Genomic DNA, 115,343 nt, shown 5'->3' with positions numbered 1-115,343 from the left:
GGGCCGCGGCCGTGTTGGGCAGCACATTGATCCGATTGAAGGCGAACGCGATGCCTGCTGCATCGCCCGCTTGCTGCACCTTCGTGCGCCGTGCAGCGACCGCCCCTGCGCTGCCGAGCCGCGCCAGATAGAAGGCGTGGTAAGGCACGCCTTCCTTCGGTGTGCCGGGCAGGAGCTGATGCCCGCGCCACGACACGTTCACCTCGACGTCCTTGCGCAACTCGGCAAGCCGGCTCATGGCCGTACGCAAGTGGTGCGTGCCGATGAGGCACCACGGACAGACAAAGTCGAAGAAGACCTCGATCGTGAGCGACGGCACCGCGTCATCCGGTTTATACGGTTTAGGGGCCGGTAATAGTCATTCATAAAGATGCCTTTTGATCGGTGACCGGTCAGCGCTAAGCTCGCGCCTGTCGATACGAATGCCGACACAGGAGAACCTGCGACAGGCCTATGCGTGTTCGACGCGCCATCGATTCGAAGGGTAGACGCCCCATGAACCGTCTGTGTCGCGGAAAAAGTAGATACCCAATGTGCGGCGCAGCCCCATGACCTCGACATGGGCATAACGCTGCCCATTTGCACCAGTCCGACCTCTGTGCGTAACGCGAATGGATACATCGCCAATCCATTTGTCGACTAATGCGTGCAGAGACCTCTCGCGGGAATTCATTCCATGCTCCTTCGACACGGCTTAAACGCTTGCACGCACTCCCATCGGAATGCGTCCAACGAGCTCGGCGCGGCCTTCCACGAAAACTCTCGTCGTGTATGACACGCTGTGCTGGCTCGCACCTGGCACCTAGTCTAGGTGCTGGGTTCTGCCGGGTCCCCCCTCTCGAGGAGAGGGAAGGCGCCAGTCGCCCGCTGTTGCGTTCACCCAGATGACGGTGGAAAGACGGTCCGCATTGAGCGTTGTCGAGGCGTTGTGTCATGGACGCAATAGCGCAGGAACTCGCGCACTCTCTCGGAGCGATCGAAGTTTGCATGAGCAATGAAGCAATGCGACGCAACAAGGCGTCTTCGCAATCACATGTTCGAATAGCTCGGCCCGCCGCTGCCTTCGGGCGTGACCCATACGATGTTCTGCGTGGGGTCCTTCACGTTCGTCGCGCCAGCGGTCGGTACGGATGGCATCGAATGCCGCTTCGCCGGCGAACATGCTGGACTTGATCGCGCTATGGCTGCCCTTGATCCGCGACGCATTCAGAAAGCCCGCGTTGTCGCTGATGAGGACACCGCCCGGAGACGCCGACCGCCGCCTGATTGTTGTCCAGGTGATACAGGAGGGCGCGTTGCTGGCAATTGTGCCCTGACGTGGCACGGTCCCGGACGGGGTGTCTGTCGATGGGACACTGCTAGAACGCGTTCGCTCTTACCCGGCCGACGGTTGCTTCCGGCAAGCCTGCGGCAAGTGACCCGATGACGTCGGTCAACGCGGAGCGTGTCGTCTCGATCTGAAGCGTGATTGTGGTGCGCGCACGATCGATCTTCACCACGTATATGCGCAGTGCAGCCCCCAACGCGCGGCGCAACGCGCGCATGGCGTTCAATGAGGACGTGCCGGGCAGTGTCACGAGAAGTTGCAACGTTGAAGTCAAATGTGGATGGGGAATCTTGACGCACGCATCGTTGACGGGCATGGATCGGTTACGGCGCAACGAGCGGGTTTGGAGAGTCTGGGCCAAGGCCATTTGATGAGAGCGCCGCATTGGGAGAAGGCGGCATGCTGTTGAACACACCGACGAGTCTAGGACGTCCAACGTAAAAACGATGAAAAAAGATATCCCCGCCGCGTAATGCTGACGTAAGTACGAACCACGGGGGCGCTCTGGCAGGCCAGTGAAGCGCGCCGATAAGACCGCGGCTATTACGACACGGCTATGCCTCGGCGCCCCCTTGCGACCACTTCCCCGATAGCACCCATCTCGCCATCGAAGTTGACGGGCGTTTACAACTTCTTTATACGGGGAGATCAACTCTTAGCCGGGCTTTTACGGGGATTTGAGTACGCTTCAGTTCGTCCGAATTCGCTACGGGAGCTCATAAGAATGGACTTACTTTACGTTGCCGGCATCGCCGTGTTCTTCGGCCTGTGCGTGGCACTGACTGCTGGCTGCGCCAAGCTGCGCCGTGCTCCGGGAGGCCGTCCATGACCGCCTGGATGCTGGTGCTCGCGGGTGCCTCGACGCTTCTTTTGTTTGTTTACCTCGTGTACGCACTGCTGCGTGCGGAGGACCTGGAATGAACGCCAATAATCTGTTTCAGACCGGCTTATTCATCGTCGTATTGATTGCGCTGGCAATCCCGTTAGGCCGCTATATCACGGGCGTAATGGACGGCTCGTCGGTGGTCGTGCGCCGGATTGGCCGGCCGGTCGAGGCGGTGCTCTACAAGCTCGCCGGTGTCGATCCCGACGTGGAAATGTCGTGGAAGCACTACGCACTCGCGGTGCTCGCCTTCAGCGCAGTCGGCACGCTCGCGCTCTATGCACTGCTGCGCGTGCAGCAATGGTTGCCGCTCAACCCGCAAGCGCTTGGCGCGATGACGCCGGACGCAGCGTTTAACACTGCAGTGAGCTTCGTGACCAACACGAACTGGCAGGACTACGGCGGCGAAAGCACGCTCGGTTACCTTGCACAGATGCTGGGCTTGACTGTTCAGAACTTCCTGTCGGCCGCGACTGGCATTGCGGTCGTTGTTGCATTGATCCGGGGCTTCGCGCGTCATACCGCGACGACCATCGGCAACTTCTGGGTCGATCTCACGCGTATCACGCTGTACATCCTTGCTCCGCTGGCCGTCGTTTTTGCGCTGGTGTTTGTGAGCCAGGGCGTGATCCAGAACTTCGAGCCGTACAAGGACGTCGCGACGCTGCAGGTCACGACCTATCAGACGCCGAAGACCGACGCCCAGGGCAATCCGGTCAAGGACGCGAAGGGCAATCCGGTCATGCAGGACAACAAGGCCGACAAGCAGACGATCGCGATGGGCCCGGTTGCATCGCAGGAAGCGATCAAGATGCTCGGCACCAACGGCGGTGGATTCTTCAACGCCAATTCCGCGCATCCGCTCGAAAACCCGACGCCGTTCTCCAACTTCGCTCAAATGATTGCGATGCTGGTCATCCCGGCGGCGCTGTGTGTGGTGTTCGGCCGCATGGTCGGCGACAGGCGGCAGGGTTATGCCGTGCTTGCCGCGATGACGATCGCGTTTGCCGTCGCATGCTGGGGCGAGATCTCGGCGGAGCAGGCTGGCAATCCGCTCTTCGCATCGCTGCACGTCGATCAGACCGCTTCGCCTCTTCAGGCTGGCGGCAACGCGGAAGGCAAGGAAACGCGCTTCGGCATCGCCCAGTCAGGCATCTTCAGCGTCGCTACGACCTCGGCATCCTGCGGTGCGGTCAACAACATGCACGACTCGCTCACGCCGTTGGGCGGCTTCGTGCCGCTCCTGCTGATCCAGTTGGGCGAGGTGATCTTCGGCGGCGTCGGCTCGGGCCTCTACGGCATGCTGGTGTTCGCGCTGCTCGCGGTGTTCGTCGCCGGCTTGATGATCGGGCGCACGCCGGAATATGTCGGCAAGAAGATTGAATCGTACGAGATGAAGATGGTCGCTATCGTGGTGCTGCTCACGCCATTTCTGGTGCTGGTCGGTGCGTCGCTTGGCGTGCTGACCACGGCCGGCACTGCGGGGATTCTGAATCCTGGCGCGCATGGATTCTCGGAGGTTCTCTATGCCTACAGCTCGGCGGCGAACAACAACGGCAGCGCGTTCGCGGGTCTGACCGTCAGCACGCCGTTCTACAACGTAACGCTCGCCATCGCGATGTGGTTCGGCCGCTTCGGTTCGCTTATTCCCGTGCTCGCCATTGCAGGCGCGCTCGCGGCCAAGAAACGGATCGCGGTCACCGCCGGCACATTGCCGACGCACGGTCCGCTCTTTGTCGTGCTGTTGCTCGGCACCGTCGTGCTGGTCGGTGCACTGACCTACGTGCCGGCGCTCGCGCTCGGGCCGGTGGTCGAGCATCTCCAGATGATTTCCGGCAAATAAGCGGTCACTGATTCAGAGGAAAGCATGTCTACTATTGTCAAACCGCCCGTCAATTCTCCGAACAAGGCGCCCGAGAAGGCGCCGGAGCCGGGCATCCATACGCGCTCGGCAGCGCGCTCGATGTTCGATCCGCAGATCGTCAAGCCGGCGATCGTCGACTCGTTCAGGAAGCTCACGCCGCGCACGCAGCTGCGCAATCCGGTCATGTTCTGCGTGTATGTCGGCAGCATTCTCACCACGGTCCTGTGGTTCGCCGCACTCGCGGGTCAGGCCGAGGCGCCCTCGGGGTTCATTCTCGCGGTCGCGCTGTGGCTGTGGTTCACGGTGCTGTTCGCGAACTTCGCCGAGGCGCTTGCCGAGGGCCGTTCGAAGGCACAGGCTGCGTCGCTCAGAAGCGCGAAGCACAACGTGGTGGCGAAAAAGCTGAATCAGCCCCATCCCAAGTCGCCGGTTCAGATCCTGGCGTCGACGGACTTGCGCAAGGGCGATGTCGTGCTCGTCGAAACAGGCGATGTGATTCCCGCCGACGGCGATGTGATCGAAGGCGTCGCATCGGTCGACGAATCGGCGATCACGGGTGAGTCCGCGCCGGTGATCCGCGAGTCGGGTGGCGACTTCTCCGCGGTCACGGGCGGCACGCGTGTGCTCTCGGACTGGATCGTGATGCGCGTGACGGTCAATCCGGGCGAGGCGTTCCTCGACCGCATGATCGCGATGGTCGAAGGCGCGAAGCGCCAGAAGACGCCGAACGAGATCGCACTCACGATCCTGCTCGTCGCGCTCACGCTGGTGCTGCTGTTCGCCACCGCGACGCTCCTGCCATTCTCGATGTTCTCGGTCGAGGCGATGAAGTCCGGCCACGTCGTGACGATCACCGCGCTCGTCGCGCTGCTCGTCTGCCTGATCCCGACGACCATCGGCGGCTTGCTTTCGGCGATCGGTGTCGCGGGCATGAGCCGGATGATGCAGGCGAACGTGATTGCCACTTCCGGCCGTGCGGTCGAAGCGGCGGGCGACGTCGACGTGTTGCTGCTCGACAAGACCGGCACCATCACGCTGGGCAACCGTCAGGCGTCGGCGTTCGTGCCGGCGCCGGGCCTGTCGGAACACGACCTCGCGGATGCCGCACAACTCGCGTCGCTCGCGGACGAAACGCCTGAAGGCCGCAGCATCGTGGTGCTCGCCAAGCAGCGCTTCAACATTCGCCAGCGCGACATGGCGATGCTGCACGCGACCTTCCTGAGCTTTAGCGCGCAGACGCGCATGAGCGGTGTCGACATGCCGGATCACGAAATCCGCAAGGGCGCGGCGAATTCGGTGAAGCAGTACGTGGAGACGCATGGCGGACGTTATCCGCAGGAAGTCCAGACCGCCGTCGACAGCGTCGCGCGGCGCGGCAGCACGCCGCTCGTGGTCGCCGAGAAGCAGGGCGACGTTGCGCGCGTGCTGGGTGTCATCGAATTGAAGGACATCGTGAAGGGCGGCATCAAGGAGCGCTTTGCCGAACTGCGCAAGATGGGCATCAAGACCGTGATGGTGACGGGCGACAACCGGCTGACGGCTGCGGCGATCGCGGCCGAAGCGGGCGTCGATGATTACCTTGCCGAAGCAACGCCGGAAGCCAAGCTTGCGACGATCCGCGGGCATCAGTCCGAAGGGCGCCTGGTCGCGATGACGGGCGACGGCACCAACGACGCGCCAGCGCTCGCGCAGGCAGACGTCGCGGTCGCGATGAACTCCGGCACACAAGCGGCGAAAGAGGCCGGCAACATGGTCGACCTCGATTCGAATCCGACCAAGCTGATCGAGATCGTCGAGATCGGCAAGCAGATGCTGATGACCCGTGGCTCGCTCACTACCTTCTCGATTGCGAATGACGTAGCGAAATATTTCGCGATCATCCCGGCCGCGTTCGCCACGACGTATCCGCAACTGCGCGTACTCGACGTAATGCATCTGACCTCGCCCGCTTCCGCGATTCTCTCGGCGGTGATCTTCAATGCGCTCATCATCGTGTTCCTGATTCCGCTGGCGCTGAAGGGCGTCAAGTATCGCGCATTGGGTGCAGCGGCTCTCTTGCGGCGCAATCTGCTGGTTTATGGCCTTGGCGGGATATTGCTTCCGTTCCCGTTCATCAAGCTGATCGACATGGTTCTGACGGGCTTCGGCTGGGCCTGAAAACCTATCGAGTGAATCGCTTCAAACGAAGAATCAACCCTAGAGTCAACCATCATGAAAAATATCATTCGTCCCGTGCTGGTGCTGTTCGCCGCAATGACGGTCATCACCGGCGGTCTGTATCCGGTCGTGGTCACCGCGATCGGCCGCGCGGCTTTCCCCGGTCAGGCGAGCGGCAGCCTGATCGTGAAGGACGGCAAGGCGCTTGGCTCCGAGCTGATCGGCCAGCAGTTCGACGCGCCGCGATACTTCTGGGGACGCCTGTCCGCCACGGCGCCCAATCCGTATAACGCACAGGCGTCGAGCGGCTCGAACCTCGGGCCGACCAACCCGGCACTCGCCGACGAAGTGAAGGGCCGTCTTGCCGCACTGCACGACGCCGATCCGTCGAATACCGCACCCGTGCCGGTCGATCTGGCTACGTCCTCGGGCAGCGGGCTCGACCCGGAGATCAGCCCGGCAGCGGCTGCGTATCAGATCGATCGTGTCGCGAAGGCGCGCAAGCTGTCGCGCAACGACGTCGACGCCCTCGTGCAGCGCAATACGAGCGGCCGCCAGTTCGGCGTGCTGGGCGAAGCGCGCGTAAACGTGCTGAAGCTCAACCTCGCGCTCGATGAGCTGAAGCCCGCGCAGTGATGGACCGCCCCGATCCGGATGAACTGCTCGAAAAGATCCAGCGCGACGAAGAGAAGCGTCAGCGCGGCCGGCTGAAGATTTTCTTCGGTGCATCGGCGGGGGTCGGCAAGACGTTCGCGATGTTGCAGGCCGCACGCCGGCGACTGGACGAGGGCATCGACGTCGTGGCGGGGATCGTCGAGACGCATGGACGCAGGGAAACGCTTGCGTTGCTCGACGGTCTCGACGTACTGCCGCCGGCGCACATCGAATATCGCAACCGCAAGCTCGCCGAGTTCGACGTCGACGCGGCCCTCGCGCGCAAGCCGCAACTGATTCTCGTCGACGAACTCGCGCACTCCAACGTGCAGGGCGCCCGGCACGTTAAGCGATGGCAGGACGTGTACGAGTTGCTGGACTCGGGCATCGATGTGTACACGACCGTCAACGTCCAGCATCTGGAGAGCCTGAACGACATCGTCGGGCGGATCACGGGCATCCGCGTGTGGGAAACCGTTCCCGACCGCGTGTTCGATCTTGCTGACGAAGTCACTCTGGTCGATCTGCCCGCCGAGGAACTGCTTGAGCGACTGCGCGAAGGCAAGGTTTATCTGCCGCAGCAGGCCGAACGTGCGGTGCGCAATTTCTTTCGCAAGGGCAACCTGATTGCGCTGCGCGAACTGGCGCTGCGCCGCACGGCCGATCGCGTCGACGCACAAATGCGGGAGTATCGCGCGGACCAGTCGATCGACCGGATTTGGCAGGCGCGCGAGCGGCTTATGGTGTGCGTCGGTCCTGGGCCGGAGAGCGCGGCGCTGGTGCGCGCGGCGGCGCGCCTCGCAGCCAGTCTCAAGGCGGACTGGCTGGCAGTCTATGTCGAGACGCCCAATCTTCAGCGGCTTTCTGACGGGATGCGCAAGCGCACGCTCGATGCGCTCAAGCTCGCGTCCGAACTCGGTGCTGAAACCGTCACGCTCGACGGCACGGATGCTGCCCGGACGCTGGTCGCCTACGCGCGGATGCGCAATGTCGCGAAGCTCGTGGCTGGCGCGTCGGCGACTCATGGTTGGCAGCGAATCTTTGCACGGTCAGTCGGAGAACATCTCGTGCGATGCGCGGCCGAGATCGACGTGACGCTTGTTGGTGCAAGCCTCACGCAAGAGGGGCGCGGCACGCGCCAGGGCATCCTGAACTTCGCCGACGCGGGCGCAGAAGCCCGATCCCGGCCCAACGCTTACCTGTATGCCCTCGCGATCGGAGCGGCGATTACCGTGCTCGCGAGCGCGTTGTCTCATCTTCAGATCGCCGTCACGAACCTGGTCATGCTGTATCTGCTGGGCGTCATCTTCGCAGCCGTTCGTCTGGGGCGGGGTCCGGGCGTTCTGCTGTCGTTTCTGAGCGTCGCTGCATTCGATTTCTTCTTTGTACCACCGCAACTCTCGTTCTCGGTATCGGACACGCAGTATCTGTTGACCTTCGTCGTGATGCTGATGACATCGCTCACGATCAGTCACCTGACATCGAACCTGCGGCGGCAGGCTCACATCGCGTCGCTGCGCGAACGGCGCACCGGCGCGATGTATGCGATGACGCGTGAGCTGGGCGCCGCGTTGACGACGCAGCAGATCATCGAGATCGGCAGCCGCCATGTGGGGGAGGTTTTTCAGGCAAAGGTCGCGATCCTGCTTCCCGACAGCGCCGAAAAAGTCCGGCAGAAGGTCGACGAGCCCAATCCGCAAGTCACGCTCGATGCCGCGAGCCTCGACCTCGATATCGCGCAATGGGTATATGACCAGCAAAAGCCCGCAGGACGGGGCACCGACACGTTGCCCGCGACCGAAGCGTTGTACTTGCCGCTAAAGGCGCCGATGCGCACTCGCGGCGTGCTCGCCATCGTGACCGGCCGGCCCGCGGAGCTTGCCGTTCCCGAGCAGCAGCGCATGATCGACACGTTCGCCGCGCAAATTGCTTTGGCGCTTGAACGTGTTCACTACGTGGAAATCGCCCAGGATGCGCTGGTCAGCATGGAGTCCGAGCGCTTGCGCAACTCGCTGCTGTCGGCGATCTCCCATGACCTGCGCACACCGCTCACGTCGATCGTCGGCTTCGCGTCGGTGCTTTCCGAACGGCAGCAACCGACGGTCGATGCCAGCGATTCGACTCAGGAACTGATTTCGGCGATCCACGAAGAAGCGCTGCGCATGAGCGGTCTGGTGACGAATCTGCTCGATATGGCGCGTCTGGAGGCTGGGGCGATACGCCTGAACCGGCAATGGTCGATGCTCGAAGAGGTGGTGGGCGCCGCGCTTGCGGTTTGCCGCCGCACGCTCGACGGACATCCGGTGAAAGTCCGCGTTCCGCCGGAACTGCCGCTCGTGCAGTTGGACGCGGTCCTCATGGAGCGGCTCTTCGCGAATCTCTTCGAGAACGCAGCGAAATACACGCCACGGGGCACAGCGCTCGTCATCGACGCGGTGGTCGAACGCCACGCTGATCAGAAGTTTGTCCGCGTATGCGTGGAGGACAACGGTCCGGGGGTTCCTTCAGGCATGGAGCCGCGACTCTTTGACAAATTCACGCGCGGCGAAAAGGAGTCGGCGAAACCGGGCATCGGCCTGGGCCTCGCGATTTGCCGGGCGATCGTCGAGGCGCATGGCGGCAAGATCGGCGTGGAGAACCGCGTGGATGGAGAAGGGCACGTGATTGGGGCTCGCTTTTGTTTCACCTTGCCCGCCAATGAGCCGCCGCCCGTAGAGGCGCTTCCCGACGGGGACACCGAGACGCCGTCTGCTTCCATAGCGGATCAATCATGAGCGAACCGACTGTGACCGTCGTCATGATCGAAGACGATAAACAAATCCGGCGCTTCGTGCGTGCCACGCTGGAAGCCCAGGGAATGAATGTGATCGAGGCGGAGACCGGGCAGCAAGGTCTGCGCGAAGCGGCCACACGCAAGCCGGATCTGATCGTCGTGGACCTGGGCCTGCCGGATGCCGACGGGATCGACGTTATCCGCGAGTTGCGGAATTGGAGCAGTCAGCCGGTGATCGTGTTGTCGGCGCGCACGCACGAAGAGACCAAGGTCGCGGCGCTCGACGCCGGTGCGGACGATTTTCTGACCAAGCCCTTCGGCGTGTCGGAACTCCTTGCGCGGATTCGGGCACAGTTGCGGCGCCGTAATCGCGGCGGTGAACAGGAAACACCGCGGGTATGCTTCGGCAAGATCGCGGTTGATATGGCGGCACGCCGTGTCACGCGCGATGGCGTTGCCGTCCACCTGACACCGATCGAGTACCGGTTGCTCACGACGCTCGTACGCCATGCGGGGCGGGTGCTGACTCATCAGCAACTGCTACGCGAGGTCTGGGGACCGATGCAAGCCGAAAACCAGCATTATCTGCGGGTCTATATGGGGCATCTGCGACAGAAGCTCGAGAGCGATCCCGCACAGCCGGTGCATATCGTCACCGAAACTGGCGTTGGGTATCGGCTGGTGGGAGCGCAATAAGCAGCGCAATAACCGGCCAATCTGCTTCGCAACTTCGTCGAATCGCCTGATGCATGCAGTGAAGCGCTGGTGTGATAGTTCAGACAGAGTGAGTGCTCGGCGCTGTGACCAGCAGCGCCAAGGCCCTCCGCACGATGGGTCTCGCCCGCGTAACGCTTCCATTTCAGCAGATCGGACGTCAAGGCTCCGAAGAGATATGGAAGCGCCGCTTAGAAATGTTGTCAACGCGGCTCGACGAGCGCGATTTTGACGAAATCATCGACGGTTGTGTTCAGGCTTCGCGCGAACTCGCGCATCCTCTGCGCGACCCGCTTCGCAGGCCCGCGTGAACGGGCGCATGTGCGCATCAGGCGATAGCGCCAACCACTGCGACGCGTGACGCGAGCGCCGCCCTGAGTTGCTCCATCAACGCGCTCGAAGCCGCGCAAATTGGCATACGTGTCTCACCATCGATGTGCCCGGTGATCGCGAGTGCCGCCTTGATCGCTGCAGGATTGGGCGCTGAGAACAAAAGCTTGATGGTCGGTACCAGGCGCTCGAGTTGCGCGCGTGCTTCTTCAATTCGTCCCGCGGCGAAACTCGCCTGGATGTCCACGAACGCGTCGGCGAATAGATGCGCACTCGCCAGAATTCCACCTGTGCCACCGGCCTCCAGACAGTCGACGAACATCTCGTCGCTGCCGCACAACATGCTGATCGGCAGGGCGCCCAGTGCACGGAAAGTCTCGCGGGCGCAGGCCTTGATCGCCACGATATTGCTGCATTCGACGAGTCGCTTAACCGTGTCGGACGCAATGGAGACGCCGGTACGGTGGGGAACGTCGTAGAGCACGATAGGGCGATCGGTGGCGCGCGCCACTTCTTCGAAATGCCATTGAATTCCGCGCTGATCGGGACAGATATAGGCGGGTGCCGAGACCAGGTAGCCGCCGCTGTCCCAGTGATCGAATTGCTGCACGTCTCGAACCATCTCGCTCGTGTTGATGCCGCCGACGCCGACGACGATCGGCAACCGGGTGCCGACGACTTCAAACAGCGCCTGCAGTACCGTCATACGTTCGTGATGGTCAAGCAGCGCCGCTTCGCCGGTCGTGCCAAGCGCGACGAAGCCACTGATTTCCGTGCGCAGGCAATGATCGGCGAGGCGTTGCAGTGCATCGACATCGACTTGGCCGTTTCGAAACGGAGTGACGATAGGCAGCCAGATTGCTGAATACATCCCTGCTCCTCAGTGCTCGCGACGTTCAAAGACACGTGGCCGAATTTCTTCGATCACGGCTTCGGGGAGCACCTTCTTGAGCGTCCGAAGCGTAAATTCGATATCTTCGGTGGCGACATCGAACTCGAGGCGCAGCTCACTTTGGTTACGCGATGCGTGGCTGACGTAGACACCGAGCGGCGAGTGAAACAGCCGCCTGATGCGCTCGCGTGATGCCTCGTCCTGTTCGCTATAGACTGCGGCCGAAACAAGCACGCGCTGCGATGGAAGCGCGGGCACGTTGTCGTGCCGATTGGGGAGATCGATCGTACTGCGCCGCTTGTTTTGTATGAAAGCCAGGTTCATTTTGCCGTGTGCTCCGTGATATTTGGCTGACTACAAGCTTATGCGAATGTTCGTAAACGCCGAGTAAAAAGATCGGAACCGGTTGTATTGAAGTCGTCCGGAGGAGTTGCGCAGATGCGCCGGTACCGTACCCCGGACCCACGATAATCGCGCGGGGGATGCGATAACTGCTCGTGACCGCTTGCCTCCCGCCTCACTTGCTTGATGATGTGGCGCAGCGCTTCTGCGACCATCATTTCCGCGAGGAACTTCACGCTTGCGGGGACGCGCATGCCGTGTGCCAACTGTTCACTGCTTTCGATGTGCCAGAGCGTCGAGCGCGCAAGGATGAGAGGCCGATCTAATCGACGACGAAAGGTGATGGAGTCGAGGCTTACGAGTTCAGATCGTTCATGACTTTCCGTGGGACGGAACAGAACCCCTTATTCACCCGTGCCAACACGAATCCCTGACGCACACGCATTCGTTTTCCGGACATCCATCATCGGCGTAGTCATTGTTTTGACGTACCCCTTCGTCCGAATTCATGCGAGGACAAACCGCAAAGCCAGACCGACAAAACCGCACGCCAACACCACCGGTATCACACCAACCTTGAATCTGAAAAGCGCGACGCCCGCCCCCAATCCGATCAGCAGCGACGGCCAGTCAAAACCATCGTGCAGCCCACGTGGCCATAGCACGTGAAGCGCAAAGAACACAGCGAGATTGACGATGACGCCTACGACCGCAGCCGTGATCCCCGTCAGCGGCGCGGTGAATTTGAGGTTGTTATGAGTCGTCTCAATGAACGGTCCTCCGAGCAGAATGAATAGGAACGACGGCAGGAAGGTGAAGAAGGTTACGACCACGGAGGCGGCGATCGCAGAAACGAGTAGCGCGTCGGGACCGAACACTGCTTTCGTCCATCCGCCCGCGAATCCTACGAATGATACGACCATGATGAGCGGTCCAGGCGTCGTTTCCCCGAGCGCCAGACCGTCGATCATCTGGGGCCCTGTCAGCCAATGATAGTTGTCGACGGCTCCCTGGTAGACGTACGGGAGCACAGCGTAAGCCCCGCCGAACGTGAGCAGCGCCGCCTTCGTGAAGAACCACGCCATCTGCGTGAGCGTCCCGGCCCAGTCGAACGTCGCGATCAACGCTCCGATCACGGCGAACCAGATCAGAAGGAAGACCGTCAGCACGGATGCGAACCGCTTCCATGTGAAAAGCGCGTGACTTGGAGTCGGCGTGTCATCGTCGAGGATCGCGCGGCCTGGCGTCTTGGCGTCCGCCTTGTGGCCTGCACCGACCATGAACTTGGACGGAACATACTTGCCGCCAAGGTGACCGACCACGCCTGCGATCAGGACAATCAGCGGGAAGGGAACGTTGGCCGCGAAGATCGCCACGAAGGCCGCCGCCGCGATGGTCCACAACCATGCGTTTTTCAAGGCCCGCGAGCCAATGCGGTAGGCAGCGAATATGACGATCGCGGTTACGGCCGGCTTGATCCCGTATAGCACACCAGCGACCGACGGAAGGTTGCCAAAAGCCATGTAGACCCAGGAAAGCGCGATGAGAATGAAAAGCGAAGGCAATATGAAAAGGCCTCCGGCAACGATGCCGCCCCAAGTGCGATGCATCAGCCATCCAATGTAGGTGGCCAGTTGCTGAGCTTCCGGGCCGGGCAGAACCATGCAATAGTTCAACGCGTGCAAGAACCGCTTCTCAGAAATCCAGTGTTTCCGCTCGACGAGATCCTGATGCATGATTGCGATCTGTCCGGCTGGCCCGCCGAAGCTGATGAAGCCGAGGCGAAGCCAATACCAGAGCGCCTGTCGGAAGCTGATCGGCTCGACGGATGCTTCGCGAGCAGGCGTGATTGCATCCTCCCGCGCACGTTCGCTGGGTTCCATCCAAAGCTCCAGATCGACTTGTTGACTTGCGAAAACTGCGTTTTGAAACGACGGCGGCGATTGCACGGACCGCCGTGATGTCATTTCGCTCTGCGCCTCTCGGTTGCGGCGAAATGAGCGAGCAGCAAATCCAGCACACGGCCCATTTCGAAGAGCAGTTCGTCATCGCTCAGGCCTCGTTCTCTTGCGCCAGTCATGACTGCCTCGAAGCCGGCGGCTTCGGGCACGACAAGGCCACCAACGTCGAGCGAATGGACCATGTTTGCAAGCCCCGTCATGCCGGGCTCACCATCGATGCCAAAACTGACAGCGAGGACTTCGAAGGTCACTCGCTCGTTGACATGCGAGAAAGTCGCGCCGTCGAAATCGAATCCAACGGCATCCTTCGGGCACGCATCGGGTGAAACTAGCCACAGGAATCGAGCATCGCCGTCGATAAAGCGCTTGATGAGCCACGCGCTCGCAACCCGGTCGACCCACATATGTCGGCGGGTGGCCCAAAGGCGGCCTTGGAACGAGGCGCGATTCAAAAGCTGAGTGTCGCCTTCGCCCGAATGAGGCTCGCCCGGCGATAGCACCGCGTCGGCGGCTTGAACGAGCTCATCCCATGCCGATCGCGCTCGCACCGAAGCCTCGTTCGGGAAAAAATCAACGGCCGCCAATGCCTCAAACTCCTTGCGCGTCTTGCGCATGAGCTTGGTAATTTCCGCAGGATTCAGCCCGACGAGCGTCCTTTGAACGACTTCGACAGACCGCCGAAAATTCGTATATTCATCGGTACGGTCGAACAGGGCGCGAAACTCCTCTTCTTGTGTCTCGTCCGCACTGGCAAAACGCACCAAATATGCGGTTCCCCCCGCTTGGCCGATGCTCCCGCACATTTCGGCCATGCCGTCGTCTGCCGTGAGAGGAAGCAAGTACGCGCCATCCCGCAGAACGGCACAACCCTTTGCCTTGAGCGCGCGCCAGTAGCGCATGCGCGCCGTCGCGTTATCTGTCGGCAGGGTTAGGATAAGAAGCAGCCAATCGGCGAACTCTTTCATGTAACGGAATCTACTGCGTTGTTACGTCCTGTACAAATAGAATTTGCTTTGAACCTGAACGCAGCCTAGGATTTCCTTTACCCGCTCCGCATGTGCATCGACGATCATGGAATGACTTTGTATGTGCTCCGGCAACGGGAGTCCCGACCCCACTGTTTGTCGATGCGAACGATGAGCCGACCGATAGCTTGACGATCACGAACACAGCGAAGGGTGAACGACAGTGGCCTACCAAAGTCGACGCTTACAACGGCCGGAAAAGCCTGGGGACGAGCAAGGCGATGGGCCGAACGGCGCGTGGTAGCTGATTCGGCAATAGAGCGGCCGGGCCGTGTGTACGATCGCACTCGCGAGCAATCAGCGAACCATCGACTGGAGCGCTTCAACAGGCATCGTCGACCACTTTGTTGAAGCACCGGACGAAATAATGAACACCCCGACGGGAAGGATCGCGATAGTGTTGTCGTGGAAGCAGTCGCTGACGCCGGTCCGCGTGAGCGGCGCGTCTGGGACCCTCAACGGCCATCCAGCCTTTAGACTCATAGCTCCAGTGTCGAATGCGGAGCCGCCTTCTGCACGTCCCATTGACACAGGGGACGGCGGTTAATTATTGGCCCATCGTGCTCGCTCAGGTGAGACGCAACCGAGCTGTCGGTAGCGCACCATGAAGTTGCGAACGCGACGACATCCGACGAAGCGAATTGAACAATTGAACGCGCCAAGCTGCGATGTCCCTGCTTAAGGATTTCTTCACTCTCCGTCTATGGTGCTTATGCAGCGCCGGGCGCATCTTCAATTCCACAGCGCGAGGATAAAGCCGCCACCGGCGCTATTCGCTCTGGGAGTCCACGGCCGGCGTCAAGGCCGTGCTCAAACCGTTTACTGGAGCGAACGGACATGACCACGATCCGGATGTTATCCATTCTTGCGGCGCTCATGATATCGAGCTTTGCATGGGCGCAAGACAGACCATCAACCGGGCAGGCGCAGACGATGCAATCTGCGAAAGACGTAGGTGGCGTTTCAGACATATCGGAAACGAGAGCAGGCTCGATTTCTGGCTTGGAGCCCAGGATGTCGAATCCTGACTCTGCGAGCAGCTACGTGGAGCGCTCGAAAAACGACACGTTCCGTCATCACTGAACGCTGGTTTCAAACGATCAGTGCCCCACATGCCTTTCAATGTTGCGGAACCGGCCCAACGATCGGAAGCGATGAAACCACGCATTCGTGCGAAGCTCGCACATGCGCGGCGAGCGCTCCGCGAGCGCAACGTCGAGCCAATGGAACATTTCGTCGGGTCTGTTGAGTCGTGCGTAGATCTCGGCAAACAGGAATGGCGAGGCGTAGCAGTTCCGCCGTCTCGCCAATAAATCCTGCAAGTACCATTCGAGAACCTTGTCATAACCTCCCGAGTTCCACACCGTCCTGATCGTCTCGGCTCGCGCGAATTCATTGCATCGCGTGAGCGCATCGATGGTTGCGTCGATGGCTTCTTCGTAATGGCCCCGGACCTCGAGTGCAGTCGCAAGCAACTGATAGATCAACGGCGAGCGCGGCCCATGTCCGGACGTCAGATACTCGCGAATGACTTCGTCGTATCGGCCCGACTGCACGAGCCCGAAGACGCGTGAACCTTCGAATCCCAGCGGATCGACTCTCTCCGCCAATTCGAACTGAGCGCGACCTTCGACCTCTCTTCCTTGCACGAGCAATAGCCTCGCATACAGACGGCTGGTTTCCGCGTGGCTGGGGTTCAGCCGCAAGGCCGCGAGAAATTCCTCCTCGGCGCGGCGCCAGTCCCAATCATAGAAGTAATGCACGCCCGCAAGCGCCTGATGCGCCTCGGGAAGACCTGGATCGAGCTCCAGTGCCCGCAGCGCGGCGACGCGCGCTTTGGGAAAGCCCTGCGAAGGCGGATAAAAACCGTGTGTCGCCGTAGCCCCGAAGACGTTCGACATGCCCACATAGCCCAGCGCGTAGGTCGGGTCCAACTCCAGCGCCGTTTCGAAGTAGCTGTGCGCGCGAACGAAGTCTTCGTCACTCAGCGAGTGGTGAGCCGCGAAGCCGGCATCGAAATGCACACGGCGCGTCCAGTAATAGCGGCCTCGCAGATAGGCGTCGTGTGCGGCTGGATCGACGGGCAGCCTGCGGGACAATCGGTGTTGCTGCTGCTCGGCGAGGGCCGGCGACACTTCCAGTGCGAGCGCGGCGCCAACTTCCTTCTGGATATCCAGCGCCCCATTGGACACCGGCTCGTGTGCGCAACTCAACAGTTGTACCTGGTCGAAGGATCGAATCAACTGCGCAAGAACGCGGACTCTTTCACCCTCGCGCATCAGTGAACCCTCCATTACGTAGTCGACGTCGAGTTCATGCGCAATCCGGGCAATGCTCTTGTCGGCCCGCTGATAACGGGCGGCAGTGGTTCGCGCAATGACGAGGATTCGCTGTGGATCGAGCATGCCGATGTTGGCGGAGGTTTCATCGGCAAGCGCCGCACAAAAGCTGTCGAGCGTGCGATCGTCGCTGTTGTTTTCGAAGGGCAGCACCAACACGCGAAGCGGCGCGGCGGGACGTGCTTCGACGGGCGCCTGATCGCTCACGGTGCGGATGCCTTCGACCCGATAGCCCTTACCTTTGACCGTGATGAGGTAGCGCGGGTGATCAGGGTCTTCGCCGAGCGCGATACGGATTTTGCGAATGGCCGTATTGATGCTGTTGTCGGTCTCGCGGTACGCACTTGCTCCCCAGAGCGCTCGCACGATGTCCGCGCGCGTTACGAGCTGCCCGTTGCCCGATGCCATGAGAATCAGCAATTCCATCGGCAGACGCTCGAGCTTGATCCGTTCGCCGCCTCGACGAAGTTCGTAGCGTCGTGTGTCGAGTTCGATATCATCGGCGCCCGCAGGAGTCGGGGTGTTCATGGGCGTTTGCTCAGTTCTGAAGGCATGTTTTGGTCAATCTCGCTGCTGTATCGCCGTTCACGCGTCAATCCGAACGACGCGATGAAGGCGATTACCGCGCATGCTTCGGTGACGAGTGCCGGCGAGGCATGGAAGCTGTGTTCAAGGACGTGCGCGGCGAGAGGCGTGAGTCCGAGCGCCGTGACGAGCCCGAGATTCATCGCAGTGGCGACGCAACTGAAGCGGACATTCAGCGGAAACGACTTGGCGATTTCGCAGGCGAACGTGCCATTGGCAAATGAAGCAACCACGCCCGCCATGACGTATAGCGCAGAAAGACTGAAGGAATGTCGCGCGGCTGCGAAGAAGAACCAGGGCGTAAACAACGCTGTAAGAATCGCCCCCGATCTGAAAACATAGCGACGTGGCACGCGATCGCCGATATGCGACGTGACGAGAATACACAGCGCGACAACAAGAAAATACTGCAATTGCGCATGGGTGATTTCCGCCTGGTCGTAATGAATCGCTTGCAGATAACTCGGCAGGTACGCAATGAAAATCCCGCTCGATGCGCCCACCAGAAAGCACACGCCGGCTCCCGACAAAAGCCGGACGCTATGACACCGGAAAAGCGCGCTCAAAGACTCACGATGCCGCGCGTTGATCGTGCGCGCGTACTCGTCGGACTCGGCAAGCCGTCTGCGTATCGCGAAGCTCAGAAGTCCTACCGCGCCGCCGATCACGAAGCCGATCCGCCAACCGTACGCGTCCATTTGTATTGCGGTGAGTGATCGCTGCAACGCCAGACTGACGCACGTCGCGGCAAATAGCGCGAGATTGACCGCGACGAATACGATGCCGCAGAGAAGGCCCGGCCTTGCACGCGCCGTTTCGACTGCGTAGACAACGGCGCCGGGAAGTTCGCCACCCAGGCATAGTCCCTGGACCAGTCGCAGCAGCACGAGAAGAGCGGAGGCCCCGATACCCCAGTCGCGGTAAGACGGAAGCATGCCAATGAGGAAAGTTGTTACCGCCGCGATCATCGCGGACGAGAGGAAAGCAATCCGTCGGCCATAAATGTCCCCGAGACGACCGAACACGATCCCGCCGATGGGCCTCGACAGATAACCGATTGCAAGCACCGTGAATGACAGCATCTCGCCGGACGCGCCGATACCCGTCGGAAAGAAGGCGGCGCCTATGCTTCGGGCAAAGAAGCCATAGATAACGAAATCGAAGACTTCCAGCGCGCCGCCCGTGCTCGCGACCACAATCGTCCATCGCTGGCGAGCTGTCATCGCCTCCTCTCCTGAACGATGCAGCCGATAAGGCCGTGGAGAATCGGCGCTTCGATGTATGTGACTGTTCCGATAAAGAGCAGGAGAGCGTGTCGCGGCAGGAGGGAAGGGTTTTCGTTGTTCATCACGTGGCCTCCGCACGTTGTCATTCATCGCGCCGCGCTGACCACGACGCGGCGCGAGACAACGGTCGTACGGTTAAAGACTAGGGCACATTTCGGCGCGCCGCTAACGGAAACCTTGATGATTTCTTCATGGAGTCTCCATTGTTTGTCGCTAGCCGCCGTTGCACCATACCAACGCTTCAACACCGAGCGTGGGCTGTTGCTCCAATCATCCAGACACCGGGGCACCGCCGCTCACCCTCTTATCACTTCCTCCACAAACATCGGGACTCAGGGATTCGCTGCTGCCGTTCAAACTTCATTTCAAATTGGTAACCCAATTCATCCAGACAATAGAACCTGCACGCCGTGACATGACGCGCCGGATTCGCTGGCAAGGAGACGACCATGAAGATCAGGAAATTAGGCATTGCATCGGCAACAGCCGTTGCACTTCTCTCGCTCAGTGGTGCCGCGCAAGCCGGCGGCGGCCATTGCTCGAACGAAACGCTAAGAGGATCGTTTGGGTTTATCGGTCACGGAGAGATCCTTGGCTTGATAGGTCCCGATGGCAAGGTGCATCCGTATGCGGCGCCGTCGATCCTCGATGACGTCGCGCTGGTGACGTTCGACGGCGTCGGCCATTTCACACGCACCGACTTCGGGGTGATCGCCGGACTTCCGAAAGGCGGGCAGGTTACGTTCAATCCAAGCCAGATCGGTGCCTACACGGTGAACGCCGATTGCACCGGCACCATGAAAATCATCTACACCGCTGGCGGAGCCGTCCCGGCCGGCGTCGAGACCGATCTGAACATCGTCGTCGCTGCCGACGGGACGCTCATCGAATCCGTTGTCTACAAAGCGGTCACCGTGGCGGGCGCGAGCGCGGACGGCAAAGTAATATGCCCCCCGCATTGCGAGCAAGGTGTGCAAGAAAGCTTCGAAGGAAAAAAAGTCGTGATTTACGGCTACCGTTAATCGCGGCTCAATCGAGTCTCGCTGGCATCGCGGCTCGGGAGCGTCGATGGACATGAGCGCGGACGCCGGTTGGTTGCTTGGGGTAGAACGGACGTTCGAACGTCTGTATCAAGATCTGGACGAACGTCTTCAGCTAGCCGACTGTACGCGTCTGCCGACCGTAGCTGCCACTGGAAGGAATTGGCCCAATCCAGCGGCAGCTTTGTAACGCAGCTTCTCACCTGGGTGCAACCGTTAAGGATTATTCGATGCCTGCCCTCATTCACATTGCTGTGAGCGTGCGGCGGCGCCGGCGGGCAGGCGTCGAATACCCTTATCGGGCGGTCGCGTTGCTGTCGCGTTGCCCAAGGGAAACCCGAATCCTCTGGCGCTGTGACCGTGTCTGGTCTCGTTTACGAGGGGACGATGGGGCGCGTTGCGACGTTCGTCCCTCCAGCCGTGCTGCGGCCCGAGAGGCGATGAACCGACCGGTGAGGCACGGCGGTTCGCGGGTGCAAGTTCGAGCGCAACCAGCGGGGGCGTCAAAACGTGCATGCAGTGCAAATACCACGGTGAATCAAGCCATCGACTGCGACGCGCGATCCACACCGTCTCCGAGCGCCTCCTTCATGCCTGCTCGCCGATGATCTTCCGTATCGCTTCTTCGAACGCCTCTGAGGGTTGTCCGCCGCTCACGAGGAACTTCCTGTCCAAGATGATCGCGGGCACGGACTGAATCCCGAGCTGCTGAAATTCGCGTTCTTCCGCGCGAACCTCGTCGGCATACGCGCCGCTCTCCAGTACTTCACGCGCCGTCTTGCCGTCGAGTCCGACACTTCGGGCCGCTTCGATCAGGACGTCCGGATCGCTCGGGTCCTTACCGTCGCCGTGATACGCGCCCAACAGCGCGACCTTGAGCGGCAACTGCTTGCCTTCGATGCGCGCCCAGTGCAGCAGCCGATGCGCATCGAACGTGTTGTAGACCCAATTGCGCTCGCCAAAGGCGAAGCCTTCACGGGCGCCGCGCTCGCGGATCACGGCCTGCGCCTCCCTGATCTGCTCGGGGGTGCGCCCATACTTGCGGCCGAGATAGTCGACGATGGGCTCGCCCTGTGGACTCATGTCCGGCTTCAGCTCGAACGGATGCAGCGTAATGTGCGCATCGATCTCATCGCCGAGGCGCGCCAGTGCGCGTTGCAGGGATGCCAGGCCCACGGCGCACCACGGGCAGGCGATATCGGAAACGAAGTCGATTTGAAGAGGTCGGGACATGGCGTTGTCAGAAAGTCGGACAGAACTCGACACGCTAGCTCAATTCGCGGTGGTGTGCAGTCTTCAGCCATCGAGCACGAGCGTGCCATTCAGCGGCGCCATCAATTTTGCCTGTTTCCCGCGCCGAAGTGCACGAGCGACGCTTTCGCGCGCGACATCGTCCCCAGATGGGAGCCCAGAAGTAGCTTTGCGGCTTCGACTTATGCTAGATCGACACTCCGCGCATCTCGGACAGGTAATTCTTCTGGATGACCTATGACAGGCTCGATCGCTCCAGCATGCGTGACGGGTTAAGGACCGCCTTGAGCGCTACGTCAGCCCGTCGGATGTCAGGTAATAGTGATATGGCCGTGTGCCATCGGAGGCTATCGGCAATAGCCGACCCAAACACTTGCCGCTCGTGGAAGCAGTGTGCCTTCCAGGTCGCGCCGTGAGCAAGGGAAGTCCCAGTCGCGCAGTTTTGCGGCTCGGTCAAGATCGGCAGCTGCGCTGCCGGACTTCTAAAGGGAAGGCTGTTGGCTAAGAAAAGAAATGATTTTTATTGGCGCTCGCATTAGCGCTGCACTTATCGTAACCGTCTATCCTTCAGTAACTGCGCGCGAGAAGATGGGAGGATGATATGCAAGCTGATCCAAAAGTTCTCGAATATCTGAATGCCGAGCTGAAAAACGAACTGACGGCCGTCAACCAGTATTTTTTGCATGCGCGGCTCTATAAACACTGGGGTCTAGACGGGCTTGGTAAGCACGAATATGACGAATCGATCGAGGAGATGAAGCATGCGGACAAACTGATTGAGCGCATTTTCATGCTCGACGGTTTGCCTAATTTGCAGGACCTGGGCAAACTGCTTATTGGCGAGCACACGCTCGAGGTGCTTCAGTGCGACCTCAAGCTCGAACAGTCCGCCCAAGCGCAGTGCAGGGAGGCGGTCGTCTACTGTGAATCAGTAAGCGACTTCGTTTCCAGGGAGATATTCGTCGAGATCCTTGACGACACCGAGGATCATATCGACTGGCTGGAAATCCAGATCGGTCTCATCGACAAGGTCGGTATAGAGAACTACCAGCAGTCGGCCGTGGGATCACCCGGTTGACGCTCAATCGCAGCCCCAAAGTGCTGGCGACTTCGAACGTTCGGCTGAGAACTCTACGCAACGTACCAGATGACTGCTTGAACCCGTTCACCTACGCCGCCAAACATCGGGCGGTGGCGCAGGGAGAGTAATTTGGACTGGCGTCTTACGGCGGAAGGGCGTCGCGCCGACGGACTTAGTCGTTCGGCGGCGTTGCATTCTCAAGGCCCGTGAAGGAACTGGATGTCTCCGTACCATGCGCGTGCCGTGGTACCGGTGTTGTCGGTATCTGTCAGAAGCCCGTAGGCGGTGATTCGTCCTGGCGGTTCGTGAAAGACCCGCTCATAGTCCTGTACGACATTGCGACGCACACTTTGCCACTGACCGGCATCGCCAGGCAGACCGGAAGCCACGATCATCTGTACGCGGCCTGTGCGAGGGTTGGCAATGACGGTGCCTGGCGCGGCAGTCGTCGACCAGATGTACATCAGCATGGCATAGGGCAGCTCTTCGCCACCCAGGTGCTTCGCCAAGTCCATCTTGGCCCGGTCGAAAAGCGACAGTTTGCTCTTGTCGCCGTCAAAAAAGAACACTAGTCGCGCTGGCGAGTCCTCCTTCGATCCGACGCGGTTGTCGGCGCCTTCGATCGGCTTCTCTGCTTTCCAGCGCCACGCCACGACGGGTGTACGTAATAGATCGATATTACCCTCGTGCATCAGCGCAGAGGCCGAGCCGTTCGCGTCCGCCTGCAGCACGGTAGTGTGCCCGTCGCGAACAAGCGTGTAGGCAGTGATGGACTTGCCGTGCACGACCGGCAGGTTCTTCCAGCCCGCAGGCAGCGAAGCGCCGGGCTCGATCGTGGAAAAAGCAACACTCGGCTTTTCGTCTTGCGCAAGGAGAACTGGTTGCGGCAAAAGAAGCGCAACGCACACGGCGATACAGCCTATCCGGGCCGTTTTTTTCGCTGCTCGAGGGTTCGAAAGAACACGCATGACTGGTCGCATTCGACTTTTGGCTTGCACCCTTTGTAGCGGGCTCAGTTGGCGACAATCCGACAAAGCATTCGTACCCAAAGATTGATTTCTCTTGATCTGAATGCCGCCCGCGAATCGGAAGCTCAACACTCAACGTAACCTAAAAGCGGCAAAACGCGCAACCGCCGACGAGCAGATCGCCAGTCAGCCGACACTCTAGCGAGAGCACCGACTAAGCATAACGACTATCGCTGCCATCTCGACGACGGTCAAGCTTCTCTAGTTATCTCGAGGATGTCATTGCTTCCGGCCGTCCATCGAATCCGATACCTTTCTACTTCGCTCGCTTCCATTCGTTGGTCGGAACAATTTCTCCGTCGGAAGTCTTCACGGGAGACCCGGTCGTCGTCAGCTTGTCGCCGCTCAAGACAACCTTCTGTTTGCGGACCGCTCCGTCGAACACCGGCGACGTGCTGGATTCGACGTTATAAGTCAACGTGCTGCAGTCGGCTAACCGGCGAAAACGTGCATACGCTCTTCATCGCTACGCGGTTACAACATCTTGACGTCCGCTCGAAGCCTCTGAAGATTCCTGTTTGGCAACAAGATCAAAGGCCGGCGGGTGATCGATGTCAGCGTGCTGGCTGGCTTTCATGTCCCGTTGCGGTGAAGGGCTGTTTGCCGCCCTAATTTGCGCGGACTGCCGTCGGCCATTCCAGTCATTTGTTTCACGCCGAACAGGACGTTCGGGTGACGGAATTCAAAGGTGGATCGGCCATCGCACAAGACACCGTACGCCTGTAAGGGCCGGCGTGCACGTGGTCACCTCGCTTCATTCAACCCAAGTTGCGCATGCTCTCACTGTCGTCGGGCAGAAAGCCCTCCATTCCGGTTCTCGCGATGCTTGCATCGAAGCGCGCGCCCGAGCCGCCAAGTGCTACGGTCGCGCGCTTCGCGCAATCGAGCAAGGACGTGAGCGCCACGGTAATCGTCGAAGCCATGTCGAACCTGGCCTTCGGCCCCGATAGCGTGAGGGCGCCGACCAGCTCTCCGGTCGCCCCGAACACCGGCACCGACACCGATGCCGTCTCCGGGTCACGCTCGCCATGCGAAACCGCCCAAAGCTGTTCGCGAACATCGTCCCAGCGCGGGTCCTGACTATCAGTAAAGGCGAGCAGCACCTTGCCCGAAGCACCTTTATCGACCGCAAATTCCTCGCCGATTCGAATCGACACCCGCACGGCCCGCGCCGGTTCCACACGGTAGAGCACGAGGCGTTTGTCGCCTTGACGCACGTAGAGCGATGCCGTTTCCCCCAAGTCGCGACTCAGTTCCTGAAGCAGCGGTTCGATGACGGGACCGACCTGAAACGACCGCTGATAGAGCGCTGCAAGACGCAGCGGTTGAGGCCCGATCGCGTACTGGCCGTCGATCAGCTTGCGCACGAATCCGCCGTGCTCCAGTGCGCTCAACAGCCGTAGTACGGTGCTTTTGTACAGATTGGTTCGACGCGAGAGTTCTGCGAGCGACAGCCTGTCGTCGGTTGGTCCGAAGGCATTGAGGATCGCGAACGCGCGATCGAGTACCGCGACGCCGCTGGAGGTTTCGGACGCCACATCGGGTTCCTCAGGTGGTATTTCGTTCGTCTCGGTGACCAATTTGCGCTTCCTGAGTGTGAATCGGTTCTCACTCTATCGTTCTGCCGTGTAGAACGCAAGTTCTGAAAATTTGCAATTTTGCGGGTATACCCACCTTAAAACGTTTTGAGTTCGCTCTTATAGTTCTATCTAACGGAACGTAGTTCTTTCAGATAGAACGATTGATAAGGAGTTTGTCTTGAATAATCCCTGTCCTCCCAAGGTGTTGATCAGCGAGGTCGGTCCGCGCGACGGCCTGCAAAGCGTCAAAGCCGTCATGCCGACAGCCGCAAAGCTGCGCTGGATTTCAGCGCTGGCCGCTGCCGGGTTGAAAGAAATCGAAGTCGGCTCCTTCGTGCCGCCGAAGTTGCTTCCCCAAATGGGCGACATTCACGACGTTGTGTCTCACGCGCTGACTATCCCCGGTCTTCACGTGGCCGTGCTCGCGCCGAATCTGCGCGGTTCCGAGCGTGCGTTCGAAGCAGGCGTGCATAAGGTGACCCTGCCGGTATCGGTGACCAACGAGCATTCGATGGCGAACATTCGCAAGACGACCGCGCAGATGATCGACGAGGTGCGCGAGATCGTCGCGTTGCGCAATGCGCGGTTCCCGGGCGTTCAGATCGAAGCGGGGGTGTCGGTGGCATTCGGCTGCACGATCGCGGGCGCCGTCGGCGACGATGAGACGATGCGCATGTGCGTCGCGATGGCCGAATGCGGCGTCGACGAAGTGGGCCTGTCAGATACGAGCGGCTACGCGAATCCGGCTCAGGTCCGGCGCCTGTTCCGCCGCTTGCAGAGTGAACTCGGTGGCAAGGCTGGTGGCGCGCACTTCCATAACACGCGCGGGCAGGGACTGGCGAATGTCGTCGCCGCCCTGGAAGCGGGCGTCACGACGATCGACGCCAGCCAGGCAGGCCTTGGCGGCTGTCCTTATGCGCCCGGCGCGACTGGCAATATCGTCACCGAAGACCTCGCATTCCTGCTCGAAGCGATGGGCTTCGACACGGGCATCGACATCGATGCGCTCATCGCCGCACGCGCGATCCTCGCCGAAGCGCTGCCGGGCGAAGCGCTTTACGGGCACGTGCAGGACGCTGGCTTGCCCAAGGGATTCCGCTATGCGGACGGCCGCACGCCGAGTGCGCCGAAGCCAGAAGGGTGCTTGCTGGGAGCCGCACAATGAGCGACGTTCAAGCGGATCAATCCCTGCCGTATGGCGGCATGCGCGTGGTCGAGATGACGCACATGGTGATGGGGCCAACGTGCGGCATGGTGCTGGCCGATCTCGGTGCGGAAGTCATCAAGGTCGAACCGATCGCGGGCGACAGCACACGCGCGTTGCGAGGTTCGGGTGCGGGGTTTTTCGGCACGTTCAACCGCAACAAGAAGAGCATCGCCGTCGACGTGAAAGACCCGCGCGGCATCGAGATCGTGCACAAGCTTCTCGCCAGCGCCGACGTCTTTAGCGAGAATTTCAAGAGCGGCACGATGGACAAGCTCGGTCTCGGATACGCGGCGCTGTCGAAGCTCAACCCGCGTCTCGTCTACGTCTCGCACAAAGGCTTTCTGCCTGGCCCGTATGACCATCGCACCGCACTGGACGAAGTGGTGCAGATGATGGGTGGCCTCGCCTATATGACCGGACCCGAAGGGCGTCCGCTCCGTGCAGGAACGAGTGTCAACGACATCATGGGCGGCATGTTCGGTGCCATCGGCGCGATGGCCGCGCTTGCTCAGCGCGAGCGCACGGGCCTTGGGCAGGAAGTGCAGAGCGCGCTTTTCGAGAACAACGTGTTCCTCGTGGCCCAGCACATGATGCAGTTCGCCGTGACGGGCCAGGCCGCCGCGCCGATGCCGAGCCGCATCTCCGCGTGGGCGGTGTACGACGTCTTTTCGGTCAAGAACGGCGAGCAGATCTTTCTGGCGGTCGTGTCGGATACGCAGTGGGCCTTGTTCTGTGACGCATTCGGCCTGTCCGATCTGAAGTCGGATGAGCGGATTGCGACTAACAATCAGCGCGTTCAGGCCCGCGAGTGGCTGCTGCCGCGACTGCGGAAACACATGGAAGCGTTCAGCGCGGCAGAGATCAGCGCGATCTTCGAGGGCATCGGCTTGCCGTACGCACCAATCACCAAGCCTCAGGATCTGTTCGACGATCCCCATCTGCTCGCGACCGGCGGGCTGGCCGACGTGACCCTGCCGCCCGATGCCAGCGGCGCGGGTCAATCGGTCGCGACGCGTACCGCGCTATTGCCGCTGACACTGGCTGGCGAGCGACTGAAGCTGCGCGCCGGCCCGCCCGCACTCGGCCAGGATACGGAGGCGCTGCTGTCCCAGCTTGGCTACTCGCCTGAAGCGCTCAGGCAGTTGACCGAAGCCGGTGTCGTCAGATGCACGGACTGGCCGTCCGGCGATCGGACGAATCCTTCGCCCAATGAGCTTGCCAGCGCCTGACGCCGGAAAGCATCGCAATCGAACGCTTCGCCGCGCCGACCGGCATACGGTTGCCTCGGGCAGCGAGACGTATGGAGACGACAATGACATCCCTTTCCCCTGGCATGACGGCTGAAACGCCCGCCGATTCCACCCTCGAACAGCAGGCGGTCAGGAAAGCGGCGTGGCGCTTCATTCCGCTGCTTGCGCTCGCGTATTTCTTCAATTATCTCGACCGGACGAGCGTCGGCTTTGCCGCATTGACAATGAACCGCGACCTCGGCCTGACCGCTACCCAGTTCGGTTGGGGCGCGGGCATCATGTTCGCGGGCTATTGCCTGTGCGAGGTGCCGAGCAATCTTTTGCTCTACCGCTTCGGCGCGCGGCGTTGGCTCGCTCGCATCATGATCACCTGGGGGCTGATGGCAGCCGCAACGGCGTTTGCCGTCGGACCGAACAGCTTTTATGCGATCCGGCTGCTGCTCGGCATCGGCGAGGCCGGGTTCTTTCCGGGCGTGATTTTCTTCCTCGCGATCTGGTTCCCGGTCACTTACCGCACTCGCGTTCTGGCGTGGTTCACCGTTTCCACACCCTTATCCTCGCTGGTAGGCGGGCCGCTGTCGACCTGGCTGCTTCAGATGGACGGCGTATTGGGTCTCGCAGGGTGGAAGTGGATGTTCATCGCCGAGGGACTGCCGGCATGTTTCATCGGCTATCTCGTATTGAAGATGCTCGCCGACAAACCCGCCGATGCCAAATGGCTCTCACCGGAAGAACGTCAGGCCCTGCAAGGCGCCTTCGACCGCGAAGGGTCGGCTAGCCAGAAGAAGAAGGATTTTCGTGCGGCGCTCGAGGACGTACGTGTCTATATCCTCGCGATGATCTCGTTCGGCTTCACGATGGGCTCGTACGGGATTGGCATCTGGTTGCCGCAGATGCTCAAAGCGCACGGGATGAGCGTAACGCAGACTGGCTGGCTTTCCGCGGTGCCGTACTTCTTTGCGACGATCGCGTTGCTGTGGTGGGCGAAACGCGTCGATCGTCGCGGCGGACACATTGCCAACCTCGCTGCGGGCTTCCTGATCGGCGCGGTCGCGCTCGGTGTCTCGACGTACTTCCATCAATTGTTGCCGGCGATGGTCGGCATTACAGTGGCGCTCGTCGGCACGATTGCGGGTCGCACGATTTTCTATACGCTGCCCGCTCGTTTCCTGTCCGGTCAGGCAGCCGCCGGAGGGCTCGCCTTGATCAACTCGATCGGCGCGCTGGGCGGCTTCGCCGGACCGTACCTCGTGGGGTATCTGAAAGACAGCTTCGGCACCTACACGGCGGGGATGCTCGGACTGGCGGTCGTGCTGGGCGTGACGACTCTCTTGACGCTCAGTCTCTACGCTTTCAGCCGGGGTGAACGAGCATGAAGACGTTTCATTCGCCCAAACGCCGCAGGCTTCTTGGCGCGGCTGCCGCATCGATCGCCATTCCCGCGGTCCCGGCCATTTGTGCCGCGCAAGGAATCGTCAAGGAGGAGACGCGCAAGATGACATCGACCAGCAACTATCTGCCCGTTCGATCGGAGTGGCTCGCCTCCGGAGCCGAAGCCGCGCTTGAACCCGCGATGCCGATCATCGATGCGCATCATCATTTCTACGAGCGCCCGGGCTGGACGTATCTGCTCGACGAGTACCTTCAGGATGCGCAGTCCGGCCACAACATCAAGGCGTCTGTGTACATGCAGGCGCTGACGCGCTACCGGCAGGACGGTCCTGTGGAACTCCGGCCCGTCGGCGAGACGGCGTATGTTGCGGGTGCCACGGCGGCGTTGCCGCCCGCGTCGCCACAGGTTGCGAAGGGCATCGTCGGATATGCGGATCTTCGTCGTGGCGCGGCGGTTCGCGACGTGCTCGAAGCGCACGTTCAAGCGGGGCAGGGCCGGTTTCGCGGCGTGCGTCACCTCGCGACCTGGGACGCCGATCCGACACTCGCCAATCCGCTCACCGCCGCGCCGCGTGGACTGCTGCTCGATCCTGCGTATCGCGCAGGCGTCGCGCAACTCGGTGCGCTCGGTCTTTCCTACGACGCGTGGCTGTTCTTCCCGCAGCTTCCCGAACTGTACGATCTCGCGAAGGCCAATCCGGACGTGCCGATTATCGTCAATCATTGTGGCGGCGTCGTGCGCATCGCGAGCTACGAGGACAAGCGCAAGGAAGTATTCGACGATTGGTCCCGTTCCATGCGCGCGTTGGCGCAGTTGCCGAACGTGCATGTCAAGGTCGGTGGCCTGGGGATGCGGATCAATGGCTTCGACTTTGACAAGGGCGGGCGGCCACCGTCATCGATGGAACTCGCGGAGGCCTGGAAGCCGTGGATGCACACGTGCATCGAGGCGTTCGGCGCCGACCGCTGCATGTTCGAGAGCAATTTTCCTGTGGACAAGGGTTCCTATCCGTATAGCAACGGCTGGAATGCATTCAAACGGTTGACTGCGCAGGCGAGTTCTGACGAGCGTAAGGCGTTGTTCCGAGGGACGGTGAGTCGAGTGTATCGGCTTGGCTGACTACGCAGGAGACGGGGAGACGGCCCCCGCTTAATGCAGACCTCGCCTTCGCTGGCCATGATGATCACGATGGCGATAGAGGCGATGGCGGAAGCCGTGGTGCTCACCGAGGCGAATGGCCTGCCGCGCGAACGATTCTTCGATGTGATCCGAACACGCTGTTCGGAAGCCGCTCGTACCGGGTCTATTCAGCGAACATATCGGGCGTCCGCTAGTCGACCCGGTACCAGCGACCGGACTCTGGGCACACAGCGGCTGGTGCGCCGTTCAACCAAACCTGCTCTTCATCCAGTTGCGGTGAATTCGAACAGGCGGTGTCGAAGACCACATCAAGTGCTTGCTGAACATGGGTGTCTTCGATGGGAAGCTCCCAGGTCAGGAATATCTGAGTGCACTCCTGATCCGGTGCGAAGTCAGTCACACTAAAACCGGAACTGCGGCGCTGAATGACGCCATGAGGCTGGCCAGTATCGAACAGCACAACTGTTCCCCGGGTCAGGGGAATGCGATGGCCCGTAAAGGGAAAATGCAAGTCCAGACCCTTGTCCTCGCTCAGGAAGAGATTGCAAAAAGCCGCACCGCCATAATGCGCACCGTCGTGGTGGTACCTCGCGCCACGACAGGCCATGAGCGCTACGTCGCTGGATGCAAGCACGGCGGGCAATCCAAGCGCGCCCGTCCAGTCGGACACTGCCTGCACGCAGCGCCTGTATTCCGGCCAGCGTGCACGAGCTCGCGCCAAAGGCATCGGCTCGACATCCCCGGGTTCCAGCACGAGCCGCGACGTGGTCTCTCTTTGCCAATCCGCAAGCAGGCGTGCAGAGGGCGCAGGCACGTCAAGCGTGCCTGACAAAACGATCTCACTGACCCGTCGACTGCGGATGGTCTCGCCGCTCCAGAAAAAGGAAGTAAGCGTGTCTCGCATCGATGCCGTCCAAGGGGAACTCATCTGGGTCATTGTAGCGATTCAGGCCAATCACTCGGGCAGATCTGTCAGAAGTGGTGACATCGCTTTCGCCGCGTGGAGTCAGAACATAAGCACGATTGCGATTGCCTGTAATCGTCAGGCGCGCGCGGGAGTGCCATACGTACTGGCGATGCGCGCGTCCTGTTCAATGGCTGAAAACAGCTCCCATTCGAGCCCGTTCACATCGAAGCTGCTCGAATAACCTTCCGCGGCATCGTCTTCAAACCCGAGGTGTCGCAACTGGCCGGCCTTTCCCGGCTTTTCGTTGATGGAGAAGTTAAGCAGATCAGTGCGCCACATCGCGTACTGGCCTGGCACGACGGCGGACGGCGGCTGTCCGAGGCGGCGGCTATAGTCGGAGATCGACTCGTCGAGGTTTGAAACGGCCAGCGCAATGTGAAAACGCTTCATAACGAACTCCGTGACGGCTGTTTGACTTGCGCTATCGTAACCATCGCAAGGCAGCGCAACCAGTTCAGCGACTATGCTGGTATGTGCATTACCCGTCTTCCGAACGCGTCGACAGTGCGGTCCAGCGGCTTCCTATCTCGCTTCGGGCCGACCCGAGCAACAGGTGGACCCGGGCGACGTGAACCTCGGTGCCTTCGGGTGGCACCAAGAGGGAGCGGCACAGGTGTGATGGCGAAGCGCTTTTAGTTGCGCAACGCGGCCTTCAAGGCGACGCCTGCAATTGGCGAGGCGGCGTGCGCGGCTCGCTCAAGCCGCGCACCTGGTTCGAGACAAAAGTTCAGCTGAGCGCCGTCACCGTGATCTCGACAAGCAAATCCGGCGCGGCCAGTTGCGATTGAACCGTCGCGCGCGTCGGCGCACAGCCTTCAGGCACCCACGCATCCCACACCTCGTTCATGCCCGCGAAGTCACGCGCGATATCCGCGAGCCACACCTGAGCGGAAACAAGCCGCGTCTTGTCGATGCCCGCCTTCTCCAGAAAACCGTCGATCTTGTCGAGCACCTGGCGCGTCTGCGCGCGGACGTCGGGCGTGCGGTCGTTCGCCGTCTGTCCGCCGATGAACACGAGTCCCGCCGCCTTGACGACACGGCTCATGCGCTGATTGGTTTCGATCCTGACGATATCGGTCATACGTTGAAGCACTCCTGTGCGGGTTGACGGGCGCGCACCGGATGGCGCGCGCCGGGGTTCAATGCACCATCGGGCCGAAGCGGTCGATGGCGAAGGCATCGAGCGGAAGGGAAGGCCGTCCGTCGAGCACGAGTTCGGAGACGAGCCGGCCGCAGCCCGGACCGAGCTGGAAGCCGCTGCCGCAATAGCCGAACGAGTAGGTCAGGTTCGACGCGCGGCGGCTCGGCGAGATGACGGGCAGCGAGTCGTCGGTGAAGGCTTCGACGCCCGCCCACGCGCGATTGATGCCGAGATTGCGCAAATGGGGAAACAGGTCGACCACCGTGTTCGCGCTTTTCACGAGCCGCGCGAAATCCACTTCGCCGTGCCGCGCGGGCAAATCCGCGATGCCGATCAGCTTGCCGCCGATCACGACCGTCCCGTTGTCGAACTGCTTGAACGACAGCGGCCGGCCGGTCGCGCCGAGCGTCGAGCGGCAAAACGGCGCGACGCGATGCGTGACCATCAGCATCAGGCCTTCCGGATGCACCGGCACGGGCTCGCCAACTTGTCGCGCCAGTTCGCCGGCCCACGCGCCCGCTGTCACGACGAGCTTCTCCGCCGCGAACGTGCCTGACGGCGTGTGTGCGAGCCAGCGCTCGCCGCGCTGTTCGATGCGTCCGACGGGCGTCCCCTCATGGAAAATCGCGCCGTGCTTTTGCGCCGCGAGGCGGAACGCCGTGGTGGCCCGGAACGGCAGTGCATAGCCGTCGCGCTCGACCCAGACGCCGCCCGTGACGTGCGGCGCAATGTTCGGCTCGATGTCGAGCAGCGTCTCGCGATCGATCAGCTTTTCGTGCGAGAAACCGTGCGCTTCGAGCAAATCGACCCGCTCGCGGCATTCGTCGAGTTCGGCTTGCGTTTCGGCGATCTTCATTTGCCCCGACGGCACAAAGCCCGCATCGTCGCCAATGGTTTCAGCGAGCGTGTGCCAGATTTCGCGCGACATCAGCGAAAGGGGAATTTCCGGCAGCGGCCGCCCGAGCGTGCGCACGCCGCCCGCGTTCACGCCCGACGAATGACGGCCGACGTAATCGGCTTCGAGCACCGTGACGCTTGCGCCGCGTTGCGCCATGTGAAAGGCGCTGCTCGATCCGTGCAGGCCGCCGCCGACGACCAGCACATCCGTTTCCCGCAGCGGTTGCGATGGTTTATTCACCGGCGAGCTCTCCGAGTGTGAGCGGCTTGATCGGCGGACGGATGCGGTAGTAACCGACCGTTTCCGGCTCCACCTTGCGTGCCTGTGCGATCACTTCGGTCACCGTCAGGCCGCACAGTCGCCCCTGACAAGGACCCATGCCGCAGCGTCCGAACGACTTCGCCTGATTCGGCCCGAGGCAGCCCAGCTCGACAAAACCGCGCACGTCGCCCGCGGTGACTTCCTCGCAGCGGCAGACGATGACGTCGTCGGCGGGGATGCGGTTGGCGTCGCGCGGTCGGTAGAGGCTGTCGAGAAACGCACGGATGCGCATCACGTCCGCGAGCTTGCGGCGATGCGGCGCGGCCTGGCGGTCGCGGCTCGCCGTATCGATGGCGCCGAGCTGCGCCGCGACCGCGAGCGCGCTCAGTTCGCCTTGCTCGGCCGCCGCCAGCGCGCCGCCGATGCCCGAACCATCGCCCGCGACGAAGATGCCGGGGACATCCAGTTCGCCCCACGCATCGGTGGCGGGCGTAAAGCAGAGTTGCGCCGCATCCCAGCGATGCTTCGCCCGCAGCGCCAGCGTGAACTGCGTATTGGGCACGACGCCCTGATGCAGCAGAATCACGCTCGCCTCGATGCGATGCGCGTTTCCCTGCGTCGTGAAATGGAGCGCTGCGGCGCGCTCGCTGCCGTCCGCGCCGCGCGCCGCTTCGACGCGCAGATCGTCGGCGGCTTCGTGCATCGGCACGCCCGCTTCGCGCAGCGTGCGCATCAGTTGCAGGCCCTTGCTCAGGAACGGCCAGGCGCGTACCGCGGACAGCAAATGCCGCTTCGCGCGCCAGCGGTCTTCATGGCGCGTCGTATCGACGAGCGCGCGGATCGGCACGCCCGCCCGCACGTATTGCCAGCCGAGCAGGTACAGGAGCGGCCCGCAGCCGACCAGCACCGGCGGCTCGGCAGGCACTTCGCCCGCGCTTTTCAGCAGGATCTGCGCGGCGCCCGCGGTGAGCACGCCGGGCAGCGTCCAGCCGGGGATCGGGAAGGGTCGCTCCAGTGCGCCCGTCGCGAGGATCACGCGCTTCGCCTCGAAACTGCCGACCTTGCCGTCCTTCAGGTAATGGACGCTGCGCTCGCGCGTCACCTGCCACACCGACGCGTTCGCGACATGCCGCGCGCCCGAACGCACGAAGGCCTGCGCGAGCACGGCGCCTGCCGCGTAGTCGGGTCCGAGAATCTCGCGGCGGCGCGCATCGGTGCGCTCTATTGCACGATAGATCTGCCCGCCGACCGCGTCCTGTTCGTCGAGCAGCACCACGCTCAAACCCAGCGCCGCTGCGCGCGCGGCCGCGCTCAGGCCGGCCGGACCCGCGCCGACGACCGCCACATCCACCTGTTCAGCGACCATGAGCGTTCTCCAGCGGTTCGGCCGCGACCGGCGGCAAATCGCGCGCGCCTTCCTGCGAGCGGATGCGCATGCCGTCGCGCACCGTCACCATGCAACTTTGGCGGCTCGGCACGCCGTCGATTTCGACGAGGCATTCAAAGCACGCGCCCATCATGCAGTAGGGCGCGCGCGGGGCGCCGGAGACGGGCGTCGCGCGAAAGCGATCGATGCCGGCCGCAAGCAGCGCGGCGGCGACCGAACGGCCGCCGGGCACACGCAGCGGCTGGTCGTTGAACGAGATGTCGATGAGCGCGTCGGCGCCGGGCAGGGCCCTGAAAAGCGGTTTCGAAGTCATGGCGGGTTCAGTGAGCGGGAGTCAGGTGGGCGCGGGCATCGGCGAATCGGCCGCCTGCGAAGACGGAGAGGTCGTCGGGCATCGGGGCGCCCGCGATCCACGGCGCGATGCGCATCGCGTGAGCGGCGGCGAGCGTCACGCCGCTGTGGCAGGTCACGACGAACGCCCCCGGATGCCGCGCCGACTGTTCGTAGATCGGAAAGCCGTCGGGGCTGTAGACGCGCAACGCCGCCCAGGTCCGTACGAGCCGCACGTTTTTCAACAGCGGAAACGCGCGCACGCCGCGTTGCGCGATGTTCGAAAGCACGCCCGTGGTCGTGAAGTCGTTGAGGCCGACTTCTTCCATCGAATCGCCGAATTGCACGGTGCCTTCATCGGTCTGGCGGACGTTCATCGTCGGGTGATGGAGGAACGGCGCGACGCGCTCGCTCACGAGCACCTGTCCGCGATTGGGCGCGACGGGCGCATGCAGCCCGACTTGCGGTGCGAGCGCGCGGTTGCCGAGCCCCGCGCACAGCACGACGCGCGATGCGCGCCACACGCCGCGCTTGCCGTGCACCGTGAACGCGCCGCCCTCAGGCACGATGCGCTCGGCGCCGTCGCCGCTTTCGAGTGTTACGCCGTGGCGCTGCATCCCGGCGTGCAATGCGCGCAGGAGCTTGAGCGGATTGACGTGTCCGTCCATCGGCGTGTAGCTCGCGCCGGCCACTTCCGGGCCGATCGCGGGCAGCAGTTCGCGCAGTTCGCGCGCATCGAGCAACTGATACGGATAGTCGCCGCCCAGTTCACTTTGCAGCGTCGAGAGGCGCTTTTCGCGCTCGGCCAGTTCGTCGCCGGAGAAGCACAGGTGAAAGCCGCCGGGCTGGCGCAACGCGACATCGATACCGGTTTCGTCCAGCAAGCCTGCCGCGAGCGCGGGCCAGCGCGTCGCCGAACTGCGCGACCAGCGTGCGTAGGGCGTCAGGCCGTAGCCCTTGCCCTGAATCCACACGAGGCCGAAATTGCCGCGCGATGCCCGAAAGCCGCCGTCGTCCTGATCGACGACCGTGACCTTCGCGCCCTCGCGCGCGAGCCCGTACGCCACTGCCGAGCCGACCAGTCCGCCGCCGAGCACGAGCACGTCCGGGCTGGCGGAAGTATTGCCTTTCATCGAGCTTCTCCGATAAGAATGCGGTCGAGGCCGACCATGCGGTCGAGCAGCACCATCAGCACGACCGTGCCCACGATCATCACCGCCGACACCGAAGCGACGAGCGGATCGATCGTCTGCGCGATCTGGTTGTACATGGCGACGGGCAGCGTGGTGGTGCCGGGCGTCGCGACGAAGATGGTCATCGTCAGTTCGTCGAAGCTCTGGATGAACGAGAGCACCCAGCCGCCCGCGACGCCCGTGCGGATCATCGGCAGCACCACGCGCCGGAACGCCGTGAAGCGGCTCGCGCCACAGGAAAGCGCGGCGCGCTCGGCATCGCGATCGAGCCCCACCGCCGACGACAGCGCGAGCCGCAGCGCATACGGCAGCACGACGACGACGTGCGTCGCGGTCAGCGCCCAGAACGAGCCGCTCAGATGCAGCAGAGACAAAAAGCGCAGGAACGCGATACCGAGCACGACGGCCGGGATCATCATCGGCGAGAGGAAGAAGCCCATCAGCGCGGCGCGGCCGGGAAAGCGGTAGCGGGCGATCGCGAGCGCGGCCGGCACCGCGAGCAACACGCCGATCGTCGCGGCGGCGAACGCGAGCCGCACCGAAAGCCAGAACGCCGCGACGATGTCGCCATTCTCGACGATCGCTCGGAACCAGCGCAGCGACGCGCCGTCGAACGGCATCGAGATGAAGCCCTTGTCGGTGAACGCGACCAGCATCACGACCACGAGCGGCGCAAGGATGAACGAGAGGAAGAGCGCGTTGTAGAACAAGCCCCAGAATCCGTTTTGTTTCATGTCGGCCTCGGCGCGGTCAGTCGAAAATGTGCTTGAAACGACGTTCGGCGAGACGGCTGCACCCCATCACGATCGCTACGTTGGCGATCAGGAGCAGCACCGCGATGCTCGCGCCCAGCGGCCAGTTGAGCGTGCCGAGGAATTCGTCGTAGGCGGCGGTCGCAACCACTTTGAGGCGTCGTCCGCCGATCAGCGCGGGCGTCGCAAACGCGGAGGCCGAGAGCGCGAAGACAATGATCGAACCCGACAGCACGCCGGGCATGATCTGCGGCAGCACCACGCGGCGGAACACGCGAAACGGCGAGCCGCCGAGCGAGAGCCCTGCCCATTCGACCTGCGGATCGAGCTTTTGCAGCGTGGCCCAGACCGACATCACCATGAACGGCACGAGCACGTGCGTGAGCGCGATCACCATGCCGGTCATCGTGAAGACGAGGCGCACCGGTTCTGACGTAATGTGCAGCGCCTGCAGTGCGTTGTTCAGCACGCCGTTGTTGCCGAGCAGAATCTGCCAGCCGAGCGTGCGCACCACGACCGAGATCAGGAGCGGCCCGAGCACGACGAGCAGGCACAGCGACTGCCACGGCCGTTTCATGCGCGCGAGCACGATCGTCTCCGGCACGCCGAGCACGATGCTCAACAGCGTCACCGAGAATGCGAGGCCGGCGGTGCGCAGGAAGATCGTGCCGTAATAGGGATCGGTCACGACCTCGACGTAGTTCTTCAGCGTGTAGGCCGCCTGCACGCCGGCGATGTCGCTGAAGACGCGGAACGAAAGCAGGAGCGTCAGCACGAGCGGAACCAGCAGCAACGCGCCGAACAGCATGAGCGCGGGCGCGGACAAGAGCCACGGCGCGGCGCCGCCGCGCGTGTCGTCAAGCGTTGCCATGAGCGTTCTCCCGTCCGAGCATGCGCAGGTCGTCGTCGGTCCAGGCGACGCCCACTTCGTCGCCTTCCGAAGGCGGCGGCGCGCCGTAGTTCGGCTGTGCGACCCTGAGCGTGCCGAGGCTCGTCTCGATCTCCAGCAGCCACTGGTTGCCGACAAATACGCGCGTCGAGATGCGTCCGCGTATGCGCGCGTCGCCGTTCGCGAGGCGCACCTTCTCCGGACGGATGTAGACGTGCACCGCGCCTTCCACCGTGCGCCCTTCGTGCGGCACCGCGAGCGTCGTGCCCGCCACATCGACTTCGTTGCAGCGTGGGTTGCGCCGCAGCACTTCACCCGCGAAGGTGTTGGTCTTGCCGAGGAACGTCGACGCGAAAGGCGTCTCCGGCCGCTCGTAGGCCTCGAACGGCGTGCTTAACTGCGCGATCCTGCCGCGATGCATCACCGCGATGCGGTCGCTCATCGTCATCGCCTCGACCTGGTCGTGCGTGACGAGGATCGTCGTGATGCCGAGGCGCTTCTGGATCGCGCGCAATTCGATGTGCATCTCCTCGCGCAGCTTCGCATCGAGATTCGACATGGGTTCGTCGAGCAGCAGCAGTTCGGGCTGCATCGCGAGCGCGCGCGCAATCGCGACGCGCTGGCGTTGGCCGCCCGAGAGCTCCTTCGGATAGCGCGCATCGAGCCCCTTCAGTCGCACGAGATCGAGCGCCTGGGCGACGCGCACCGCGCGCTCGGCGCGCTTCACGTTGCGCATCTCCAGCCCGAAGCCGACGTTGCCCGCCACTGTCATGTGCGGAAAGAGCGCGTAGCTCTGGAACACGACGCCCATGCCGCGCTTTTCCGGGCGCTCGTTCGTGATGTCGCGGCCGTCGAGCGTGATCCGGCCCGCGCTCGGCGTGACGAAGCCCGCGATCATCTGAAGCGTCGTCGTCTTGCCGCAGCCGGACGGCCCGAGCAGCGACAGGAACTCGCCGCGCTCGACCGCGAGATCGATATGCTCGATGGCTGTGAAGTCGCCGTAGCGCTTCGAGATGCCTTGGAGTGTCAGAAAGGTCATGTGCGTCGGATCGTCGGGTCGTCGAGGAAGGGGAGGCTGTGACAACAGCCGCTTATCGTTCGACGGAACGGTTCCAGCGCTCCGTCCATTCGGTGCGATGCTGGTTGACCGTGGTCCAGTCCATCGCGGTCAGCTTGCCGATCTGTTCCGCGCCGTAGGGCACGCGCGCGGCGATTTCCGGCGCGAGCTTGACCGTCTTGTTGACCGGACCGAGGCCGATCGCCTGCGCCTGCATCGCCTGCACCTCGGGGCTCAACAGGAACTGGATGAACTTCTGCGATAACTGCGGCTGGGCGTTCTCGGCAACCGCGCATGCGGCCACCTGCAGCGCCACGCCGCCTTCCTTCGGATAAACGAACTTGAGCGGGAAGCCGGTGTTCTGCAGCGCGACCGCGCGGCCGCTGCCGTAGGGCGCGAGGATCACGTCGCCGCTTTGCATGAGGCCGTCCATTTCGCCGGGCGTCGGCGCCCACGAAAGCACTTCGGGCGCGACCTGCTTGGTCATCACCGCGAAGCCGGGGTCGATGTTCTTCTCGCCGCCGCCGTTCATGCGCGCGAGCATCACGAGCGTGTGCAGGCCGTAGGTGTTCGTGATCGGCGGCACGCCGAGCTTGCCTTTGAGGCGCTTGTCGGTGAGCACCTGCCACGAGTCCGGTGCGGGCAGGCCGAGCTTCTTGAACGCTTCCTCGTTGTAGCCGATGCCCGTCGCCACCATGCCCACACCGACCGACGTCGCGCCGAGCTTCGCGAGCGGATACAGGTCGCTCATGACAGGCGCGTCTTCCACCTTCGCGCAGAGGCCGAACTGCATCGCCTGGTACATCGGGCCGTCGTCCATTACGGCGACGTTGATCTGCTGGTGGCCCTTTTGCGCCTGCAGTTTCGCGAGCGTGTCGCTGGAATTGCCCGCCACATAGACGATCTTGACGTTATTCGCCTTCTCGAAGGCCGGCATGATCTTCTGCCGGTAAAGCTGTTCATTCGATCCGCCGACGTTCGCCACGTAGAGCGTGGTGTCGGCGTGCGCGAGCGCCGGCCCGAGGAGGGCGCCGACGCAGCCAAGCGCGGCGGCAAGCGTGCGGACAGGGGAGCGGCTGCGGCGTTGCTGCACTGTATTCATGAACACTTCTCCATTCGATGTGGGGTTCGCGAACCTGGCGGGAGGGGACCGTCCGTGATGTAAGTCTCGCGCGATCGACCCATATCGTCCAATACGAATAAAATAACTATCCATACATCGTTGATATGGGATGGAGCACATGAACCTGAAGCATATCGAGGCGTTTCGCGCGGTCATGGTCGCGGGTTCGATGACGGCCGCCGCCAAGGAACTCTTCACGTCGCAGCCGAACGTGAGCCGTCTGATCTCTCAGCTGGAGCGCGAAACCGGCCTGCTGCTTTTTCAGCGGAGCGGCGTGCGCCTGATTCCGACGAGCGAAGGCAACGCGTTCTTTCGCGAGGTGGAGCGCGCGTACGTGGGCCTGCAAGGACTTGCGAACGCGGCAGCGCAGATTCGCAACCTGGGCAGCGGGCGGCTGCGTATCGCGGCGATGCCGTCGGCGGGGCTCACGCTCGTGCCGCACGCGATCAAGCGCTTTCAGGCGCTGTATCCGGAGGTGACGGTGTCGCTGCATGTGAATACGTCGGGGACGGTGAATCACTGGACGGCGTCGCAGTTCTGCGATCTGGGTGTCGCGGTGTATATCAGCGAGGCGTCGAATTGCGAGGTGGAATTGCTTTCGAAGGTGTCGGCGGTCGCGGTGATGCCGGCAACGCACCGGCTCGCGAAGAAGGCGACGCTCAAGCCCGCGGATTTTCAGGGGGAGCCGTTCATTTCGCTATGTCACGGCGACGGCACGCGCGCGCAAATGGACGAAGTCTTCGAGCGCGCGGGCGTCGAGCGCGTACTCGCGATCGAGGCGCAGTACGCGGCGATCTGCTGCGAGATGGTGCGCTGCGGGATGGGGCTGACGCTGGCGCATCCGGTCGTTGCGCAGGATTTCGCCGGACCCGATGTCGCCATTCGGCCGTTTTCGCCGGCGGTGACGTTCACCACATACTTGCTGTTTCCGCCGCATCGGCCGCGTGAGCGGCTCGCGATGGCGTTTGTCGACGTGCTTCGCGCGGAGCATGACGAGACGCTCAAAGGGTTGTCGAATGGAAAGACGCGGGGGAATGGCGAACGGCACGGTCGCCGATAAGGCGCCCGTGCCGCTTATATTCCTTTCTGCAACGTCGAGTTATTTGTCTATCTTGCCGTGCATCGCCATAGTGGTTTGTCGCATCGATGCAAAGCGCATCGTTGTTTCCCCTGTCGGCGAATCTTTCTGCCTGTGTGACAAGAACGCTTGCAGGGCGCCGATCGGGGCACGGGACTCACTTTCAGAACGACGCTGTCGTCTGTGTCCGCGAGGAGCAGCCAACGCCTGCCCGCACATGACGTCGCGCACCACGAGCCATGCGCACATGGGCAGGCGTCGATCGCACCTCAAAAGAAATTGCTGTCCGCGTGATCTCGCGCCCGGCCGCTGTGCCTCCGAAGCAGTCATAGCGGTCGCGCGGTTTGTTGAGGGTGGTTCAGAGACAACTTCACACTGCCGTGCGAATGCTGGCGACTCGTTGATCGATTGCAGGTGGACGATAGGGAGTGAGCGGAGAGCCATGGCGGCGTGCGCTTCAACCGCGCTGCGCCTGTTCGCATTCCGCCTGAAACCAACGGTCGACCTGACGCTGGGCCGCCTGGAGATCGTCCGGATAAAAGGGATCAAAGAACCGCGATGGGTCGTATCCCGCTTCTTCCAGCGCTGCCAGTTCGCTCCGGTTGCGCTCGGGTGTGACAGGCGCGTTGTTCCTGAGCGCGGCGAGATCGCGGCATTGCGTTGGGCTCAGATGCGTCTCGCCTTGTGGCATGCCGCCTGTGGCACAGCCTACGAGCGAGAGCGCCAACGCGGATGCCATCGGCAAGATCGTCAACCAGTTCTTCATGTCAAGTTTTCCCTTCGAATCAAGCGACGCGTCATGCGGTCGGCACGAGCTTGAGATTCTCCGTGGCATACCCGGTGTTGCACGACCAGACCATAGTTCTGTCGCGCTTGAATACGGCTTGCCCGTTTGCGATCGCGCATCGGGCTTCCGAAAATACCGCACGATGACCGTTCATTGCTGCGGCGAGCGCATTGCGCTCCTTGCTTATCGCTATGTATCAACCATCTTTCGATTTTTTCATCTTCGGCTTCATCTCGCCCACGTTCGGCCGGTCGTTCACGTCGTCATGAGCCAATACGCTGCGTCAGCGATCCTGTATGCCGCGAAGGCGGCGACCAGTGTCGCAGGAACGGCGTCAGCCTGATCACTCTCGCACGAGGTCGGTCGAAGCTGCCGCGCGTCGGCGACGCGTACCGGGAATTTTCGCTGCGGTCTTCGTCGGGATTTTCTCCGACCACGTTCCGCAGCTCGCACGCGGCTCGAACCAGGTGGGCAGGCACACGGGTTCAACGGCACTCGGTGTCTCGAGCTGCCCGAGCAGCAGTTCGGCCGCGCGCTTGCCGAGCAGATCGGGGTCCCGCATGACGGTCGCGATTGGCGGCTGGTGAAAGCGGCTGAGAGGAACGTCGTCGCAACAAACGAGCGACAAGTCGATGCCAAGCCTCAATCCCCGCCGGTGAATTACCCGCAGCGCGCCCTCCAGCAACTGATTGCCCCCAAGAATCACCGCGCTCGGCGGTGCGTCCCCGGCGAGCATCTCTTCGAGCGCGGCTTCGCCGTGTTCCGCCGAAAGCATTCCCCGATGAACGAGCAGATCGCGCGCGACACCAAGGCCGTCGAATGCGTCCTCGACTGCACGGATGCGCTCGCGAGTCGGACGCACGTCACGACCCACGACCAGACCGATCCGCCTGTGCCCCGACGCGAGCAGGTGACGTGCGGCGTCGCCAACGCCACGATAGTGATCGGAGAGCACGTAATGGGCGACGATATCTTCCGGTAGTGTGCGATCGATCAGCACCACCGGTGCCTTGGTGTTACGCAAAGCGGCAAGCGTCGCGGGATCGTCCTCGAGAGCGGGCAGCACGATCAGTCCGTCGACCTGACGCTGCAAGAGCACTTCGATACGCTCGGCATCGACGCTCGCCACGCCACCCGAATTGGTGAGCAACACCGAGAAGCCCGCGAGGCTCAGCACGCCTTCCGCCCCGCTGACGATCGACGCGATCAGCGGATTCGTGATGTCCGATCCGACGAAACCGATCGATCGCGTCGCCCGGCGGCGCAGGCCCTGCGCCAAGGCGTTGGGCGCATAGCCCAGTTGGCGGGCCGCGTCCAGCACGCGCTGCGTCAATTGAGGACTTGAGCCGGGCTGCCCCGACAGCACGCGCGACACCGAAGCGATGCCCACGCCGGCAAGGGCGGCCACGGCCTTGATGCCGGTGCGCGTCGATGCTCCCTCAGCGGAGTCTTTGCTCATGGTTTACCCCTTCGTTCTTGACTATCAAGTCTACTGCATTTATTGTCTGGAAACGTTTCCCGGAAACGTTTCCAGAACGCTGGAACGGCACCTTTCGCCGGACGGACGGGACTCGGATTACGCAATCGATCGACCGAACGGCGCAGCCTTGCATGCGCCATCGCCCGCGAGGCTCAGGCTTCCGGCCCTGTAGACGGCGCACGCTTGGCCCACGTGACAAGTCGCTGCGCCCTGTAGAAGAGGTGATTCTTGGAAAGCGTATCCCGCCAGTCGCCGGAAGTCCGGCGCGCCATCCGCAATACGATCCTGAGCGCGATCGTCGGAACCGCCGTCGAGTGGTACGACTACTACCTCTACGCCACTGCGGCGGCGACGCTCTTCAACACCCTGTTCTTTCCGTCCTACGACCATCTGACGGGCACACTGCTCGCCTACGCGAGCTTTGCAATCGGCTTCATCGTGCGGCCCGCTGGCAGCGTGATCTTCGGGCGCCTGGGAGACCGCATCGGGCGCAAGGCGGTCCTCATCATTACCCTTCTGTTGATGGGTGGCTCGACCACGCTGATGGGTGTGTTGCCGACCTACGCGCAGATTGGCGTGTGGGCTCCGGTGCTGCTGTGCGTGCTACGCGCGCTGCAGGGGCTCGGCTCCGGCGCGGAGTACGCTGGCGCGGTGCTGATGGTGATCGAGTACGCACCGACGAAACGCCGTGGCCTGTACGGCGCGCTGCCCTATACCGGTGTCGCGCTCGGGCTGCTGATGTCGCTTGCCACTTTCCATCTGTCTTCGAGCCTCTCGAAAGCGGCCTTCGAAGACTGGGGCTGGCGCATACCGTTCCTTCTTTCCGCAGTCGTAGTGATGCTCGGGTTGGTATTGCGCAGCACGCTCAAGGAGACGCCGGTCTTCGAAAAGATCCGCAAGCAGAACGCGGTGGTCAAGGCGCCGATCAGAGAAGTATTCAGTACGTCGCTGCGCCCGATGCTGTGCGCGTGGGGCGCCCGGCTCGGCGACAACTCGCTCGCCTACATCTATGAGTCGTTCGTGATCGTGTATGTCACGCAGCAACTGCATATGTCCCGGGATCTCATCGTCACGGCGCTGATGTTCAGCACCGCGTTGCAGTTCATCACCGTGCCGCTCTTCGGCTGGGTATCGGACCAGGTCGGCCGCAAGCCGGTGTACATCGGCGGTGCACTGATCTCGGGCCTCGCCATCTTTCCCTTCTTCACGATGCTGCAATCGGGCCAGCTGGTCTGGATCTACACGGGTCTCTTCCTCGTTTCGTCGGTCGCCAAGACGATGATGACTTCCGCGCAGAGCCCCTGGCTTGCCGAGATGTTTCCTTCGCGCGTGCGCTACACAGGCTTCTCGCTGGCCCGCGAAGTTACCTCGCCGATCTCCGGCGGCATCGCGCCGATGATCGCCGTTGCACTGCTTGCCGCAGGGGGCGGATCGCCGCATCTGGTTGCGTGGTACGTGGTCGCGCTGGGTCTCATCACGGCGGTGTCGGTGTTCCTTGGGCCGGAGACACGCGGCAGGAATCTCGACGAGCCGGCTGAGTCCACGCCGTCTGCGATGTCCGAGAGCATGGAAGCGCACGCCAAGTAACGCGATATCGAACTACCGAACGCCTGAGAAGGCATATCAACTGTCAGTCAAGGAGCAGGGTCAATGAAGATCGTCAAAGTCGAGCCTATGCACGTCGGCCAGTTCATGTTCGTTCGCATCGAGACCGATGCCGGCATCGTCGGCTACGGCGAAGCTGGCATCTGGGGGCACATCGAGGCCGCAGGCACCGCGGTCAGGCGCTTTGCGGAGTATCTGGTCGGCAAGCGCGCCTTCGACATCGAACATCACTGGAACGTGATGCACCGGTTCAGCTATTTCCAGGGACTCGCGATCAACTCCGCGATCTCGGCCATCGACATCGCGCTCTGGGACATCAAGGGCCGCGCGCTCAATGTTCCCATCTATGAATTGCTGGGTGGACCGGCGCGTAACAAGGCCCGGATCTATGGCCACATTTACGAGAGCACCATCGAAAAGGTGCTGGAAGAATGCCAGCGCAAGATGGAGTCCGGCTTCACCGCATTCGGACACATCAACCCGTTTCTCGACGAAGGCAACGACCAGGTTTACTTCAAGACGCACATCAAGAAAATGCGCGACGCGATTCAGAACGTGCACCGGATGCGTGAGGTCGTGGGCGAGAAAGTCGATCTGCTGGTCGAACTGCACCGGCGCCTGACGCCAGCCGAAGCGATCACGTTCACGAACGGCATCGAAAGCGCGATGCCAATGTTCGTCGAGGATCCGATCCGCCCCGAAGGCCCCGACGCGATGGCTCGGGTCGCCGAAAAGATTCGCGTGCCGATCGCCACGGGCGAGCGGTTCTGCACGATCTATGAGTTCCAGGCGCTCCTTTCCCGCAACGCCGTGGAGTATGCGCGGGTGGACGTGGCCGTTTGCGGCGGGATTACGGGCGCGAAGAAAGTCGCTGCGATGGCGGAGGCACATCATGTGCAGGTCGTGCCGCACAATCCACTTTCTCCGATCGGACTTGCCGCCTGTTTGCAAATCGCGGCCGCGATTCCGAACTTCGCGATTCAGGAATACTCGACGGGTTTCGAAGCAGGCGTCTTCGAATCGACGGGCAAGCATTTGGGTAGTGACATCGTAGACTTCGTTCCTTTGCCGACGAACGGTTTCGTCGATATTCCGACGGGTCCCGGTCTCGGGATCGCGCTCCTGCCGGACGCGCAGAGAATTCGTCCGCCCCTGTCCAAACCGATCTCGATGCGCCCGCACTATGACGGGTTCATTGTCGACCAGTAAGGGGAGACGTTACCCACGAGCGGCGAAATCGCGCTCCACCGGCCAAGTCAACGCTGTGGCCGGCCGGTGGGCGGAAGCGGTTCGCGACTGGACCGCGCGCGTCGCACATCGCTGCACAGCGAAAATCCGACAAAAGCTAATGTGAAGCGTTGCTCAACGCCTTCCAGACGACCTTGGTCGCCGTACGAAACGCGACGAGGTCCGGCGCATTTCGCCCTGATCGTCGCAAGAATACGATCAGCCCCTGCCAGTGCGAATAGATGAGCGCGCCGCGCAGACGGCACTCGTCACGCGCTAGCGCGGGATTGATTTCCGCGACGAGTTTGCTGAAAACCTCCTGAAAGTCGCCGCTGACCCTGACCATCAGGTCTCGTACCGACGCCTGATGTTCGGCCAGACACCAGACTTCGAGCGCGAAGGGACTGACGACATTGTCCGGCCCCGTCAGAACGTCGAACGTTTCGTCGAGAAGCGTTTCCAGACGCGCTTCGGGCGTCCGCAGTGCATCGTCGGCGAGCAGGCGAAATCGTTCGAGATAACGCTTTCCCATTTCTTCGATCGTCGATTGCAGTAGCGACTCCCTGCTGCCGAAGTAGTGCTGCAGCGTGCTCAGGCGTACGCCCGCATCCGCCGCGACGCGCCGTTGAGTGAAGCCGGCGTTGCCCTCACGCGCAAAGACACGGATCGCGACTTCCAGAATTTCGGGAATGCGTGTGGTCCGGTTGCCGCGCGACTTCGACGCACCCTTCGCGTCCTTTCCGCTGATGTCCTCGGACGTGATGTTCATGAGTTCCATATGGCCGATCTCCTGCGAACCGACTGGGGTCAGGCAAGCGCGTCGCCTGCACCTGTATCAAACCAAGATTTGGTCAAACAACCCAATTATATAGGTCAAATCCGGTTTCGATGCTAGACCCAAACACTCGTTTATCGCCAACACACATATAAATAGCGCGTATACCCTAGCTTAGATCGCCTTGATAATTGGTCATTTGACCACTAATATTTGGTCAAAGGACCAATAAAAATAGTCGCCCGGCGTCACGTCCGGCACGCAATCGCCTGCAGCACATCTGCCGGTAGAAAGGAGCATCGAAATGAACCGCCACGCAAGTTCATTGCATCGTCTGGTGGACAAATGGCTTGGTCCGACGCAAGCCACGCCGGCGCGAGTCGTCCGGATGACGCGAAGAGGCGCGCACCCGACGCGTTGCATACGCGTCGAAGTAGAGCGGCCGTCGGGTTTGCTCTCGGTCCTGTTCTTTCGCCACGACGACGGAACGTGGTGCGTGTTTCCGCCGACGAACCGTCGTCCGTCGATGAACGCATTGCGCTTCGCAGCCTGAAGTCATCCCGGCGACCTGCCGCGCTGTTCAAGAAGGCCGTCCCCGGATTTACCCGTCCTTGACATCGCCATGCAAACGTAGCAGTATCGAATCAAAGGTTGATCCAATGAAACAAAGTTAGTTTCACTAGAAACCTGATTCGAACTCGATCAACAGCGTCAAGGCGACACGCAAAACCAGGAGAGGCGACGATGAGCAGCGCACTTGAGGGACTGAAAGTCCTCGACTTTACCCAGATGATGAACGGCCCTTTCGGCACGATGCTGCTTGCCGATTTCGGCGCGGACGTGATCAAGGTGGAACCGCCCGCAGGGGACACGATGCGCCTCACGGGTGAGACCTTCCTCGGCGACGATGCCGTCTATTTCCTCACGTTGAACCGTAACAAGCGCAGCGTCGTGCTCGATCTGACGACCTCGGAAGGCCAGCACACCGCGCAGGAAATGGCGAAGCAAGTGGATATCGTCGTGGAGAACTTCCGGCCGGGCGTCGCGGAGAAGCTTGGCATCAGCTATGAAAAGCTGTCGGCGGGGAATCCGCGCCTGATCTATTGCTCGACTTCCGCATTCGGCCGCACGGGTGCGGACAGCATCCGCCCCGGCATGGACCCCGTCGTGCAAGCGATGTCCGGAATCATGCAACTGACGGGCGACGAGCAGACCGGCCCATTGAAAACCGGCATGCCGTATGCGGATTTGATCACGCCGCTGCTCTCGACCATCGGCGTGCTCGCCGCCATCCAGTCGCGCAACGTCACGGGCCGCGGCCAGCGCGTCGATCTCTCGATGCTCGACGCGACCATCTTCAGCATGATCCCGCGCGACGCGTATTACTTCGCGACCGGCGAGACGCCGGGACGCATCGGCAACGCGCACTGGCAGATCGTTCCGTACAACACGTACCGCACATCCGACGATCGCCATGTGATGGTGATTGCGCATACGGACAAGTTCTGGCGCGTGCTCGCGGCGGCCGTCGGTGCCGAAGCCCTGCTCGCCGACGAGCGCCTGAAGACGAAGGACGGGCGCCTCGCGCACCGCAATATCGTCGATGCGGGGCTGGCCGATGCCTTCGCAAAACAGCCGCTCTCGCACTGGAACGAGACGCTGCTCGAAGCGCAAGCGATGTTCTCGCCGGTGCTGAATTTTCAGGAAGTCTTCGAAGACCCGCGCGTGCAAAGGGATCTGGTCGAGGAACTCGATCACCCGACGGCCGGCAAGTTCAAGGTCGTCACGAACCCGATCCGCCTGTCGGAGACGCCGACTTCGATTCGCCGTCCGCCGCCGACCATCGGCCAGCACACGGACGAAGTCCTGCGCGAGTTCGGGCTGGCCGCGAAAGACGCGGAACAGTCGGCCGCCGCAGCCTTGGGAACCGAGTGATGTCAGCCATGAACCCGTGCCACGGCATCGGCTTGCCCGAACTCGCGCGCGACGAACCGCCGCTGAAAGGCGTGCGCGTGCTCGACTTGTCGCGTGTTCTCGCCGCGCCTTTCTGCGCGATGATGCTCGCGGACCTCGGTGCGGAAGTGACCAAGGTCGAGCATCCGAAGGGCGGAGACCAGACGCGTCACTGGGGCACGGCCATCGAAGGCGGCGAGCGCACCTACTATCTCGCGATCAACCGTACGAAGCAGTCGGTCGCGATCGACTTCTCGAAGCCGGAGGGCGCGGAGCTCGTAAAGGCGCTGGCCCGCGAAAGCGACATCCTTGTCGAGAACTATCTGCTCGGCACGCTGGAGCGCTATGGGCTCGGCTACGAAGCCTTGCGCCAGGAAAACCCGAAGCTCATCTACTGCTCGGTCAGCGGTTATGGACGCACAGGTCCGAGTGCGCAACGTCCCGGATACGACTCGGTGATTCAGGCCGAAAGCGGCCTCATGTCGATCACCGGCGAGCCGGAAGGGGAAGCGTCGAAGGCCGGCGTGCCGATCTGCGACATCACGGCCGGCATGTACGCAACGCAGGCAATCCTCGCCGCCTTCGTGCGACGCCTGCGCAACGGGCGCGGCGAAGCGATCGACATCGCGCTCTTCGACTGCACCCTCGCGAATCATGTCTCGGTGGCGGCCAACGCGCTACTGTTGAACAAGGCGCCCGGGCGCTACGGCAACAGTCACGCCGACATCATCCCGCAGGGTCTGTATCACGCGGCCGATGGCCCGATCATGTTCCACGTCGGCAGCGACGTGCAGTTCGCGCGTTTCTGCTCGGACGTCCTCGACATGCCGGGTCTCGCCACCGATCCGCGTTTCATCGACAACGACGCACGCCGCGCCAACCGCGACGCGCTCGATGAACTGATGTCGGCGCGCCTCAGAACACGCTCGCGCCACGAATGGGTGCCGCTCTTCCGAGGCGCGGGCGTACCGGCGGGCCTCGTGCAGAACGTGCTCGAAGCGCTGAACTCGGATGAATCGAAGGCGCGCGGCATGGTCTGCGAGATCGACCATCCAACCGCCGGCCGCATCAGTCTCGTGAACTCGCCGCTGAAGATGCGGGAAAGCTCGCTGGCGCCGCCGAAGGCCCCCCCGCTTTTCGGCGAGCACACGGACCTCATTCTCGGCGAGAGGCTGCATCTCGACGCCGCCGCCATCGCCCGCTTGCGTGAACAGAACATCGTACGTTGATACAAGGAGACCTTTGATGGACGACTACAAAGCATCCGCGCCGGCCTTTCCGATGCGCCGCTGCCCGTTCGCCCCGCCGCCGGAATACGCGGAGATCCGCAAGAACGAAGGGCTCTCGAAAGTAACGATGCCCGATGGCACCGAAGCATGGATCGCGACCCGCTACGAGGACGTGCGCGCGATCCTCGGCGACCCGCGCTTTTCAACGGCGCCCTCGACGCCGGGCTACCCGTTCATCGCACCGGCCCGCGCGGCGCTGCTGAAAGCGGAGTATCCGCCGACGATCATCCGCATGGACGCGCCGCAGCACACGAAGTATCGGCGGATGCTGTCGAAGGAATTCATGGTGCATCACATCGACGCGATGCGCCCCGAGTTGCAGCAAACGGTCGACACGTTGCTCGACGAGTTCATCGCGAAGGGTTCGCCCGCCGATTTGTTCGAGGACTTCGCGCTCACCGTGCCGACCACCGTCATCTCGCGGATGCTTGGCGTGCCCTACGAAGACCGCGATTTCTTCCAGGAGCGCAGCAAGGCCAAGCTCGACCTCACGGCCGATCCTGAAGTGCCGGTGCGCGCGGGCGCCGAGATGCGCGAATATCTCGACCGCCTGATCACCGAGAAGATGGCGCATCCGGGCAATCGCAGCGACCTGATCAGCCGCCTCGTGACGAGCCAGGTCGTGCCCGGCCACATGACGCGCGAAGAAGCGCTCGCGACCATCGAACTGCTGCTGATGGGCGGCCACGAAACGACGGCGAACATGATCGCGCTCGGCACGCTGTCGCTGCTCACGCATCCCGAGCAGAAGGACGCGCTCGTCGCCGATCCGTCGCTCGTGCGCAATACCGTCGAGGAAATGCTGCGCTTTCACACGATCGTGCATTACAACGGCCCACGCGTCGCGATGGAGGATGTCGAGGTGGCAGGCACGCTCATACGGAAGGGCGAGGGCGTGCTTGCGCTGATCACGGCGGCCAATCGCGACCCGAAAGCATTCGATCACCCCGACCAGTTCGACATCCATCGTCCCGCGCTGCATCACGTCGCATTCAGCTACGGCGTGCATCAGTGCCTCGGACAGCCGCTTGCACGCGCCGAGTTGCAGATCGTCTTCACGACGCTCTTCCAGCGCCTGCCGAAACTGCGGCTCGCGGTGCCGCTGGACGACATCAAGTTCCGCTACGACGCGTTCGTGTACGGCGTCGATGCATTGCCGGTCGAGTGGTAAGCGAGTTCAGCGAACCGGCTAACGTGGCCGCGCATCCCGCGCGGGCATGCAGCAATCATCAGGAGACAGACATGAAAATCAACGTTGACGCGACGAAGTGCATCGGTGCGGGTTTGTGCGTGGTGGCAGCGCCGGAAGTCTTCAGCCAGAACGAGGACGACGGGCTCGTCATCGTATTGCAGGAAAGCCCGCCGCCGCATCTTCACGAAGCCTGCCGTGAAGCGGCGCGCCTGTGTCCCGCGCTCGTGATCACGTTCGACGAGTAAGCAGCGTTCGCCGAGAGCCGCAACACGTTCACAAGGGTCATGACATGAAGGACGCGGGAATCTTGATCATCGGTGCAGGGCAGGCCGGCTATCAGTTGGCCGTGTCGCTGCGCGACGCCGGCTACGAAAAGCGCGTGGTATTGATCGGCGACGAGCCAGATCTGCCGTATCAGCGCCCGCCGCTTTCGAAGGCGTTCCAGAGCGGCGACTGCGAAGCGGAGCAGGTCACATTTCAGAAGGAGCCCTTCTACGAGGGCCGCAGGATCGAACTGATGCTCGGCGTGCGCGTGCTGCATATCGATCGCGAGCGCCGTCACATTACGACCGGTGACGGCCGGCGCTTCGAGTACGAGCATCTCGTGCTCGCGACCGGCGCGCGCAACCGGTTGCTGCCCGGCTGGGACAGTGCGACTTCGGGCCTTCTGACACTGCGCACGCTGCACGATGCGCATGCCTTACGTGAGGCGCTCAACCGCTCGAAGCGCGCGGTGATCGTCGGCGCGGGTTTTCTCGGGCTCGAGTTCGCCGCTGTCGCCGCGAAGCGTGGCGTCGCGGTGAGCGTGATCGAAGCGAGTTCGAACCTGATGAGCCGTGCGGTCAGCGCGCCTGTTGCCGAGGCGTTTCGCGGGCATCACGAGTCGCTTGGCGTGAGCTTCAGCTTCGATAGCGGCGTGAAGCGCATCTGCACGGAAGCGGGCCGCGTGATCGGCGCCGAGACGACGGACGGCGTGCTGCACGAAGCCGATCTCGTGGTGGTGAGCATCGGCGTGGTGCCGAACGTGGAACTCGCGAAGGATGCGGGACTCGAGATCGCGAACGGCATCGTCGTCGATCTGAATCTCGCGACGAGCGACCCGTCGATCTCCGCGCTCGGCGATTGCGCGGCTTTTCCGTCGCGTTTCGCGTTTGGCAACTGCCGGATCGAATCGGTGCAGAACGCCGTCGATCAGGCGCGCTATCTCGCGCAGCGCCTGACCGGACACACGCACGGCTTCGAAGCGGTGCCGTGGTTCTGGAGCGATCAGGGCGGCGTGAAGCTGCAGATCGCGGGCGTTGCGATGAACCGGGCCGACGAAATCGTCCTGCGCGGCGACCGCGCGGGCCTCAAGTTCTCGGCCTACGGATTCTCGAAGGGGCAGCTCGTCGCGGTCGAATCGGTCAACCGACCGGCGGACCACATCGCCGCGCGCAAGCTGCTCGCCGCCGATGCGCCCGTCACGCCCGCGCAGGCCGCCGATTCGCAATTCGACCTGAAGACCGTGCTCCAGTCCGTCACCTAGAAAAAGGAGTGTTTGCAGATGTCGACGATTTACGAAAGCCTGGGCACGCAGAGCGCGAGCTTCATCCGCGGCACACACCGTCTCCTGATCGGCGGACATTGGGTCGATGCGCAATCGGGCAAGACCTTCGATGTCTTCGATCCGGGCACGGGCGAAGTTGTCGCGCGCGTGGCTGAAGGCGACGCCGTTGACGTCGACCTCGCCGTGCGCGCCGCGCGCCGCGCGTTCGAAACGGGCGACTGGGCGAAGATGAAGCCGGCGGACCGCACGCGCGTGATGTTCCGGCTCGCGGATCTCATCGAACAACATGGTGACGAACTCGCCGAGATCGAAGCCGTGGACAACGGCAAGCCGCTCGCGGTGGCGAAGCGCGGCATCGCGGGCACGGCGGAAATGCTGCGCTATATGGCCGGATGGGCGACCAAGCTGAACGGCGAATCGGTCAACGTATCGGTTCCGGGCGAATGGCATGCGTACACGACGCGTGAGCCGGTCGGTGTCGTCGGGCAGATCATTCCGTGGAATTTTCCGCTGTCGATGGCGATCTGGAAGATAGCGCCGGCGCTCGCGACTGGCTGCACCGTCGTGCTGAAACCCGCCGAACAGACGCCGCTCAACGCGTTGCGGCTCGGGCAGATCATCCAGGAAGCGGGCATCCCGGACGGCGTGGTGAACGTCGTGACCGGCTTCGGCGCGATGGCGGGCGCTGCGCTCGCCGCGCACCCTGACGTGGACAAGATCGCATTCACGGGGTCGACCGAAACCGGCAAGCGCATCGTCCAGGCCGCGTTGGGGAATTTGAAGAAGGTATCGCTGGAACTGGGCGGCAAGTCGCCCGTATTCGTCTTTCCCGACGCCGACCTCGACCTCGCGACGACGGGCGCGGCCAACGCCATCTTTTTCAACAGCGGCCAGGTGTGCTCGGCGGGCTCGCGGCTTTTCGTGCACCGCAAAGTGTTCGACCGCGTTATCGAAGGCGTCGTCGAGCATGGCGACACGCTGAAGGTCGGTCACGGACTCGCGCCCGGCAGCCAGATCGGCCCGCTGATTTCGAGCCAGCAGATGCAGCGCGTCAGCGCCTATATCCGCCAGGGCGAGGAAGAGGGCGCTCGCCGCATGAACCGCCAGAGCGCGCCGGACAACGGTGGCTATTTCGTGCGGCCGACGGTTTTCATCGATACATCGACCAGCATGTCGATCTATCGCGAGGAGATTTTCGGGCCGGTCGTCTGCGCGATGCCGTTCGACGACGAGGATCTCGAAGCCATCGCGGCCGAGGCGAACAACAGCGAGTTCGGTCTCTTCGCCGGAATCTGGACGCAGAACCTGGGTGTTGCGCACAAGCTCGCGCGACGCATCAAGGCAGGCTCGGTGTCGGTGAACGCGCATATGGTCAACGAGCCCGCGCTGCCGTTCGGCGGCTACAAGCAATCGGGCTGGGGACGCGAGCGCGGACGCGAAGTCCTGGACCTCTACACGTCCGTAAAGAGCATCGCGATCAACCTCGACTGAGGGACCGCCGAGTCCGCACGCGCCCATTCTAAAAGATCAACACGATGACATCCTTCGACTACATCATCGTCGGCGGCGGTTCGGCCGGTTCGGTGCTTGCCAACCGCCTGTCGGCGAATCCGTCCACGAACGTTCTGCTGTGCGAGGCGGGCGCGGACCTGCCGAACGACAATCTGCCGGCCGCGATTCTCGACAGCTACCCCGGCACCGCCTATCTGAACCCTAACTACCTGTGGCCCGGCCTGCAGGTGACGACGGTCGCGCCCCGGGATGGCACGCAGCCACGCAAGCTGCGCAAGTACGAGCAGGCGCGCATTCTGGGCGGCGGCTCGTCGATCAACGGGCAGTTCTTCAACCGCGGCGCGCCGGGCGATTACGACGACTGGGCGGCGCGCGGCGTCGAAGGATGGGATTGGGAAAGCGTGCTGCCGTACTTCAAAAAGATCGAGCGCGACATCGACTTCGACGGCCCGCTGCACGGCAGGTCCGGGCCCATTCCGGTGCGCCGGATTTTCCCGGACGCGTGGCCGAAACATGCGACAGCCGTGGCCGCCGCGCTCGAGGAATCGGGCTACGACTATCTGCCCGACCAGAACGGCGAATTCCGCGACGGCTATTTCCCGATCGCGATTTCCAATCTCGACGAACAACGCGTGTCGGCGTCGATGGGCTATCTCGACGCCGCAACCCGCAAGCGGCCGAACCTCACGATCTGGACCGGAACCGAAGTCGCCGGCCTCCTGTTCGAAGGCACGAAGTGCTGCGGCATCCGGCTCGAATCGCCGGGTCGTCCCGCTGAAGTGCGCGCGCGCGAAGTGATTCTCTCGGCGGGTGCGCTGCAATCGCCCGCGATCCTGCTGCGCGCGGGCATCGGGCCGGCGGCGCATCTGCGCGAGCGGGGCATCGCGATCGTCGCGGAATCGAAGGGCGTCGGGCAGCATCTGATGGAACATCCGTCCGTCGCGCTGGCTTCGTTCCTTCGCAAGCCCGCACGCGTGAACGACGCGACCCGACGGCACATCCTGCTCGGCTGGCGCTATTCGTCGGGCATCGGCGGCGCGCCGGCGGGCGACATGTTCGTCTCGGTCGTCACGAAGACGTCGTGGCACGCGGTCGGCGAACGTATCGGCACGATGCTGATGTATGTGAACAAGCCGTTTTCGAATGCGGGCGAAGTGAGGCTCGCGTCGCGTGACTGGCGCGCGCCGCCTTCGGTCGATTTCAATTTCCTCTCCGACGAGCGCGATCTCGACCGCCTCGCCGACGGCTTTCGACGCATGGCGTCGGTGCAGGCGCTCGCGGCCGTCCGGGCCGTCACCGCCGACCCGTTCCCGGCAAGCTATAGCGAGAAGGTCCGGCAGGTGGCGCTGCTCAGCCGCCGCAACAAGGTGATCACCGATGTGCTTGCCACCTTGCTCGACGGCCCCGCGCCATTGCGGCGTTTCCTGATGACGCGCGTGATCGCGGGCGGCGCGACGCTCGCCGATCTCCTCGCCGACGATGCCGCGCTGCGCGACTTCGTGCGCAGCGCGTGCGTGGGCGTGTGGCATCCGTCATGCACGTGCCGCATGGGCCCCGACGGCGATCCGCTCGCGGTGACCGACCCTCAGGCGCGCGTGCGCGGCGTGCAAGGATTGCGCGTGGTCGATGCATCGATCTTCCCGCATATCCCGAGCGGCAACCTCAACTTTCCGACGATGATGGCCGCCGAAAAAGTGGCCGACATGATGGTCGGCCAGCGGGTTGTCGCAGCCGTTCAGGTGGCCTAGCGCGTGGGCGGAATCGCGGCGTCGCCGGGGATCAGTACGGCGCGGCCGCGGATCGTGCCGGCTTCGAGGGCATCGAAGGCGCGCATCGCATCGTCGAGCGGGAAGCGCGTGACGAGCGGCTTGATGTCGCCGCGCCGCGCGAGCGCGATCACCGCCGCGAGGTCGCCGTAGGTGCCGCCGTACGGGCACATGACGGAGACACCACGCGGCAGGGGATTGCCCGCCGAGCGCGCGACGAACGGATACGTGCCGCCCGAGAGGCCCACCACGCGAATCGCGCCCGAGCGTCCGACGATCGCCGCCGCGAGCCGCAGCGTCGCGTCGTTGCCGACGAAATCCAGCACGACGTCCGCGCCGAAACCGTCCGTCATCGCGACGATCTGGTCGGCCAGCGCCGGATCGTTCGATGAGAGCGCGACATCCGCCCACGGGCGCGCGGCCTCGATCGCGGCATCGGAAAGGTCGGTGGCGACGATGCGCGTGGCTGTCGTCGCACGCAGGATCTGCGCCGCGAGATTGCCGAGTCCGCCGAGTCCGATGATCACCGCTGTCGAGCCTGGATGCAGGAGTTCGAAGCACGTGCGGATCGCGTGATAAGGCGTGAGCGCGGCGTCGGTGAGCGTGGCGGCGATCGCGGGATCGAGATCGCCGATCGCAACCAGCGCGCTTGCTGGCGCGCACACGTATTCGGCCATGCCGCCGTTTTTTGTCACGCCCGGAGTCGGAGGCGGATTGAGTCGTCCGCCGGTGCGCCGGCATGCGTTCTGCCGCCCTGCAAGACACGCGCTGCACGCGCCGCAGGACCAGCACGGATGCACGACGACCCGGTCGCCCGGGCGCCACTGCGTCACGCCCGCACCGGTCTCCTCGACGACACCCGCTATCTCGTGTCCGAGTGTGGTGCCGTCGGGCGTGCGCGAGTCGGCTGCGCTGCGAATATGCAGATCGGTCTGACAGAGGCCTGCCGCGAGGACGCGCAACACGACTTCGCCGGCTCCGGCGGACGGAATGGGCAAATCGGCGAGCGCGACGTCGCCCGGTGCGCGCAACTGCACGCCGTGCATGTGACCACAAAGATGCGTTGGCACTTTCTCTCCTTGGGAACAAGCCGACTCTATCGATGAACCCGCTGCCCGGGCACCGAGGTTAAACCCCGAGCCCAGGTTTCTTGACAGCCGAATTCGCACACCTCTATGATAAACCCAAAGGTTCATCCAATGACAAAACGTTCCAATCCAGGCGATTGCCTGAACCACTATTCGGAGGAGACATCCATGAAAACGTTACGGCGCGCGACGCGCTCGAACCAGCGGCCTGGCTGGACGAAGTTCGCGGGACTGAGCTTTGCGGCCGCCCTCGCCACGGCTTTCACGCTGACGGCGCACGCGGCCGAGCCCATCCTGATCTGCTCGATCGACGACCGCAGCGGCGCCGCCGCTGATACTGGCACGCAGGGCTACCAGGGTGTGCAACTGGCGATCGACGAAGCGAACGCGGCGGGGGGCATCGCGGGGCACAAGCTGAAGCTGATCGCCTACGACGGCAAGACCGACCCGCAGCTCACGGCGACTTTCGCATCGCGGTGCGCCGAGGACGACAAGGGGCTCGTGATCATCGGCGGCAATCCGTCGGCGCCGGCGGCGGCGATGATCCCCATCGCGACGGAAAACAAGATTCCGTACTACATGCTCTCGGCCGGCACCGACACGCTGACCGATCCGCCCGCGCCTTACCACTTCCGCTTTGGGCCTGCGAACCGTCAGGACGCGGCGGCGATCGCCGACCTGCTCGCGCAACAGGGCTTCAAGCGTCCGGCGATCATCAACAACTCGCTGCCGTTCGGAACCGACGGCGCGCGTGCGACGACCGCCGCGCTCAGGAAGAAGAACATCACGGTGGTGGCGCAGCAGACTTACGACATCAACGCGACGGATCTTTCCCCGCAGCTCTCCAACCTGCGCGATGCCAAGCCCGACGTCCTGCTCGTATTTCCCTATCCCGCCGACGGCGCGCGCGTTCTGCGCACCGCACGCCAGCTCAACGTCACGGCGCCGATCATCGTGTCGCGCAGTGCATTGCTCGACACGCTGCGCAAGCTCGCCGGTCCCGCGAGCGACGGCGTGCTGATCCCGAACACGGTCGATCCGTCGCGCGCCGATGTGCAGAAGTTCTTCGCAGCCTTCAACGCGCGCTTCGGTCCTCATCAGCCGACGCTCTATCCGGTCATCGGGTACGACGCGGCGAAAGCGGCGCTTCAGGTGATCGCCATGCCGGCCGTGCTGAAAGCGATCGATGCCGGCAACATCGAGGAAGCACGCAAGGCATTCCGCGACGGCACCGACAAGCTCACGCAGTTCAAGGGGTTGCAGGGTGAGCAGAGCGCGAGCTATCACTTCGGACCGCAACAGCACCACGGGTCGCCGGACGCGAACTGGTACGTCTTCATTCTCGTCGCCGACAGCGGGGCGCGCCTCGTCAAGCCCGACCTGAACAAGTTCAAACCGCTTTGACCGATCGTGCGACGGCGGCCCTTGCCGTCGCTTTCAGCCTTGCCCTCCACCTAGCACACGCACATGGATAAAATCAGCGTCTTACTGCTTGCGGGCCTGACCAACGGCAGCGTCTACGGGCTGATCGGCCTGTCGCTGTCGCTGATCTACGGCACCAATCGCGTCATCAATTTCGCGCAAGGCGACTTCGTGATGATCGGGGCGATGTCCGCGATCCTCTTCATGGTCACCTATGCGCTGCCCACGCCCGTCGCGCTTCTCGCGGTGCTGGCCGTCGTCCTTGTCTGCTCGCTCGCGCTGGAGTTCGCGGTGTATCGCCCGCTCGTCAAGCGCGGTGCGCCGCCGCTCACGATCATGATCGGCACGCTCGCCGCGGCGATCATCGCGAGCGGCATCGCGTTGCTGATCTGGGGCGCGAACCAGCTCTACGTGCCGAACATCCTGTCGCTCGAACCGATCACCCTCGGACCGCTCACGACCAATCTTCAACAGATGGCGATCGTGATGGCGTTCGTCGTGTTCCTGCTGATTACGTGGTTCCTGCTGTATCGCACGAGCTTCGGGCTGTGCATCCGCGCGACCGGCGCGCAGCCTCGCGTGGCGCAGTTGATGGGTATCCGCTCGTCGCGCATCGTGCGCTTCGGCTTCATGTTCAGTGCGTTTGTGAGCGGCATTTCGGGCGTGCTGATCGGTCCGTTGCTCGGCGGACAGGTGTCGATGGGCGTCGCGCTGACCGTCAAGGGCTTCATGGCGGCGATCCTCGGCGGACTCGGCAGCCCGTTCGCGGCGGCGGCCGGCGGTCTCGTGATCGGCGTGCTGGAGACGTTCGTCGCGGGCTATGGCAGCAGCCTCTACGCCGAACCGATCATCTTTCTTCTAATCCTTCTCGTCCTGTTGATCCGTCCGTTCGGTTTGCTGGGCGACTTCGAGGCAGTCCGGCGATGAGACAGGCATCCACCCAACCTTCCGCATGGCACGCGCGAGCGCCGTTCGTGTTGTTCCTGATCGTCGCGGTCGCCGCGCCGATGTTCTTCACCACCGGCTTTCAGTTGCGGCTGCTGTCGCTCATCTGCATCTATGCGGTGCTCAGCATGGGCTTCAACCTGCTCTACGGTTACGCAGGGCAGATCGCGATGGGCCATCAGGGATTCTTCGCGATCGCAGCGTATGCGTACGCGCTCCTGCAGCTGAAAGCGGGCTTTCCGCCGCTCGCCGCGCTGCCGGTGAGCCTCGTGATCTGCGCGCTCGTGGCGCTCGTGATCGGCGTGCCGCTGCTCAGGCTGCGCACGCACTACCTCGCGATGGCGACGCTCTGCTTCGGCCTCGTGATCTCGGGCGTGGCGAATCGCTGGATCGACGTGACGGGGGGCACCGGCGGCCTTTTGATTCCGTCGATCTCGATCGGCGAGAAGACGATGGACCGCATGACGCTCTACTACGTGATTGTCGCCGCTACGGCGCTCGTGCTCGCGCTGCAGAACTTCATCGTGTCGGGGCATCTGGGCCGCTCGCTGCAGGCGATCCGCGACGACGACAAGGCAGCGGCCGCGCTGGGCGTGAACGTCGCCGTGCAAAAGCTGCGCGTATTCGTGCTGAGCGCGGTTCTCGCAGGGCTCGCGGGGGTCGGCTTCGCGGTGGTCAGCCGGCAAGTCAGTCCGAGCATGGGCGAATTTCCGATTCTCGTATCGATGCTGACGATCGCCGTGGTCGGCGGACTCGGCACGCGCTATGGACCGATCCTCGGCTCGATCGTGGTCGTTATGGCACCGCAGTTCCTTACGCGTTTCGGCGAGCTGGAAACGCTCGTCTACGGCCTCAGTCTGTTGTTGTTCCTGATCTTCATGCCGCACGGACTTTCAGGGATGTTCAGGTCGCTCACGGCGAAGCAGAGTGCCCGCTTTGCGCGGCGTACCCCGCCGCGTTTGCCTGCGCGGCACACCGTCAAGAAAGGAGTCGGGCGATGAGAACGCAAGCCACACCGCGCACGCCGATCGAAGCGCCGCAACTGATGTCGATCCAGTCGGGCGTGAAGCGCTTCGGCGGCCTCGTCGCCGTCGACAACGTCACGTTCGAGGTCCGCCAGGGCGAGGCGGTCGGACTGATCGGGCCGAACGGCGCGGGCAAATCGACGACGTTCAACCTCATCACGGGCGTCGACGGACTTTCCGCCGGCGAAATCTTCTTCCAGCAGGAAAACATCACACACGCGCCGCTGCACCGGCGCAGCGCGATGGGTATGGCGCGCACGTTCCAGATCGTGCGCCTTTTCAGCGGGCTGACCGTGCTCGAAAACGTCATGCTCGGCTTTCATCCGCAACTCGTCGATGGCTTCATCGCGTCGCTGCTGCGCTTTCGCAAGGTGGCCGCCGACGAGCGCCGCTCGGCCGAGCGTGCGATGGAACTGCTGCAGTTCGTCGGTCTCGCGCAGCGCGCGGATGATCCGATCTCGACTCTGCCGCACGGTCAGCAGCGTCTCGTCGAAATTGCGCGGGCGCTGGCGAGCGAGCCCGGCATCCTGCTGCTCGACGAGCCGGCCGCGGGCCTCAACGACGAAGAGACGGCGGGCCTCGGCCGGATGCTGCGGCAACTCAACGACGACGGTCTCACGATCCTCATCGTCGAGCACGATATCGGATTCATCATGAGCCTGTGCCACCGGATCGTCGTGCTCGATCACGGCGCGAAAATCGCCGAAGGGGACGCGGCCTCGGTGCAGAGCAATCAGAAGGTCATCGAAGCCTATCTGGGAACGGGAGGCGCACATGCTAAAAATTGACGGACTGCGTGCCGGGTACAAGGGCACCGAGGCGCTGCACGGCATCTCGCTCGAAATACGCGAGGGCACGATCGTCTCGGCGGTCGGAGCGAACGGCGCGGGCAAATCCACGCTCATCAACGCCATCTCGCGTCTTGTCGATATCAACGCCGGATCGATGACGTTCAACGGACGCGACATCGTCAGGCTTTCAGCGCCGGAGGTGGTCGAGCTCGGCATCGTGCAGGTGCCGGAGGGGCGGCAGGTTTTCGCCGCGCTGACCGTGGCGGAGAACCTGCGCCTCGGTTTTCACCGTCTGCGGCATCGCGGCGACAAGAATCTCTTTCGCGATCGACTCGACTATGTGTACGAGTTATTCCCGAAGCTCAAGGAACGCGCGGGGCAGCGCGCCATCACGCTGAGCGGCGGCGAACAGTCGATGGTCGCGCTCGGGCGCGCACTCATGGCCGACCCGAAACTGCTGCTGCTCGACGAACCTTCGCTAGGACTTGCGCCGCTCGTGGTCGAGCGCATGTTCGAAGTGCTGCAAGTGTTGCGCCGGTCGGGGCTGACCATCCTTCTCGTCGAGCAGCACGCGGACGAAGCGCTCGCGCTCTCCGACTACGGCTATGTGCTCTCGGTTGGCAACATCGCGGCGCAGGGGACGGGTGACTCGCTGCGCGATCACGAAGCGATTCAGCAGGCTTATCTGGGTTGATCGACTTGGAGAGTGCGAATGTCATGTGTGGATCTGGCGATCGTCGGAGGAGGGCTGGCCGGGCTCGTCGCCGCTAACCGGGCGGCGGAACTTGGCTGTTCCGCAGTGCTGCTCGAAGCGGGTAGCGAAGAAAAGTACGCCGCCAATTCGCGCTACGCAGGCGGCGTGTTTCATCTGGCGTTTCAGGACATCAAGACCGACCCGGAGCGCCTCGAACGAGCGATCGCCGAAGCGTGCCCGGGCCTGCGCGATCCCGCACTGGCGGCTGCGCTCGCAACCGATGGCGCACGCGTGGTCGATTGGCTGGCTCGACATGGCGCGGAGTTCGGGCGCGGCGGCGAGTATCCGTTCATGCGCAACATGCTCGTACCGTTCAGCTTGCGGGAGACGGGATTCCACGATCACTGGCGCGGCAAGGGCGGCGATTTGCTGCTGCAACGCCTTGAGGGATCGTTTGTGGCGGCAGGCGGGCGCTTCGTTCGCGGCGCGCGCGCAAAAACGCTTCGCATGATCGATGGACGATGCCAGGGCATTGTCACTTCATTGCCCGACGGCACGGAAGGTGTGATCGAAGCGCGCGCCGTGTTGCTCGCCGATGGCGGATTTCAAGGCAACGCGGACATGGTGCGCGAATTCATCTCGCCGCGACCAGAGCATTTGTGCAAACGCGGGGCGGGCACCGGGATGGGCGACGGGATCCGCATGGCGCGTTCGGCCGGCGCGGCGCTCGCGGGCATGGACAAGTTCTACGGCCATGTGCAGCACAAAGGCGCGCTCGACGACGAATCGCTCTGGCCGTATCCCGTGCTGGATATCGTGGCGTCGGCGGCGATCGTCGTGGATCGCAGCGGGCGGCGATTCGCCGACGAAGGTCTCGGCGGCGTGGCGGTTGCGAACGCGATCGCGGCGCTGGATGAACCGTTGTCGTCGTTCGTGATTCTCGATGAAGCGATCTGGGCGGGACCGGGCGGCGCATTCCTTCTGCCGCCGAATCCCGCATTGGAGCGCCTCGGCGCGACGATCCATCGAGCGGACGATATTGAGGCGCTAGCGTCGAAACTCGGCATGCACGGACAGACGCTTGCGCAGACCGTGCGGGACTACAACGCGGCGTTATCGAGCGGCCATCCCGAGGCGCTGACGCCACGGCGAACCGTCAGGCTGGCGACCCTCGCGACCGCGCCATCGCCGATCGCTGGCCCCGGCTTTCTCGCGATCCCGCTTTGCGCGGGCATGACCTACACGATGGGCGGCGTCGTCATCGATGCGGATGGACGCGCGCTCGACGAACAGCATTGTCCGATACCCGGCCTTTATGCGGCGGGCGCGACGACAGGCGGGATCGAGGGTGGCGCGAACGCGGGATATGTCGGCGGGCTGGCGAAGGCCGCGGTGTTCGGCCTGCGGTCCGCCGAAAGCGCGGCGCGGGAGATAAAGGTATCCGTGTAGGATCGCGCCGCCGCTATGTGTTCACTCGCCGCGCTTCGTCTCCGTTTGCTGCAGGAGATAGTGCCGCTGCAAGGCCTTCAGATGCGTCTCCATCTCGTTGGCCGCTTTTTCCTCATCGCGTGCCGCAAGGTGCTTCAGCAGTCGCCGGCGCGACGGCATGACCGCGCTGTCGGGCAACGGTGAGACGACTTGCAGCAACTGCTCGTGAATCTCGACGAGCGCGTCGGTCAGGATGACGAGCACCGGGTTGCGCGCGGTGCGTGCGAGCAACCGATGAAAGTCGAGATTGATCCGCACGCGCTCCGGAACGTCGCCCTTCGCGACCGCAAGTTCGCTTTGACGAAAATTCTCGCGCAAGGCTTCGAAGTCTGCCTCGGTGCCGCGCTGGCAGGCAAGACGCGTTGCCGCCACGCTCACGATCAGCCGTGCTTCGGTCAAATCGGCCGGCCGGATCGCGCCGAGCCGGAACAGGTCCGAGAATCCGGCGATCACCGCGTCGCCCTGGCCTTCGCGAACGAATGCGCCGCCCGTGGCGCCCTTGCGGAACTCGAGCACACCGGCCATTTCGAGCGAACGCAGTGCCTCTCGCACCGTGTTGCGGCTCAGGCTGAACTGTTCGGCAAGCTCGCGCTCCGGCGGCAAGCGGTCGCCCGGTTGCAGCGCACCGCTTGTCAACTGGCCACGGATCTGGTCGGCGACGGCCTCGAACGCGCGGCGCGTCTGCACGGGCGCGTAGGCGGGCGCCGGTCGCGCGCGCGCGACCGCGGTGTCTTCAGCAGTGACTTCAATCGGGCGCTTCAGTGCGCGGGTGCTGGTGTTGGCGGTTTTCAATGGCTAATCCATTCATGTTGTCCCGCTGATCCTAACTCCCGCCGCGCGATTCTTCAAGTCAGCAATGCCCTGCCCGAATAACGACTTCGCGACTAGGCGGTTTCGCTACTTGACACGAACCGCAACTTTCGTAACTATTATCCCAATGGTTCATCCAATGTACCAAAGGAAGGATGAACTAAACGGATACGAATGGCTGCACCAAAGCGTCCGCACCGCTGCATGCAGCGCGGACTAGTACAACCTTCAAGGGACGGAAGATGAGTGAAGACTTGAGAGACCTGGTGAAGTACGAGGCGCGGGACGGCCGGGCGTACATCACGTTTTGCCGCGACGAGAAGCGCAACGCGCTGACCTACGAAATGTTCGACCGTCTGATGGAGCACATCGAGCGTGCCGAACGCGACGACGACGTGCGCGTCGTCATATTCCGCGGCGAAGGGCGCGACTTCTCGACGGGGCACGATCTCGGCCAGGTCGGCGGCGCGGAGTACGGGTTTTCGAAAGAGCCGGGCGCACGTCGGCCGAGCCAGCGCATTCGCCTCAGCTTCGACAAACACCACGTCGAGCAGTTTCGCCAGATTCTCTATTGCACCAAGCCGACGCTCTCGCTGGTTCAGGGTTATTGCGTGGGCGCGGGTCTCTACATCGTCGAAGCGAGCGACCTCGCGATCGCCGCCGAAGACGCGAAGATCGGCCACCCCGAGCAGAAGATGGGGCTCGCGGGCGCGTCGTACATGACGAGCATCAACATCCTCGCGATGGGTCCGAAGAAGGCGCGCGAAGTGCTGCTGCTCGGCGAGACGATGAACGGAATCGAAGCCGCGCGCATCGGGCTCGTCAACAAGGCGGTGCCTGCGAGCGAGCTGGAAGCGGCCGGCGAAGACTGGGCGGAACGCATCGTCAGACTGCCGCGCGATGCAATCGCGATCGGCAAGGCCGCGACGCATCTCGCGCTCGATTCGCTCGGCATGACGTCGCAGTTCGTCCACGGCTATGTGATGCATGCGCTCGGCACGAACATCCGCTATGAGCCGGACGAAAACAACTTCATGAAGGAGCGCCGCAGCAAGGGCGTGACGGGTGCTGCGCATTCGCGCGAGAACCGCTACGACGGCGAGGCCAAGGAAGGCAAGTGAACCTGCATAACCGATCCAGAAACAAACAGAGGGGACAGCATGCTTACTGAACTTACCGGTTCGTCGGCGGTGGTGCTCGGCGGAACGAAAGGCATTGGCCGGGCTTCGGTCAAGAAGCTCGCGCAGAGCGGCGCGAGCGTCGTGATCCAGGGACGCGACGAAGCGGCAGCATACTCGCTGATCGACGAATGCAGCGCTTTTCCCGGCAAGCGCGTATTCGTCAACAGCGACCTGCTGACTTACGAAGGCATCGAGCGCGCGGTGGAACAAGCGGTCGTGCAGTTCGGTAAGGTGGATATCGTGGTCGCGAGCGGCGGCCCGCGCGATCCCAAACCGAAGCTCTTCGTCGAGATGGCACCGGACGAGGGCATCGCTTGCCTGACGAGCCGTCTGATGCCGCGGCTGAACGCGGTGCACGCAGCGACCAAGTTCATGCGCGAACAGAAGTACGGAAAGATCGTCCTCGTCACGACCGATGCCGCGCGCATCCCTACGCCGAGCGAATCGATGATCGGTGCGGCCGGTGCATCGATCATGTTCCTCACGCGCGCGCTCGGTGCGGAGCTGGCCCATCTCGGCATCCGCATCAATTCGGTGGCGACCACGCTCACGACCGGCACGCCCGCGCACGACCGCTTCCTCGCCGCGAAAGACGCGGGTTCGCAGGAAGTGATCGTCAAGGCGTTCACGAAGGCCGAGCAGCGTGTGAAGTTCAAGCTCAACACGGCCGAGGATCTGGCCGAATACATCCTTTATTTGTCGAGCAGGGAGTCGGATCAGGTGTCGGGATCGACCCTCAGCATCAACGGCGGTCTTTCCTTCCCGAGCTACTGAGCCGGGCAACCAGCACCGAATGACGGAGTGATTATGCGACTGAATGAAGAGCTCGTTTCCATCCAGGACTCGGTTCGCCGGATGGTCCAGAAGGACATCGTGCCGCTCGTGGCCGGCATGGAAGCGAACGACCGCTTTCCGTCCGAGCTGGTGCCGATTTTCGGCGATATGGGCTTGCTGCAATTGTGGCTTCCCGAGGAATACGGCGGCCCGGGCGGCAACCTGAAGACCGTGTGCATCGTGAAGGAGGAGATCGCCAAAGTCTCGCTCGCCGCAGCCACGCTGTGCGGCAACAACTCCATCTCGTTCATTCTGCCGATCCTCAACTTCGGCACGGAAGAGCAGAAGCGGCGCTGGTTGCCGCTCGCCGCCGAAGGGCGTCTCGTCACGGCGATCGCGGTGACGGAGCCGCAGGCAGGGTCCGATGTTTCGTCGATCCGCACGCGCGCGGTGAAAGACGGTAGCTCATACGTCATCAACGGCCAGAAGAACTGGATTACGTGGGGCGGCTACGCGCAGTACATCCTGCTGTTCGCGCGCACGTCGGAGGCGAGCGGGTCGGATGGAATCAGCGCGTTTCTCGTCGATACGAAAACGCCCGGCTTTCGCCTGGGTCGTCAGGAACACAAGATGGGGCGCCACGGTGCTCCGAATCACGAACTTTTCTTCGACAACATGCGCGTCGACGCCGACTGCATGCTCGGCGAGGAAGGGCAGGGCTTCAAGGCCTGCATGAAGGTCCTCGATTTGAACCGGCCCACCATCGCGGCGACGTCGCTCGGGCTCGCGCAGGGTGCGCTCGACGTCTCCGTGTCCTACGCGAAAGAGCGCAAGCAGTTCGGACGCGCGATAGCGGAGTTTCAGGGCATGCAGTTCAAGCTGGCCGATATGGCGATCAAGATCGAGGCCGCGCGCAGCCTGCTCTACAACTGCGCCGACGAAATCGATTCGGGCGATCACTCGCGCCTGAACATGCTCGCGTCGATCACCAAATGCTTCGTCACCGACATCGCGATGGAGGTCACGACCGAAGCGGTGCAGGTGCTCGGCAGCTACGGTTACTCGAAGGAGTTTCCGGTCGAACGCATGATGCGCGATGCGAAGCTGAACCAGATCATCGAAGGGACCAACGAGATTCACCGGTTGATCGTCGCGCGCCGCTTGCTCGCGAACTGACCGGGCGGCTTTGGCAATCGACAAAGAGGCAACGAGATGAAACCCCAGCGCGCGATTCCCTGCGCCTATATGCGTGGGCCGAACTGAGAAAAGCACAGACGAACTGGAGAAGACACGTGAAAGTGATGGTCGCCGTCAAGAGGGTGCTCGACTACAACGTCAAGCCACGCGTCAAAAGTGATGGCAGCGGTCTCGATCTCGCGAACGCGAAGATGTCGATGAATCCCTTCGACGAGATCGCGATGGAGGAAGCCGTGCGCTTGAAGGAGGCGGGCGTGGCAACGGAAGTGATAGCGGTGTCGTGCGGCACGGCGCAATCGCAGGAGACGCTGCGAACCGCGCTCGCGATCGGCGCGGACCGCGCGATTCTCGTCGAGACAAATGCCGACTTGCAGCCGCTGGCGGTCGCGAAACTGTTGCGGGCGCTGGTGGAAAAGGAAGCGCCCGCTCTGATCCTGCTCGGCAAGCAAGCCATCGACGACGACGCGAACCAGACCGGCCAGATGCTCGCCGCGCTTGCGGGTTTGCCGCAGGCGACGTTTGCGTCGAAGGTCTCGGTGCAGGGCGAACGGTTGATCGTCGAGCGCGAAGTGGATGGCGGCGCCGAGACGCTCTCGTTGCCGATGCCCGCTGTCGTCACGAGCGATCTGCGTCTGAACGAGCCGCGCTATGTGACGTTGCCCAACATCATGAAGGCGAAGAAGAAGCCGCTCGAAACCGTGAGTGCCGAGACGCTCGGTGTTGATGTTGCGCCGCGTTTGCAGACCGTGGGCGTCGAGGAGCCCGCAGCGCGCAAGGCGGGCGTCAGGGTGCCAGATGTGAGCGCGCTGCTGAATGCGCTGCGTGACGAAGCCAAAGTGTTGTGAGGAGAAAAGCGTGACCATTCTTGTTATCGCAGAGCATGACAATCATGATCTGTCCGCCGTGACGGCGAACGTCGTCGCGGCTGCGCGTGAGATCGGCGGCACGATCGACGTGCTCGTTGCGGGCAGCGGCGCGCGAGCGGTTGCGGAACACGCGTCGAAGCTGGCGGGTGTGGACCGCGTGCTGCTCGCCGATGCGCCTCAGCTCGAAGCGCAACTCGCCGAGCATGTCGAAGCGACCGTGCTTGCAATCGCCCCGACGTATTCGCACATCTTGCTGGCGGCGAGCAGCCAGGGCAAGAACCTCGCGCCGCGTATCGCGGCGAACCTCGATGTCGCGCAGATCAGCGACATCGTTGTCGTCGCGGATGCGGATACGTTCAAGCGCCCGATTTACGCAGGTAATGCGATCGCAACGGTCAGGTCCATCGATTCCATCAAAGTGATCACGGTGCGAACCACTGCGTTCGTTGCGGTGGCAACGCAGGAGGCCGCCGCCATGCTCGAAACCGTCGCGGCGGAAAAAGGCAAAGACAACAGCCCGCAACTGATGGAACGAACGCTCGTCAAGCCCGATCGACCCGAACTCGGACAGGCGTCGACGGTGGTGTCAGGCGGCCGCGGCCTCGGCAGCGGCGAAAACTACGACCGCGTGCTCGCGCCGCTCGCGGACAAGCTCAACGCGGCGCTCGGCGCCTCGCGTGCAGCGGTGGATGCCGGCTTTGCGCCGAACGATGCGCAAGTCGGGCAGACTGGCAAGATCGTCGCGCCGCAGTTGTACGTGGCGGTCGGCATCTCCGGAGCGATCCAGCATCTCGCGGGCATGAAGGAGTCGAAGGTGATCGTCGCGATCAACAAGGATAGCGAGGCGCCGATCTTTTCCGTCGCCGATTACGGGCTCGTCGGCGACCTGTTCCAGATCGTGCCTGACATGGTGGAGGGCCTGTGATGCATTCGAACCTTGTCAACTTCGACCGGAGCCGCCATGAGTGAAGCTGTGATGTCCGACACCGTGCAGCGCCAGGCGCTGGCCGAAGAACTCGACAGCTTCAACTGCCGTGTCGCGCAACCGACCGACGGGCCGCTCTTCACGCGCGACCCGCAATCGGCGATGAAGGCGGCGCACTGGAAAGCGAGCGATCTCGAACGGCTGCTTACAAAGATCGGCGCGAAACTAAAGCTCGAAGCGGGCGGCCAGCGCAGGACGTTGCGCCTCGCGAATCGTGGCCTGCCGTTCGGAACGACGCCGACCATCTGGGCATCGATCCAGTACATCTTGCCAGGCGAGATCGCGACCGCGCATCGTCACACGGCGAGCGCGCTGCGTTTCATCATGAAAGGGCGTGGCGCCGATACGATCGTCGACGGCGAGCGCTACGAAATGAACGAAGGCGATCTCGTGCTGACGCCCGCGTGGACCTGGCACGACCACGAGCACAAGGGCGATGAACCGATGATCTGGCTCGACGTGCTCGACATATCGCTCGTGCGCTCGATGCATGCAACGTTCTTCGAAGGCTCCGATGTGCCGCGACAAGCGGTGTCCGACATACCGGACCGCTCCTACCGGCACTACGGCAGCGGTTTGATGCGGCCGCTCAACGACACGAGCAGGCCGGCGCTCAATCCGCTGCTCGTCTATAGCGCGGAGCGTGCGCAGGAAGCACTGCGCCTGGCCGCCGCACTGCCGCCCGATCCGTTCGACGACACCGCGCTCGAATACCTGAACCCGCTGACGGGCGACTCGGCGCTCCCGACAATCGGCACGGCGCTTCAATCGCTACGGCCGGGCATGCATACGAAAGCGCATCGTCACACAGGCAGCGTCGTCTACTACGTGATGCGCGGACAAGGCGCGACGATCGTCGATGGGACGACGTTCGAATGGGGCGCGGGCGATTTCATGTCGATCCCGCCGTGGGCCGTGCACGAGCATGTCAACCGCTCGTACGACACGCCCGCGATGCTGTTTCAGGTCAACGACTTCCCGGCGCTGAAAAAGCTCGGACTGTACCGCGAGGAAGCGGCGTAACCGGGGCATCAGGCAACGCCGAGCAAGACGAACTCGAATTTATTGGAGACTGCAAATGCAAACACCCGTATTGATCGTGGGCGCGGGCCCGATCGGACTGGCACTCGCCGGCGACCTGGGCTTTCGCGGCGTGTCGTGCATGCTCATCGAACGCAGCGATGGGCAGGTGATTCAACCGAAGATGGACATGGTCGGTGTGCGGACGATGGAATATTGCCGCCGCTGGGGCATCGTGCCGTGGGTTCACGAAGCGGGCTACAACCGCGACTATCCACAGGATTGCGCGTGGGTCACGGGCCTGAACGGCTACGAGTTCGGACGTGAAGTCTTTCCGAGCCCAAAAGACGAAAAGTGTCCGCCGCAAAGCCCGCAAAAGCGCGAGCGTTGCCCGCAGAACTTCTTCGATCCGGTTCTGCGTCGCTTCGCGCAGCAGACACCCAACGTCACGATCTGCTACAACAGCGAGCTTGTCGAGTTCAGCGAGACGCCGGACGGCGTCACCGCAAAAGTTCGCGACACACTGAGCGGCGAGGAGAGGGTGATCGAAGCGGGCTATCTTGTCGGATCGGATGGCGGCGCGAGTGTCGTTCGTCAGGGGCTCGGCATCGGCATGACGGGCGAGCCGACCCTCACCTATACGACCAACGTCGTATTTCGCTGCAAGGATCTGGAAGCGCTGCACGACAAGCAGCGCGCCTATCGCTACATCTTCATCGGGCCGGAAGGCACCTGGGCGACACTCGTCGCGATCAACGGACGCGACCAGTGGCGCTTCTCGCTCGTCGGCGACAACAGCCGGCAGACGCACAGCGAGGAGACCATGCGCGAGGCGATCGTGCGCGCGGTCGGCCGGGAATTTGACTTCGAGATTCTTTCGATGCTGCCGTGGGTGCGGCGTCAACTCGTCGCCGACCGTTACGGCACGAAGCGGGTATTCGTCGCGGGAGACGCAGCGCATCTCACGTCACCGACTGGCGGCTTCGGCATGAACACGGGCATCCAGGACGCGGTCAATCTCTCATGGAAGCTTGCCGCGAGCCTGCAAGGCTGGGGCGGCGAGCATCTGCTCGAAACCTACGAGACCGAGATGCGGCCCGTGGCGATCCGCAACGTGTCGGAGGCGACCGGCAACCTGAAGCGCATGTTGTCGCCGCGTGTGCTGTCGCCGTCGAAGGAGATTTTCGAGGACGGTTCCGGTTCCGAAGCGGCGCGCATCGAGTTCGGCAACCAGTACACGGAGCTGATGAAGCGCGAGTGGTTCTCGATCGGCATCCATCTCGGCTACATGTACGAGGGCTCGCCCATCATCGTCCCCGACGGCACGCCGCAGCCGCCCGACGAAGTTTCGACCTACGTGCAGACGGCGCGGCCCGGTTCGCGTGCGCCGCACGTCTGGCTCGCGGAAGGCACGTCGACGCTCGATCTGTTCGGCAAGGAGTTCGTCCTGATGCGCTTCGACAAGGATGTGTCCGGCGTGAGCGCTCTCGAAGAAGCCGCGGCGGCGCGCAAGGTGCCGTTCAAGTCGGTCGAGATCGACAACGATGAGGCTCGCAAGCTGTACGAGCGCCGCTTCGTGCTCGCGCGTCCCGACGGTCAGGTGGCGTGGCGCGGCGATGCCTTGCCGGACGATCCGCTCGCCCTCATTGATACCGTACGTGGCGCACAACGCACTCGCCTGGAAACGAAGTCGGTGGAGCAGAGCGAGGCTTGAGTCGGCTTGCGGGACGCGGCGAATGCCGCGCCCCGCGTTTTCTGGAGAAAAGCGATGAACGCGATAGCGAGACACTGCTGGATGCACTTCACCTGCGCGATGCTGCTATGCGCACTGGCTTACGCGGGAAGTGTTCCCGCCACCCTCGAAGGAAAGTAAGAAAGCCGGCCTCAGGCGCTCTTGTGGCGCTCGAGAAACGGCAGGATCGCGCCGTTGAACGCTTCGTTGCGATCGCCCGCGATCATGTGTCCCGCGCCCGGCACCGTGCCAACCTCGAGTTGCGGCAGACGCTCGCGCAGTTCATCGATGCCGCTCGTCGTCACGACATCGCTCTGTGCGCCGCGCACGAGCAGCGCCGGAATCGTGATGTTGCTGCACATGGCGAGCAGGCGCTGTGCATGTTTTTCGCGCTTTTCATCGCTGCGTTCACGAAAGAAGCCCGGGTCCCAGTGCCAGTGCAGGCGGCCATCTTCACGCAGGCGCAGGTTCTTCATCAAGCCATGCGGATTGCGCGGCCGTGGACGATGCGGGTTGTAGGCGGCGACTGCATCGGCGGCTTCTTCTACGTCGGCGAAGCCGTCGCGATAACCATTCAGGAAGTCGCTTACGCGCTTGAGGCCGTTGGGATCGATACGCGGTGCGATATCCACGAGGACCAGCGCGCGCGCAAACGAGGCATCGTTCCTGCCCACCGCATGCAGCGCCGTCATCCCGCCCATCGACGCGCCGATGATCACGGGCGCCGCAGCCATCGTCGATACGATGGTCTGCAGGTCGTCCGCGAGGCGTTCGTATGAGTAATCGGCTTTGGGCGACCAGTCGCTGTCGCCGTGGCCGCGTGCGTCGAATGCGAGCGCGTGGTAGCCGAGATCACCCAGCGTGCGAACGGTGCCGCGCCACGAATGGCGCGTCTGGCCGCCACCGTGCAGGAGAATCACGGCAGGTTGCCCGCGTTCGCCGCTGACGGTGGCAGCCAGCTTCAGGCCGTCGTTCGTGCCGATGCGTGCAGTATGCAAGCCAAGCGAGTTACCGGACACCATGCGCTCTTCGACCTCCCTCAGTTGAGCGGCTTGTCCCACACGGGATGGCCGCCGCCTTCGCTCTGCACGACGTCGATCGACATCGACCCGACCTTCGCGATCTCGATCACCACCTTGTCCCCGCCGTTGATCGGACCGACGCCGGCAGGCGTGCCCGTCGCGATGATGTCGCCCGGATAAAGCGTCATGACGGCCGACGCCATGCGGATCATCTCCGGGATATCGACGATGAGGTCGCGCGTGCTCGCCTGCTGACGGACTTCGCCGTTGACCGAGAGCTTCAGGTCGATCGCGTCGTAGTCGGGCACTTCGTCGGCGGTGACGATGTACGGCCCGACCGGGCAGAACGTATCGTAGGATTTGCGCATCACGCGCTCTTCCTTGCCGCGCACCACGACGTCGATCAGGCACGCGTAACCGAATACGTGCGCGAGCGCGTCGTCACGGCTGATTTCGCGCCCGCCACGGCCGATGATGATGGCGAGCTCGCACTCGTGATGGATCTGGCGGTTCGGGATCTGCGGCAGCACGATCGGATCGGCCGGGCCGCTCAGGCTCGAATTCGCCTTCAGGAAGAAGCCTTGGCCGTCCGCCTTGAACGGCGAAATGAGCCCCGTGCCGCGCTTCATCTCCTCGACGTGCGCGTGATAGTTGGCCGGAAATGCGATCACCTTGTTGGGCCATGCGACAGGCGTTTCGAGCTTCACGTCCGCGAGTTTCGCGCGCGGCGCCGTCTGCGCGAAATCGTCGAGCTTGCCGCGCAGCGCTGCGAAGCGATCGATCACATGCAGCATGCCGACCGGCGGCCACGCGCCAGGCGTCACATTCACGAGTTGCGTTACGTCGACGATGTCGTCCTCGATCACGACGCCGATCCGTCCTCCGTTGAAGCTTGCGAGTTTCATGCTGTTTTCCTCGGTTGAGTGTCTGAATGGCCGCCGATCTCGTCGTCATGCTCGCCGATCGCGGGCGGACCCGCGCGCGCGGGGAACCTGCGATCGTCGAAGGTCGCCGGATAGCGCGCGGTGCGGATCGGTCCGACCGGGGAATCGACGAAATCGAACACGCGGTTGTTCGCCACCTGCGCATCGTCGAGGAACTCGTCGAGCGAGAAGACCGGCGCGGCGGGCACGTCCAGCTCGGCGAAGCGCGTGAGCCAGTGGACGGTCGCCTTCTCCTTGACCACGGCGCCTACGCGCCGGAAAAATTCGTCGGCCATCGCCACCGGATCGCGCATCTGCTTGAATTCTTCCTTCCACTCCGGGCGCTCGATGGCGTTGAGCGTCTTCGACATCTGCGCGCCATTAGCCGGCGAGATGACGACGAACCCATCCGACGTTTCGAGCACCTGCGAGGCCGGCGGTTTCCACGCGGACGTGTCGCCTTCGAAGGTGCGATGCTGAAACATGTCGGGGAAGTTGAAATAGCCCATGACGTCGAGCATCGGCAGCTTGATGTGGCTTGCCCGGCCGGTCTTCTCGCGTTCGTAGAGCGCCGCGAGGATCGCCTGCGTGCCGAATGCGCCCGTCACCTTGTCGACCATGTTGAACGGCGTGACCGCCGGCTTGCCGTTGCGCCCCTCGGACGCCACGATGCCCGTGCGGCCCTGGATCAGTGAGTCGAATGCGGGCGCGTTGGCGAGCGCGCCGGTATCGCCGAAGCCGTTGATCGACAGGCGGATGAGGCGCGGATAGAGCGCGTGCAGCACGTCATGCCCGAGGCCTAGCGAGGCCGCCACGCGTGGTCGCCAGTTCTCGACGAGGATATCGGCGGTAGCGAGCAGGTTCTTCAGGCGCTGGGTGCCTTCCTCCGTCTTCAGGTCGATCACGACGCTGCGCTTGCCACGGTTCGCATTTGTCCATGAGGCGCCGAAACCATCCCGGTTGTGGCCGAACTTGCGAAAGCCGTCACCGCCGGGCGGCTCGACCTTGATCACGTCGGCGCCCAGATCGGCGAGCATCATCGCCGTGAAGGGCCCCGTGAGGAAGCTCGACGTCTCCACGACGACGATGCCATCGAGGGGACGCTTTTGCGACGCGTCTGCAGTTTGCTGCCGCTCGGACGGCAGGCCGGTTTGAACGTTGGACATCCCGTGTGTCTCCCTAATACATTGCTAGAGTTTCAATGGATCAACCTATGATCGATAATGAGCCTGCGCTTTGCCGGTGTCAAGGGACACCGTGCAGGATTCAATCGAGCCGCACATGCAGTGCATGGACCTCCTGTCAAAAGAAAACGGGCAGACAAGCCGTAGCCTGCCTGCCCGTCATCCGTGCCGATGCCGGTCAGAACTTGTGGCGAATCGCAATGCGCGCGACGACCTGATTCGACGTGTTGGAAGGCGTTACCGTGACGATGTAAGGGACTGCTGCCTGCTTGGTCGAATCGACGCCGGAGGCTTTCATGTAGGCGGCGGCGAAATAGACGTCGGTGCGCTTGGAGAGGAAATAGTCGATGACCGCGTTGTACGTCTGATAGGCCGCGCTGTCTTTTCCGTTGATGGCACCGCCCCGCAAGTAGTTGTACGAGCCCCCAACTTGCAGTGCTGGCGTGATGTAGTAACCGGCGTACACGTTGTAGTTGTTAAAAGCCGCGTTGCCGGTGTAGCCGAACGGATTGGTCTGCGCGAGCGTGCCCGATGCGGGATCGTTCAGTTCCTGGAAGCGAATGTTGGAGTAGGAGACCGCTGCGATCAGTGATCCGATCGTGTACTGCGCGACGCCGGAGTAGATCTGCAGGCGATGGGCCGAGGCGAATCCGCCGTAGATCGGGTTCACCTGGACGCCCGTGACCGAGCCGAGGTTGTTGGCCGTGGGCGAACTGATCGAGTTGTTGCCGTAAAAGGACTGATTCGGGTTGTTGATGTGCATGTAGCCGCCCGCGAGCGCGAGCGGTCCTGCCACATAGCGCGCGCCGACGGACCAGATGCTGTTCTTGCCGAACGACCCGGCCACGCCGCCGAATCCATACAGTCCCGTCAATGTCAGGCCACCGAAAGTCGGGCTCGTGTACTTGACCGAGTTGTTGATGCGCTGGGTGTCCGCGACGTTGTCGATATCGCCTGGGTGGTCGGCGAAGGCGCCGCCCGCGAAACTGCCAGCCTGCATCGCGCCGATGGAATCGACGATCGAGTCGTACTGGCGGCCCGCCGTGACGCTGCCCCACGGGCTCGTGACGCCCACGTACGACTGCCGGCCGAAAAACGTTCCGCCCTGCTGGAAGCGACCGGTGCCGACATCGAATCCGTTCTCGATGACGAAGATGGCCTTATATCCGGCGCCCAGGTCTTCCGTGCCGCGGAGTCCCCAGCGCGATGCCTGCATGACACCGCTCGTCATCGCGAACTGGCTGCCGCCCGTTCTGCCATTCGGCGCCCCGGCTTGCGCCGTCTGGACGTTGTTGACGTAGTTGATGCCTTCGTCGAGCAAACCATACAGTGTCACGCTGCTCTGCGCGAAGACCGGCCCGCCCACGGCAAGTGTCAGCGCTCCAACCAAGGTGTTCCGAAGCTTCACGGCTATCTCCTGTTATCGCGCCCGGGAGGGAACGAAGAAAGTGTTTTTATGTGCGTCAGGTCGAGTTTTGTTCCATTGGATGAACCATTGATTAAATGATAAAGAAATGGTTGCATGTGTCAAACAGAGCAAACCCTAATCTGTCGACCACCGGCTACGCCATCGGCTCCTCATCGGCGCGCACGATCGCGTGCGGCGCGGATTTGAACGCCAGTCCCGCGATAGCGCTCGAAACGAGCAAGGCGCCGATCATCGCGATGGTGGGATCGCCGGAGGAGAGGCCCACGGCGGCCGTGCACAACGCACCGTAGCCCATCTGCAGACAGCCATAAAGCCCCGCCGCCGCGCCGGTCACCGTCTGATCGACATCGAGCGCGCTGCTGATCGCGAATGGACTCGATAGCCCTGTCGCGAAGAACATGACGATCATCGGCGCCATCACCGACGTCACGGACAGCGCATCGCACAGGTATGAGACGAGCAGGCTGATCGAGGCTGCGCCCATGATCAGGCTCGCGACGATCAGCGCCCGGCGCGCGGATACCCGGCCAGCTAAACGCTTGGCCGTGGACTGGCCGGTCGCGAGTCCGACCACCAGCGAGAAGTAGGCGAAGCCGAAGGCGCGCGTGGAAAGGCCGAGCCTCGATTCGAGGATGAACGGCGAGGCCGAAAGAAACGCGTAGATGCCAGTGGTCGCACTTGCGCCGCCGAGACTATGGGCGACGAACGCGGGCGATCGAAGCAGCGTGAGGTAGCGCTTCAGGTAGCGGCTCACGCGGAAGTCACTCGACGCCGTGTGCGTCTCGGGCACGAGCAGCCACACCGAGAAAAGAACCAGCACGTTCACGACGCTCAGCGCGGCGAAGATCGAGCGCCAGCCAAGATGCTCGACGATCTGCGCACCGATGATCGGCGCCACGGCGGTGGCTACCGCCATTGCGATGCTGAGCGTGGCGAGCCGCCGGATCAGGCTGGTGGAGCCCGAACTGTCGCGAGCGATCGCGCGACCGAGCACAAGCCCCGAGCAGCCGCCGAGCGCCTGCGCGAGCCGCGCCCATTCGAGCCCCGTCAGCGACGGCGCGAAGGCCGCTGCAACGCTCGCGACGGCGAAAAGCGCCAAGCCCGCCAGCAGGACGGGGCGTCGTCCATAGCGATCCGAGAGCGGTCCGTAGACGAGCTGCCCGATCGAAAGCCCGATCACATAAAGCGTGATCGTCAGCCCCATGCCGGCGGCGGACGCGTGAAGGTCACCGGCGGCTGAAGGCAGCGCGGGAACGAATACGTGCAGCGGAAACGTGCCGGAGAGCGTGATACAGACCAGGATGAAAAGCGAGGGGACTGGAACGTGGCTTCGAAGGGAAGCAGCGGGATCGCTCATGGCGGCATGGCTCATTTATCTCAATGGATGAACCAATAATCTAATCGTGGTCGAGATCACTGTCAATTGATGCGCAACCAGCGACGCGACACCAAGGTATACGCGAATTGCCTTGAATAACCATTGGATGAACCATTTATATTGACAACAACTTTGAGCGCAACGTCGCATGAAAGCCAACGATCAACTTGCGCCGGGCCCGATGCTGCCGGTCGTGACGCCGCATGGAGCGAAGAGTGGGTTTCGCTGGGTCATCCTGCTGGTCGTGTGGTCGGCGTTTACGGTGAGTTGCGTCGACCGCTTCGCGTGGTCTAGCATCGCGGCGCCCGTCGGCCGCGCGCTGGGTTTCGAGCTTGCACTCCTCGGCTCGCTGACCACCGCGTTCTACGTCGGCTATACCGTGTCGTGTCCGATCGGCGGGATCATGGCGGACAAGTTCGGCAGCCGCGCGACGCTTGCAATATCGATGATTCCGCTTGGAGCGCTCACGTTCTGCTTCAGTTTCGTTCATACGTTCTGGGCGGCCATTGCGCTGCACCTGCTGATGGGTTTCGCAGCCGGCGCGGAATATGGCGCCACTATCAAGATATTGACGGTCTGGTTCGGCAAGGACAAGGGCAGGGCATTCGGGATCTGGGCAACGGGGACGTCGGTATCGGTCGTGCTGGCGAACGCCATCGTGCCCCGGTTCGCCGTTGCTTACGGCTGGCAGGCCGCGTACCAGATGCTCGGCGTCGCGACGCTCGTGTTCACCGTGGCTTGCGTCGCCGTCGTCCGGGATGCGCCGTTCGGACTGGCCGTGCCGCGCGTTAGCACCGCGCAGGTCGTCGCGCTTTTGAAAAACCGCAACATCGTTTTCGTCGCACTCGGCGGTGCGGGCGCGCTCTATGGCACGCTCGGTTTCGTCGCATGGGCGAGCGCGTTGCTGACCGTCTCGCATGGCTTGTCGCCGGTGGCGGCGGGGTCGGTGCTGATGGGATTCGGCGTCGGCGCGTTCATTTCGAAGCCGCTTTTCGGCTGGCTCTACGACGCCCTGCATCGCTATGCGCGGCTCGTCGCGGTGGTAGACCTGGCGCTCTTCATCCTGCTGCTCGCGGCATTCGGCAACTGTTCGTCGACACCCGGTTACTTTCTGATCGCGCCGTTTCTCGGGGCCGCTGCATACGGTTACACGCCTTTGCTGATCGGGCTTTACACGCAAGCGTCGGGGCCGGGGCTGGCGGGCGCGGCCGCGGGCTTCGTCAACACGATCTGGTCGGTGGGAAGCTTCGTTTCTCCGATGGTCGCGGGCTATGTGTTCGCGCACGGACGGTCACTCGACCTGACGCTCGGCGTGATCGCCGTCGGGCCGTTGGCCGGCGTCGTGTTCCTGTGTTGCGTCCGGCAGTCGCCGGACGCGAAGGCGTCCTAGCGCGCGGAATGGCTCACTGAGCGGGAAAGCACCGCGAGGCGCCCGGATAGCCGCTCGACCGGAGCCGTATCGAGCGTCATGACTGCGTCGATCACGTCGCTCGCTCCCTTCGCATCGAGCCCCGCCATCACGTTGAACTTGGCGGTCAGTTGCGCATCCGTCAGGCGCGTCGAGTCGGCCCACGGATCACCGAGCGAATAGTCTGCGGTCGCGCTGAAAACCTGCCCTCGTGCGTGAACGTCGACGCCGCCCGGCACGCCGCGCCACTGGCCGCCGGTCATCCATTCCGCGATGTTCGACGATGTCGGCTCCGCCACCACGGTGACGCGCTCACGAAACGCCGCGATGCGCGCATCGTTCATCGTTGCCGGCTCGTACCATAGCGGCCCGGCCGGCACGTCGTGCGCGACCGCGGCGAGCGCGTGAGCATGGCTGAACTCTGCGCTCAGCATGTCGCGCGGCTGCTGCTCGCGAAAAATCGGCGTCAGTGCGAACGGATTGGCCCGCACGACCACGCGATCGATCTCCTCCGTCCTCAGCTCGTGCTGCTCGCGCAAGCGCGTGAAAGCCGTCAACGGATGATGGATCCACCGGCAGCACGGCCAGGGCTTGTAGGTCGTGTTGAGGATTTGCCAGTCGGCGCTGAGACCGGCGATCAGTGCGTCGTCGTCGTGGGTGGGCGAGCCGTAGAACTTCCAGAACGCATTCGGCCCGTCGAGGATGTCGAGAAAGCCCGTGCTGCCGAGCTTCGCCAGCAGCGCCGACGAAACACCGATTTGCGCGCACCAGCCGGCATCGGCGTACTTGTACATCGGCTGCTCGACGGATTCCGCCCACTTGCGCAAGGTCGGTTGCGGCGAGTTGCTGCCGCCGATGCCGAACGCATGATTGGCCTGCCGCGCGTCGAGCTTCGCGATGCTCGCCGACGCGCCGATCGCGGCCCACGTAATCGTCGCGGCCGGGCCGCCCAGTTCGTTCCACCCGATCACTCGACCGTTTTCGATCTGCATCGGCGCGCCCATCCAGCTACCGATCCGCGCGCCGAGATCGAAGCCGACCGCGATCGCGGTCAGCAAGTCGCGGCCGCTGCTGCCGTCGCGTTCGGCGAGCGCGAGCGCGGAGAAGACCGTGGCGTTGCCGAAGTGCGTCGAGGTCGGAAACGTGTCGTCCGCATCGAGGACGTTGGCGAGCCGCGCGTTCGCGTAGGCGGCGGCCGTCGCCGAGCTGCGCTCTGTCATGCCGAGGACGGTCGCGTCGGGCCTGCCGCCCAGGATGCCGACATAATCGAGCGCGATCCGCCCGCTTTCGGTGCCGACCGCGCCGAGCGCGCAGCCGATCGTGTCGAGCAGGAGCCGCTTGCATTCGGCCACCACCGGCGGCGGAAGGTCTTCGAAACGCATGCCGGTCGCGAAATCGGCGAGTGTTTGCGTGAGGCTGGTCATGCGGTCCTCATGGATGGGTGAGGCGGGGTTCCGAAAGCGCGAGCGTCTCTTCATCGACGAACTGCGAATCGACTTCCTCCAGCTCGGCAAGAGCCGTCGCCTCGCCTTTCAAAAGAGACCGGCTGGCCGCGATCAGGAAGAAGACAGAGATGGGCAGCACGCCGAGCGCGCAAAGAATCGCCATGCGCAAATCGCCGGTGGCGTCGCTGATGAGGCCGACGCAGTAAGGCCCGAGACCCAGGCCGAAGATGTTCGGCCCCAGCGAAAATGCCGCGAACGCCGTCCCGCGCAGACGCGGAATCACCAGATCCTGCGTGGTCGCCTGGAGCGGGCCGAACCACATCGGTACGAAGAACGTCGCGACCGCGTAGGCGCCGTAGAACACCGCGACGCTATGCGTCAGATACTGGACCACGCTCGCGGCGGTGAAGATCGTGGCGGTGCAGCAGACGAAATAGAGCCGGCCGAGCGGATGCCTGCGCTTCGCGTAGTCGCACAGATAACCGCTCACGGTGATGCCGAGTCCGCCCGCGATGATCGCGATGATGCCGAGCCGCAGGCCTGCTTCGGCGGTCAGGCCGAGGCTGCGGCTCGCATAGACGAACACGAAACCGTTCACCGCGTTCATTGCGAACGCGAGGAAGGCGCCCGCGACGGTGACCGCCGCGAAGGTACGGGAGCCGGTAATCAGGCGATGGGCGGAAGGATCGCCAAGACGGGTGGCCTGGAACCAGTTCGAACAGACATATACTGCGACGGCTATCGCCAACCACTGAACCAGATTGCTCGTGATCGACAATCCGAACACCGACCCGATCTCGGCCTTATGCTTCGCCGACAAGACGTGGTTCGTGCCCCAGGTCGCGAACACGATGAGCACAATCGCGAACAGCAGGTAGGCGACGTTCTTCACATACTCGCGACGCGGCGCGCCCGCCGCTCGCAGATGCAGCCAGCTCCACGGCGGCACCATCGCGCCGAGATCGCGCATCGCATGGGCGAACGGATGCGGGTCTTTCTTTGGCGCCACCGCGTCGAGGCGCCCTCGCACCGGTTCCTTGATGGTGAGGAGCACAACCAGCGCGAACACGAGCCCGGGCACACCGACCCCGATGAACGATGCCTGCCAGCCCGTCAGGCCGAACGGCGCGGGAACGTTTTTGTACGCATGCTCCCACGCCGAGACGATCGAGCCGCCTACCGCGAGCGATGCGCCCGCGCCGACATACACCCCCACCGAATAGAGCGCGAGCACCGTGCCCCGGCGTGCCCGCTCGAAGTAATCGCCGAGCAGCGAGACGGCGGCCGGCGTCGCGCTCGCTTCACCCACGCCAACGCCGATCCGCGCGACGCCCAGTTGCGTGAAGTTGCGCGACAGGCCCGAGAGCGCGGTCATCAGCGACCAGAACGAGAGGCCGAGCGCGAGCGTTCTTACGCGGCTCCAGCCGTCGGCGAGACGCGCGAGCGGGATACCGAACACGCAGTAGAACAGCGCGAACGAGGTGCCGTACAGCAGGCCTAGTTGCGCATCGGAGATGCCCATGTCCTTCTTCAGATAGGGCGCGAGGATAGTGACGATCTGGCGATCGACGTAACTGAACGCGTAGATCAGCGTCAGGATGAACAGCACGTACCAGCGATACCAGGGGCGTTCAGGCGTCATCTTGATGGTCCTGTGGTCGGAGTGGACGAGGCATGCTTCGGAACCGCGCACGCGGGGCGTTCACTCGCGCAGGACGCACGAGAGGGTACGGATTCGCATCGGATTGTCTCCAGTCAACTTGTAGTTTTAATGCGCCGGTCTTCGTGGTTCCGGCGACTTCACACAGGATATCCGTCAGGCTGCCATGCGCACCAATACGATTTTTCGATGCAGTCAGACGAAGAATATTTGAAGTGCGTCCAGAGGAATATCCTCTGAAAACCTCCGCAAACAGTATTGGTCCTGTTGGGTTCTTGCCCGGTACATTGATTCCAGACTCGCGTTGAACGACACGTCGAGGATGGCGCTTACCAATGAACGAGGACACCGACATGACCACGAGCTTGCATCCCGCGCTGGGTGAAGCATCGCGACACTTTCTTCAGCGAGAGCATCAGCTTCTGATCGACGGCCGCATGGTCGAATCGGACTCCGGGCGCCGGACCGACATCCTCGATCCGGCCACGGGCGAAGTCATCGCGACGGCCGCCGAAGGCTCCGCGACCGACGTCGACCGCGCCGTCGATGCAGCCCGTCGCGCATTCGAAGGTCCGTGGCGCAAGACGACACCGGCCGAGCGCACGCGAACGATGCTGCGCTTCGCCGAGTTGATCGAAGCCAATGCCGAGGAGCTCGCCGACCTCGAATGCATCAACAGCGGCAAGCCGCGTGTGTTCTGCAGAAACGGCGACGTGGCGGGCATTGCCGAGATGCTGCGCTACATGGCAGGCTGGACGTCGAAGATGGGCGGCCAGACGCCGAACGTCTCGCTGCCGGGCGAATGGCATGCCTATACGTTACGCGAGCCGGTGGGCGTGGTCGGCCAGATCATCCCCTGGAATTTTCCGCTCAACATGGCGATGTGGAAGATCGCTCCGGCGCTCGCGACCGGTTGCACCGTCGTGCTCAAGCCGTCCGAGCAGACGCCGCTCACCGCGCTGCGCCTCGGTGAACTCGCGCTCGAGGCGGGGGTTCCGGCGGGCGTGCTCAACATCGTCACGGGATTCGGCAACCCGGTTGGCGCCGCGATCGCCTCGCATCCCGGCGTCGACAAGGTCGCATTCACCGGCTCCGGCGAAACCGGCAGGCGCATCCTGCACGGCGCGAGCGGCAATCTCAAACGGGTGTCGCTCGAACTCGGCGGCAAGTCGCCCGTCATCGTTTTCCCCGACGCGAACCTCGAAGCCGCCGCGGCGGGCGTGTGCTCGTCGATCTTCTTTCACGCCGGCCAGATTTGCGCGGCGGGTTCACGGCTCTACGTGCATGAACGTGCCTACGACCAGGTGCTCGATGCCGTCGCGCGCCGGGCAAACCGCATCCGGATCGGGCACGGCATGGATGCCGGCACCGAGATGGGACCGTTGATTTCGCGCCGCCAACTCGATCGCGTGTTGGGTTTCATCCATAGCGGACAGGAGCAGGGCGCGACGCTTTTCGCCGGCGGCGGCACGACCGGCGAGCGCGGTTTCTTCGTGCAGCCGACCGTGCTGACGGGCGTCAAGCCCGGCATGGCGGTGCATGACGAAGAGATCTTCGGCCCGGTGCTGTGCGCGATGTCCTTCAGCGACGACAACGACCTCGACCGCATCAGCGCAACCGCCAACGCGACCACGTACGGGCTAGCGGCGAGCGTCTGGACGAGCGACGTCGGCATCGCACACAAGATGGCGCGGCGGCTTCAGGCGGGCATCGTCAACGTGAACGCGCTCTCGTCGCCGGATGCGGCGCTGCCGTACGGCGGTTACAAGCAGTCGGGCTGGGGACGCGAGCGCGGCTACGACGCGATCGAGATGTACACCGAGGTCAAGGCAGTGGCCATCAACCTCGACGTTTGAATATTCCCACTGCATTTCCCGGGCAACGGAGACAAACCATGACAGGCAGCATCGATTACCTTGCGAAAGATGGCCGTGCATACATCACTATCAATCGCCCCGAGAAGAAGAACGCGATGACCAACGCGATGCTCGACCAGCTGATGGACGGCTACGATCGCGCCGAGGACGATGACGACGTGCGTGTGATCGTCCTGCAAGGCGCGGGCGACGACTTCACGACGGGGCACGACCTCGCAGAAGTGGGCACGGAATACGGTGAGACCACCTTCGACGACAAGGGCCGTCCACGCAAGCCGAGCCAGCGGGCGCGCCTCCTGCACGACAAGGCTTACCTCGCGCGATTCGAACGTGTCTTCAAGTGCCTCAAGCCGACGCTCTCGCTCGTCAAGGGCTATTGCCTCGGCGGCGGCCTGTATCTGGCGGAGGCATCGGATCTCGTGATCGGCGCCGATACCGCGAAGATGGGTCATCCGGAGCAGAAGCTGGGGCTTTCCGGCGCCGCTTATTTCGCCGCATGGGAAATGATGGCGATGGGTCCGCGCAAGGCGCGCGAACTGCTCCTGATGGCCGATGTGTGGGACGCACAGACTTGCCTCGCCAATGGCCTGCTCAACAAGGTGGTGCCGCTCGCCGCGCTGTCCGACTCGGGCGAAGAGTGGGCCGAGCGCATCGTGCGGCTGCCGCGCGACGGCATTGTCATGGGCAAGGCGGCCACCAACCTCGCGATGGAATCGCTCGGCATATCGGGCCAGTTTTCCTACGGGCACATCCTCCACACGCTCGCGACCAATGTCCGCTACGAAGGCGACGAATACAACTTCATGAAGCAGCGCCGCGACAAGGGCGTGCGCGTGTCGAACCATGAACGCGAGGCGTTCTACGTGAAAAAGGACGAAGCACGAGCACGGCGCTCGCGGGACTGAAGATCCTCGACTTCACTCAGATGATGACCGGACCGTTCGCGACGATGATGCTCGGCGACTCGGGCGCCGACGTCATCAAGGTCGAACAGCCGGAAGGCGATCCGTTTCGCCGCTCAGGTGAAACGACGCTGGGCGGCGACGGCGCATTCTTTCTCGGCGTGAACCGCAACAAGCGCGGCATCGTGCTCGATCTGAAAAGCGAGGAGGGCCGCGCCGCCGCGCTTGCTCTCGCAGCCGAAGCCGACGTGCTGGTCGAGAACTTCCGGCCGGGCCTCACCGAACGCGCGGGACTCGGTTACGACGACCTGCGCAAGATCAATCCGCGGCTCGTCTATTGCTCGATTTCAGGATTCGGTCGCACGGGGCCGGACAGGAACCGCCCCGCGCTCGACATGGTGATCCAGGCCGTCGCGGGCGTGATGCAGGTGACGGGCACGGAGGAATCCGGGCCGCTCAAAACCGGTTTTCCGTTCTCGGACCTCGTAACCGCGCTCATCGCGACGATCGGCATTCTCACTGCGCTGCAGGCGCGCGAACGCACGGGCGAAGGGCAGCGCGTCGATCTTTCGATGCTCGACGCGAGCATCTTCAGCCAGGTCCCGCGCGACGTGTATTTCGATCTCACCGGCAAGACGCCGGTGCGCATGGGCAACCAGCATTGGGACATCGTGCCGAACAACACGTACGCGAGCGCCGACGGCCGGGACATCATGATCATCACGATCAACGACAAGTTCTGGCAGATCCTCTGCGATGCGCTCGGCGCGAGCGAGCTCAAGACCGATCCGCGTTTCGCGACGAAGGATGCGCGCCTCGCGAACCGGGAGGCCGTCGACGCGCGGCTCGCGGAAATCTTCGTCACGCGCGATCTGGCGCACTGGGAGACGGTGTTGTCGTCGGCGGGAGCGATCTACGGCGCGGTCAGGACGTGGCCCGAAGTGTTCAGCGACCCGCACGTCGAGAAGACACTGCTCAAGACGCTCCAGCACGCGAAGGGCGGCGCGTTCAAGGTCATCAACAACCCGCTCCAGTTCTCAGGCACGCCGACGCAGATCACGCGCTCTCCGCCGATGCTCGGAGAACACAACGCAGAAGTGCTGACGGGAAACGGCGCAGCGTGGCCGTCAATGCCGCTCTCACGCTAGATCATCAACATCACATTACGAAGAGGTGAGGCATGACCAGAAAGATCGCAGTCGTCACAGGGTCCAACGGACTCACCGGGCAAGCCATCTGCCGGAACCTGAGTGAGCGCGGCTATACGGTCGTCGGGATGGACGTGGCCGACGCGGGCAAAGGGCAATACGCCTACCGCAAGTGCGACGTGACCGACTACGAGCAGATCAAGTCATCGATCGAATTCATCGATGCGGAATACGGCACGATCCGCGTGCTCGTCAATAACGCCGGCGTGTGGCACGGCAAGTCCTTCTTCGACATCTCGCCGTCGGATTACGACTTCACCTACGGCGTGAACACGCGCGCGCCGTTCTTCCTGAGCCAGGAGGTCGCGAGGCGTCTCGTCAAGGCGGGCGGCGGCGGGGTGATCGTGAACCTGGCGTCGATCGTCGCGACGCTCGGCAGCGGTGTCACCGACTACGGTGGCTCGAAAGCGGCCGTCGTCAACCTGACCAAGAGCCTCGCGAAGCCGCTCGGGCCGCATGGGATTCGCGTAGCCGCCGTATCGCCGGGCACGATCAACACCGCGATGGGCGAAAAGGTGCCGAAGGAAATCCGCGACAAGCTGATCGCCGGCTCGGGCCTGCAGCGCGCCGCCGAACCTGAGGAGATCGCGTCCGTCATCGGGTTTCTGGTCAGCGACGATGCGCGCTATATCACCGGCGCGACGATCGACGTCAACGGCGGCCTCTGACAACCTGTTCCGGGCATCGCTCGCGAGCGCAGATGATGAAGGGAGAAGCAATGTCAGGATGTCCTTATAGCGCGCCGTCGTTTCCGATTGCGCGGCAATGCCCGTTCGTTCCGCCAGAGGAATACCGGGCGTTCCAGCAGCAGCCCGGCCCGGCGCGCATCCGCATGTGGGACGGCACGCACGCCTGGCTTTTCACACGCTACGATGACGTTCGCGCCGTGCTCGGCGACAATCGCTTCAGCGGCAATCCGGGCGTGCCGGGTTTTCCGAGCCTTTCTGCAGCGCGCAACGCGGTGCTCGATCTCGAACCCGCGTTCATCCGCATGGACCCGCCCGAGCATGGACACTTTCGCCGCATGCTGACCAAGGAGTTCATGATCAAGCGCGTCGAGGCGATGCGTCCACGCATCGAAGCGATCTTTGGACGGCTGCTCGACGAACTGGTGAGAAGGGGGCCACCGGCGAACCTCGTCGAAGACCTGTTTCTGCCGTTCACCTCCGAGGTGATCGCCGGCATACTCGATGTGCCGCGCGAGGATCACGGCTTTTTCCAGGAGCAAAGCCGGCTCAAGGTACTGCTCGATGCCGATCCGGCGATTCCCAAGGCCGCGTCCGAACGCATGTTGAGCTATCTCGACACGCTCATCACCGCGCGCGAGAAAGACGCGCAAGACCGGGACGATCTATTGAGCCGGCTGATCGTCGAGCAGGTGCGGCCGGGCAACCTGTCGCATCGCGAACTTGTCGTCATGGCGGAACTGCTGTTGATGGCCGGTCACGAAACGACCGCGAACCAGATGGCGCTCGGCGTGTACAGTTTCCTCACCAACCCCGACCAGCTCGCGCTGCTGCGCGCCGATCCTTCGTTATTGCGCGGTGCAGTCGAGGAAATGCTGCGCTTTCACACGATCGTGCATTACAACGCGTTTCGCGTCGCGCTTGAGGATGTCGAGGTCTCCGGGCATACGATTCGCAAGGGGGAGGGCGTCGTTGCGCTGATATCCGGCGCGAATCACGACGAGACCGCGTTCGAAAATCCGGAGCGATTCGACATCACGCGCAAGGCCGGACATCACGTTGCGTTCAGTTACGGGAATCACCAGTGCCTTGGGCAACCGCTCGCGCGGCTCGAATTGCAGACTGTCTTCGGTTCGCTGTTCGAACGGATTCCGACGCTGAGGTTCGCGATTGCGCAGGAGGCGATCGAGGGGAAGGGCGATCACTTCGTGCAGGGTTTGCAGACACTGCCCGTTACGTGGTGACGACGGCTACAGCCGCTTCGGCGCAGCGTTGCCGCGCGTTGTGCAGGAACAGGTCGGGATGCTGCGCGATCAGCGTCGCGGCATTCGCGCGGGCCGCCTCTCGCCAGACGCCGAGCAGAGGCGGCACGCGGTCCTTGTGCCAGGCGAGCGACAGCGAGACGCCCGGTGCCTCGGCATCGAGCGGCCTGTAGCTGATGCCGAGCGGCTTCATCAGTTGCATGATCGCGGGCACCACGGCGACTCCCATTCCAGCCGCCACGAGGCACGCCGACGTGTGCATGTCGTACGCCTCGCGCACGATGGTGGGCTTGCGGCTTTCGTCCTCGAAGATATCGAGCACGCGGTCGCCGTAGCCGCGTTCGGTCGCCGTGCCACGCGCGACCGCGATCAGCGGCCACGTCGCCAGTTCGCCGAGAGTGACCGGGCCGGGCACGTCGTATTCGCTGTCCGTGGGGACGGCGACCACGAGCAGTTCGCGATAGAGCAACTCGGTGACGATGTTGTGATCGTAGATATGTCCGCGCACGAGCCCGACTTCGATCGCGCCTTCTTTCAGGCCGGCGATCTGCTGCGCGATGGTCATTTCCTGGAGGCTCACATCGGAGTTTGGCGCGAGGGCCTTGAAAAGACGCAGCGTATTGGGCAGGAAGCAATAGATCGCCGTGTAGATCGCACCGACCATCAAGTGCATCCGTGCGCCGCGTCCCGACGCACGCACCGCGGCGATCGCCGCCGATGCCGTGTTCAGCACGCGCTGCGCATGTTCCACGAGGATCTCGCCAGCGGGCGTGAGCATGACCTTGCGCTTCTCGCGCGTAAAAAGCGGCGTGCCGAGCTCCTCTTCGAGCGAGATGATTTGCGCGCTCAGCGCAGGCTGCGCGATGTTCACGCGTTCGGATGCGCGCGTGAAGTTCAGTTCGGCGGCCACTGCCAGGAAGTATTGAAGCTGGCGAATGTTCATGTCCACATTCCTTGTCCGGATTCGCGCGGCTCGCATTCAGGCGGTGGCGCCGCTCCGTTTGAATATTCGGCGACGAGCGCGGCCTCCGCGGCCCCGTGGACGGGATCGACCATGTAGAGCGCGAGGCCGACGTAGCGGGCGATACGCGTCAATTGCGCCATGCCGCCCCGGCATATGGAAGCCGGTTCGAGCCAGCCCGTGTGGTTGCTCTTTCTCATCGCGTCCCCCTTTGCCGGTTTGCCTGCATGCGCTGTACGCACCGCACGCACCGGCGCTATGCCGCAAGCTTTAATGCACGCCGCGCCAGGCGAGCGTGCCCGCATCGATGCTGAAAATGCTGCCGGTCGAGAACGAAGCTTCGTCGGATGCGAGGAAGCACACGAGCCGCGCGACTTCCTCCGGCAAGCCCAGCCGCCTGATGAGGTGTGTGCCCCACAAGCGTTTTTGCGCGTGGTCGCCGTCGGCCGCGTGCTGCACGCTGTGCTTCAGCATCGGCGTATCGATCGCACCGGGCGCGTACGCGTTGCAGCGGATTCCCGCGCTCGCGAGATCGACGGCGGTCGCCTTCGTCAGCATCACGACGCCGCCCTTGCTCGTCGCATAGGACGGCAGCCCCGGATACGCGACGCTGCTCGCCACCGATGCTCCATTGACGATCGCAGGACCGCGCGTCGAGCGCCGCAGATGAGGCGCGGCGAATTTATTCGCGAGCCACATCGCCTTGAGGTTGATGTTCATGACCCTGTCCCAGATTTCCTCGGGAAGGTCTTCGACCGTCGGGGCGCGGCCGGTGAGGCCGTCGTCGGTGACGCCGGCGTTGTTCACCAGCACGTCTATGCCGCCCGCGCGTCGCGCGGTCTCGTCGATCATGTGGCGAATCGAGTCCGTGACCGAGAGGTCGGTCCGGATGAAGAGGGCCTTCGCGCCGGCGGCTTCGACTTCGGCGGCGGCGGCCTGGCCTTCGTCCTGCTGGATGTCGGCGATCGTGACCCACGCCGCGCCCTGCCTTGCGGCCTCGACGGCGATCGCACGGCCCATGCCCTGGGCGGCTCCGGTCACGATGACGAGCCTGTCTTTGAGTTTGCTCAAGTTTGTCTCCATCGTTCTTCACGGGCCTCTGTCGGGCCGCTAGATGAGACGGTATAGAAATGCCGAAAGATGATCCATAATCGATCATCTCTAAAAAATTACGGATCGTCTCAAGTGGATGTTCTGAACGATATCGTCAGATTGATGAGACCGCAGGCGGTCCTCTGGAAGACCGTCGACGCACAGGGGCGATGGGGCATGACCGTGCCGCATCGCGACGCGCCGCGGTTTTGCCTCGTCGTCACCGGGCACTGCTGGTTCCTGCCGGAGGCCGGGCCCGCGCTGCTCATGCAGCAAGGCGACTATTTGCTGCTGGCCGCCAAGCCGCGCTATTGCCTTGCGAGCGATCCCGAGGTCGGCCCGCATCTGGCTGCACTTGCCAACACATCGCGCGAAGGCGACTATGTCCGCTGGAACGATGGCGGCGTGGGCGAGCCGACGCGGCTCGTCGGTGGTTACTTCCAGGTCGAAACGGAGCATGTGGCGCTGCTCTCGGGCCTCTTGCCCGAACTGATCTTCATCCGCTCGTCGGACGAAGAAGCGGGGCGCCTCACTCGCGTACTCGAACTGATCGGCGAGGAGGCGCTGGGCGAGCGGCCCGGCCGCAATCTCGTGATGAGCCGGCTCGTGGAAGTGATGCTCGTGGAAGTGCTGCGGCGTCCGGTGCGGCACTTGGAAGGGCAACGCACGGGATGGCTGAGCGGCATGGCCGATCCGCCCATCGCGACGGCGCTGCAAAAGATGCACGCGGACGTCGCGCGGCACTGGACCGTTGCTTCGCTCGCGAAGCAGGTCGGCATGTCGCGTGCCGTGTTCGCGCGCAGGTTCGCCGAACGCGTGGGTGTCGCGCCCGCAACGTATCTTTCGAACTGGCGGATCGCGCTTGCGAAAGATGCCCTCCTCAACAGCGAGCAATCGATCAGCGATATCGCGCTGTCCATCGGCTACCTCTCCGATAGCGCTTTCAGCACCGCGTTCAGCAGGATCGTCGGGCGCGCGCCGGCATCGTACCGGAGAGCAGGGCGCGGAGACGGCGACGCCGCGCCGGTCTGACGGACGCTCGAAGCATCCATAAGCGGATCTGCTCGAACCATCGTTTTTTAGTATTTTCCCTTCCAGCCCGCACGCCTTATCGTCTGCCCATCAACACGTCGTCCTGCATCGCGTTTCGAAAGGTGCAGGACCTTCAATGACGGTCAGCGGGAAAACGCACGATGCTCAAGGTATGCATTTTCGGCGGCGGCGCAATTGGCGGATACATCGCGGGTCATCTCTCGCGCGCCGGACTGTGCGAAGTCAGCGTGGTGGCGCGCGGCGCGACGCTCGATGCGATCCGCTCGAACGGTATCCGTGTCGTCAAGCCCGCCGAGACGTTCAGCGTGCGCGTCGATGCGCGCTCCGATGCGCGCGAACTCGGCGTGCAGGATTATGTGTTCATCACGCTCAAGGCGCATCAGGTCAAGGGTGCGCTCGAACAGATCCAATCTCTCATGGACCACAAAACCGTCGTGCTTCCTCCTACGACGGGCATTCCCTACTACTTCTTCCACGAAGCGCCCGGGCAACTGAAGAATCGGCAGATGCGCCTTATTGATCCTGTTGGACGCCAGTGGCTTGCGCTGCCGCCGCAGCAGGTGCTGGGTTGCGTGTACTGGATCGGCGCGCATTCGATCGAACCGGGTGTGATCGCACAGGACGGCGCCAAGGCCGGCTGTCCGCTCGGCGAACTGGACGGCAGCCGTTCGACGCGGGCGAGTCGCCTGAGCGAACTGTTGAGCGCGAGCGGCATCGCATCGAAGGTAAGTGACGACATCCGCTCCGCGATCTGGATCAAGTTCGTCAACAGCCTGTGCTGGAATCCGGTCGCCGTGTTGACGCAGGCAACGCTCGGCGAAATGCGCGACGCGGGCGATGTCGTTCCCATCATCGAGGGGATGATGCGCGAAGCGGATGCGCTCGCAGTACGACTCGGCATTGCCATCGGTCCCGATCCCGACAAGCGCATCGCCATGACCTTGAGCGCGACGCATCACAAGATGTCGATGCTGCAAGACCTGGAAGCCGGGCGCGCGCTCGAACTGGATGCGCTCAGCGAATCGCTGGACGCCGTGCGCGAGCTTGCCGGCATGCCGACGCCCATGCTCGATTCCGTTCTCGCCATCGCACGGCTTCGCGCTTCGAGGGCAGCGGCAGCGCGCCAAACCTGACTCTCATCGCGCTTCCGGCGCGTGCATCACATTCAACCGATCGAAGGAGCAGCATCGATGACATCCCGTTCGTCCGAATCTTTCCGGCGTCCGCTCGAAGGCTACAAAGTCGTCGAAGCGTGCAGCTATATTTCAGGACCGTTCTGCGCGCAGATGCTTTCCGATCTGGGGGCGGACGTGATCAAGGTCGAACCTCCGTCGGGCGATCCTTATCGCAACTTCGGGCATAGTTGGGAAGGCGTCGGCACTGTATGGACCAATTCGAACCGCGGCAAGCGAAGCGTGACACTGGACCTCAAGTCGCCCGAGGATCTGTCGCGATTCAGGGCGCTCTTGAGCGACGCCGATCTCTACATCGAGAACTGGCGTCCGCATGTTTCGGCGTCGCTCGGCCTGAGCTTCGAGCAACTGAGCGAACTGAATCCGCGCATCGTTCAGCTTTCGATCACGGGCTACGGGCCGGACGGCGATCTCGCGAAGGAGCCCGCGTTCGACGCGCTGATTCAGGGTCGCACCGGCCTGTTGAGCTATGAGGCGGCGGGCGGCACGCCGCGCGCGACGAACACGTTTCTCGCCGACAAGGTCGCGGCGGTTTTCGCCGCGCAGATGGCATTGTCCGGCATCATCGCTCGTGACAAGTCGCAGAAGGCGATTCATCTCGAGACATCAATGCTCGACATCATGTCTTACTACAACTTCCCGGACATGTTCCATAACCGGACCTTCGTCGATGACGAAGCCGCAGTGACGCTCGCCCCGCAGCCCGTGCTCGCGACCAAGGACGGCTATCTGGTGCTCTCGCCCGTGACGGGCAAGCAGCTCAGCAGGACGCTGGATGCAATCGGTCATCCCGAATGGAAGGACGAGATCAAACAAATCGCGGATCGCAAGGCGATGACTCATACGTTCTTCGAACGGGTCGCCGGACCGCTCAAGGACCGGACCACTGCCGAATGGCTCGAACGCTTCCGCGAACTGGACGTGCCGGCGGGTCCGGTGAACGAACCGTATGCGCATCTGAGCGACCCGCAAGTCGCGCATAACGAGCTCTACTCGCAGATGCAGACGCCCTCCGGAGCGATTCGGGCGATCCGCTATCCGGCGCGGTTCAACGGCCACCTGCTGAAACCCCGGCAGCCGGCGCCGACGCTCGGCGCGAGCAACGGCGAGTTGCTGATGGACTGACGCTTCGTCTGGCGATCAGGCAAACAACGATACGAGGAGTCGACGTGCCGATCATGCTGAGAGGGTTCGAAGGAGTCCGGGCCTACGTGGGCTTCGATCTGGGCAAGAGCAGTTGGGTGGAGGTCAGTCCCGAGATGCTTCGCGCGTTCGCTTCGGTGACCGATGACAGGGACGTGATGCTCGTCGACGACGGCGGGAGCGTCGCGCATGGCTATGTGCCGCTATGCCTGATGATCCCGATGCTTCGCGACATCTACCTGCTGGAAGATATCGGGCCGGCCCGGGTCTGCGGAATTGATCGGCTTCGCTTTCGCGCGCAGGTCCCGGCGAGTTCCAGTATTCGGCTCTCCGTCAGGTTGAAATCGTTCGAAGCAACCGGGGAGGACGCGCGACTCACTCTGCACTGCGAGATGGAGTGCGATGCCGCGCGAGAGCCGGTGCTGGACGGCGAGGTCGCATATCGGTTGATGCGGTCGTCGCGTGCCTTGGAGCCGGCTGTCGGGACGAATCGAAACGTGTGACGGATGAAGAAGGAAGCATGTACGAAAATCAATGACTCGCAGCGGGTCCTATTTTGCGATGTGCAGCACGGCTCTACAGCGTTGCGGGGCGCCTATTGCCGCGCAGACCCGCGCGCTTCCCCTTGCTTCGGATGATACTTAGCCGGCATGTGACCGACCGCAGGCTCCTTGCTTCGGCCGCCTGCGGTTACAGACCGAGCAAAGGTAATCTTTATCTGCCATCGACCGGTTCGGTCCGCGCGTTCCGCGCGCAATACATCCGCGGGTACGCCGAAGGTTCGCAAGAATGCGCGGCGCATGCGCTCCCGGTCTGCAAAGCCCGTTTTATTTGCCACCCACGTTGATGGTGTGGGCGCCCTTGTTCAATCATGAACCGCGCCGCCTCAAGCCGGAACTGCTCAACGGCTTTGGCCGGCGGCAGATCGGTCTCGGCTAGAAACGCTCGCCGATAAAAAACTCGCGGCTGGTTTTGGAATTACCGGTTTGCCGTTTGGCCCAACCCGAGAGTTTGACGTCGGATCGGCCGTCACGCAACGTCTGCTCCTGGCCCCGCACAGGAACACCCGATGCGCCCGTGCGGCCTCTCTTGTGGCCGGTGGGCTCCTCAAAGCGCAAGCGGCTCTTCACTCCAGCGGCCAGAAAAGAGACAGCCCTGTACGGCCAGTGAGCTATCATGCCTATCCTCCCCGAAGTAGCGCCCTATGATTTCCATCCGTAATGTCACGCTGCGCCGTGGCGTCAATGTCGTACTCGACCGCGCGTCCGTCACCTTCACCCCCGGCGAAAAAATTGGCCTTGTCGGTCGCAATGGCGCCGGCAAGTCATCCTTCTTCGGCCTTCTCAACGGCACGTTGCACGAAGACGGCGGCGAGTTCTCGATTCCCGCTGCATGGAAGATGGGCCAGGTCGCGCAGGAGATGCCGGAGACCGAGCAGAGTGCGACCGACTTCGTTATCGAGGGTGACACCGGACTGCTGGCCGCGCAGGCCGAAGTAGCCGCCGCTGAGGCCGGCGACGACGGCATGCGCATGGCGCACGCCTACATGGCCCTGCACGACGCCGGTGCACATGATGCCCCCGCACGTGCCCAGGCGCTGATCCTGGGTCTTGGCTTCAGTGCGGCGCAGCTTAGCCAGCCGGTCAACAGTTTCTCCGGCGGCTGGCGGATGCGACTGCAGCTGGCGCGCGCGCTCATGTGCCCGTCCGACTTGCTGTTGCTCGACGAGCCGACCAATCACCTCGACCTCGACGCGCTGGTCTGGCTGGAAGCGTGGCTCAAGCGCTATCAAGGAACTTTGGTAGTGATCAGCCACGATCGCGAATTCCTCGACGCGGTGACGCAGGTGACGGTGCATGTCGATAACGCCCAGCTTGTGCGTTATGGCGGCAACTACAGCAAGTTTGAAGACATGCGTGCTGAGCAACTGGTGTTGCAGCAGGCTGCGATGGCCAAGCAGGTGGACAAGATCGCGCACCTGCAGAAATTCATCGACCGTTTCAAGGCGACGGCTTCGAAGGCAAAGCAGGCGCAAAGCCGGGTCAAGGCGCTCGAACGCATGGAGAAGATCGCACCGGTGCTCGCCGACGCAGAGTTCAACTTCGAGTTTAAGGAGCCGCTCAACGTCCCGAACCCACTGTTGTCGATGCTGGACGCGAGCTTCGGCTACCCGGCGCCGACCGACGCACCGTCTGGCACGCCGCCAACGGTCATCGTGCGGGGCATCAGCCGATCCGTGCTGGCGGGACAGCGAATTGGCATTCTGGGTGCCAACGGTCAGGGCAAGTCCACGCTGGTGAAGACGGTGGCGCACGCGCTGGCGCCGATTGCTGGCGAAATCAGCGAAGGTAAAGGCCTGAACATCGGCTACTTCGCACAGCAGGAACTCGACGTTCTGCGGCCTCTCGACACGCCGATGGAACACATGATCCGCCTTGCCAAGGACACGCCGGCGAACATGCGTGCCCCGGGCCAGAGTGGCACCGAACAATCGCTTCGCACCTTCCTCGGCACCTTCAACTTCAGTGGTGACATGGTCCATCAGGCGGTCGGCACGATGAGCGGCGGCGAAAAGGCGCGGCTCGTATTGTGCATGATCGTGTGGCAGCGGCCCAACCTGCTGCTGCTCGACGAGCCTACCAACCACCTGGACCTGGCCACGCGCGAAGCGCTAGGCATGGCACTCAACGAATTCGAAGGCACGGTAATGCTGGTCAGTCACGACCGGTCCCTGCTGCGCGCGGTATGTGACGAGTTCTGGCTCGTCACCAAGGGTGGCGTCGAGCCTTTCGACGGCGATCTGGACGATTACCAGCAGTTCCTGCGCGACGAAGCCCGTCGCATGCGCGAGCAGGCTGCCGGGGAGCAGAAGATCATCGCCTGAGATGGGCCTCTGGCAGTTCCATTTTGGAAGCTGCCACAGCGCTCGCATCGGGTCGGAGGGCCGCTTTGGGTCGGGCACGCCCATCATAAATTGGCGCCGACTGATTCCCCTTCACTCGAAAAGGAGTTCGTCATGGAAGCGATAGTCAGCAAGACCGTGCCTCATGTTCTACGGAACAAGAACTAGCTAACGGGGCAAATGTCGCGCGCTGACGCGCAAGGAAATCTGCGCCATTCGAATCCGCCTGCGATTGAGCGCGAAAACCCGTGATCTGGCGATGTTCAATCTGGCGACCGATAGCACGCTACGAGCGTGCGCCCTGACAAAGTTGCGCTTGCGAGACGTCTGCCTTAGTACCCGGGTAGCGCCTCGCGCGACTGTCATGCAGCAGAAAACGCGGCTGCCGGTGCAATTCGAGATCACCGAGCAAACGCGCGACCGGGTGAAAACTGGAGCAGGGTAGCAGGGCATGAACGACATCATCGCACCCAGCCGTTGTTGTAACCCTAACTCGCTGTAGCCACCGCACTGGCCCGCGCCATATGCAGTTTTTTGTAGCTGTCGATCAGGCGGTGGTGCCTATCGAGACCCTCCAGTTTCATACTCGTTGGCGTTAAGCCATAGAAGCGCACGCTGCCGTCCACTGACCCCATTACCGCGTCCATCCGGGCCTTGCCAAACATCCGACAGAAGTTGACGGCGTAATCCTCCAGGTCCAGTTCGTCATCGAGCAGCACCTCCAGCACCACATTCAGGGCCTGGTAAAACAATCCGCGCTCGACTGTGTTGTCGTTGTATTGCAGGAAGGCTCCCACCAGTTCTTGCGCCGCCTCAAATTGCTGCAAGGCGAGATGAATCAGCAGTTTCAACTCGAGAACTGTCAGCTGCCCCCAGCACGTATTCTCGTCAAATTCGATGCCGATCAATGTGGCAATATCGGAGTGCTCGTCTAGTTCACTGTTATCCAATCGTTCAAGCATTGCTGCAAGGGCGGCATCGTCCAGGCAATGTAAGTTCAAAATATCGGCGCGGAACAACAGCGCCTTATTTGTGTTATCCCAAATCAAATCCTCTACCGGGTAAACTTCCGAATAACCGGGCACTAGAATCCGGCAGGCTACTGCGCCCAGTTGGTCATACACCGCCGTATAAACCTCTTTGCCCATGTCTTCGAGAATTCCGAACAACGTTGCGGATTCGTCTGCATTGGAGTTTTCACCCCGGCCAGAAAAGTCCCACTCAACAAACTCGAAATTCGCTTTGGCGCTGAAAAAGCGCCACGACACTACACCGCTGGAATCAATGAAGTGCTCAACAAAGTTATTCGGTTCAGTCACCGCGTTACTGACAAAGGTCGGCTGAGGTAAATCGTTCAGGCCTTCAAAACTGCGGCCCTGTAGCAATTCCGTCAGGCTCCGTTCCAGCGCCACCTCGAAGCTCGGGTGCGCGCCGAACGAGGCAAACACACCACCTGTCCGCGGGTTCATCAATGTGACGCACATCACCGGGTAGGTCCCACCCAGCGACGCATCCTTTACCAGCACCGGAAAACCCTGCTCTTCCAATCCCTGAATCCCGGCCAGAATGCCAGGGTATTTCGTCAGCACTTCGTGCGGCACATCGGGCAATGCGATTTCACCTTCCAGAATTTCACGCTTTACAGCCCGTTCGAAAATTTCGGACAGACATTGCACCTGCGCTTCAGCCAGCGTATTGCCGGCACTCATGCCATTGCTGACGAACAGGTTTTCGATCAGGTTGGACGGAAAATACACCACTTCGCCGTCCGACTGCCTCATAAATGGCAGCGAACAGATGCCGCGCTCCACATTGCCGGAGTTAGTGTCGTACAGATGCGAGCCACACAACTCGCCATCGGGATTATAAATTTCCAGGCAGTGCGCATCCAGAATGTCAGCCGGCAGCGCATCCTTGGGGCCAGGCTTGAACCAGCGCTCGCTCGGGTAATGTACAAACGTGGCATTGGCGATGTCTTCGCCCCAAAATGCGCCGCCATAGAAATGGTTGCAATTCAGGCGCTCGATAAACTCTCCCAGCGCCGACGCCAACGCGCTTTCTTTGGTCGCGCCCTTGCCATTGGTAAAACACATCGGCGAGTGCGCGTCGCGTATATGGAGCGACCACACATTGGGAACGATATTGCGCCACGAAGCGATCTCAATCTTCATGCCCAGGTCCGCCAGAACGCCCGACATATTGGCTATGGTTTGCTCTAACGGAAGATCTTTACCCGTAATATAGGTGCTGGCATCGGAAGCCGGGTTCAACGTCAATAACGACTGGGCATCGGCATCCAGGTTTTCTACCTCTTCAATGACAAACTCGGGTCCGGCTTGCACCACTTTTTTCACCGTACAACGGTCGATGAAGCGCAAAATACCTCGGCGGTCTGCTTCCGAAATCTCTGGTGGCAACTCAACCTGAATTTTGAAGATTTGCTGGTACCGGTTTTCCGGATCAACAATATTATTCTGCGACAGGCGAATATCTTCGGTAGGAATATTGCGATTTACGCAGTATAACTTCACAAAGTAAGCTGCGCACAAAGCCGATGAGGCAAGAAAATAATCGAAGGGACCCGGCGCCGAGCCATCGCCCTTATACCGGATAGGCTGGTCGGCCACTATCGTGAAGTCATCGAATTTGGCTTCAAGGCGTAGCTTATCGAGAAAATTGACTTTGATTTCCATGTCGGGTCCTAAAATTCGTGCTTAAAATAATATGCGCGCTTTTCTCCGTCACCGGTGAAAGTTGCAGCAGCAGATCGCTAATGTTCCTAGCGGTGGCCATTGAAGCGCTAATGCTGTCCGATGAAACGCAACGGATGACAGAATTGGCAATCCGGACTCCTGGCTCTACCTGTCGGGGCTAAGCCGGTTCTCGCCAAAAACCGTGAACATGGTTTGCAGACACCTTTAACAGCAACACCTTACTGCGATGATACGCGACGCGCGACGCTTGGGTTCGATAGTGACTACAGCAGGACTCGCGGATCGGGACCGATCCGGTCCTCGGTCCCGATTCGAACGGCTATGGAGGAATTGCGCGGCAGGGCTCAACGGCGTCGCAGGGCGATACTACTGCGTAGATGCCCGCGTAGTACTAAAACCGGCTTCACGGACCGCGACAAAAATCGCTGGTATCAGAGGAACTTCAAGCTGCTTCCGCACGCATGCGAAACGCTCATGCTTGTCTCTAACAAACATTGGATCGCTTTCGCTTTGACGCGCGAAACATCGGCGCTCGCGCCTATCAAGGTCAAACACGCGACCGCTTCATTCTGAAGGTCGAGTATCGGAGCACTGATTGCAGCAAGACCAGGAATGAGGACTGATTCAGTTTCATCGTATCCGCGCTTGCGAATTTTCTCGAGACGCTCAAGCAATTTGGCGGGAGGTTGCTCCATGTTTTTGCTCGCGGCAAGCTCAATAAGATGATCTCTGATTCGAGAAGGCGTGAACGCCAGTAATGTGCGTCCGGTCGCCGAATTCGTCAATTGAAATACGGAGCCCACTGCGAGCGTGGTCACGAACGGAAGGTAACTGCGCTCCCAGCGGATGATGGCGGGACCGCGGTCCCCGAGCACGTTGAGCAGGGCAGGAAGCCCCGTGTTGGCGACCAATTGCGGCATGGCTTCGCTCGCGAGGCGCAGCGGGTCCAGACGCCCAAGCGCCGACGCGCCGATGCGCAGCGCAGTAGGGCCGAGATCATATAAACCGGTGATTTCGTTTTGAACCGCTAGACCGCTCGCCATAAGACTTGCCAGATAACGATGCGCGAGACTGTTCGGCATATCGACCGCGCGCGCCAAATCCTTCAACGGCGCAGCCTGCCCGGCCTCGACGAGCGCGAGAAGAACCTCGGTCGCCTTGTCAGCCGACTGGATACGGCGACGTCCGCTGGTTTGGACGGTTGCTTCCGTAGAAAGGTCGTCTGCAGGCTCGGTTGGCGACCGTTTGCCTCGTTTTTTCGTTTCTGTCAATGTCGTCGATGCCTCGGTGACATCCTTCGGCCGCGGACCAGCGGGAACAGTGGATCGTGAAGTTAGCGTAGGCCTTCGCCGGTTTTCGCCTTTGCGGCTGCAACCCTGCTGCCCGTTGAGCAGTCACCGGCATAGGCGCTTGATCTTAGCACGCGGTGTTAACGGCGAGAAGACGGGACGCGTTGGCAATGCTCTATACGCTGAATACACGATGATGAGCAGACGCGCTAAGAAACGGCTGTCAGCGTGGTCATCATCACGAGATAGAAAATCCTCCGTCGACTGCGAAGACCTGGCCCGTTGTCGTTCGCGATTCTTCCGAAGCCAGAAAGAGTGCTGTCATCGCGACCTCGCCCGGCTCGACCAAACCGAGAAGCTGTCGTTCGCTGGTTTTCGCCATCACGTCGGGCTGTATCTCGATGAGACCGAGCACTCGATTTGTCTTTGTTACCGCTGGCGCGAGCGCATTGACGCGGATCCGATGGGCCGCATATTCCACGGCCATCGAGCGTGTGATCGAGGAGATTCCGCCTTTAGCTGCTGTGTAGGCGTCTTTGCCGCGCGTACCGACAAGCGCGAAGACCGAGCAACTGTTGATCACCGAACCGCCACCGCTCTTCATCATTGCGGCGATGCCATACTTGCAGGTGATCCACGTACCGAACAGATCAAGCTTGACCGCGCGCCAAAACTCTTCGGCGGGGCAGTCAGTCACCCGTGCATCGACCGCGCTCGATCCGCCAGCGTTGTTATAAAGCACGTCGATGCGACCGGCAAACCCGATGGCCGCGTCGATCGATTCGCGCACGCTCTCTTCGTTCGTGACATCCGTACGAAAAAATCGCGCCTTTCCGCCCTTGCCATTGATTGCCTCAGCCACTGCTTCGCCGTCATCGGAGTTGAACTCTGCAATGATCACGGTTGCACCTTCGCGAGCAAACAGTTCCGCCGCGGCACGCCCGATGCCCGCGCCAGCGCCCGTGATGTAGGCCACCTTTCCGGCCAGTCGACCATTTATCGCATTCATGCATATCCCTGAGAATTTCAATTACTTTCGGCGATGCGGGCTCGTTAGGAGCGCCGCACGGGACGTGTGTCATGCCCGGACTTCAGCGTGTTCCCGACAAGCAAACTATACGAGTGTCTGCACTGCCGAGGCGAAGAGGAACTATCTGTTGATAGGCTGTCGACGCGTACCACTCTTCTGCTCTTTGAAGGCTCGCAAATTCGAGTATGACGATCGTGCCGGTGCCGACATCCCCTTCCACCACATTTTTGGCGCCGCCACGGACTAGAAATACGCCGCCATAAGCGTCCAGCGTTGCTTGAACCTTCTGACTGTATTCTTCCCATTCCGCTCCGGGCGTATGGACCGTTACCTCTGCGAAGATGTAGCCTTTAGTCATTTTCGAAACTTGCCTCGTACTAGGGTTGAGTTGTACATCTACCGGTTTTCGTGTCTGGTGATTGCCGTGAGCTTTTGATGGCGAGCGGATGGAAGATCACGCGGTCGGCCTAAGCACGTCGCTGGACAAAGCGTCGAGCGACTCGCTCAAGATCACACGACTGTGGCGGAATTTTCGGGGGGATCGCATGCGACGGTTCCCATCTTCGCGGGCACCGAGATTTCCAGAAACTCGAAATCTTCGGATATCGCGATCTCATTGTGTTTGAGACCACCAGGAATATGGAGCGATTCTCCGGCGCCCACCCGGATGACGCGTCCGCCTTCAAACAGGAGGTCTACCCAGCCGCGAAGGGTATAGAAAAACTGCGACTCGCAAAGGTGATAGTGCCAGCCTGTCTGCTGCATTTCACCTGTCGCCACAGTCACCTGTGCTCGCAGCCGGCCGTTCGAAGCGTCGGAGACTCCGAGGTCCCGATACTTGAAAAATGTTCGACGGCCTGGCACTAGCGGCGCGGTTTCCGCCGTAGCGTAAGCCAGTTTTCCCATGAGGTCGCCGTCAACGTTGACTGCTTCCGAAGGTTTGAGTTTCCCGCTGTCGGAATCCATTGTCTGCTCCGTAGTTTTACAAGTATGAGATTTGTGCGCGTGTATGTTCGTGGAGAAATGGTCCACTAGTTTTCACCGAATCACTGCTGCATTGCTCCGCGAACGAGGACGTCCCCTCGCTCTTCGACAATTTTGAGGATCGAGGTGAAATCGTCGCGTCCGCGACCTTGTTCGATCGCTGTCTTCCAGAGACATCTCGCTTCGTCCAGCACCGGAACTGGAACCTCTAACGCACGCGCCTCGGCGATTGCCAGTTCGACGTCTTTTGCGACAATCGAAAGATGCGCTCCAAAATCGAATGCTCCGGTGAGCGCGCAACGGGCGAGAATGTCGGCGGCGGCACTTTGACCCGTGCTTGACCGGATCACTTCGCTCATGACATCGGCGTTCAGCCCTGCTTTAGCGCCTATCGCCAGCGCCTCCGATGCGACAGCCATGTTGGCCGCCAGCATGATGTTATTGACCAGTTTCATAGCCTGAGCCTGACCGGCTTGATCGCCCAGCCTGTGAATTTTCTTCGCGATAAACCCGAGCCATCGAGTGGCTCGCGCAACGTCGTCACCGTTGCCTGACAACATGATCGTGAGTGCACCGGCACGCGCGGCGGCGGGGCCGCCGCTTACGGGTGCATCAATGGTGCCGATATTTTTCTGCGAAAGTCTGTTCGCAATCGAGACGATGGCAGTCGGGCCAATCGTCGACATTTCGACGTAAGTGCGCATCAATCTTCCTGCCGCAACGCCATCTTGACCAAAGATGGCCTCTTCGCATGCCGCGCTGCTCGGCAGGCACGCCATCACGACAGAGGCTGAATCCGCCACCGAGCGAGGGCTCGCGTGAGCGATGGCTCCAACTGCAACGAGCTGCGCAACGGCGTCTGGATTCGGGTCAAAGACGTGAAGCTGTGACTCGGGGTGAAGGAGCCGGAGGGCCATCGCAGCCCCCATGTTCCCCAGGCCAAGAAAGCCAATGTGCGTCGACGCATTCATTCGTATGTCTCCTTGTCTTGCCACGGTATTCGCTTTTGCAGCGACACCGTGTAGCGTTGATGTTGTCTAATATACAACGCATTATCCAAAGGGAAATTCGGGTAAACGCAGTGCAACACCTGGAAGGGTCCGTGAGTGGCGCGCTGATGAGCACCGCTTACGCCTTCGATGACGCATTGACGATGGATTTCCGATACAGGCATATCGGGCGTGTAGGCAGGTCCTTACGGAGACGGTGGTTTCGAGAGCCGGACTCTTGAAGCGCTCCCTAATACCGGCGGCATGAAAAACGCAAGCCGATTCAAATGCGTGGATAACCTGAATATGGCCGACAGAGCAGGCGTTTGAAGCCGCGAATGGATGAACTGCGACGGCTCTAGATAAACCAGGTACAGAAGCAGATTTCCAAGGCCGCGTAGGCGAGGCAATCAACGAGCGGCTCGCGGCGAATTGGCGCGCAGAAGCTTGCTACACGACCGCTATCGCCTCGTAAGGGAGTAAGGAATCAGGAGAAGGAAGTGGTTTTGCCGAGAGTTGATCCCGCGCTCGACGAGAGCGACCTCCGACGCGAGCGAGTACGCCGTCACGACGCGCTTTCCACGGCTCTCGCTTGCGTAAGGTGTGCTGGCGAACATCGTGCTGTCCCCGGACAAAGTGCCTAGATAGCGCCTGCGCGGGGACCTTTTCGATAAAGCTGCGACGCGGACCCCGGCGGTCTTCTGCCGAGTAGAAGGGGATCAGCGTCTGAACCCCTCGTCAAATGAGCAATTCGATCAGAAAGGGACCGTTCTGACGAAAGCTCTGCTTCATCAGGTCCGCACATTCCTCGAGCGTTGTTGCGCGCGCGGCTTCGACGCCCATGCCGTTCGCGAGTTTGACCCAATCGAGATCGGGGTTCGACAGATCGAGCATGCTCATGGCCGTGGGCCCCGGCGTTGCGCCGACATTCTCGTACTCACCGATCAGGATGTTGTACTTGCGGTTACTGAGCAGGATCGTAGTGCAGGGCAGTTTTTCGCGAGCTTGCGTCCACAACGATTGCAGCGAGTACATCGCCGAACCGTCGGCTTGCAGGCTGATCACTCGTCGTGAACCGCCGCTCGCTACGGCTGCGCCGGTTGCCACTGGAAGGCCGTCACCGATGGCGCCGCCGCTCAGTTGCAGCCAGTCGTGCGGGGCCGCCGCGTGCGTGAATTTGTAGAAGCCGCGGCCATAGGAAATACTCTCGTCCGAAACAATGGCGTTCTCCGGCATCAAAGCCGCCAGGGTCTGTGCGAGGCCTTCTTGCGTCGGGGCGCCACGGACGACCGTGGGCGTTGCTCCGGGATTGGGCATGTCCACGATCGGTGCATTCAGTGCTTCTGCGAGCGCCAGAAGTGCGGCCTCCGGGTCCTGATCGGAACGGGACAAATGGTGCAGTTGAGCCGTGGCCGAGTATTGGATCGAAGGCCGACCGGGGTACGCAAAGAATCCAACCGGAGCCTTCGCATTGACCAGAATAATATGCTGGAAGGCCTCCAGCACTTTGATAGCCTGATCGGTGTTGTACGGCACGCGTTCAATCGGCAAGCGACCGCGACCGCGCGCCACCCGGCCGTTCACGTAATCGTATTTCAAGGTCGCACCGGTTGCACTCGCGATTCGCCAGGCCAGCGCCTGCGCCTTCGGCAGCGCGCCGCGATTCCCTAGAAGAATCAGGACGTTCTTGTTCTGACGCAGCACTCGCGCAGCGTTTTCCACGGCAAATGGATCGATTACTGGCGTCGTCGGTACGGGGAGGGCGGGCGCGGCCACCCCACCCGCGTCCCACGACGTGTCCGAAGGAAGGATCAGGGTGGCAATCTGGCCTGGAGCAGTGCGGGCCGCAGCGACTGCCGCGGCAGCGTCACGGCCGACATCGGCGGAGCGCGTACTGGTGCGAACCCATTGCGACACAGCGCCGGCGAGACCGGCCGTATCCGCCGTCAGTGGTGCATCGTAGGGGTGGTGATACGTGGCCTGATCGCCCACGATATTGACGATACCGCTCCTCGCGCGTCGCGCGTTATGCAGGTTCGCCCAGCCATTTGCGAGGCCCGGCCCGCAGTGCAACAGCGTACTCGCGGGCTTCTCGGCGATGCGGTAGTAGCCATCTGCCATGCCGGTCACGACATTCTCCTGAAGACCCAGCAAGCAGCGCATTCCCGGAATCTGATCGAGGGCGGCGACGAAATGCATCTCACTGGTTCCAGGGTTGGCAAAGCAGGTGTCGACCCCTGACTCCAACAACGTTGTCACGAGACTTTCAGCGCCATTCATCATGTACTCTCTCTGGTTTCAAAAGTTCGCCCGGCAAATCGCAAAGCCATTGTCCGGACTGACTGAGATTTAGGTTGCGCGGTCAGCGACGCGGGTTCCGACCATGCCTAGATGATCGCATCGCGTCGAAGTGCGTGAATCTGGTCTTCGGTCAGGCCACACAGCGTGGCGAGAACCTCGTCGGTGTGTTGCCCCAGTGTCGGAGGCGGTTTGTCGTACGCTACTGGCGAGTCGGACATGCGGATCGGGCTCGCAACACTGGGAACCGTGCCCGACAACGGGTGCGGAATATCGATCCGCATTTCCCGATGCCTGACCTGCGGATGTTCAAAGGCCTGCGCGATGCTGTTGATCGGCCCTGCGGGCACACTGATCGAAGCGAGTTGCGACGTCCATTGTTCGACCGAGCGCGTCCGCATCACTTCTTCAAGAAGCGGTATGAGAGTGTCGCGATGCGCGACACGACCCGCATTCGTAGCGAACCTCGGGTCGGCGCAAAGGTGGGCGCAGTCGGCGATCTCGCAGAACTTTGCGAACTGGCTGTCGTTTCCCACGGCGATCACCATCTGCCCGTCTCTGGCGTCGAAGACCTGATAAGGAACGATGTTCGCATGCGCGTTTCCCTGGCGCTTCGGCGTCGTGCCTGAAACGAGGTAATTCAGGTTCATGTTCGCCATCGTGGCGATTTGTACATCAAGCAAGGCCATGTCGATGTACTGGCCCGTGCCGGTCTTCTCGCGCTGCGCGATGGCAGCGAGGATCGCAACAGTCGAATACATGCCCGTCATGATGTCGGCGAAGGCAACGCCGACCTTCTGCGGCCCGCCGCCGGGCTGATCGTCGCGCTCGCCGGTGATGCTCATGAGCCCGCCCATCGCCTGGACGATGAAGTCGTAACCGGCCAACGGCGCAAGCGGTCCCGTCTGTCCGAATCCGGTGACCGAGCAGTAGATAAGACGGGGGTTGATCTCCCGGAGGTCTTCATACGACAGCCCGTACCGCGCCATGTCTCCGACCTTGTAATTCTCGATGAACACATCCGCCTCGCGCGTCAGCTTTCGCACGATGGCCTGACCTTCGGCATGCGCAATGTTTAGCGTCACCGACTTTTTGCCACGATTGGCTGCCAGATAGTAGGCGGCCTCGTCGGTGAGGTTGCCCTGCACGTCCTTGAGGTAGGGCGGGCCCCATCCTCGGGTATCGTCTCCCGTCTTGGGCCGCTCGATCTTGATCACTTCGGCGCCCAGATCGGCCAGCGTCTGGCTAGCCCACGGTCCGGCCAGGACTCGCGACAAGTCGAGCACCCGTACGCCAGATAGTGCTTTGGACATCACCTTTCTCCTCTGAATAGCTTCCGTCGAACCGTCGCATCACGACGGGCGGGCGGATTCACGCCCAACCCGAGACAGCCTTGACTTCCAGGAACTCTTCGATTCCCCAGACGCCGCCTTCGCGGGCGCGGCCGGATGCCTTGACGCCACCAAATGGCGAGCCTGCACCGCGAGGTTTGCCATTCATCTCGACCATGCCGGAGCGCAGTCGTGAAGCGACGCGATTGCGCTTCTCGCCGTCCATCGACTGAACGTAGTTCGACAGGCCGTAAGGCGTATCGTTGGCAATCGAGATCGCTTCCTCTTCGCTGTCGAACGGGATGATCGAGAGGACCGGCCCGAAGATTTCCTCGCGCGCGAGTGCCATGCCGTTATCGACGTCGGCGAACACGGTAGGGCGCACGAAATAGCCGGTCTCATGGCCTTCTGGACGGCCCAGTCCTCCTGCAACGAGGCGCGCGCCTTCGCCGATGCCTTTCCCGATCATCTCCTGCACTCGCTGAAACTGCGCCTCGGACGCGAGCGGGCCAATGTGCGTGCCGGGGGCGTGCGCCGCATCGACGGACACGCTCTCCGCGATCTTTCTGGCTTCCTCGACAACCCGTTCATAAACGGAGCGCTCGACGAGCATGCGGGTAGGCGCGTTACAGCTTTGCCCGGTGTTCTTGAAGCAATGGAGCACGCCGCGCTTCACGGCTTCGGGGTCCGCATCCGCGAAAACCAGATTGGCGCCCTTGCCGCCGAGTTCGAGCGCCACGCGCTTGAGCGATTCGGCGGCCGCTTTCGATATCGCGATGCCGGCGCGAGTCGACCCGGTGAAGCTGATCATGTCGACATCGGGATGCGACGACAGCCGGGCGCCCACGCCGATCCCGTCGCCGTTCACGAGATTGAACACTCCGTCCGGGAAGCCCGCTTCATGGACATACTCCGCGAAAAGCATGGAAGACAGCGGCGCGATCTCCGACGGCTTGAGCACCGTGGTACATCCGGCCAGCAAAGCCGGAACGACCTTGAGCGTCACCTGGTTCATCGGCCAGTTCCACGGCGTGATCAGGCCCGCCACGCCAATCGGCTCCATCAGAATGCGATCGTTCGGCGCGTGCGGTCCGAGGGGCCGCTCGAACCGAAAGTCGCGAAACGCCGTGATGAAGTTCCGGATGTGATAGGCACCGGCGCCGACGTGTTCGGACAGAGCCAGATCGACCGGCGCACCCATTTCCAGGCTGATTGCTCTTGCCATGTCCGGCGCGCGCCGCTTGTAGATGTCGAGCAGTCGCTCCACCAGACGCAGACGCTCAGCCTGCGCGGTACGTGACCAAGCCTCGAATGCCGAACGGGCCGCTTCGATCGCACGATCAGCATCGGCCGCTTCGCCGATGGAGATCACAGCGCACGGCTCTTCAGTCGAAGGATCGATAACGCGAAACTCGCGAACGGCAAGCGGCGCGACCCACGTCCCGCCGATATAAAACTGTTTCTTATCAAGCACGATTTGTCTCTGTCTCCGGTATTGGAATGGGCAAGTTCGTCCGGGTCTGGCGTTCAGATCGAATGAAAAATCACCCTGTTAGTGAACGGTAGCGCGCCATCGTAGGTTTGTAAATAGGGTGTATTAGTTGTCTATAGGATAATTTTGATCGCGCCGAGTATGGAAAAGGGCGTTCCAGTTTCCGCTTCAGGTCGAGAAATGCTTTTGGTTCGCCTACGATCCGCAATGTGAACCGAAAGCGCTTTTATTAGATTGATGGTTGGCCCGTCGCAGCATCCGAGCCGACGGAGCTCCGGCGACGAAGGCCACGCAGCGCAGACTCCCAGCGCGCGCAGGTCATCCGCCGCGAAGGCGCGTGCGTCGTTGGCTCGTGGTGGACGGGCCGTCTTTCGGTAGGGTTCTGGCTGCCGGTGAATCCGCGACGGCGGCGCTTCGCACTTGCAACGCTATCGCGTCGAAACCCGCCCGCGTCCCGCCTGATGAGCCTGATCGAGCACGAAGTCGATAAACGCCATGGTGGCGCGCGTGTGGTTGCGATTCGGCATGTAGAGCATGTACATGTTCGTGCCGAAAATACTGAGCCGCCATTCATCGAGCGCCGTCACGATGTCGCCGCGACGCATGTCCTCGATGACCACGTAGTCCGGCACGAGGCCCACGCCCAGCCCGGCGAGGATCGCGTCGCGCAGAAAGAGGAAGTTTTCCGAGATGAGGGTCGGTTCGAGAAGGACTTCATGACGTTCGTCGTCGAGATAAGCGGCGACGCGTGTCTGCCTCCCCACAACGGTCGCAGTGATGACCGGTGCGATCCGCAGCCCTTCGAGTTGCGTCGGCATGCCGTGCTGCGCGGCATACGCCGGCGAGGCGCAGGCGACATAGCGGACCGGCCCCATGTCGCGCGCGACGAGACTCTGCGGCGGCTCCGACATGACGCGCACGGCGATGTCCACCTCGTCGCGCATCAGGTCTTCGACGCGATTCTCGAACATCACCTCCAGCACGATATCGGGGTACTCGCGCTTGAAGGCGATCAGCCATTCCGACATGACGAGCTGACCGTAGCCGCTCGGCACCGAGAGTCGAACCCGTCCCTGAAGCCGCTGGCCAAGGGTCGACACCGATTCCTGTGCCGCAACCAGCGCGTTCTGGATCGACCGTCCGTGCTCGTAGAGCTTCAGGCCGATCTCGGTCGGCTCGACGCGGCGCGTGGTCCGCCGCACGAGCTGCAAGCCGACCGCTTTCTCGAGCTGGCTCAAGTGATAGCTGACATTGGCGCGGCTCATCTTGAGACGCCGCGCCGCTTCGCTCAGGTTGCCCGCGTCGAGGATTTCGACCAGAAGGATCAGTCCGTTGACGTCCAAGATCGTCTCGATTGTCATAAGCCGTTTGACAGTCTGTCAACGGTCTATGTAATTGTCAAGGATGACTGTCCCCTTGAGAATACGGACACGTTGTACGAACATCAATCAGGAGACTGCATCCATGACGCTGTTGAGTGCGCCCGAATCCGCGACCGTCGAGCATGAACTGCGCGGCAATATCCTTGTCGTGACGATCGACCATGCGCCCGTCAATGCGCTTAATTCCGTGGTGCGGCGTGGCCTCATCGAAGCGATCGATGCCGCGGAAGTCAATCCGTCGGTGCGCGCTGTCCTGATTGTGGGGGCGGGTCGGAACTTCATCGCCGGTGCGGATATCCGCGAATTCGGGATGCCGGCGCAGCCACCCGCGTTGCCTGACGTATGCAATCGTATCGAGGCTTGCGGCAAGCCTGTCGTCGCGGCGATTCATGGCGCCGCGCTCGGGGGAGGCCTCGAGGTCGCGCTGGCTTCGCACTACCGGATCGTTGTCGAGGGCGCAAAGCTCGGACTGCCGGAGGTTCAACTGGGGCTGTTGCCCGGCGCGGGAGGCACACAGCGCGCGACGCGCCTCGTGGGTGCCGAATCTGCGTTGTCGCTGATGTTGAGCGGGCGCCATGTGGATGCGCAGGAGGCGCTGCGGCTCGGTCTCGTCGATCGCGTCGGGCAAAGCGCTGACGTGTTGAACGAAGGGCTGGCCTATGCCCACGAGCTGATCGCGACGCAGGCCGCGCCCCGCCGCACGAGGGATGCGCGCGGACTTGCGGACCAGCAAGCGAGCGCTACCGCGATCGCCGCCGCACGCGCCAACACGCAGAAAAAAACACGCGGCCTGCTTTCGCCGATGAAGATCATCGACTGCGTGGCAGCCGCGGCGAACCTGTCATTCGAGGAGGGTCTGCGGTTCGAGCGCGAGCAATTCCTCGAATGCGCCGACAGCCCGCAGCGCGCGGGGCTCGTGCATGCGTTCTTTGCCGAGCGCGAAGTACAGAAGTCGCCCGAAACGCGGGCCGCCCGATCGCGCCCGATTCGTTCGGTCGGCGTCGTGGGCGGGGGCACGATGGGTGCGGGGATAGCCGTTGCGCTGCTGGACGCCGGTCTGTCGGTCACGATGATCGAACGTGACGGCGACGCGTTGCAGCGTGGCCGCGCGCACGTCGAAAAAGTGTACGACGGTCTGATCGGAAAGGGCCGTCTGACACAGGAAACGAAAGCGCGGGCGCTCCAGTGCTTCCACGGGGACACGTCATACGATGCGCTCGCCGACGCCGATATCGTCATCGAAGCCGTGTTCGAAGACATGGCGGTCAAGAAGGCGGTGTTCACCGAACTCGATCGCGCGTGCAAGCAAGGCGCCGTGCTCGCGACCAACACGTCGTATCTCGACATCGATGAAATCGCCGCAAGCATTTCGCGTCCGCACGATGTGCTGGGCCTGCATTTCTTCTCGCCGGCAAACATCATGAAGCTCCTCGAAGTCGTCGTGCCCCCGCGCGTGAGCGCCGATGTCGTCGCGACCGCGTTCGACCTCGCGAAGAAGCTGCGCAAGGTCGGTGTGCGGGCGGGCGTGTGCGACGGTTTTATCGGCAACCGGATGCTCGCGGTTTATCGAGCGGCGGCGGACCATCTGATGGAGGACGGCGCATCGCCGTATCAGATCGACAAGGCCGTGCGCGACTTCGGATTTCCGATGGGCCCGTATCAGGTCATCGACCTCGCGGGCGGCGATATCGGCTGGGCAGCGCGCAAGCGTCGTGCTTTAACTCGCGATCCGCATGCGCGTTATGTGCGCATTTCCGACGAGCTATGCGAACGGGGCTGGTTCGGCCAGAAAACCGGTCGCGGCTTCTACCGATATGACGAAGGCGCGCGCATCGGCAAGCCGGACCCCGAGGTCGAGTTGATCATCGCTACCGAGCGTGAGCGGGCGGGCGTCGCGCCGCGCGTGTTCAGCGACGAGCAGATCGTGCGCCGCTACATGGCCGCGATGATCAACGAGGGCGCGAACGTGGTCCACGATGGCATCGCATTGCGTCCTCTGGATGTGGATGCAACCTTGATTCACGGCTTCGGCTTTCCGCGCTATCGCGGAGGTCCGATGCACTACGCGGATACGTTCGGGCTCGATTCGGTGCTGGCCGATATCCGTGAGTTCGCGAAGGACGATCCGCTTTTCTGGCGCGCATCTCCCTTGTTGGTGGAGCTGGTCGCACGCGGAGCCAACTTCGCAAGCCTGAATCGGGCGGCTTGAGATCGAGCCGTCGTCACACTCTGGATGGAGCATCAGTCATGGATCTGAAATTTACCGCCGAGGAAGAAGCGTTTCGCGCCGAAGTGCTGGACTTCCTTCGCACCTCGTTGCCGGGCCGCATCGCGGAAAAAGTACATTCGGGCAAGCACCTGACGCGCGAAGACATGGCGCAATGGCACGGCATTCTCAACGCGCGAGGATGGCTCGCGAATCACTGGCCGAAGGAACATGGCGGTCCGGGTTGGACGCCGGTGCAGAAGTTCATTTTCGAAAACGAATGCGCGATTGCCGGCGCGCCGCGCATTGTGCCTTTCGGCGTGAACATGCTCGGGCCGGTACTCATCAAGTACGGCAGCGAAACACAGCAGCGCCGGTGGCTGCCCCGCATTCTCGATGGGTCCGACTGGTGGTGTCAGGGCTATTCGGAGCCGGGCGCGGGCTCCGACCTGGCGGCGGTGCGAACGACGGCCGTGCGCACGACGGAGAACGGTAGCGACTACTACGTCGTCAACGGCCAGAAGACGTGGACCACGCTTGCGCAGTACGCGAACATGATCTTCTGCCTCGTACGCACGGCGCAGGACAGGCGCAAGCAGGAGAGCATCAGCTTCTTGCTGATCGACATGAACACGCCCGGCGTCGAGGTCCGTCCGATCATCACGCTCGACGGAGAGCACGAAGTCAACGAGGTGTTCTTCACCGATGTGCGCGTTCCCGCCGACAACCTCGTCGGCGAGGAGAACAAGGGCTGGACCTATGCCAAATATCTGCTGACATACGAGCGAACCAACATCGCGGGCGTGGGTTTTTCGGTGGCGGCGTTAAATCGCCTGAAATCGGTGGCGAGCAAGGTGAAATGCAACGGTCGCCCGCTCATCGACGATCCGTTGTTCGCCGCCCGCATTGCGCGGGTCGAGATCGATCTCGAGAACATGAAAACGACGAACTTGCGTGTGATCGCGGCGGTGGCGGGCGGAGGCGTCCCGGGCGCGGAGAGTTCGATGCTCAAGATTCGCGGCACCGAGATCCGTCAGGAGATCTCGTCGCTCCTGCGCCGTGCGATGGGATCGTACGCTCAGCCGTACATCGAGGAAGCGCTGGAGGAAGATTACGACGGCGCGCCGGTCGGTCCCGAGGATGCATCGAGTGCGGCCGCGCAGTACTTCAACAACCGCAAGCTGTCCATCTTTGGCGGCGCCAATGAAATTCAGAAGAACATCATCTCAAAGATGATTCTCGGGCTCTAAAGGATTCGCACCATGAACTTTCAGCACACTGACGACCGCCGGATGCTTGCGGATTCGCTCAACCGGTTCATCGCCGAACAGTATGGATTCGAAGCCCGGGACCGGATCGCGCGCTCGCAGGAAGGGTTTAGCAGGGACAAGTGGCAGCGTTTCTGCGAGCTCGGCATCGTCGGCGCCTTCTTCGAAGAGTCCGATGGCGGCTTCGGCGGGGATGGCTTCGATATCGCCGTGGTGTTCGAGGCGCTCGGGCGCGGGCTCGTCGTCGAGCCGTTTCTCGATGCGCTGATCGTCGGGCGCGCGCTTGGACGGGCAGGCAACGACACGCAACGCGAGATCATCGCGAGAATGATCGAGGGGACCGAGATCGCGGCGTTCGCTCATGACGAGCCCGGATCGCACTACGAGCTCGCGCGAGTCACGACGCGCGCCGCGCGGCGTGCCGACGGCTGGGTGCTGAACGGTGCGAAAGGTGTCGTCCAGCAGGGCGAGCACGCCGATATCTTGCTTGTGTCGGCGCGCACGTCGAACGGCGAGCACGATCAGGCGGGCATTTCGCTCTTCCTGGTTCCGCGCAATGCGCCAGGCATGCGGGTGCGTGGGTATCGCAAGATCGACGGCGGGCGGGCGGCGGAGGTGTCGCTCGAAAACGTCGAACTCGATTCCGATGCCCTCGTCGGCACCGAAGGCGCTGGTTTCCCGACGCTTGCGCACGCAGTGGGTTATGGCCTCGTCGCGCTTGCTTCGGAAGCGGTTGGCGCGATGGACGTCGCCAAGGAACATACGCTTGAATATCTGCGCACGCGCAAGCAGTTCGGCGTGCCCATCGGGACGTTTCAGGCGCTTCAACATCGCATGGCGGATCTTCTGCTGGAGATCGAACAGGCGCGTTCGGCGGCAATCAATGCGGCTGCGGCCGTCGGTGGCGAAGGCATCGAGCGTGAGCGTGCGCTGTCGGCGGCGAAGTATTCAATTGGACGCATTGGTGCGCTGGTCGCTGAAGAGTCGATCCAGTTGCATGGCGGCATAGGGATGACGTGGGAGCTGCCGCTCTCTCATTACTCAAAGCGCCTCGTGATGATCGACCATCAACTGGGCGACGAGGATCACCATCTTGCGCGATATATCGAGTTGGGGCGGGCGTTGATGTCTTGAGCGCATGTCGCGCTAAACGAACTGGAAAGCGGAAATGAAGATTCTTGTGCCTGTGAAGCGAGTGGTCGACTACAACGTCAAGGTCCGCGTGAGATCGGACGGCAGCGGCGTCGATATCGCGAACGTGAAGATGTCGATGAACCCGTTCGATGAGATTGCTGTCGAGGAAG

General features: G+C 62.6%; 99 protein-coding genes and 5 pseudogenes (1 of these 104 running past the window's edge). 54 read left to right on the top strand and 50 right to left on the bottom strand.

All coding sequences use genetic code 11. From position 1 onward, the window contains the following. The 4 genes and pseudogenes from AWB65_RS16230 to AWB65_RS16220 form a co-directional block, all read right to left on the bottom strand. Positions 1-319, bottom strand: the 5' portion of a protein-coding gene (locus AWB65_RS16230; RefSeq protein WP_087668125.1) for a DsbA family oxidoreductase. Its footprint begins 335 nt before the window's first position; 319 of the gene's 654 nt are visible here — the first part of the coding sequence; its start codon is at positions 317-319; its stop codon lies beyond the left edge, outside the window. A gap of 710 nt (positions 320-1,029) precedes the next feature. Further along, positions 1,030-1,107: pseudogene (locus AWB65_RS35630) on the bottom strand (4Fe-4S dicluster domain-containing protein); the annotation flags it as partial. Further along, positions 1,106-1,246, bottom strand: a pseudogene (locus AWB65_RS37860) (NAD(P)/FAD-dependent oxidoreductase); the annotation flags it as partial. The pseudogenes AWB65_RS35630 and AWB65_RS37860, both read right to left, overlap by 2 nt. A 112-nt stretch (positions 1,247-1,358) precedes the next feature. Continuing rightward, complete coding sequence (locus AWB65_RS16220; RefSeq protein WP_087668123.1) at positions 1,359-1,643, bottom strand: hypothetical protein; 285 nt, start codon at positions 1,641-1,643, stop codon at positions 1,359-1,361. A gap of 509 nt (positions 1,644-2,152) precedes the next feature. Here AWB65_RS16220 and AWB65_RS16215 point away from each other — a divergent pair. The 7 genes from AWB65_RS16215 (at position 2,153) to AWB65_RS35625 (ending at position 10,683) form a co-directional block, all read left to right on the top strand. Continuing rightward, the gene (locus AWB65_RS16215) at positions 2,153-2,248 is read left to right on the top strand and encodes a potassium-transporting ATPase subunit F (protein WP_087668122.1); all 96 of its coding nucleotides are present in this window, start codon (positions 2,153-2,155) and stop codon (positions 2,246-2,248) included. Then, positions 2,245-4,053, top strand: a complete 1,809-nt coding sequence (kdpA, locus tag AWB65_RS16210; RefSeq protein WP_087668121.1) for a potassium-transporting ATPase subunit KdpA — start codon at positions 2,245-2,247, stop codon at positions 4,051-4,053. Before AWB65_RS16215 ends, kdpA begins: the two co-directional genes overlap by 4 nt. Positions 4,054-4,173: 120 nt before the next feature. Then, on the top strand, positions 4,174-6,231 hold the full coding sequence (kdpB, locus tag AWB65_RS16205; RefSeq protein WP_087668152.1) for a potassium-transporting ATPase subunit KdpB: 2,058 nt from the start codon (positions 4,174-4,176) through the stop codon (positions 6,229-6,231). A gap of 54 nt (positions 6,232-6,285) precedes the next feature. Further along, the gene (kdpC, locus tag AWB65_RS16200; protein WP_087668120.1) at positions 6,286-6,867 is read left to right on the top strand and encodes a potassium-transporting ATPase subunit KdpC; all 582 of its coding nucleotides are present in this window, start codon (positions 6,286-6,288) and stop codon (positions 6,865-6,867) included. Beyond that, complete coding sequence (locus tag AWB65_RS16195) at positions 6,867-9,659, top strand: DUF4118 domain-containing protein (protein WP_087668119.1); 2,793 nt, start codon at positions 6,867-6,869, stop codon at positions 9,657-9,659. Before kdpC ends, AWB65_RS16195 begins: the two co-directional genes overlap by 1 nt. Continuing rightward, positions 9,656-10,354, top strand: a complete 699-nt coding sequence (gene kdpE / locus AWB65_RS16190) for a two-component system response regulator KdpE (protein WP_087668118.1) — start codon at positions 9,656-9,658, stop codon at positions 10,352-10,354. Before AWB65_RS16195 ends, kdpE begins: the two co-directional genes overlap by 4 nt. 92 nt (positions 10,355-10,446) lie before the next feature. After that, positions 10,447-10,683: a hypothetical protein gene (locus tag AWB65_RS35625; protein WP_235007644.1), complete on the top strand. Its 237-nt coding sequence runs from the start codon at positions 10,447-10,449 to the stop codon at positions 10,681-10,683. 17 nt (positions 10,684-10,700) lie between these two features. Here AWB65_RS35625 and dapA read toward each other — a convergent pair whose 3' ends face one another. The 4 genes from dapA to AWB65_RS16170 all read right to left on the bottom strand — a co-directional run bounded on the left by dapA (position 10,701) and on the right by AWB65_RS16170 (position 14,862). Next, complete coding sequence (gene dapA / locus AWB65_RS16185; RefSeq protein ID WP_087668117.1) at positions 10,701-11,573, bottom strand: 4-hydroxy-tetrahydrodipicolinate synthase; 873 nt, start codon at positions 11,571-11,573, stop codon at positions 10,701-10,703. A 9-nt stretch (positions 11,574-11,582) separates the two neighbouring features. Further along, complete coding sequence (locus tag AWB65_RS36960; RefSeq protein ID WP_235007643.1) at positions 11,583-11,918, bottom strand: hypothetical protein; 336 nt, start codon at positions 11,916-11,918, stop codon at positions 11,583-11,585. A 524-nt stretch (positions 11,919-12,442) separates the two neighbouring features. Further along, complete coding sequence (gene chrA, locus AWB65_RS16175) at positions 12,443-13,819, bottom strand: chromate efflux transporter (protein ID WP_087668116.1); 1,377 nt, start codon at positions 13,817-13,819, stop codon at positions 12,443-12,445. Positions 13,820-13,899: 80 nt separating this feature from the next. Continuing rightward, complete coding sequence (locus AWB65_RS16170) at positions 13,900-14,862, bottom strand: chromate resistance protein ChrB domain-containing protein (protein WP_087668115.1); 963 nt, start codon at positions 14,860-14,862, stop codon at positions 13,900-13,902. 897 nt (positions 14,863-15,759) lie between these two features. On the opposite strand from AWB65_RS16170, the gene AWB65_RS16160 reads away from it, so the two are divergent. Further along, on the top strand, positions 15,760-16,005 hold the full coding sequence (locus tag AWB65_RS16160; protein ID WP_087668113.1) for a hypothetical protein: 246 nt from the start codon (positions 15,760-15,762) through the stop codon (positions 16,003-16,005). Between the two features lie 17 nt (positions 16,006-16,022). Here AWB65_RS16160 and AWB65_RS16155 read toward each other — a convergent pair whose 3' ends face one another. Both AWB65_RS16155 and AWB65_RS16150 read right to left on the bottom strand, forming a co-directional pair. Continuing rightward, positions 16,023-17,789, bottom strand: coding sequence for a winged helix-turn-helix domain-containing protein (locus AWB65_RS16155; RefSeq protein ID WP_087668112.1), 1,767 nt, complete (start codon positions 17,787-17,789; stop codon positions 16,023-16,025). Further along, a complete protein-coding gene (locus AWB65_RS16150; RefSeq protein ID WP_235007641.1) occupies positions 17,786-19,222 on the bottom strand; it encodes an MFS transporter in 1,437 nt (478 codons plus the stop codon). Before AWB65_RS16150 ends, AWB65_RS16155 begins: the two co-directional genes overlap by 4 nt. 359 nt (positions 19,223-19,581) lie before the next feature. On the opposite strand from AWB65_RS16150, the gene AWB65_RS16145 reads away from it, so the two are divergent. Continuing rightward, entirely contained in the window at positions 19,582-20,154 is a 573-nt protein-coding gene (locus tag AWB65_RS16145; protein ID WP_087668110.1) for a hypothetical protein, read from the top strand. A gap of 606 nt (positions 20,155-20,760) precedes the next feature. Here AWB65_RS16145 and AWB65_RS16140 read toward each other — a convergent pair. Continuing rightward, complete coding sequence (locus AWB65_RS16140; protein WP_087668109.1) at positions 20,761-21,405, bottom strand: DsbA family oxidoreductase; 645 nt, start codon at positions 21,403-21,405, stop codon at positions 20,761-20,763. 619 nt (positions 21,406-22,024) lie between these two features. Here AWB65_RS16140 and bfr point away from each other — a divergent pair. Continuing rightward, the gene (bfr, locus tag AWB65_RS16135; RefSeq protein WP_087668108.1) at positions 22,025-22,501 is read left to right on the top strand and encodes a bacterioferritin; all 477 of its coding nucleotides are present in this window, start codon (positions 22,025-22,027) and stop codon (positions 22,499-22,501) included. 200 nt (positions 22,502-22,701) lie between these two features. On the opposite strand, the gene AWB65_RS16130 is transcribed toward bfr, so the two are convergent. Next, positions 22,702-23,472: a DUF3047 domain-containing protein gene (locus tag AWB65_RS16130; protein WP_087668107.1), complete on the bottom strand. Its 771-nt coding sequence runs from the start codon at positions 23,470-23,472 to the stop codon at positions 22,702-22,704. A gap of 818 nt (positions 23,473-24,290) precedes the next feature. Beyond that, on the bottom strand, positions 24,291-25,070 hold the full coding sequence (locus tag AWB65_RS16125) for an IclR family transcriptional regulator (RefSeq protein WP_235007640.1): 780 nt from the start codon (positions 25,068-25,070) through the stop codon (positions 24,291-24,293). 220 nt (positions 25,071-25,290) lie between these two features. Here AWB65_RS16125 and AWB65_RS16120 point away from each other — a divergent pair, with 220 nt between their 5' ends. The 5 genes and pseudogenes from AWB65_RS16120 to AWB65_RS37855 all read left to right on the top strand — a co-directional run. Then, on the top strand, positions 25,291-26,277 hold the full coding sequence (locus AWB65_RS16120) for a hydroxymethylglutaryl-CoA lyase (RefSeq protein WP_087668105.1): 987 nt from the start codon (positions 25,291-25,293) through the stop codon (positions 26,275-26,277). Continuing rightward, complete coding sequence (locus tag AWB65_RS16115) at positions 26,274-27,548, top strand: CaiB/BaiF CoA transferase family protein (RefSeq protein WP_087668104.1); 1,275 nt, start codon at positions 26,274-26,276, stop codon at positions 27,546-27,548. Before AWB65_RS16120 ends, AWB65_RS16115 begins: the two co-directional genes overlap by 4 nt. Positions 27,549-27,631: 83 nt before the next feature. After that, positions 27,632-28,945 carry an MFS transporter gene (locus AWB65_RS16110; RefSeq protein ID WP_087668103.1) on the top strand — a complete coding sequence of 438 codons (1,314 nt, stop codon included), beginning with the start codon at positions 27,632-27,634 and terminating at the stop codon, positions 28,943-28,945. After that, positions 28,942-30,081, top strand: coding sequence for an amidohydrolase family protein (locus tag AWB65_RS16105; protein ID WP_087668102.1), 1,140 nt, complete (start codon positions 28,942-28,944; stop codon positions 30,079-30,081). Before AWB65_RS16110 ends, AWB65_RS16105 begins: the two co-directional genes overlap by 4 nt. Before the next feature lie 57 nt (positions 30,082-30,138). Beyond that, positions 30,139-30,281, top strand: a pseudogene (locus AWB65_RS37855) (NAD(P)-dependent oxidoreductase); the annotation flags it as partial. An 11-nt stretch (positions 30,282-30,292) separates the two neighbouring features. Here the strand turns inward: AWB65_RS37855 and AWB65_RS16095 are convergent. The 11 genes from AWB65_RS16095 to AWB65_RS16045 form a co-directional block, all read right to left on the bottom strand. Beyond that, complete coding sequence (locus AWB65_RS16095) at positions 30,293-31,039, bottom strand: hypothetical protein (RefSeq protein ID WP_200821728.1); 747 nt, start codon at positions 31,037-31,039, stop codon at positions 30,293-30,295. 105 nt (positions 31,040-31,144) lie between these two features. Continuing rightward, positions 31,145-31,459 carry a VOC family protein gene (locus tag AWB65_RS16090; protein WP_087668101.1) on the bottom strand — a complete coding sequence of 105 codons (315 nt, stop codon included), beginning with the start codon at positions 31,457-31,459 and terminating at the stop codon, positions 31,145-31,147. A gap of 337 nt (positions 31,460-31,796) precedes the next feature. Next, a complete protein-coding gene (locus AWB65_RS16085; RefSeq protein ID WP_087668100.1) occupies positions 31,797-32,150 on the bottom strand; it encodes a RidA family protein in 354 nt (117 codons plus the stop codon). Between the two features lie 58 nt (positions 32,151-32,208). Continuing rightward, entirely contained in the window at positions 32,209-33,348 is a 1,140-nt protein-coding gene (locus AWB65_RS16080) for an NAD(P)/FAD-dependent oxidoreductase (protein ID WP_087668099.1), read from the bottom strand. Continuing rightward, positions 33,341-34,735 carry an FAD/NAD(P)-dependent oxidoreductase gene (locus tag AWB65_RS16075; protein WP_087668098.1) on the bottom strand — a complete coding sequence of 465 codons (1,395 nt, stop codon included), beginning with the start codon at positions 34,733-34,735 and terminating at the stop codon, positions 33,341-33,343. Before AWB65_RS16075 ends, AWB65_RS16080 begins: the two co-directional genes overlap by 8 nt. Further along, positions 34,725-35,069 (bottom strand): (2Fe-2S)-binding protein, encoded by a 345-nt coding sequence (locus AWB65_RS16070; RefSeq protein ID WP_087668097.1) that lies wholly within the window; start codon positions 35,067-35,069, stop codon positions 34,725-34,727. The genes AWB65_RS16075 and AWB65_RS16070 overlap by 11 nt, the downstream gene beginning before the upstream one ends. Before the next feature lie 7 nt (positions 35,070-35,076). After that, entirely contained in the window at positions 35,077-36,219 is a 1,143-nt protein-coding gene (locus tag AWB65_RS16065) for an NAD(P)/FAD-dependent oxidoreductase (RefSeq protein WP_087668096.1), read from the bottom strand. Further along, positions 36,216-37,013 carry an ABC transporter permease gene (locus AWB65_RS16060; RefSeq protein WP_087668095.1) on the bottom strand — a complete coding sequence of 266 codons (798 nt, stop codon included), beginning with the start codon at positions 37,011-37,013 and terminating at the stop codon, positions 36,216-36,218. Before AWB65_RS16060 ends, AWB65_RS16065 begins: the two co-directional genes overlap by 4 nt. A gap of 16 nt (positions 37,014-37,029) precedes the next feature. Then, a complete protein-coding gene (locus tag AWB65_RS16055; protein WP_087668094.1) occupies positions 37,030-37,902 on the bottom strand; it encodes an ABC transporter permease in 873 nt (290 codons plus the stop codon). Continuing rightward, complete coding sequence (locus AWB65_RS16050; protein ID WP_087668093.1) at positions 37,889-38,959, bottom strand: ABC transporter ATP-binding protein; 1,071 nt, start codon at positions 38,957-38,959, stop codon at positions 37,889-37,891. Before AWB65_RS16050 ends, AWB65_RS16055 begins: the two co-directional genes overlap by 14 nt. 52 nt (positions 38,960-39,011) lie before the next feature. Further along, the gene (locus tag AWB65_RS16045; protein WP_087668092.1) at positions 39,012-40,079 is read right to left on the bottom strand and encodes an ABC transporter substrate-binding protein; all 1,068 of its coding nucleotides are present in this window, start codon (positions 40,077-40,079) and stop codon (positions 39,012-39,014) included. Positions 40,080-40,218: 139 nt separating this feature from the next. Between AWB65_RS16045 and AWB65_RS16040 the strand changes: the two genes are divergently transcribed. Continuing rightward, positions 40,219-41,160: a LysR substrate-binding domain-containing protein gene (locus AWB65_RS16040; protein ID WP_087668091.1), complete on the top strand. Its 942-nt coding sequence runs from the start codon at positions 40,219-40,221 to the stop codon at positions 41,158-41,160. A 475-nt stretch (positions 41,161-41,635) separates the two neighbouring features. Here AWB65_RS16040 and AWB65_RS16035 read toward each other — a convergent pair whose 3' ends face one another. Next, complete coding sequence (locus tag AWB65_RS16035; RefSeq protein WP_125474142.1) at positions 41,636-41,944, bottom strand: DUF4148 domain-containing protein; 309 nt, start codon at positions 41,942-41,944, stop codon at positions 41,636-41,638. Positions 41,945-42,308: 364 nt separating this feature from the next. After that, positions 42,309-43,424, bottom strand: coding sequence for a LacI family DNA-binding transcriptional regulator (locus AWB65_RS16025; protein WP_087668090.1), 1,116 nt, complete (start codon positions 43,422-43,424; stop codon positions 42,309-42,311). Between the two features lie 249 nt (positions 43,425-43,673). On the opposite strand from AWB65_RS16025, the gene AWB65_RS16020 reads away from it, so the two are divergent. Both AWB65_RS16020 and AWB65_RS16015 read left to right on the top strand, forming a co-directional pair. Beyond that, entirely contained in the window at positions 43,674-45,032 is a 1,359-nt protein-coding gene (locus AWB65_RS16020; protein ID WP_087668089.1) for an MFS transporter, read from the top strand. 63 nt (positions 45,033-45,095) lie between these two features. Then, a complete protein-coding gene (locus tag AWB65_RS16015) occupies positions 45,096-46,259 on the top strand; it encodes a mandelate racemase/muconate lactonizing enzyme family protein (RefSeq protein ID WP_087668088.1) in 1,164 nt (387 codons plus the stop codon). Positions 46,260-46,395: 136 nt separating this feature from the next. Here the strand turns inward: AWB65_RS16015 and AWB65_RS16010 are convergent, their stop codons facing one another. Beyond that, positions 46,396-47,055 (bottom strand): TetR/AcrR family transcriptional regulator, encoded by a 660-nt coding sequence (locus AWB65_RS16010; protein WP_087668087.1) that lies wholly within the window; start codon positions 47,053-47,055, stop codon positions 46,396-46,398. Between the two features lie 301 nt (positions 47,056-47,356). Between AWB65_RS16010 and AWB65_RS16005 the strand changes: the two genes are divergently transcribed. The 8 genes from AWB65_RS16005 to AWB65_RS15970 all read left to right on the top strand — a co-directional run bounded on the left by AWB65_RS16005 (position 47,357) and on the right by AWB65_RS15970 (position 56,292). Further along, on the top strand, positions 47,357-47,605 hold the full coding sequence (locus AWB65_RS16005; protein WP_087668086.1) for a hypothetical protein: 249 nt from the start codon (positions 47,357-47,359) through the stop codon (positions 47,603-47,605). Positions 47,606-47,796: 191 nt separating this feature from the next. Next, positions 47,797-48,987, top strand: a complete 1,191-nt coding sequence (locus AWB65_RS16000) for a CaiB/BaiF CoA transferase family protein (protein ID WP_087668085.1) — start codon at positions 47,797-47,799, stop codon at positions 48,985-48,987. Then, complete coding sequence (locus AWB65_RS15995; RefSeq protein WP_087668084.1) at positions 48,987-50,234, top strand: CaiB/BaiF CoA transferase family protein; 1,248 nt, start codon at positions 48,987-48,989, stop codon at positions 50,232-50,234. The genes AWB65_RS16000 and AWB65_RS15995 overlap by 1 nt, the downstream gene beginning before the upstream one ends. Before the next feature lie 16 nt (positions 50,235-50,250). Next, positions 50,251-51,465, top strand: a complete 1,215-nt coding sequence (locus AWB65_RS15990; protein WP_235007639.1) for a cytochrome P450 — start codon at positions 50,251-50,253, stop codon at positions 51,463-51,465. A gap of 71 nt (positions 51,466-51,536) precedes the next feature. Beyond that, entirely contained in the window at positions 51,537-51,731 is a 195-nt protein-coding gene (locus AWB65_RS15985; RefSeq protein ID WP_087659187.1) for a ferredoxin, read from the top strand. Between the two features lie 44 nt (positions 51,732-51,775). Next, positions 51,776-53,011, top strand: coding sequence for an NAD(P)/FAD-dependent oxidoreductase (locus AWB65_RS15980; protein ID WP_087668083.1), 1,236 nt, complete (start codon positions 51,776-51,778; stop codon positions 53,009-53,011). An 18-nt stretch (positions 53,012-53,029) separates the two neighbouring features. Further along, complete coding sequence (locus AWB65_RS15975; protein WP_087668082.1) at positions 53,030-54,523, top strand: aldehyde dehydrogenase family protein; 1,494 nt, start codon at positions 53,030-53,032, stop codon at positions 54,521-54,523. A 44-nt stretch (positions 54,524-54,567) separates the two neighbouring features. Further along, the gene (locus tag AWB65_RS15970; RefSeq protein ID WP_087668081.1) at positions 54,568-56,292 is read left to right on the top strand and encodes a GMC family oxidoreductase; all 1,725 of its coding nucleotides are present in this window, start codon (positions 54,568-54,570) and stop codon (positions 56,290-56,292) included. On the opposite strand, the gene AWB65_RS15965 is transcribed toward AWB65_RS15970, so the two are convergent. Further along, positions 56,289-57,380 (bottom strand): alcohol dehydrogenase catalytic domain-containing protein, encoded by a 1,092-nt coding sequence (locus AWB65_RS15965; RefSeq protein ID WP_200821727.1) that lies wholly within the window; start codon positions 57,378-57,380, stop codon positions 56,289-56,291. The genes AWB65_RS15970 and AWB65_RS15965 overlap by 4 nt on opposite strands. Positions 57,381-57,566: 186 nt before the next feature. On the opposite strand from AWB65_RS15965, the gene AWB65_RS15960 reads away from it, so the two are divergent. The 6 genes from AWB65_RS15960 to AWB65_RS15935 all read left to right on the top strand — a co-directional run bounded on the left by AWB65_RS15960 (position 57,567) and on the right by AWB65_RS15935 (position 63,724). Next, the gene (locus tag AWB65_RS15960; protein ID WP_087668079.1) at positions 57,567-58,802 is read left to right on the top strand and encodes an ABC transporter substrate-binding protein; all 1,236 of its coding nucleotides are present in this window, start codon (positions 57,567-57,569) and stop codon (positions 58,800-58,802) included. Between the two features lie 63 nt (positions 58,803-58,865). Beyond that, on the top strand, positions 58,866-59,747 hold the full coding sequence (locus tag AWB65_RS15955; protein WP_087668078.1) for a branched-chain amino acid ABC transporter permease: 882 nt from the start codon (positions 58,866-58,868) through the stop codon (positions 59,745-59,747). Then, the gene (locus AWB65_RS15950; RefSeq protein ID WP_087668077.1) at positions 59,744-60,766 is read left to right on the top strand and encodes a branched-chain amino acid ABC transporter permease; all 1,023 of its coding nucleotides are present in this window, start codon (positions 59,744-59,746) and stop codon (positions 60,764-60,766) included. The genes AWB65_RS15955 and AWB65_RS15950 overlap by 4 nt, the downstream gene beginning before the upstream one ends. Continuing rightward, a complete protein-coding gene (locus tag AWB65_RS15945; protein WP_087668076.1) occupies positions 60,763-61,578 on the top strand; it encodes an ABC transporter ATP-binding protein in 816 nt (271 codons plus the stop codon). The genes AWB65_RS15950 and AWB65_RS15945 overlap by 4 nt, the downstream gene beginning before the upstream one ends. Beyond that, on the top strand, positions 61,565-62,275 hold the full coding sequence (locus AWB65_RS15940) for an ABC transporter ATP-binding protein (RefSeq protein ID WP_087668075.1): 711 nt from the start codon (positions 61,565-61,567) through the stop codon (positions 62,273-62,275). Before AWB65_RS15945 ends, AWB65_RS15940 begins: the two co-directional genes overlap by 14 nt. Positions 62,276-62,293: 18 nt before the next feature. Then, complete coding sequence (locus AWB65_RS15935) at positions 62,294-63,724, top strand: FAD-dependent oxidoreductase (RefSeq protein WP_087668074.1); 1,431 nt, start codon at positions 62,294-62,296, stop codon at positions 63,722-63,724. 21 nt (positions 63,725-63,745) lie between these two features. On the opposite strand, the gene AWB65_RS15930 is transcribed toward AWB65_RS15935, so the two are convergent. Further along, positions 63,746-64,555, bottom strand: a complete 810-nt coding sequence (locus tag AWB65_RS15930) for a FadR/GntR family transcriptional regulator (protein WP_087668073.1) — start codon at positions 64,553-64,555, stop codon at positions 63,746-63,748. A gap of 260 nt (positions 64,556-64,815) precedes the next feature. Between AWB65_RS15930 and AWB65_RS15925 the strand changes: the two genes are divergently transcribed. The 7 genes from AWB65_RS15925 to AWB65_RS15895 all read left to right on the top strand — a co-directional run bounded on the left by AWB65_RS15925 (position 64,816) and on the right by AWB65_RS15895 (position 72,310). Beyond that, positions 64,816-65,694 (top strand): enoyl-CoA hydratase/isomerase family protein, encoded by an 879-nt coding sequence (locus AWB65_RS15925; protein WP_235007638.1) that lies wholly within the window; start codon positions 64,816-64,818, stop codon positions 65,692-65,694. A gap of 39 nt (positions 65,695-65,733) precedes the next feature. Continuing rightward, positions 65,734-66,528, top strand: coding sequence for an SDR family NAD(P)-dependent oxidoreductase (locus AWB65_RS15920; RefSeq protein ID WP_087668072.1), 795 nt, complete (start codon positions 65,734-65,736; stop codon positions 66,526-66,528). 33 nt (positions 66,529-66,561) lie between these two features. Continuing rightward, the gene (locus AWB65_RS15915) at positions 66,562-67,704 is read left to right on the top strand and encodes an acyl-CoA dehydrogenase family protein (protein ID WP_087668071.1); all 1,143 of its coding nucleotides are present in this window, start codon (positions 66,562-66,564) and stop codon (positions 67,702-67,704) included. A gap of 116 nt (positions 67,705-67,820) precedes the next feature. Continuing rightward, the gene (locus tag AWB65_RS15910; protein WP_087668070.1) at positions 67,821-68,570 is read left to right on the top strand and encodes an electron transfer flavoprotein subunit beta/FixA family protein; all 750 of its coding nucleotides are present in this window, start codon (positions 67,821-67,823) and stop codon (positions 68,568-68,570) included. Positions 68,571-68,580: 10 nt separating this feature from the next. Beyond that, on the top strand, positions 68,581-69,516 hold the full coding sequence (locus AWB65_RS15905) for an electron transfer flavoprotein subunit alpha/FixB family protein (RefSeq protein WP_087668069.1): 936 nt from the start codon (positions 68,581-68,583) through the stop codon (positions 69,514-69,516). A gap of 36 nt (positions 69,517-69,552) precedes the next feature. After that, positions 69,553-70,599, top strand: a complete 1,047-nt coding sequence (locus tag AWB65_RS15900; RefSeq protein ID WP_087668068.1) for a cupin domain-containing protein — start codon at positions 69,553-69,555, stop codon at positions 70,597-70,599. Between the two features lie 55 nt (positions 70,600-70,654). After that, positions 70,655-72,310 carry an FAD-dependent oxidoreductase gene (locus tag AWB65_RS15895; protein WP_087668067.1) on the top strand — a complete coding sequence of 552 codons (1,656 nt, stop codon included), beginning with the start codon at positions 70,655-70,657 and terminating at the stop codon, positions 72,308-72,310. A gap of 170 nt (positions 72,311-72,480) precedes the next feature. Here AWB65_RS15895 and AWB65_RS15890 read toward each other — a convergent pair whose 3' ends face one another. The 5 genes from AWB65_RS15890 to AWB65_RS15870 form a co-directional block, all read right to left on the bottom strand. Continuing rightward, entirely contained in the window at positions 72,481-73,350 is an 870-nt protein-coding gene (locus AWB65_RS15890; RefSeq protein WP_087668066.1) for an alpha/beta fold hydrolase, read from the bottom strand. A gap of 17 nt (positions 73,351-73,367) precedes the next feature. Then, complete coding sequence (locus AWB65_RS15885) at positions 73,368-74,255, bottom strand: fumarylacetoacetate hydrolase family protein (RefSeq protein WP_087668065.1); 888 nt, start codon at positions 74,253-74,255, stop codon at positions 73,368-73,370. Next, positions 74,252-75,439 (bottom strand): CaiB/BaiF CoA transferase family protein, encoded by a 1,188-nt coding sequence (locus AWB65_RS15880; RefSeq protein WP_087668064.1) that lies wholly within the window; start codon positions 75,437-75,439, stop codon positions 74,252-74,254. Before AWB65_RS15880 ends, AWB65_RS15885 begins: the two co-directional genes overlap by 4 nt. Positions 75,440-75,635: 196 nt before the next feature. After that, positions 75,636-76,865, bottom strand: a complete 1,230-nt coding sequence (locus AWB65_RS15875; RefSeq protein ID WP_235007637.1) for a porin — start codon at positions 76,863-76,865, stop codon at positions 75,636-75,638. Between the two features lie 154 nt (positions 76,866-77,019). Further along, positions 77,020-78,258: a multidrug effflux MFS transporter gene (locus tag AWB65_RS15870; RefSeq protein ID WP_087668063.1), complete on the bottom strand. Its 1,239-nt coding sequence runs from the start codon at positions 78,256-78,258 to the stop codon at positions 77,020-77,022. A 154-nt stretch (positions 78,259-78,412) separates the two neighbouring features. Here AWB65_RS15870 and AWB65_RS15865 point away from each other — a divergent pair, with 154 nt between their 5' ends. Then, entirely contained in the window at positions 78,413-79,654 is a 1,242-nt protein-coding gene (locus AWB65_RS15865) for an MFS transporter (RefSeq protein ID WP_087668062.1), read from the top strand. Here the strand turns inward: AWB65_RS15865 and AWB65_RS15860 are convergent. Together AWB65_RS15860 and AWB65_RS15855 are read right to left on the bottom strand one after the other, a co-directional pair. Continuing rightward, complete coding sequence (locus AWB65_RS15860) at positions 79,651-81,096, bottom strand: MmgE/PrpD family protein (protein WP_087668061.1); 1,446 nt, start codon at positions 81,094-81,096, stop codon at positions 79,651-79,653. The genes AWB65_RS15865 and AWB65_RS15860 overlap by 4 nt on opposite strands. Positions 81,097-81,103: 7 nt before the next feature. Beyond that, positions 81,104-82,759, bottom strand: coding sequence for a spinster family MFS transporter (locus tag AWB65_RS15855; RefSeq protein WP_087668060.1), 1,656 nt, complete (start codon positions 82,757-82,759; stop codon positions 81,104-81,106). Between the two features lie 371 nt (positions 82,760-83,130). On the opposite strand from AWB65_RS15855, the gene AWB65_RS15850 reads away from it, so the two are divergent. The 5 genes from AWB65_RS15850 to AWB65_RS15830 are packed head-to-tail and all read left to right on the top strand — an operon-like array spanning position 83,131 to position 88,694. Next, the gene (locus AWB65_RS15850; RefSeq protein WP_087668145.1) at positions 83,131-84,633 is read left to right on the top strand and encodes an aldehyde dehydrogenase family protein; all 1,503 of its coding nucleotides are present in this window, start codon (positions 83,131-83,133) and stop codon (positions 84,631-84,633) included. A gap of 38 nt (positions 84,634-84,671) precedes the next feature. After that, the gene (locus AWB65_RS15845; RefSeq protein ID WP_087668059.1) at positions 84,672-85,559 is read left to right on the top strand and encodes an enoyl-CoA hydratase/isomerase family protein; all 888 of its coding nucleotides are present in this window, start codon (positions 84,672-84,674) and stop codon (positions 85,557-85,559) included. A gap of 20 nt (positions 85,560-85,579) precedes the next feature. Further along, on the top strand, positions 85,580-86,704 hold the full coding sequence (locus AWB65_RS15840) for a CaiB/BaiF CoA transferase family protein (protein ID WP_087668058.1): 1,125 nt from the start codon (positions 85,580-85,582) through the stop codon (positions 86,702-86,704). A 32-nt stretch (positions 86,705-86,736) separates the two neighbouring features. Beyond that, a complete protein-coding gene (locus AWB65_RS15835; RefSeq protein ID WP_087668057.1) occupies positions 86,737-87,432 on the top strand; it encodes an SDR family NAD(P)-dependent oxidoreductase in 696 nt (231 codons plus the stop codon). 50 nt (positions 87,433-87,482) lie between these two features. Next, complete coding sequence (locus AWB65_RS15830; RefSeq protein ID WP_087668144.1) at positions 87,483-88,694, top strand: cytochrome P450; 1,212 nt, start codon at positions 87,483-87,485, stop codon at positions 88,692-88,694. Here AWB65_RS15830 and AWB65_RS15825 read toward each other — a convergent pair. The 3 genes from AWB65_RS15825 to AWB65_RS15820 form a co-directional block, all read right to left on the bottom strand. Next, complete coding sequence (locus tag AWB65_RS15825; RefSeq protein WP_087668056.1) at positions 88,684-89,655, bottom strand: LysR substrate-binding domain-containing protein; 972 nt, start codon at positions 89,653-89,655, stop codon at positions 88,684-88,686. The two genes, AWB65_RS15830 and AWB65_RS15825, sit on opposite strands and share 11 nt — an antisense overlap. Further along, positions 89,652-89,873: a hypothetical protein gene (locus AWB65_RS35615; RefSeq protein WP_125474141.1), complete on the bottom strand. Its 222-nt coding sequence runs from the start codon at positions 89,871-89,873 to the stop codon at positions 89,652-89,654. Before AWB65_RS35615 ends, AWB65_RS15825 begins: the two co-directional genes overlap by 4 nt. A 70-nt stretch (positions 89,874-89,943) precedes the next feature. Next, entirely contained in the window at positions 89,944-90,744 is an 801-nt protein-coding gene (locus tag AWB65_RS15820) for an SDR family NAD(P)-dependent oxidoreductase (RefSeq protein WP_235007636.1), read from the bottom strand. A 69-nt stretch (positions 90,745-90,813) separates the two neighbouring features. Between AWB65_RS15820 and AWB65_RS15815 the strand changes: the two genes are divergently transcribed. From AWB65_RS15815 to AWB65_RS15800, 4 genes are all read left to right on the top strand, one after another. Then, a complete protein-coding gene (locus AWB65_RS15815; RefSeq protein WP_087668054.1) occupies positions 90,814-91,797 on the top strand; it encodes an AraC family transcriptional regulator in 984 nt (327 codons plus the stop codon). Between the two features lie 161 nt (positions 91,798-91,958). Continuing rightward, entirely contained in the window at positions 91,959-92,951 is a 993-nt protein-coding gene (locus tag AWB65_RS15810; protein WP_087668053.1) for a ketopantoate reductase family protein, read from the top strand. Positions 92,952-93,008: 57 nt separating this feature from the next. Beyond that, positions 93,009-94,136, top strand: coding sequence for a CaiB/BaiF CoA transferase family protein (locus AWB65_RS15805; RefSeq protein WP_235007634.1), 1,128 nt, complete (start codon positions 93,009-93,011; stop codon positions 94,134-94,136). A gap of 44 nt (positions 94,137-94,180) precedes the next feature. Continuing rightward, on the top strand, positions 94,181-94,657 hold the full coding sequence (locus AWB65_RS15800) for a hotdog family protein (RefSeq protein WP_125474140.1): 477 nt from the start codon (positions 94,181-94,183) through the stop codon (positions 94,655-94,657). Between the two features lie 211 nt (positions 94,658-94,868). Here AWB65_RS15800 and AWB65_RS37850 read toward each other — a convergent pair. After that, positions 94,869-95,120 (bottom strand): annotated as a pseudogene (locus AWB65_RS37850) (helix-turn-helix domain-containing protein); the annotation flags it as partial. A gap of 238 nt (positions 95,121-95,358) precedes the next feature. On the opposite strand from AWB65_RS37850, the gene AWB65_RS15785 reads away from it, so the two are divergent. After that, the gene (locus tag AWB65_RS15785) at positions 95,359-97,038 is read left to right on the top strand and encodes an ABC-F family ATP-binding cassette domain-containing protein (RefSeq protein WP_087668050.1); all 1,680 of its coding nucleotides are present in this window, start codon (positions 95,359-95,361) and stop codon (positions 97,036-97,038) included. 506 nt (positions 97,039-97,544) lie between these two features. Here AWB65_RS15785 and AWB65_RS15775 read toward each other — a convergent pair. The 10 genes from AWB65_RS15775 to AWB65_RS15730 all read right to left on the bottom strand — a co-directional run bounded on the left by AWB65_RS15775 (position 97,545) and on the right by AWB65_RS15730 (position 110,526). Further along, positions 97,545-99,749, bottom strand: coding sequence for an OsmC domain/YcaO domain-containing protein (locus AWB65_RS15775; RefSeq protein WP_087668049.1), 2,205 nt, complete (start codon positions 99,747-99,749; stop codon positions 97,545-97,547). Positions 99,750-100,201: 452 nt separating this feature from the next. Further along, complete coding sequence (locus tag AWB65_RS15770) at positions 100,202-101,041, bottom strand: IclR family transcriptional regulator (RefSeq protein WP_087668048.1); 840 nt, start codon at positions 101,039-101,041, stop codon at positions 100,202-100,204. Positions 101,042-101,297: 256 nt separating this feature from the next. Next, complete coding sequence (locus AWB65_RS15765; protein WP_087668047.1) at positions 101,298-102,068, bottom strand: SDR family NAD(P)-dependent oxidoreductase; 771 nt, start codon at positions 102,066-102,068, stop codon at positions 101,298-101,300. A gap of 82 nt (positions 102,069-102,150) precedes the next feature. Beyond that, on the bottom strand, positions 102,151-102,447 hold the full coding sequence (locus AWB65_RS15760) for a DUF1330 domain-containing protein (protein ID WP_087668046.1): 297 nt from the start codon (positions 102,445-102,447) through the stop codon (positions 102,151-102,153). Between the two features lie 152 nt (positions 102,448-102,599). Then, positions 102,600-103,055, bottom strand: a complete 456-nt coding sequence (locus AWB65_RS15755; protein WP_087668045.1) for a cupin domain-containing protein — start codon at positions 103,053-103,055, stop codon at positions 102,600-102,602. Between the two features lie 80 nt (positions 103,056-103,135). Further along, the gene (locus tag AWB65_RS15750) at positions 103,136-104,044 is read right to left on the bottom strand and encodes an NAD(P)-dependent oxidoreductase (protein ID WP_087668044.1); all 909 of its coding nucleotides are present in this window, start codon (positions 104,042-104,044) and stop codon (positions 103,136-103,138) included. A 756-nt stretch (positions 104,045-104,800) separates the two neighbouring features. Then, positions 104,801-106,342 carry an acetolactate synthase large subunit gene (locus AWB65_RS15745; protein ID WP_087668142.1) on the bottom strand — a complete coding sequence of 514 codons (1,542 nt, stop codon included), beginning with the start codon at positions 106,340-106,342 and terminating at the stop codon, positions 104,801-104,803. Between the two features lie 107 nt (positions 106,343-106,449). Continuing rightward, positions 106,450-107,673 (bottom strand): CaiB/BaiF CoA transferase family protein, encoded by a 1,224-nt coding sequence (locus tag AWB65_RS15740; RefSeq protein ID WP_087668043.1) that lies wholly within the window; start codon positions 107,671-107,673, stop codon positions 106,450-106,452. Positions 107,674-107,731: 58 nt separating this feature from the next. After that, positions 107,732-109,165, bottom strand: a complete 1,434-nt coding sequence (locus tag AWB65_RS15735) for an aldehyde dehydrogenase family protein (RefSeq protein WP_087668042.1) — start codon at positions 109,163-109,165, stop codon at positions 107,732-107,734. Positions 109,166-109,611: 446 nt separating this feature from the next. Further along, positions 109,612-110,526, bottom strand: coding sequence for a LysR family transcriptional regulator (locus tag AWB65_RS15730; RefSeq protein WP_087668141.1), 915 nt, complete (start codon positions 110,524-110,526; stop codon positions 109,612-109,614). A gap of 121 nt (positions 110,527-110,647) precedes the next feature. On the opposite strand from AWB65_RS15730, the gene AWB65_RS15725 reads away from it, so the two are divergent. The 4 genes and pseudogenes from AWB65_RS15725 to AWB65_RS15710 all read left to right on the top strand — a co-directional run. Next, positions 110,648-112,774 carry a 3-hydroxyacyl-CoA dehydrogenase NAD-binding domain-containing protein gene (locus AWB65_RS15725; protein WP_087668041.1) on the top strand — a complete coding sequence of 709 codons (2,127 nt, stop codon included), beginning with the start codon at positions 110,648-110,650 and terminating at the stop codon, positions 112,772-112,774. Between the two features lie 38 nt (positions 112,775-112,812). Further along, the gene (locus tag AWB65_RS15720) at positions 112,813-114,021 is read left to right on the top strand and encodes an acyl-CoA dehydrogenase family protein (protein ID WP_087668040.1); all 1,209 of its coding nucleotides are present in this window, start codon (positions 112,813-112,815) and stop codon (positions 114,019-114,021) included. A gap of 12 nt (positions 114,022-114,033) precedes the next feature. Continuing rightward, on the top strand, positions 114,034-115,173 hold the full coding sequence (locus AWB65_RS15715) for an acyl-CoA dehydrogenase family protein (RefSeq protein ID WP_087668039.1): 1,140 nt from the start codon (positions 114,034-114,036) through the stop codon (positions 115,171-115,173). 34 nt (positions 115,174-115,207) lie between these two features. Continuing rightward, positions 115,208-115,343: pseudogene (locus AWB65_RS15710) on the top strand (electron transfer flavoprotein subunit beta/FixA family protein); the annotation flags it as partial.

This window comes from Caballeronia humi, assembly GCF_001544475.1.
Classification (GTDB): domain Bacteria; phylum Pseudomonadota; class Gammaproteobacteria; order Burkholderiales; family Burkholderiaceae; genus Caballeronia; species Caballeronia humi.
This window is presented reverse-complemented; position numbering and strand designations above follow the sequence as displayed.

Coding starts and splice junctions, on each gene's coding strand:
- AWB65_RS16220 (WP_087668123.1), bottom strand. CDS start 1,643: ATGCCCGTCAACGATGCGTGCGTCAAGATTCCCCATCCACATTTGACT.
- AWB65_RS16215 (WP_087668122.1), top strand. CDS start 2,153: ATGACCGCCTGGATGCTGGTGCTCGCGGGTGCCTCGACGCTTCTTTTG.
- kdpA (WP_087668121.1), top strand. CDS start 2,245: ATGAACGCCAATAATCTGTTTCAGACCGGCTTATTCATCGTCGTATTG.
- kdpB (WP_087668152.1), top strand. CDS start 4,174: ATGTTCGATCCGCAGATCGTCAAGCCGGCGATCGTCGACTCGTTCAGG.
- kdpC (WP_087668120.1), top strand. CDS start 6,286: ATGAAAAATATCATTCGTCCCGTGCTGGTGCTGTTCGCCGCAATGACG.
- AWB65_RS16195 (WP_087668119.1), top strand. CDS start 6,867: ATGGACCGCCCCGATCCGGATGAACTGCTCGAAAAGATCCAGCGCGAC.
- kdpE (WP_087668118.1), top strand. CDS start 9,656: ATGAGCGAACCGACTGTGACCGTCGTCATGATCGAAGACGATAAACAA.
- dapA (WP_087668117.1), bottom strand. CDS start 11,573: ATGTATTCAGCAATCTGGCTGCCTATCGTCACTCCGTTTCGAAACGGC.
- AWB65_RS36960 (WP_235007643.1), bottom strand. CDS start 11,918: ATGAACCTGGCTTTCATACAAAACAAGCGGCGCAGTACGATCGATCTC.
- chrA (WP_087668116.1), bottom strand. CDS start 13,819: ATGGAACCCAGCGAACGTGCGCGGGAGGATGCAATCACGCCTGCTCGC.
- AWB65_RS16170 (WP_087668115.1), bottom strand. CDS start 14,862: ATGAAAGAGTTCGCCGATTGGCTGCTTCTTATCCTAACCCTGCCGACA.
- AWB65_RS16160 (WP_087668113.1), top strand. CDS start 15,760: ATGACCACGATCCGGATGTTATCCATTCTTGCGGCGCTCATGATATCG.
- AWB65_RS16155 (WP_087668112.1), bottom strand. CDS start 17,789: ATGAACACCCCGACTCCTGCGGGCGCCGATGATATCGAACTCGACACA.
- AWB65_RS16150 (WP_235007641.1), bottom strand. CDS start 19,222: ATGAATGACAACGTGCGGAGGCCACGTGATGAACAACGAAAACCCTTC.
- AWB65_RS16145 (WP_087668110.1), top strand. CDS start 19,582: ATGAAGATCAGGAAATTAGGCATTGCATCGGCAACAGCCGTTGCACTT.
- AWB65_RS16140 (WP_087668109.1), bottom strand. CDS start 21,405: ATGTCCCGACCTCTTCAAATCGACTTCGTTTCCGATATCGCCTGCCCG.
- bfr (WP_087668108.1), top strand. CDS start 22,025: ATGCAAGCTGATCCAAAAGTTCTCGAATATCTGAATGCCGAGCTGAAA.
- AWB65_RS16130 (WP_087668107.1), bottom strand. CDS start 23,472: ATGCGTGTTCTTTCGAACCCTCGAGCAGCGAAAAAAACGGCCCGGATA.
- AWB65_RS16115 (WP_087668104.1), top strand. CDS start 26,274: ATGAGCGACGTTCAAGCGGATCAATCCCTGCCGTATGGCGGCATGCGC.
- AWB65_RS16110 (WP_087668103.1), top strand. CDS start 27,632: ATGACATCCCTTTCCCCTGGCATGACGGCTGAAACGCCCGCCGATTCC.
- AWB65_RS16105 (WP_087668102.1), top strand. CDS start 28,942: ATGAAGACGTTTCATTCGCCCAAACGCCGCAGGCTTCTTGGCGCGGCT.
- AWB65_RS16095 (WP_200821728.1), bottom strand. CDS start 31,039: ATGACCCAGATGAGTTCCCCTTGGACGGCATCGATGCGAGACACGCTT.
- AWB65_RS16090 (WP_087668101.1), bottom strand. CDS start 31,459: ATGAAGCGTTTTCACATTGCGCTGGCCGTTTCAAACCTCGACGAGTCG.
- AWB65_RS16085 (WP_087668100.1), bottom strand. CDS start 32,150: ATGACCGATATCGTCAGGATCGAAACCAATCAGCGCATGAGCCGTGTC.
- AWB65_RS16075 (WP_087668098.1), bottom strand. CDS start 34,735: ATGGTCGCTGAACAGGTGGATGTGGCGGTCGTCGGCGCGGGTCCGGCC.
- AWB65_RS16070 (WP_087668097.1), bottom strand. CDS start 35,069: ATGACTTCGAAACCGCTTTTCAGGGCCCTGCCCGGCGCCGACGCGCTC.
- AWB65_RS16065 (WP_087668096.1), bottom strand. CDS start 36,219: ATGAAAGGCAATACTTCCGCCAGCCCGGACGTGCTCGTGCTCGGCGGC.
- AWB65_RS16060 (WP_087668095.1), bottom strand. CDS start 37,013: ATGAAACAAAACGGATTCTGGGGCTTGTTCTACAACGCGCTCTTCCTC.
- AWB65_RS16055 (WP_087668094.1), bottom strand. CDS start 37,902: ATGGCAACGCTTGACGACACGCGCGGCGGCGCCGCGCCGTGGCTCTTG.
- AWB65_RS16050 (WP_087668093.1), bottom strand. CDS start 38,959: ATGACCTTTCTGACACTCCAAGGCATCTCGAAGCGCTACGGCGACTTC.
- AWB65_RS16045 (WP_087668092.1), bottom strand. CDS start 40,079: ATGAATACAGTGCAGCAACGCCGCAGCCGCTCCCCTGTCCGCACGCTT.
- AWB65_RS16040 (WP_087668091.1), top strand. CDS start 40,219: ATGAACCTGAAGCATATCGAGGCGTTTCGCGCGGTCATGGTCGCGGGT.
- AWB65_RS16035 (WP_125474142.1), bottom strand. CDS start 41,944: ATGAAGAACTGGTTGACGATCTTGCCGATGGCATCCGCGTTGGCGCTC.
- AWB65_RS16025 (WP_087668090.1), bottom strand. CDS start 43,424: ATGAGCAAAGACTCCGCTGAGGGAGCATCGACGCGCACCGGCATCAAG.
- AWB65_RS16015 (WP_087668088.1), top strand. CDS start 45,096: ATGAAGATCGTCAAAGTCGAGCCTATGCACGTCGGCCAGTTCATGTTC.
- AWB65_RS16010 (WP_087668087.1), bottom strand. CDS start 47,055: ATGGAACTCATGAACATCACGTCCGAGGACATCAGCGGAAAGGACGCG.
- AWB65_RS16005 (WP_087668086.1), top strand. CDS start 47,357: ATGAACCGCCACGCAAGTTCATTGCATCGTCTGGTGGACAAATGGCTT.
- AWB65_RS16000 (WP_087668085.1), top strand. CDS start 47,797: ATGAGCAGCGCACTTGAGGGACTGAAAGTCCTCGACTTTACCCAGATG.
- AWB65_RS15995 (WP_087668084.1), top strand. CDS start 48,987: ATGTCAGCCATGAACCCGTGCCACGGCATCGGCTTGCCCGAACTCGCG.
- AWB65_RS15990 (WP_235007639.1), top strand. CDS start 50,251: ATGGACGACTACAAAGCATCCGCGCCGGCCTTTCCGATGCGCCGCTGC.
- AWB65_RS15985 (WP_087659187.1), top strand. CDS start 51,537: ATGAAAATCAACGTTGACGCGACGAAGTGCATCGGTGCGGGTTTGTGC.
- AWB65_RS15980 (WP_087668083.1), top strand. CDS start 51,776: ATGAAGGACGCGGGAATCTTGATCATCGGTGCAGGGCAGGCCGGCTAT.
- AWB65_RS15975 (WP_087668082.1), top strand. CDS start 53,030: ATGTCGACGATTTACGAAAGCCTGGGCACGCAGAGCGCGAGCTTCATC.
- AWB65_RS15970 (WP_087668081.1), top strand. CDS start 54,568: ATGACATCCTTCGACTACATCATCGTCGGCGGCGGTTCGGCCGGTTCG.
- AWB65_RS15960 (WP_087668079.1), top strand. CDS start 57,567: ATGAAAACGTTACGGCGCGCGACGCGCTCGAACCAGCGGCCTGGCTGG.
- AWB65_RS15955 (WP_087668078.1), top strand. CDS start 58,866: ATGGATAAAATCAGCGTCTTACTGCTTGCGGGCCTGACCAACGGCAGC.
- AWB65_RS15950 (WP_087668077.1), top strand. CDS start 59,744: ATGAGACAGGCATCCACCCAACCTTCCGCATGGCACGCGCGAGCGCCG.
- AWB65_RS15945 (WP_087668076.1), top strand. CDS start 60,763: ATGAGAACGCAAGCCACACCGCGCACGCCGATCGAAGCGCCGCAACTG.
- AWB65_RS15940 (WP_087668075.1), top strand. CDS start 61,565: ATGCTAAAAATTGACGGACTGCGTGCCGGGTACAAGGGCACCGAGGCG.
- AWB65_RS15935 (WP_087668074.1), top strand. CDS start 62,294: ATGTCATGTGTGGATCTGGCGATCGTCGGAGGAGGGCTGGCCGGGCTC.
- AWB65_RS15925 (WP_235007638.1), top strand. CDS start 64,816: ATGAGTGAAGACTTGAGAGACCTGGTGAAGTACGAGGCGCGGGACGGC.
- AWB65_RS15920 (WP_087668072.1), top strand. CDS start 65,734: ATGCTTACTGAACTTACCGGTTCGTCGGCGGTGGTGCTCGGCGGAACG.
- AWB65_RS15915 (WP_087668071.1), top strand. CDS start 66,562: ATGCGACTGAATGAAGAGCTCGTTTCCATCCAGGACTCGGTTCGCCGG.
- AWB65_RS15900 (WP_087668068.1), top strand. CDS start 69,553: ATGAGTGAAGCTGTGATGTCCGACACCGTGCAGCGCCAGGCGCTGGCC.
- AWB65_RS15895 (WP_087668067.1), top strand. CDS start 70,655: ATGCAAACACCCGTATTGATCGTGGGCGCGGGCCCGATCGGACTGGCA.
- AWB65_RS15890 (WP_087668066.1), bottom strand. CDS start 73,350: ATGGTGTCCGGTAACTCGCTTGGCTTGCATACTGCACGCATCGGCACG.
- AWB65_RS15885 (WP_087668065.1), bottom strand. CDS start 74,255: ATGAAACTCGCAAGCTTCAACGGAGGACGGATCGGCGTCGTGATCGAG.
- AWB65_RS15880 (WP_087668064.1), bottom strand. CDS start 75,439: ATGTCCAACGTTCAAACCGGCCTGCCGTCCGAGCGGCAGCAAACTGCA.
- AWB65_RS15870 (WP_087668063.1), bottom strand. CDS start 78,258: ATGAGCCATGCCGCCATGAGCGATCCCGCTGCTTCCCTTCGAAGCCAC.
- AWB65_RS15865 (WP_087668062.1), top strand. CDS start 78,413: ATGAAAGCCAACGATCAACTTGCGCCGGGCCCGATGCTGCCGGTCGTG.
- AWB65_RS15860 (WP_087668061.1), bottom strand. CDS start 81,096: ATGACCAGCCTCACGCAAACACTCGCCGATTTCGCGACCGGCATGCGT.
- AWB65_RS15855 (WP_087668060.1), bottom strand. CDS start 82,759: ATGACGCCTGAACGCCCCTGGTATCGCTGGTACGTGCTGTTCATCCTG.
- AWB65_RS15850 (WP_087668145.1), top strand. CDS start 83,131: ATGACCACGAGCTTGCATCCCGCGCTGGGTGAAGCATCGCGACACTTT.
- AWB65_RS15845 (WP_087668059.1), top strand. CDS start 84,672: ATGACAGGCAGCATCGATTACCTTGCGAAAGATGGCCGTGCATACATC.
- AWB65_RS15840 (WP_087668058.1), top strand. CDS start 85,580: ATGATGACCGGACCGTTCGCGACGATGATGCTCGGCGACTCGGGCGCC.
- AWB65_RS15835 (WP_087668057.1), top strand. CDS start 86,737: ATGACCAGAAAGATCGCAGTCGTCACAGGGTCCAACGGACTCACCGGG.
- AWB65_RS15830 (WP_087668144.1), top strand. CDS start 87,483: ATGTCAGGATGTCCTTATAGCGCGCCGTCGTTTCCGATTGCGCGGCAA.
- AWB65_RS15825 (WP_087668056.1), bottom strand. CDS start 89,655: ATGAACATTCGCCAGCTTCAATACTTCCTGGCAGTGGCCGCCGAACTG.
- AWB65_RS35615 (WP_125474141.1), bottom strand. CDS start 89,873: ATGAGAAAGAGCAACCACACGGGCTGGCTCGAACCGGCTTCCATATGC.
- AWB65_RS15815 (WP_087668054.1), top strand. CDS start 90,814: ATGATCCATAATCGATCATCTCTAAAAAATTACGGATCGTCTCAAGTG.
- AWB65_RS15810 (WP_087668053.1), top strand. CDS start 91,959: ATGCTCAAGGTATGCATTTTCGGCGGCGGCGCAATTGGCGGATACATC.
- AWB65_RS15805 (WP_235007634.1), top strand. CDS start 93,009: ATGACATCCCGTTCGTCCGAATCTTTCCGGCGTCCGCTCGAAGGCTAC.
- AWB65_RS15785 (WP_087668050.1), top strand. CDS start 95,359: ATGATTTCCATCCGTAATGTCACGCTGCGCCGTGGCGTCAATGTCGTA.
- AWB65_RS15775 (WP_087668049.1), bottom strand. CDS start 99,749: ATGGAAATCAAAGTCAATTTTCTCGATAAGCTACGCCTTGAAGCCAAA.
- AWB65_RS15765 (WP_087668047.1), bottom strand. CDS start 102,068: ATGAATGCGATAAATGGTCGACTGGCCGGAAAGGTGGCCTACATCACG.
- AWB65_RS15760 (WP_087668046.1), bottom strand. CDS start 102,447: ATGACTAAAGGCTACATCTTCGCAGAGGTAACGGTCCATACGCCCGGA.
- AWB65_RS15755 (WP_087668045.1), bottom strand. CDS start 103,055: ATGGATTCCGACAGCGGGAAACTCAAACCTTCGGAAGCAGTCAACGTT.
- AWB65_RS15750 (WP_087668044.1), bottom strand. CDS start 104,044: ATGAATGCGTCGACGCACATTGGCTTTCTTGGCCTGGGGAACATGGGG.
- AWB65_RS15745 (WP_087668142.1), bottom strand. CDS start 106,342: ATGAATGGCGCTGAAAGTCTCGTGACAACGTTGTTGGAGTCAGGGGTC.
- AWB65_RS15740 (WP_087668043.1), bottom strand. CDS start 107,673: ATGTCCAAAGCACTATCTGGCGTACGGGTGCTCGACTTGTCGCGAGTC.
- AWB65_RS15725 (WP_087668041.1), top strand. CDS start 110,648: ATGACGCTGTTGAGTGCGCCCGAATCCGCGACCGTCGAGCATGAACTG.
- AWB65_RS15720 (WP_087668040.1), top strand. CDS start 112,813: ATGGATCTGAAATTTACCGCCGAGGAAGAAGCGTTTCGCGCCGAAGTG.
- AWB65_RS15715 (WP_087668039.1), top strand. CDS start 114,034: ATGAACTTTCAGCACACTGACGACCGCCGGATGCTTGCGGATTCGCTC.